Origin of the sequence: Kitasatospora sp. NPDC052896, assembly GCF_044547075.1 — a bacterium.
Classification (GTDB): Bacteria; Actinomycetota; Actinomycetes; order Streptomycetales; family Streptomycetaceae; genus Kitasatospora.
The window spans coordinates 1-114,541 of sequence record NZ_JBITZU010000021.1; the positions used below are offsets into that span (position 1 = coordinate 1).

93 protein-coding genes (1 of these 93 cut by a window edge) are annotated in these 114,541 nt (G+C 73.6%); 23 read left to right on the forward strand and 70 right to left on the reverse strand.

The genetic code is table 11. The annotated features are described in order from the left end of the window. Positions 1-397: 397 nt before the first annotated feature. Genes ACIGXM_RS29030 through ACIGXM_RS29040 form a run of 3 tightly spaced genes read right to left on the reverse strand, consistent with a single transcriptional unit; the run spans position 398 to position 2,310 of the window. Positions 398-1,216, reverse strand: a complete 819-nt coding sequence (locus ACIGXM_RS29030) for a DUF3710 domain-containing protein (protein ID WP_396565970.1) — start codon at positions 1,214-1,216, stop codon at positions 398-400. A gap of 57 nt (positions 1,217-1,273) precedes the next feature. Then, on the reverse strand, positions 1,274-1,735 hold the full coding sequence (dut, locus tag ACIGXM_RS29035) for a dUTP diphosphatase (protein WP_396566153.1): 462 nt from the start codon (positions 1,733-1,735) through the stop codon (positions 1,274-1,276). A 2-nt stretch (positions 1,736-1,737) separates the two neighbouring features. Next, positions 1,738-2,310 carry a PaaI family thioesterase gene (locus ACIGXM_RS29040; RefSeq protein WP_396566155.1) on the reverse strand — a complete coding sequence of 191 codons (573 nt, stop codon included), beginning with the start codon at positions 2,308-2,310 and terminating at the stop codon, positions 1,738-1,740. A gap of 268 nt (positions 2,311-2,578) precedes the next feature. On the opposite strand from ACIGXM_RS29040, the gene ACIGXM_RS29045 reads away from it, so the two are divergent. Beyond that, positions 2,579-3,016, forward strand: a complete 438-nt coding sequence (locus ACIGXM_RS29045; protein ID WP_396565972.1) for a DUF3093 domain-containing protein — start codon at positions 2,579-2,581, stop codon at positions 3,014-3,016. A gap of 203 nt (positions 3,017-3,219) precedes the next feature. Here ACIGXM_RS29045 and ACIGXM_RS29050 read toward each other — a convergent pair whose 3' ends face one another. From ACIGXM_RS29050 to ACIGXM_RS29065, 4 genes are all read right to left on the reverse strand, one after another. Beyond that, positions 3,220-3,519 carry a DUF4193 domain-containing protein gene (locus ACIGXM_RS29050; protein WP_396565974.1) on the reverse strand — a complete coding sequence of 100 codons (300 nt, stop codon included), beginning with the start codon at positions 3,517-3,519 and terminating at the stop codon, positions 3,220-3,222. A 470-nt stretch (positions 3,520-3,989) separates the two neighbouring features. Next, positions 3,990-4,964: an acyl-ACP desaturase gene (locus ACIGXM_RS29055; protein ID WP_396565976.1), complete on the reverse strand. Its 975-nt coding sequence runs from the start codon at positions 4,962-4,964 to the stop codon at positions 3,990-3,992. A 224-nt stretch (positions 4,965-5,188) separates the two neighbouring features. Next, complete coding sequence (locus tag ACIGXM_RS29060; RefSeq protein ID WP_396565978.1) at positions 5,189-6,481, reverse strand: sensor histidine kinase; 1,293 nt, start codon at positions 6,479-6,481, stop codon at positions 5,189-5,191. Between the two features lie 37 nt (positions 6,482-6,518). Beyond that, a complete protein-coding gene (locus tag ACIGXM_RS29065; RefSeq protein WP_396565980.1) occupies positions 6,519-7,172 on the reverse strand; it encodes a response regulator transcription factor in 654 nt (217 codons plus the stop codon). A 532-nt stretch (positions 7,173-7,704) separates the two neighbouring features. Here ACIGXM_RS29065 and ACIGXM_RS29070 point away from each other — a divergent pair. Continuing rightward, positions 7,705-7,887, forward strand: a complete 183-nt coding sequence (locus ACIGXM_RS29070) for a hypothetical protein (protein ID WP_396565982.1) — start codon at positions 7,705-7,707, stop codon at positions 7,885-7,887. Between the two features lie 198 nt (positions 7,888-8,085). Here the strand turns inward: ACIGXM_RS29070 and ACIGXM_RS29075 are convergent, their stop codons facing one another. Together ACIGXM_RS29075 and ACIGXM_RS29080 are read right to left on the reverse strand one after the other, a co-directional pair. Then, positions 8,086-8,889, reverse strand: coding sequence for an inositol monophosphatase family protein (locus ACIGXM_RS29075; protein ID WP_396565984.1), 804 nt, complete (start codon positions 8,887-8,889; stop codon positions 8,086-8,088). A 45-nt stretch (positions 8,890-8,934) separates the two neighbouring features. Then, positions 8,935-10,080 (reverse strand): ferrochelatase, encoded by a 1,146-nt coding sequence (locus tag ACIGXM_RS29080; RefSeq protein WP_396565986.1) that lies wholly within the window; start codon positions 10,078-10,080, stop codon positions 8,935-8,937. Positions 10,081-10,209: 129 nt separating this feature from the next. On the opposite strand from ACIGXM_RS29080, the gene ACIGXM_RS29085 reads away from it, so the two are divergent. Both ACIGXM_RS29085 and ACIGXM_RS29090 read left to right on the forward strand, forming a co-directional pair. Then, positions 10,210-11,451, forward strand: coding sequence for an MFS transporter (locus ACIGXM_RS29085; protein ID WP_396566157.1), 1,242 nt, complete (start codon positions 10,210-10,212; stop codon positions 11,449-11,451). A 98-nt stretch (positions 11,452-11,549) separates the two neighbouring features. Beyond that, positions 11,550-12,866 carry a D-arabinono-1,4-lactone oxidase gene (locus ACIGXM_RS29090; protein ID WP_396565988.1) on the forward strand — a complete coding sequence of 439 codons (1,317 nt, stop codon included), beginning with the start codon at positions 11,550-11,552 and terminating at the stop codon, positions 12,864-12,866. A 37-nt stretch (positions 12,867-12,903) separates the two neighbouring features. Here ACIGXM_RS29090 and ACIGXM_RS29095 read toward each other — a convergent pair whose 3' ends face one another. Continuing rightward, the gene (locus ACIGXM_RS29095; RefSeq protein ID WP_396565990.1) at positions 12,904-13,743 is read right to left on the reverse strand and encodes a hypothetical protein; all 840 of its coding nucleotides are present in this window, start codon (positions 13,741-13,743) and stop codon (positions 12,904-12,906) included. Positions 13,744-14,273: 530 nt separating this feature from the next. Here ACIGXM_RS29095 and sepH point away from each other — a divergent pair. Beyond that, the gene (gene sepH, locus ACIGXM_RS29100) at positions 14,274-15,365 is read left to right on the forward strand and encodes a septation protein SepH (protein ID WP_396565992.1); all 1,092 of its coding nucleotides are present in this window, start codon (positions 14,274-14,276) and stop codon (positions 15,363-15,365) included. Positions 15,366-15,591: 226 nt separating this feature from the next. Here the strand turns inward: sepH and ACIGXM_RS29105 are convergent, their stop codons facing one another. Further along, entirely contained in the window at positions 15,592-16,434 is an 843-nt protein-coding gene (locus tag ACIGXM_RS29105) for a sulfurtransferase (protein ID WP_396565996.1), read from the reverse strand. A gap of 187 nt (positions 16,435-16,621) precedes the next feature. On the opposite strand from ACIGXM_RS29105, the gene ACIGXM_RS29110 reads away from it, so the two are divergent. Next, the gene (locus ACIGXM_RS29110) at positions 16,622-17,398 is read left to right on the forward strand and encodes a VOC family protein (RefSeq protein ID WP_396565998.1); all 777 of its coding nucleotides are present in this window, start codon (positions 16,622-16,624) and stop codon (positions 17,396-17,398) included. Positions 17,399-17,414: 16 nt separating this feature from the next. On the opposite strand, the gene ACIGXM_RS29115 is transcribed toward ACIGXM_RS29110, so the two are convergent. The 4 genes from ACIGXM_RS29115 to ACIGXM_RS29130 form a co-directional block, all read right to left on the reverse strand. Beyond that, positions 17,415-18,062, reverse strand: coding sequence for a thymidine kinase (locus ACIGXM_RS29115; RefSeq protein WP_396566000.1), 648 nt, complete (start codon positions 18,060-18,062; stop codon positions 17,415-17,417). A gap of 33 nt (positions 18,063-18,095) precedes the next feature. Further along, the gene (locus ACIGXM_RS29120; protein ID WP_396566002.1) at positions 18,096-19,271 is read right to left on the reverse strand and encodes an alkaline phosphatase family protein; all 1,176 of its coding nucleotides are present in this window, start codon (positions 19,269-19,271) and stop codon (positions 18,096-18,098) included. A gap of 23 nt (positions 19,272-19,294) precedes the next feature. Beyond that, positions 19,295-19,885, reverse strand: a complete 591-nt coding sequence (locus ACIGXM_RS29125; protein ID WP_396566004.1) for a DUF5998 family protein — start codon at positions 19,883-19,885, stop codon at positions 19,295-19,297. Positions 19,886-19,990: 105 nt separating this feature from the next. Then, on the reverse strand, positions 19,991-22,801 hold the full coding sequence (locus ACIGXM_RS29130) for a GNAT family N-acetyltransferase (RefSeq protein WP_396566006.1): 2,811 nt from the start codon (positions 22,799-22,801) through the stop codon (positions 19,991-19,993). A 140-nt stretch (positions 22,802-22,941) separates the two neighbouring features. On the opposite strand from ACIGXM_RS29130, the gene ACIGXM_RS29135 reads away from it, so the two are divergent. The 4 genes from ACIGXM_RS29135 (at position 22,942) to ACIGXM_RS29150 (ending at position 25,600) form a co-directional block, all read left to right on the forward strand. Further along, positions 22,942-23,220 carry an HPr family phosphocarrier protein gene (locus tag ACIGXM_RS29135; RefSeq protein WP_396566008.1) on the forward strand — a complete coding sequence of 93 codons (279 nt, stop codon included), beginning with the start codon at positions 22,942-22,944 and terminating at the stop codon, positions 23,218-23,220. A 110-nt stretch (positions 23,221-23,330) separates the two neighbouring features. Next, the gene (locus ACIGXM_RS29140) at positions 23,331-24,074 is read left to right on the forward strand and encodes an SAM-dependent methyltransferase (RefSeq protein ID WP_396566010.1); all 744 of its coding nucleotides are present in this window, start codon (positions 23,331-23,333) and stop codon (positions 24,072-24,074) included. 254 nt (positions 24,075-24,328) lie between these two features. Continuing rightward, on the forward strand, positions 24,329-25,384 hold the full coding sequence (gene opgC / locus ACIGXM_RS29145) for an OpgC domain-containing protein (protein WP_396566012.1): 1,056 nt from the start codon (positions 24,329-24,331) through the stop codon (positions 25,382-25,384). Positions 25,385-25,426: 42 nt separating this feature from the next. Beyond that, positions 25,427-25,600: a hypothetical protein gene (locus ACIGXM_RS29150; protein WP_396566014.1), complete on the forward strand. Its 174-nt coding sequence runs from the start codon at positions 25,427-25,429 to the stop codon at positions 25,598-25,600. Here ACIGXM_RS29150 and ACIGXM_RS29155 read toward each other — a convergent pair. The 3 genes from ACIGXM_RS29155 to ACIGXM_RS29165 all read right to left on the reverse strand — a co-directional run bounded on the left by ACIGXM_RS29155 (position 25,590) and on the right by ACIGXM_RS29165 (position 29,926). Next, positions 25,590-26,846, reverse strand: a complete 1,257-nt coding sequence (locus ACIGXM_RS29155) for an RtcB family protein (RefSeq protein WP_396566016.1) — start codon at positions 26,844-26,846, stop codon at positions 25,590-25,592. The genes ACIGXM_RS29150 and ACIGXM_RS29155 overlap by 11 nt on opposite strands. Before the next feature lie 366 nt (positions 26,847-27,212). Then, entirely contained in the window at positions 27,213-28,601 is a 1,389-nt protein-coding gene (locus tag ACIGXM_RS29160; RefSeq protein ID WP_396566018.1) for a M16 family metallopeptidase, read from the reverse strand. Beyond that, the gene (locus tag ACIGXM_RS29165; RefSeq protein WP_396566020.1) at positions 28,598-29,926 is read right to left on the reverse strand and encodes a M16 family metallopeptidase; all 1,329 of its coding nucleotides are present in this window, start codon (positions 29,924-29,926) and stop codon (positions 28,598-28,600) included. The genes ACIGXM_RS29160 and ACIGXM_RS29165 overlap by 4 nt, the downstream gene beginning before the upstream one ends. 242 nt (positions 29,927-30,168) lie before the next feature. Between ACIGXM_RS29165 and ACIGXM_RS29170 the strand changes: the two genes are divergently transcribed. The 3 genes from ACIGXM_RS29170 (at position 30,169) to ACIGXM_RS29180 (ending at position 34,349) form a co-directional block, all read left to right on the forward strand. Then, on the forward strand, positions 30,169-32,619 hold the full coding sequence (locus tag ACIGXM_RS29170) for a DNA topoisomerase (ATP-hydrolyzing) subunit A (RefSeq protein WP_396566022.1): 2,451 nt from the start codon (positions 30,169-30,171) through the stop codon (positions 32,617-32,619). 68 nt (positions 32,620-32,687) lie between these two features. After that, entirely contained in the window at positions 32,688-33,608 is a 921-nt protein-coding gene (locus ACIGXM_RS29175; protein ID WP_396566024.1) for a sucrase ferredoxin, read from the forward strand. 60 nt (positions 33,609-33,668) lie between these two features. After that, positions 33,669-34,349, forward strand: coding sequence for a C40 family peptidase (locus ACIGXM_RS29180; protein WP_396566025.1), 681 nt, complete (start codon positions 33,669-33,671; stop codon positions 34,347-34,349). A 69-nt stretch (positions 34,350-34,418) separates the two neighbouring features. Here ACIGXM_RS29180 and ACIGXM_RS29185 read toward each other — a convergent pair whose 3' ends face one another. From ACIGXM_RS29185 to ACIGXM_RS29210, 6 genes are all read right to left on the reverse strand, one after another. Further along, complete coding sequence (locus tag ACIGXM_RS29185) at positions 34,419-36,074, reverse strand: cation acetate symporter (RefSeq protein ID WP_396566027.1); 1,656 nt, start codon at positions 36,072-36,074, stop codon at positions 34,419-34,421. After that, positions 36,071-36,436 carry a DUF485 domain-containing protein gene (locus tag ACIGXM_RS29190; RefSeq protein WP_396566029.1) on the reverse strand — a complete coding sequence of 122 codons (366 nt, stop codon included), beginning with the start codon at positions 36,434-36,436 and terminating at the stop codon, positions 36,071-36,073. Before ACIGXM_RS29190 ends, ACIGXM_RS29185 begins: the two co-directional genes overlap by 4 nt. A 327-nt stretch (positions 36,437-36,763) precedes the next feature. Further along, a complete protein-coding gene (locus tag ACIGXM_RS29195; protein WP_396566031.1) occupies positions 36,764-37,477 on the reverse strand; it encodes a response regulator in 714 nt (237 codons plus the stop codon). Continuing rightward, positions 37,474-38,634 (reverse strand): sensor histidine kinase, encoded by a 1,161-nt coding sequence (locus tag ACIGXM_RS29200; RefSeq protein WP_396566033.1) that lies wholly within the window; start codon positions 38,632-38,634, stop codon positions 37,474-37,476. The genes ACIGXM_RS29195 and ACIGXM_RS29200 overlap by 4 nt, the downstream gene beginning before the upstream one ends. Positions 38,635-38,661: 27 nt before the next feature. Beyond that, a complete protein-coding gene (locus ACIGXM_RS29205) occupies positions 38,662-39,150 on the reverse strand; it encodes a DUF1453 domain-containing protein (RefSeq protein ID WP_396566035.1) in 489 nt (162 codons plus the stop codon). Positions 39,151-39,371: 221 nt separating this feature from the next. After that, positions 39,372-41,483 (reverse strand): type IIA DNA topoisomerase subunit B, encoded by a 2,112-nt coding sequence (locus ACIGXM_RS29210; RefSeq protein ID WP_396566037.1) that lies wholly within the window; start codon positions 41,481-41,483, stop codon positions 39,372-39,374. Between the two features lie 491 nt (positions 41,484-41,974). On the opposite strand from ACIGXM_RS29210, the gene ACIGXM_RS29215 reads away from it, so the two are divergent. Then, positions 41,975-42,205: a hypothetical protein gene (locus ACIGXM_RS29215; RefSeq protein WP_230052540.1), complete on the forward strand. Its 231-nt coding sequence runs from the start codon at positions 41,975-41,977 to the stop codon at positions 42,203-42,205. Between the two features lie 122 nt (positions 42,206-42,327). Here the strand turns inward: ACIGXM_RS29215 and ACIGXM_RS29220 are convergent, their stop codons facing one another. The 7 genes from ACIGXM_RS29220 to ACIGXM_RS29250 form a co-directional block, all read right to left on the reverse strand. Then, positions 42,328-43,248 carry a S1 family peptidase gene (locus ACIGXM_RS29220; RefSeq protein ID WP_396566040.1) on the reverse strand — a complete coding sequence of 307 codons (921 nt, stop codon included), beginning with the start codon at positions 43,246-43,248 and terminating at the stop codon, positions 42,328-42,330. A gap of 205 nt (positions 43,249-43,453) precedes the next feature. Next, positions 43,454-45,085: an RNA polymerase sigma factor gene (locus tag ACIGXM_RS29225; protein ID WP_396566042.1), complete on the reverse strand. Its 1,632-nt coding sequence runs from the start codon at positions 45,083-45,085 to the stop codon at positions 43,454-43,456. A 430-nt stretch (positions 45,086-45,515) separates the two neighbouring features. After that, positions 45,516-46,448 carry a FadR/GntR family transcriptional regulator gene (locus ACIGXM_RS29230; protein WP_396566044.1) on the reverse strand — a complete coding sequence of 311 codons (933 nt, stop codon included), beginning with the start codon at positions 46,446-46,448 and terminating at the stop codon, positions 45,516-45,518. Positions 46,449-46,627: 179 nt separating this feature from the next. Then, positions 46,628-47,461 carry a hypothetical protein gene (locus tag ACIGXM_RS29235; protein ID WP_396566046.1) on the reverse strand — a complete coding sequence of 278 codons (834 nt, stop codon included), beginning with the start codon at positions 47,459-47,461 and terminating at the stop codon, positions 46,628-46,630. Positions 47,462-47,464: 3 nt separating this feature from the next. Further along, positions 47,465-48,715 carry an ATP-binding cassette domain-containing protein gene (locus tag ACIGXM_RS29240; protein ID WP_396566048.1) on the reverse strand — a complete coding sequence of 417 codons (1,251 nt, stop codon included), beginning with the start codon at positions 48,713-48,715 and terminating at the stop codon, positions 47,465-47,467. A gap of 190 nt (positions 48,716-48,905) precedes the next feature. After that, positions 48,906-49,649 (reverse strand): NUDIX domain-containing protein, encoded by a 744-nt coding sequence (locus tag ACIGXM_RS29245; protein WP_396566050.1) that lies wholly within the window; start codon positions 49,647-49,649, stop codon positions 48,906-48,908. A 115-nt stretch (positions 49,650-49,764) separates the two neighbouring features. Then, positions 49,765-51,729, reverse strand: coding sequence for a glycogen debranching N-terminal domain-containing protein (locus tag ACIGXM_RS29250; RefSeq protein ID WP_396566159.1), 1,965 nt, complete (start codon positions 51,727-51,729; stop codon positions 49,765-49,767). Positions 51,730-52,315: 586 nt separating this feature from the next. Here ACIGXM_RS29250 and ACIGXM_RS29255 point away from each other — a divergent pair. Continuing rightward, entirely contained in the window at positions 52,316-53,629 is a 1,314-nt protein-coding gene (locus ACIGXM_RS29255; RefSeq protein ID WP_396566052.1) for an alpha/beta fold hydrolase, read from the forward strand. Between the two features lie 175 nt (positions 53,630-53,804). On the opposite strand, the gene ACIGXM_RS29260 is transcribed toward ACIGXM_RS29255, so the two are convergent. Then, the gene (locus ACIGXM_RS29260; protein ID WP_396566054.1) at positions 53,805-55,253 is read right to left on the reverse strand and encodes a DUF4192 domain-containing protein; all 1,449 of its coding nucleotides are present in this window, start codon (positions 55,251-55,253) and stop codon (positions 53,805-53,807) included. Between the two features lie 160 nt (positions 55,254-55,413). Here ACIGXM_RS29260 and ACIGXM_RS29265 point away from each other — a divergent pair, with 160 nt between their 5' ends. Next, positions 55,414-57,648, forward strand: coding sequence for a DEAD/DEAH box helicase (locus tag ACIGXM_RS29265; RefSeq protein ID WP_396566056.1), 2,235 nt, complete (start codon positions 55,414-55,416; stop codon positions 57,646-57,648). 521 nt (positions 57,649-58,169) lie between these two features. Beyond that, complete coding sequence (locus ACIGXM_RS29270; protein ID WP_396566058.1) at positions 58,170-58,832, forward strand: hypothetical protein; 663 nt, start codon at positions 58,170-58,172, stop codon at positions 58,830-58,832. 200 nt (positions 58,833-59,032) lie between these two features. Here ACIGXM_RS29270 and ACIGXM_RS29275 read toward each other — a convergent pair whose 3' ends face one another. From ACIGXM_RS29275 to nrdR, 13 genes are all read right to left on the reverse strand, one after another. After that, positions 59,033-59,425 (reverse strand): hypothetical protein, encoded by a 393-nt coding sequence (locus tag ACIGXM_RS29275; RefSeq protein WP_396566060.1) that lies wholly within the window; start codon positions 59,423-59,425, stop codon positions 59,033-59,035. A 413-nt stretch (positions 59,426-59,838) separates the two neighbouring features. Beyond that, the gene (locus tag ACIGXM_RS29280) at positions 59,839-60,531 is read right to left on the reverse strand and encodes a ribonuclease HII (protein WP_396566062.1); all 693 of its coding nucleotides are present in this window, start codon (positions 60,529-60,531) and stop codon (positions 59,839-59,841) included. Between the two features lie 78 nt (positions 60,532-60,609). Then, complete coding sequence (locus tag ACIGXM_RS29285) at positions 60,610-61,551, reverse strand: carbohydrate ABC transporter permease (protein ID WP_396566064.1); 942 nt, start codon at positions 61,549-61,551, stop codon at positions 60,610-60,612. Then, entirely contained in the window at positions 61,548-62,555 is a 1,008-nt protein-coding gene (locus ACIGXM_RS29290; RefSeq protein WP_396566066.1) for a carbohydrate ABC transporter permease, read from the reverse strand. The genes ACIGXM_RS29285 and ACIGXM_RS29290 overlap by 4 nt, the downstream gene beginning before the upstream one ends. A gap of 49 nt (positions 62,556-62,604) precedes the next feature. Continuing rightward, a complete protein-coding gene (locus tag ACIGXM_RS29295; RefSeq protein ID WP_396566068.1) occupies positions 62,605-63,975 on the reverse strand; it encodes an ABC transporter substrate-binding protein in 1,371 nt (456 codons plus the stop codon). Between the two features lie 168 nt (positions 63,976-64,143). Continuing rightward, on the reverse strand, positions 64,144-65,364 hold the full coding sequence (locus tag ACIGXM_RS29300; protein ID WP_396566070.1) for a cytochrome P450: 1,221 nt from the start codon (positions 65,362-65,364) through the stop codon (positions 64,144-64,146). 10 nt (positions 65,365-65,374) lie between these two features. Beyond that, complete coding sequence (locus ACIGXM_RS29305; protein ID WP_396566072.1) at positions 65,375-66,637, reverse strand: cytochrome P450; 1,263 nt, start codon at positions 66,635-66,637, stop codon at positions 65,375-65,377. Then, the gene (locus ACIGXM_RS29310; RefSeq protein ID WP_396566074.1) at positions 66,634-67,302 is read right to left on the reverse strand and encodes a GTP-binding protein; all 669 of its coding nucleotides are present in this window, start codon (positions 67,300-67,302) and stop codon (positions 66,634-66,636) included. Before ACIGXM_RS29310 ends, ACIGXM_RS29305 begins: the two co-directional genes overlap by 4 nt. Further along, entirely contained in the window at positions 67,283-67,648 is a 366-nt protein-coding gene (locus tag ACIGXM_RS29315) for a DUF742 domain-containing protein (protein WP_396566076.1), read from the reverse strand. The genes ACIGXM_RS29310 and ACIGXM_RS29315 overlap by 20 nt, the downstream gene beginning before the upstream one ends. Then, complete coding sequence (locus ACIGXM_RS29320) at positions 67,645-68,082, reverse strand: roadblock/LC7 domain-containing protein (protein WP_396566078.1); 438 nt, start codon at positions 68,080-68,082, stop codon at positions 67,645-67,647. Before ACIGXM_RS29320 ends, ACIGXM_RS29315 begins: the two co-directional genes overlap by 4 nt. Then, a complete protein-coding gene (locus ACIGXM_RS29325) occupies positions 68,082-69,719 on the reverse strand; it encodes a sensor histidine kinase (RefSeq protein WP_396566080.1) in 1,638 nt (545 codons plus the stop codon). The genes ACIGXM_RS29320 and ACIGXM_RS29325 overlap by 1 nt, the downstream gene beginning before the upstream one ends. Positions 69,720-69,912: 193 nt before the next feature. Next, the gene (locus tag ACIGXM_RS29330; RefSeq protein ID WP_396566082.1) at positions 69,913-72,786 is read right to left on the reverse strand and encodes a vitamin B12-dependent ribonucleotide reductase; all 2,874 of its coding nucleotides are present in this window, start codon (positions 72,784-72,786) and stop codon (positions 69,913-69,915) included. Between the two features lie 198 nt (positions 72,787-72,984). After that, positions 72,985-73,485 (reverse strand): transcriptional regulator NrdR, encoded by a 501-nt coding sequence (gene nrdR / locus ACIGXM_RS29335; protein ID WP_396566084.1) that lies wholly within the window; start codon positions 73,483-73,485, stop codon positions 72,985-72,987. Between the two features lie 450 nt (positions 73,486-73,935). Here nrdR and lexA point away from each other — a divergent pair, with 450 nt between their 5' ends. After that, on the forward strand, positions 73,936-74,859 hold the full coding sequence (gene lexA, locus ACIGXM_RS29340) for a transcriptional repressor LexA (RefSeq protein WP_396566086.1): 924 nt from the start codon (positions 73,936-73,938) through the stop codon (positions 74,857-74,859). 63 nt (positions 74,860-74,922) lie between these two features. Here lexA and ACIGXM_RS29345 read toward each other — a convergent pair whose 3' ends face one another. From ACIGXM_RS29345 to ACIGXM_RS29365, 5 genes are read right to left on the reverse strand one after another with little or no spacing between them, the layout of a single operon-like run. After that, a complete protein-coding gene (locus ACIGXM_RS29345) occupies positions 74,923-77,022 on the reverse strand; it encodes an ATP-dependent DNA helicase (RefSeq protein ID WP_396566088.1) in 2,100 nt (699 codons plus the stop codon). 12 nt (positions 77,023-77,034) lie between these two features. Then, the gene (locus ACIGXM_RS29350; RefSeq protein WP_396566090.1) at positions 77,035-78,849 is read right to left on the reverse strand and encodes an IucA/IucC family protein; all 1,815 of its coding nucleotides are present in this window, start codon (positions 78,847-78,849) and stop codon (positions 77,035-77,037) included. Then, the gene (locus tag ACIGXM_RS29355) at positions 78,827-80,203 is read right to left on the reverse strand and encodes a lysine N(6)-hydroxylase/L-ornithine N(5)-oxygenase family protein (protein ID WP_396566092.1); all 1,377 of its coding nucleotides are present in this window, start codon (positions 80,201-80,203) and stop codon (positions 78,827-78,829) included. Before ACIGXM_RS29355 ends, ACIGXM_RS29350 begins: the two co-directional genes overlap by 23 nt. After that, positions 80,203-80,850 carry a GNAT family N-acetyltransferase gene (locus ACIGXM_RS29360; protein WP_396566161.1) on the reverse strand — a complete coding sequence of 216 codons (648 nt, stop codon included), beginning with the start codon at positions 80,848-80,850 and terminating at the stop codon, positions 80,203-80,205. The genes ACIGXM_RS29355 and ACIGXM_RS29360 overlap by 1 nt, the downstream gene beginning before the upstream one ends. Continuing rightward, positions 80,733-82,598, reverse strand: coding sequence for an IucA/IucC family protein (locus ACIGXM_RS29365; RefSeq protein WP_396566163.1), 1,866 nt, complete (start codon positions 82,596-82,598; stop codon positions 80,733-80,735). Before ACIGXM_RS29365 ends, ACIGXM_RS29360 begins: the two co-directional genes overlap by 118 nt. 218 nt (positions 82,599-82,816) lie before the next feature. Here ACIGXM_RS29365 and ACIGXM_RS29370 point away from each other — a divergent pair, with 218 nt between their 5' ends. Continuing rightward, positions 82,817-83,977, forward strand: coding sequence for a trypsin-like serine peptidase (locus ACIGXM_RS29370; protein ID WP_396566094.1), 1,161 nt, complete (start codon positions 82,817-82,819; stop codon positions 83,975-83,977). Between the two features lie 70 nt (positions 83,978-84,047). On the opposite strand, the gene hflX is transcribed toward ACIGXM_RS29370, so the two are convergent. The 5 genes from hflX to miaA form a co-directional block, all read right to left on the reverse strand. After that, the gene (gene hflX / locus ACIGXM_RS29375) at positions 84,048-85,562 is read right to left on the reverse strand and encodes a GTPase HflX (RefSeq protein ID WP_396566096.1); all 1,515 of its coding nucleotides are present in this window, start codon (positions 85,560-85,562) and stop codon (positions 84,048-84,050) included. Positions 85,563-85,622: 60 nt separating this feature from the next. Beyond that, the gene (locus tag ACIGXM_RS29380; RefSeq protein ID WP_396566098.1) at positions 85,623-87,923 is read right to left on the reverse strand and encodes a RelA/SpoT family protein; all 2,301 of its coding nucleotides are present in this window, start codon (positions 87,921-87,923) and stop codon (positions 85,623-85,625) included. 161 nt (positions 87,924-88,084) lie between these two features. Then, the gene (gene dapF, locus ACIGXM_RS29385; protein WP_396566100.1) at positions 88,085-88,969 is read right to left on the reverse strand and encodes a diaminopimelate epimerase; all 885 of its coding nucleotides are present in this window, start codon (positions 88,967-88,969) and stop codon (positions 88,085-88,087) included. A 50-nt stretch (positions 88,970-89,019) separates the two neighbouring features. Further along, positions 89,020-89,505 (reverse strand): hypothetical protein, encoded by a 486-nt coding sequence (locus ACIGXM_RS29390; RefSeq protein WP_396566102.1) that lies wholly within the window; start codon positions 89,503-89,505, stop codon positions 89,020-89,022. 251 nt (positions 89,506-89,756) lie between these two features. Continuing rightward, the gene (miaA, locus tag ACIGXM_RS29395) at positions 89,757-90,692 is read right to left on the reverse strand and encodes a tRNA (adenosine(37)-N6)-dimethylallyltransferase MiaA (RefSeq protein WP_396566104.1); all 936 of its coding nucleotides are present in this window, start codon (positions 90,690-90,692) and stop codon (positions 89,757-89,759) included. A 149-nt stretch (positions 90,693-90,841) separates the two neighbouring features. On the opposite strand from miaA, the gene ACIGXM_RS29400 reads away from it, so the two are divergent. Then, positions 90,842-91,495, forward strand: coding sequence for an antitoxin (locus ACIGXM_RS29400; RefSeq protein WP_396566106.1), 654 nt, complete (start codon positions 90,842-90,844; stop codon positions 91,493-91,495). Positions 91,496-91,543: 48 nt separating this feature from the next. Here ACIGXM_RS29400 and ACIGXM_RS29405 read toward each other — a convergent pair whose 3' ends face one another. Beyond that, positions 91,544-92,242, reverse strand: coding sequence for a hypothetical protein (locus ACIGXM_RS29405; protein WP_396566108.1), 699 nt, complete (start codon positions 92,240-92,242; stop codon positions 91,544-91,546). Positions 92,243-92,272: 30 nt separating this feature from the next. Further along, positions 92,273-93,763 carry a tRNA (N6-isopentenyl adenosine(37)-C2)-methylthiotransferase MiaB gene (gene miaB / locus ACIGXM_RS29410; protein WP_396566110.1) on the reverse strand — a complete coding sequence of 497 codons (1,491 nt, stop codon included), beginning with the start codon at positions 93,761-93,763 and terminating at the stop codon, positions 92,273-92,275. Positions 93,764-93,838: 75 nt separating this feature from the next. On the opposite strand from miaB, the gene ACIGXM_RS29415 reads away from it, so the two are divergent. Further along, positions 93,839-94,843 (forward strand): TAXI family TRAP transporter solute-binding subunit, encoded by a 1,005-nt coding sequence (locus tag ACIGXM_RS29415; protein WP_396566112.1) that lies wholly within the window; start codon positions 93,839-93,841, stop codon positions 94,841-94,843. Here the strand turns inward: ACIGXM_RS29415 and ACIGXM_RS29420 are convergent. Together ACIGXM_RS29420 and ACIGXM_RS29425 are read right to left on the reverse strand one after the other, a co-directional pair. Continuing rightward, positions 94,833-96,278: a sensor histidine kinase gene (locus ACIGXM_RS29420; protein WP_396566114.1), complete on the reverse strand. Its 1,446-nt coding sequence runs from the start codon at positions 96,276-96,278 to the stop codon at positions 94,833-94,835. The two genes, ACIGXM_RS29415 and ACIGXM_RS29420, sit on opposite strands and share 11 nt — an antisense overlap. A gap of 8 nt (positions 96,279-96,286) precedes the next feature. Beyond that, on the reverse strand, positions 96,287-97,036 hold the full coding sequence (locus tag ACIGXM_RS29425; RefSeq protein ID WP_396566116.1) for a response regulator transcription factor: 750 nt from the start codon (positions 97,034-97,036) through the stop codon (positions 96,287-96,289). Positions 97,037-97,572: 536 nt separating this feature from the next. On the opposite strand from ACIGXM_RS29425, the gene ACIGXM_RS29430 reads away from it, so the two are divergent. After that, positions 97,573-99,303: an FAD-dependent monooxygenase gene (locus ACIGXM_RS29430; protein ID WP_396566118.1), complete on the forward strand. Its 1,731-nt coding sequence runs from the start codon at positions 97,573-97,575 to the stop codon at positions 99,301-99,303. A 278-nt stretch (positions 99,304-99,581) separates the two neighbouring features. Here ACIGXM_RS29430 and recX read toward each other — a convergent pair whose 3' ends face one another. The 4 genes from recX to ACIGXM_RS29450 form a co-directional block, all read right to left on the reverse strand. Beyond that, positions 99,582-100,340: a recombination regulator RecX gene (gene recX / locus ACIGXM_RS29435; protein ID WP_396566120.1), complete on the reverse strand. Its 759-nt coding sequence runs from the start codon at positions 100,338-100,340 to the stop codon at positions 99,582-99,584. Positions 100,341-100,560: 220 nt separating this feature from the next. Beyond that, positions 100,561-101,673 (reverse strand): recombinase RecA, encoded by a 1,113-nt coding sequence (gene recA / locus ACIGXM_RS29440; RefSeq protein WP_396566122.1) that lies wholly within the window; start codon positions 101,671-101,673, stop codon positions 100,561-100,563. A 184-nt stretch (positions 101,674-101,857) separates the two neighbouring features. Further along, entirely contained in the window at positions 101,858-102,052 is a 195-nt protein-coding gene (locus ACIGXM_RS29445; RefSeq protein ID WP_396566124.1) for a DUF3046 domain-containing protein, read from the reverse strand. Between the two features lie 46 nt (positions 102,053-102,098). Further along, positions 102,099-103,607 (reverse strand): S8 family peptidase, encoded by a 1,509-nt coding sequence (locus tag ACIGXM_RS29450; protein ID WP_396566126.1) that lies wholly within the window; start codon positions 103,605-103,607, stop codon positions 102,099-102,101. 152 nt (positions 103,608-103,759) lie between these two features. On the opposite strand from ACIGXM_RS29450, the gene ACIGXM_RS29455 reads away from it, so the two are divergent. Then, positions 103,760-108,382, forward strand: a complete 4,623-nt coding sequence (locus ACIGXM_RS29455) for an ATP-dependent helicase (RefSeq protein ID WP_396566128.1) — start codon at positions 103,760-103,762, stop codon at positions 108,380-108,382. On the opposite strand, the gene ACIGXM_RS29460 is transcribed toward ACIGXM_RS29455, so the two are convergent. The 7 genes from ACIGXM_RS29460 to ACIGXM_RS29490 all read right to left on the reverse strand — a co-directional run. Then, positions 108,311-108,652: a hypothetical protein gene (locus tag ACIGXM_RS29460; RefSeq protein WP_396566130.1), complete on the reverse strand. Its 342-nt coding sequence runs from the start codon at positions 108,650-108,652 to the stop codon at positions 108,311-108,313. The two genes, ACIGXM_RS29455 and ACIGXM_RS29460, sit on opposite strands and share 72 nt — an antisense overlap. A gap of 39 nt (positions 108,653-108,691) precedes the next feature. Then, entirely contained in the window at positions 108,692-109,060 is a 369-nt protein-coding gene (locus ACIGXM_RS29465) for a helix-turn-helix domain-containing protein (RefSeq protein WP_396566132.1), read from the reverse strand. 262 nt (positions 109,061-109,322) lie between these two features. Next, the gene (locus ACIGXM_RS29470) at positions 109,323-109,835 is read right to left on the reverse strand and encodes a CinA family protein (RefSeq protein WP_396566133.1); all 513 of its coding nucleotides are present in this window, start codon (positions 109,833-109,835) and stop codon (positions 109,323-109,325) included. After that, complete coding sequence (pgsA, locus tag ACIGXM_RS29475) at positions 109,832-110,470, reverse strand: CDP-diacylglycerol--glycerol-3-phosphate 3-phosphatidyltransferase (RefSeq protein ID WP_396566135.1); 639 nt, start codon at positions 110,468-110,470, stop codon at positions 109,832-109,834. The genes ACIGXM_RS29470 and pgsA overlap by 4 nt, the downstream gene beginning before the upstream one ends. Then, on the reverse strand, positions 110,467-111,927 hold the full coding sequence (gene rimO, locus ACIGXM_RS29480; RefSeq protein ID WP_396566137.1) for a 30S ribosomal protein S12 methylthiotransferase RimO: 1,461 nt from the start codon (positions 111,925-111,927) through the stop codon (positions 110,467-110,469). The genes pgsA and rimO overlap by 4 nt, the downstream gene beginning before the upstream one ends. A 79-nt stretch (positions 111,928-112,006) precedes the next feature. Continuing rightward, positions 112,007-112,885, reverse strand: a complete 879-nt coding sequence (locus ACIGXM_RS29485) for a helix-turn-helix domain-containing protein (protein ID WP_396566139.1) — start codon at positions 112,883-112,885, stop codon at positions 112,007-112,009. 156 nt (positions 112,886-113,041) lie between these two features. Further along, positions 113,042-114,541, reverse strand: the 3' portion of a protein-coding gene (locus ACIGXM_RS29490; protein WP_396566141.1) for a DNA translocase FtsK. The gene runs 1,233 nt beyond the window's last position; 1,500 of the gene's 2,733 nt are visible here — the last part of the coding sequence; its start codon lies off the right edge, out of view; the stop codon is at positions 113,042-113,044.

The following is a 114,541-nucleotide window of genomic DNA, read 5'->3' on the forward strand; positions in this document are numbered from 1 at the left end:
ACGGACACTTCCTTCAGGCCGCTCTCGCAGGCCCTCCGGGCGTTTCGTTCGTTCTGCATTCAGCTTATCAGACCCGATCCGCAGTGTTTCCCGCGAATCTTTCCCGACTCACTTCCCGCAATTTCGCTTCCGGCCTTCCGGCTTTCCGCTGCCCCGACTCTACCAGAGTTTCCGCACCGCACTTTCCTTCGAAAAGGACATGCAGACACCGAATGCTCATCGCATAATCGGGAGGGGGTTTTGTCGCTCTCCCACCACCACCAGGCGGCCGGGGCAACTCGGAGAACACTACGCACCCCCACCGACGAAGTCAAACCCGGCAAAGCATCAGGGCCCGCTGTCCCCGCTCCGGATGGAGCGGGGACAGCGGGCCCTGATGCTGGACCTGCCGGCCGACTCAGCGGACCTCGGTGATCTCCGGGCCGCGCGTGAAGGGGCTCAGCGAGGCGTCACCGAAGCGGGAGGACTCCCCCTCCGGGGCACCGGCGCCACCGTCGGCGACCATCTGGGCGTCATCCGGCAGCTTCAGCACGATCGGGTCGCGCGGCGCCATCGGGGTCTCCCCACGGACGACGACGGTCTGCCGGAACACCTGCTCCAGCACGCTCGCCGTCTCCGGCTGCACCGCGGCCTGGCCGGAGATGACACCGCGCAGGAACCAACGCGGACCGTCGCACCCGACGAAGCGCACCAGCTGCACGCCCTGGGTGCCGTCCGGGAGCTGCACCGGGACCTGGGCCCGCAGGTGCCAGCCCAGCGGGCCCTCGTCCTCCTCGACCAGACCGCCCTGGGACCTGATGCCGTTCGCGATCTCCTCGCGAACCTCGCCCCAGATGCCCTCGGACTTCGGCGCGGCGAACGCCTGCAGCTGGACGGCGCTGTTGCCGAGCACCAGGGTGGCGGCCACGATCGCGTCGCCGGCCACCTCCACCCGGAGCTCCATGCCCTCGACACCGGGGACCAGCAGACCGCCGAGGTCGACCCGGCCCTCCTCGGGGCTCTCCAACTCCGAGATGTCCCACGGGCCGTCCGGCCGCGGGGCCGGCGGCAGACCGACGCGGTCGGCCGTGTCCACCTCCGTCTCCTCGGCTTCGTTCAGGGTCTCGCTCTCGGAGTCCGCGGAACCTTCGACGTCATCGGCCGTCTCGTCGGCGCTGATGGCGTCCTCGGCGAGCTGCTCGACAGCGTCCTCGCTCTTGTGGCGACGACGGAACACGGTCACTGTCCTTCCCGGTCCAAGACCGATGCGAATACCTGCTCGGCCGCGGGCATGCTAAACCGCGGCGTGGCCACCGGTCGACCCGAACCCACCCTCGGCGCGTGCGGACTCGGGCAATTCGGCCACCTCGTGGAAGCGGGCCTTCTCGACCTGCTGGATCACCAGCTGGGCGATCCGGTCCCCACGGCGAAACTCGACCTGCTCGCGCGGGTCCAGGTTGACGACGATCACCTTGATCTCACCACGGTACCCGGCATCGACCGTCCCTGGGGCGTTCACGAGCGCAACACCGCAACGAGCTGCGAGCCCCGAACGCGGGTGGACGAACGCGGCGTAACCGTCCGGCAACGCGATGGCGATGCCCGTGGGGATGACGGTCCGCTCGCCCGGCTCGAGGACGGCGTCCACGGTGGCGCACAGGTCCGCGCCCGCATCCCCCGGCTGGGCGTAGGCGGGGAGGGGCAGCTCGGGGTCGAGCCGTCGGATCAGGACGTCCAACGGCTGGCGGGCAGTGATGCTCACGGATTCACCTCGAAGGCTCTGGCTCGCTTGAACAGATCAGGGTCGTCCAAGGCTGCCTTGATGTCCTCGGGCCGACCGTGCGTGGTGAAGTGTTCCAGCTTCACCTGGACGAAGAGAGCCTGTGCCCGGATCGCGACCGGCCCGTCCGGGCCGCCGATCCGGCCCTCGGCCGCGCAGTAGAGCTTCCGTCCGTGCACCCCGGTGGCCCAGGCACGGATGTGCAGCAGCGCGTCCACCGGGACCGGGCAGAGGAAGTCGCTCTCCAGCCGACCGGTGACCGAGGCCGTGTGCAGGATCCAGTTGAGCGAGCCGAGGGTCTCGTCCATCGCGGTGACCAGGATGCCCCCGTGGGCCAGGCCCGGGCCGCCCTGGTGGACCGGCTTGACCACGAACTCCGCGGTGACGTCCACTCCCTCGCCGGCCCGCACCTCGATCTGCAGACCACTGCTCTGCTGCGGGCCGCAGCCGAAGCAGTGCACGTAGTGCGAGCCCAGTGAGGTGCCCGGTGCGGGCGCCTCGGGGTGGCGCACCGGCAGCACGGCGTCCGCCGGCGGCGTGGTCGGCGTCAGCGGGGTCGGACGGAAGCGCTCGGCAGGCCCGGTGGAGTCCTGCGGAGCCGGCGAGGAGGCGTTGGGTCTGGTCACGGGCGCGACCTTACCGGCCAGTAGCTACCAACGCACGGGGCTGCCGGAGGCTGGGACGCGCCACTGACCCCGGGTGACCGGCATGCCACGGAAGGGTGACCCCGGAGCGCCCGACCAGGCCGTCCGCCTGCTCCCGGGCGCCGCACCGGGGGGCCGTGCGGCGACTGTGGAATCGACACCCACAATGGGGGGCATGTACGACGAACGCCTCACCGCGCCCCCCTCCTGGTGGCTGCTGCCGGTCGCCTCCGGCCTGTCGATCGCCCTGATCCTGCTGCGCTTCGGCGCGGTCCCCGGACTGATCGGCCTGGTGGTGGGCGGCGTCGCCGGCGCCGTCGCGCTGAGCAGCTACGGCTCGGCCCGGATCCGGGTGGTGCAGGGCAGCCTGGTGGCCGGCAAGGCCAAGCTGCCGCTGGACGCCCTGGGCGCGGCGGAGCCGCTGGACGCCGCGGCGGCGGTGGCCTGGCGCTCGGTGAAGGCGGACCCCCGCGCGTTCATGCTGCTGCGCAGCTACGTCCGGACGGCGCTCCGGGTGGAGGTGACCGATCCCGCCGACCCCACGCCGTACCTCTATCTCTCCACCCGCGACCCGGAGGCTCTGGCCGCCGCGATCGCCAAGGCCAAGGGCTGACCGCCGCTCGGCGGCGGGGGCGCAGAGACGAGGAAGGGACGGCCCGCGTGTGCGGGACCGTCCCTTCGTCGTTTGTGCGCCCGCCGTAGCGGTCGCGAGATCAGCCTCCGGGCCGGAGGTCCGGCCCGGTCGGGGCGGTGTGCCGGACCGGCGAGTGCGCAACGCACGGGAACCACCGGGCTCGGACCATGACCGCCCGACGCTCAGGCGCCGCAGTCCCGGCAGATCGGGTTGCCGTTCTTCTCGCTGTACAGCTGGCTGCGGTGGTGCACCAGGAAGCAGCTCATGCAGGTGAACTCGTCGGCCTGGCGGGGCAGCACCCGGACGGACAGCTCCTCGTTGGAGAGGTCGGCGCCGGGAAGCTCCAGGCTCTCGGCTCCGTCGAAGTCGTCCACGTCGACCGAGTTGGTCGACTTCTCGTTCCGACGCGCCTTGAGTTCTTCGATGCTGTCCTCGTTGAGGTCGTCATCGGTCTTGCGTGGGGTGTCGTAGTCCGTTGCCATGTTCGCTCTCCCCCTCTGGGTGTGTGCGGTATCTCCAGCGCACGTAACGCATGAGGGGCCGGTCTTGTGCCCGACCCGAGGCCGAGATTGTGCCTTACTTCAAGCCCTGTTACTCAATCGACACTCAGCGGCGAGCCCGATCAGGTGGTCGGACGGGCTTCCGAGGGGCTCGCGGACAGTGGCGGCCGGCGGTGGGCGACCGTCGGTTTTCGAATACGGATGGTGATGGTACGCCCTGTCAGGTCCTTGCGCCAGGGGGCCTCCACCCAGGTGGAGCAGGGCGCCGAGGGAGAGTGGAGCGGAGTGCGACCCCCCGGATCCGGCTACTCTCCGCAATGATCGCCGACATTCGGATGATCACTCTATGAGATCAGCCGAACATGCGCCGCCATCAGATGTGACCTTGGTCACATCGCCGACTTTTCTGGGCGAAACGGGCGCAATCCGCCCATCCGGACGGTCGTTCGGAGCTACTTCCGGGCCGCGTTGGCGGCTCGCCGGGCCAGCAGGGCGGCCTGCCGCTCGTCGAACCGGGTCGCCTGGGCGTCCAGTCCCACCATGAACAGCCCCAGCTCCTCCTGGGCCTGCCGGCCGTCGGGGCCGAGACCGTCGACCTCCATCACCTTCAGGTGGCGCAGCACCGGCTGCAGCACGTCGTCGTGGTGGATCCGCAGGTTGTAGACGCCGCCGAGGGCGATCTGCGCGGCGGCCCGCTCGAAACCGGGCATGCCGTGGCCGGGCATCCGGAACTCGGTCACCACGTCACGGATGGCCGCCATCGCCTGGTCCGGCGCGAGCTCCAGGGCCGCCCTGAGCAGGTTGCGGTAGAAGACCATGTGCAGGTTCTCGTCGTTGGCGATCTTCGCCAGCAGCTGCTCGCAGAGCGGGTCACCGGCGAAGTGGCCGGTGTTGCGGTGCGAGATCCGGGTGGCGAGCTCCTGGAAGGCCACGTAGGCGACCGACTGCAGCATGCTGTGCGCGTTGTCGGACTCGAAGCCGGCGGACATGTGGTCCATCCGGGCGCGCTCCAGCGCCACCGGGTCGACCGCGCGGGTGGCCAGCAGGTAGTCGCGCAACGCTATGCCGTGCCGGCCCTCCTCGGCCGTCCAGCGGTGCACCCAGGTGCCCCAGGCGCCCTCCCGGCCGAACATGGTCGCGATCTCGTGGTGGTAGCTGGGGAGGTTGTCCTCGGTCAGCAGGTTGACCACCAGCGAGACCCGGCCGAGCTGGGTGACCTGGGACTGCTCCACGGCCCACGCCTCGCCGCCCAGCACGCCGTCGAAGTCCCGTCCCTGGCTCCACGGGATGTACTCGTGGGGCATCCACTCCTTGGCGACCTTCAGGTGGCGGTTGAGCTCCTGCTCCACCACCTCCTCCAGGGCGAGGATCAGCCGGGCATCGGTCCAGGCGGTCGAGCCGGTGCGCTGAACGGGTGCGATGGTCACGACGGTGGCTCCTGAGGGGACGGGACACTTACGGATCCGTAGGTTACGACACCGTAAGTTGTTCCGACCGCCGATGACAAGTGCTGTGGCCAGCACCTTCGTGCTGCTGAGGGGGCTACCCGGGACCGCGTGGCCGTGCATCCGGGCATGACGAAGCCGGGTGGCGGGCCCGCGGTCGGGCCCGCCACCCGGCTGCTTCCCGGGGCAGGCGGGGGTGGGTCGGGTCAGCTCCCCGGGATCCGGACTCGCATGGTCAGGCCGCCGCCCGGCCGGGGCGCCGCCTCGATGGCACCGCCGTGCGCCCGGGCCACCGAGCGGACGATGGAGAGGCCGAGGCCGACGCCCTTGTCGCTGCGGGTCCGGTCGGCGCCCTTGACCCGCCGGAACGGCTCGAAGATGTGCTCCAGCTCGTAGCCGGGAACCACCGGACCGGTGTTGCTGACCACCAGCTCGCCGGAGCCGCCCGGCCCGACGGCGGTGCCGATCTCGACCCAGCCGTCCGGGACGTTGTAGCGGACCGCGTTCTGCAGCAGGTTCAGCGCGATCCGCTCCAGCAGCACGCCGTTGCCCAGGACCGTCGCGGGGCTCAGCGAGGAGCGGATCTCCACCTCCCGGTTGACCGCCTCCGAACGGATCTGCTCGACCGCCCGGACCGCCACCTCGGCCAGCTCGACCGGACGCCGGTCGGTCAGCTCGTTGTCGCTGCGGGCCAGCAGCAGCAGGCCCTCGACCAGCTGTTCGCTGCGCTCGTTGGTGGCCAGCAGGGTCTTGCCCAGCTGTTGGAGGTCGGGTGAGGCCCCCGGGTCGGAGAGCTGCACCTCCAGCAGGGTGCGGTTGATCGCCAGCGGGGTGCGCAGCTCGTGCGAGGCGTTGGCCACGAAGCGGCGCTGGGAGTCGAAGGAGCGGTCGAGCCGGTCCAGCATCCCGTCGAAGGTGTCCGCGAGCTCCTTGAGCTCGTCGTCCGGGCCGTCCAGCTCGATCCGGCGGTGCAGGTCGGAGCTGGCCACCTCGCGCGCGGTCCGGGTGATCCGGCCGAGCGGGCTCAGCACCCGGCCGGCCATCGCGTAACCGGCCACGAAGGCGATGCCGGCCAGCGCGACCAGCACGGTGAGCGACTTGCGCAGCAGGGTGTCCAGCTCGCTGTGCGAATAGGCGGCCTGCTGGTTCGCCAGGTAGGTGTTGAGCTCCGAGCCGGTGAGCGGCTGACCGCCCGGCGCGTACACCGCGACACCGTTGCCGAGGTTGATCGGCGGCAGCGCGTTGTGCTCGAAGGCCTGCCGGACGAAGAAGTACATCAGGAGCAGCAGCAGCACCCCGGCCATCAGGAACATCCCGCCGTAGAGCAGGGTCAGACGGATCCGGATGGTCGGTCGGAACGGTAGCCAGCTGAGCCCCTCGCCCGGCCGGTACACGGCCGACGGCGGGGTGGACTCGACCGGGCGCGGCGGGTCTTCGGGGCGCGGCGGCACCGTACCGGAACTGCCGGAGGGCCCGCCGGTCCGGGGCGGGGTGGTCATCAGTGTCGTCCCCTTTGGGGGTGAAGAGGGAGGTGGATCAGATCCGGTAGCCGGAGCCGGGCACGGTGACGATGACGGGCGGGTCGCCGAGCTTGCGGCGCAGCGTCATCACGGTCACCCGGACCACGTTGGTGAACGGGTCGGTGTGCTCGTCCCAGGCCTTCTCCAGTAGCTGCTCGGCGGAGACCACCGCCCCGCCGGCCCGCATCAGGACCTCCAGGACGGCGAACTCCTTGGGTGCGAGCTGGACGGGCCGCCCGTCGCGCAGCACCTCCCGACGGCCCGGGTCGAGCGTGATCCCGGCCCGGTCGAGCACCGGCGGCAGCGGAACGGTGGCCCGCCGGCCGAGTGCGCGCACCCGCGCGACGAGTTCGCTGAAGGCGAACGGCTTCGGCAGGTAGTCGTCGGCGCCGATCTCGAGCCCCTCGACCCGGTCGCTGATGTCGCCGGAGGCGGTCAGCATGATCACCCGGGTGGCCAGGCCCTGCTCGACGACGCTGCGGCAGACGTCGTCACCGTGCACCAGCGGCAGGTCGCGGTCGAGCACCACCACGTCGTAGTCGTTGACCGCGATCCGTTGCAGCGCCGCCTCCCCGTCGTACACCACGTCGACCGCCATGGCCTCGCGGCGCAGGCCGGTGGCGACGGCCTCGGCGAGCAGCTGCTCATCCTCGACGACAAGTACCCGCACTGCGGATGTCCCTTCTCTGGCCGGCCGGGCCGGCGGCACCTACCGCGGCCCTGACCGTTGCGCATCTCCCCGGCCCACCGCGACGGCCCGGACGGGCCTGCTGACCCGGGCACCGGGACCGGGGCACGCGGGCCGGGACCGGGAGGTCCCACGCTCGGGCCTGGGACTCCGACGGTGCCTCCATCCTGCCTCCTGCCGCCGTAAAGCAGCAGTAAGGCGGTCCTGCCCGGCCCACCCCCCGGCCGCGGGAATGTGACGTGGGCAACTTTCTCGTCCTCCGGAGGTTTCCCCCCTGCCTGGTTGGGGAGGACGAATGCACACCCGCGATCACGCCATGGCTCGATCGCACCCACCCGCCGCGTGTTCATCCGCACCGGTTGGGGGACGCACGTACACGGACCGGCGGCCCGAGGCCGCCGCAGCGCCAGCATCGGAGCCAGCAGGCCGGTCGGGCGCCACCGCTGTAACACCGCACCTCCCACCCGGGGAACGCTCGACCGCGCACGTCCGACACAGCAAGGGGGCCTGCTACATGGACGCCTTCACCGCCGGAATCCTGCAGCGCATAAGGAACGCCGAACAGGACCTGCACCGTGCACTGGAGTCCGGGGACGAGTTCCTGGCCGAAGTGGAACAGTCCGAACTGGACGACCTGCGCCGTCTCGCCGCCGACCACGGCGTCGACCCGGTGCTCTCGCTGCCCCGCAGCGCCTGACCCGGCGCCCTGGACCGGGTGGCAACCCCGGGTCCGATTCTGTTCTCTCCGCTCCCGGGCCGGCCGACCGGCCCCCTAGACCCTCCGAGCCCCGGCACGTTCCGCGTGCCGGGGCTCGGTGCGTCGTGCGGCGACCGGATGCTCGGTCAGTGCCGCCGCGACCGCCGGTGGTTGGCCGGTTCCCGGCCCGGAGCCGGCTCAGTCGTGCCAGGCGCCCAGGGTGTCCAGGCGGGCCTGGAGCGGCTCGAAGACCCCGGGCGGGGCGGCCACCACGAGCTCTCCGGAGGGCTGCGCGCCGGGTCGTCCGCCGGTGAGCGCCCCCGCCTCGCGGGCGACCAGTGCCCCGGCGGCCAGGTCCCAGGGGGCCAGGCCGCGCTCGTAGTAGCCGTCCAGCCGGCCCGCCGCCACGTCGCACAGGTCCAGTGCCGCCGCGCCGCCGCGCCGGATGTCGCGCAGCTCGGGCATCAACCGCCGTAGCACGTCGGCCTGGTGCTCACGCACCGGCTGGACGTAGTTGAAGCCGGTCGCCACCAGTGCCTGGCCCCAGGGCGCCGCCGGCCGGCAGCTGATCGGGCGGCCGTTCAGCAGCGCACCACGGCCCAGCACCGCCTGGAAGACCTCGCCGCGCACCGGCGCCGCGACCACCCCGACCACCGCCCGGCCGTCCAGCTCGGCGGCCACGCTGACCGCCCAACCAGGCAGCCCGTAGAGGTAGTTGACCGTTCCGTCGAGCGGGTCGACGACCCACCGGACGCCGCTGTCGCCGACCCGCTCGGTGCCCTCCTCGCCCAGGTAGCCGTCGGCCGGGCGGCGCTCGGCGATCAGCTCGACGATCAGCTTCTCGGAGGCCAGGTCCATCTCGGTGACCACGTCCACCGGGCTGCTCTTGGTGGCCGCGACCCCGAGGTCGGCCGGGCGGCCGCCGTGCAGCAGCTCGCCCGCCCGGTGGGCGGCCTCCAGGGCGACGGCGAGCAGTTCGTCGAGCAGGGCTTGGTCGGGCACGGTACTCCTCGGTCTCCGGTGTACGGGTCGGTATCCGGTGGCGGGTCAGGCCTGCGCGGCGGCGGGCCGGGGGGCACGGGGGTTGGGGCAACAGGCCACCGCACAGACGTCGTGGCTCGCGCCCAGCGCACCGAGTGCGCACCGGCGCACGCTCTCACCACGCTCGACGGCCGCGCGCTCCAGGACGAGCTCGCGCACCGCCGCGGTGAACCGCGGGTCGGCGCCGACGGTGGCCGCCCGGGCCACCGGCAGGCCCAGCTCTGCGGCCTTCGCGCTGGCCTCGGTGTCGAGGTCGTACTTGACCTCCATGTGGTCGGAGACGAAGCCGATCGGAACCATCACCGCGGCCGGGGCGCCCGCCTCGTGCAGCGTCACCAGGTGGTCGCAGATGTCCGGCTCCAGCCACGGGATGTGCGGGGCACCGCTGCGGCTCTGGTAGACCAGCTCCCACGGCCGGTCGGCGACCCCGGTGGCCGCCGCGACGGCCTCGGCGACCAGGCCGGCCACCGCCAGGTGCTGGGCCACGTACGCGCCGCCGGGCGTGCCGCGGGCCGGGTCGTCGGGGGCGCCGGAGCTCTCCGCCATCGCGGTCGGGATCGAGTGGGTGGTGAAGGCGAGCGGGGCCCGCTCGCGGGTCTGCGCGGGCAGCCGGTCGAGCGCGGCCAGCGTGGCCTCGATCATCGGCTCGACGAAGCCCGGGTGGTTGTAGAAGTGCCGCAACTTGTCGACGGTCAGCTCCGGACGCCCCTCCGCGGTCAGCTGGGCCAGCGCGTCGGCGAGGTTCTCCCGGTACTGCCGGCAGCCCGAGTAACCCGCGTAGGCGCTGGTGGCCAGCACCGCGATCCGGCGGTGGCCGTCGTCGGCGATCTCCCGCAGCGCGTCGACCAGGTAGGGGGCCCAGTTCCGGTTGCCCCAGTAGACCGGCAGCTCCAGGCCGTGCTCGGCGAAGTCCTTGCGCAGCGCGGCGAGCAGCTCGCGGTTCTGCTCGTTGATCGGGCTGACCCCGCCGAACAGGAAGTAGTGCTTGCCGACCTCGACCAGCCGCTCCCGGGGGATGCCCCGGCCCCGGGTGACGTTCTCCAGGAACGGCACCACCTCCTCGGGCCCCTCCGGGCCACCGAAGGAGAGCAGCAGCAGCGCGTCGTAGGGGGCGGCGTCGGCCGGGCCGGTGGTGCTGGGTGCGTCGGACATGGCACCGATCCTGCCACTGCGCCGTGACGGTCGGACCGGGGGCCCACGGGACACCGCCCGGAAATCTCGCTTGCGAAGCTTCGTAAGCTGTCTAAGACAGAAATGTTCCTTACGTTCCACGGAGCCGTCGTGCTGTCCAGCTACCGCCAGATCTTCGCCGCGCCCGGCAGCCTGGCCTTCTCGGCCACCGGGTTCGTCTCCCGGCTGCCGATCTCGATGACCGGCATCGGCATCGTGACCATGCTGTCCCAGCTGCGCGGCTCGTACGGCGTGGCGGGCGCGGTCGCGGCGATGATGGCGCTCTCGGTCTCGGTGTTCGGACCGCTGGTCGCCCGCTGGGTGGACCGCTACGGCCAGCGCCGGGTCGCGCTGCCCGCCACCGCGGTCACCGCGCTCTCCGGGGCGGCCCTGCTGCTCTGCGCCCGGTTCGGGGCGCCGGACTGGGCGCTGTTCTGCTCCGCGATAGGCATGGGCGCGATGCCCAGCACCGGCGCCATGGTCCGGGCCCGCTGGGCGCACCTCTACCGGGAGGACGCGCCGAAGCTGCACACCGCCTACTCGCTGGAGTCGGTGGTCGACGAGATCTGCTTCATCGTCGGGCCGATCCTCTCGGTCGGGCTGGCCACCGGCTTCTTCCCGGAGGCCGGCGTGCTGCTCTCCGGCGTCTTCCTGACCCTCGGCGTGCTGCTCTTCACCGCGCAGCGGGCGACCGAGCCGCCGGTCCACCCGGCCACCGAGCGGTCCACCGGCTCCGCGCTGCGCTCGGCCGGGCTGCGGGTGCTGGTGCTCACCTTCGTCGCCACCGGCGCGATCTTCGGCGCGGTCGAGGTGGTCACGGTGGCCTTCGCCCAGGAACAGGGGCACAAGGCGCTGGCCAGCCTGGTGCTGGCCGTCTACGCGCTCGGCTCCGGCCTGGCGGGTATGGTCTTCGGCGCGCTGCGGCTGCGCGGGACGCTGGCCGAACGGTTCCTGGCCGGGGTCTCGGTGATGGCGGTGAGCATGGTCCCGCTGCTCCTGGTGGCCGCGTGGTGCACCGGCCCGGTCGCCCTGGTGGCGCTGGGCGCGGCGCTCTTCCTGGCCGGGATGTCGATCTCGCCGACCATGGTGACCGCGATGGCGCTGGTCGAGCGGCTGGTCCCGGCGGCGCAGCTGACCGAGGGGATGACCTGGACCTCGACCGGGCTGGGGCTGGGCATCGCGGTCGGCTCCTCGATGGCGGGCTGGGTGGTGGACCACGCGGGCGCGGCCGCGGGCTACTGGGTCCCGGTGGCATCCGCCGGGTTCGCCGCGCTCGCCGCGCTGGCGGGCGGCCGGTGGCTGCGGGCCGGGACGGCCGAACCGGCCGCGGTCGCCGGGTCGGCCGCGCACTGACGGGCGAAGGCTCCGCACGGGCATGGACCGGCGTCCGGCGGGTGGTTAGGCTCCCTACCCACTGGTAGCCGCACCACCGCCGCACTGGAGGTCCCTGCATGCCCGCCACCGTCACCGCCGGCCGTTGGAGCAACTGGGCGGGCAACCAGAGCGCCGAGCCGAGCCGGGTGGTCGCGCCGGCCTCCACCGAGGAGCTGGCCGCAGTGGTCCGGCAGGCCGCCGAGGAGGGCCGGACGGTCAAGGCGGTCGGCTCCGGGCACTCCTTCACGGCGATAGCCTCGGCCGGCGACGGCGTGCTGGTCCGGCCGGACGGGCTGACCGCGGTGCGCGAGCTGGACCGGGCGGCCGGGACGGTCACCGTGGAGTCCGGTCTGCCGCTCGCCCGACTCAACCGGGTGCTGGCCGCGGCCGGCCTGTCGCTGACCAACATGGGCGACATCGAGGCCCAGACCGTGGCCGGGGCGACCAGCACCGGCACCCACGGCACCGGCCGGGACTCCGGCTCGCTGGCCGCCCAGCTCACCGCCGTCGAGCTGGTGCTCGCCGACGGCACGGTCCGCCACTGCTCGCGCACCGAGCAGCCGGAGCTGTTCCAGGGCGCCCGGCTGGGCCTCGGCGCGCTCGGCGTGATCAGCGCGCTGACCTTCGCGGTCGAGCCGGCCTTCCTGCTGACCGCCCACGAGCAGCCGATGGGCTGGTCGGAGGTGCTCGCGCGGTTCGACGAACTGAGCACGGTCAACGAGCACTTCGAGTTCTACTGGTTCCCGCACACCGACCGCTGCAGCACCAAGCGGAACAACCGCAGCCAGGGCCCGGCCGCGCCGCTGCCGGCCGTCCGGGCCTGGCTGGACGACGACCTCCTGTCCAACACGGTGTGGGAGGGGGCCTGCCGGGTCGGCCGGGCGTTCCCGCGCGGCATCCCCGCGATCGCCGCGGTCGCCAGCCGTGCCTGGTCTGAGCGGACCTACACCGACACCGCGTACAAGGTGTTCACCAGCCCGCGCAAGGTGCGCTTCGTGGAGATGGAGTACGCGGTGCCGCGCGAGGCGGCGGTGGGCGTGTTGCGGGAGCTCAAGGCGCTGGTGGAACGGTCCGACTGGCGGATCAGCTTCCCGGTGGAGGTGCGCACCGCGCCGGCCGACGACCTCTGGCTCTCCACCGCGAGCGGCCGGGACACCGTCTACGTCGCCGTGCACCTCTATCGCGGCACCGCGGAGCGGGGCTACTTCACCGCGGTCGAGCAGCTGATGACCGCCCACCAGGGCCGCCCGCACTGGGGCAAGCTGCACACCCGGGACGCCGACCACCTGGCCGGGGCCTACCCGCGCTTCGCGGACTTCACGGCGCTGCGCGACCGGGTGGATCCGGAGCGCCGGTTCACCAACGACTACCTGCGGCGCGTCCTCGGCGCCTGAGCCCGGGCCGAGCGGTCACGGGCTCCGGGCCGTCCGGTCACGGCGAGGCGGTGGCCCCCGGCGTGGCGGCGGGCGGCGCGGCCGTGGCCGGGTCGGCGGACGGCGCGGCGGACGGGCTCCCGGCCGACGGAGTCGGCGTCGGGCTCACCGTCGGGGTACCGGCCGGCGAGGTCGACGGCGACGGCTGGCCGCTGGGCGAGACCCGCGCGGACGGCACGCCCGAGGGCGTGGAGCCGCTGGTCACCCCGCCGCCGGCTCCGGTCGAGGGCGTCGCGCCGCCGCCGGCCGACGGGCCCGGGTCCGGCTGGTCGGCCGGCCGGGTGGCCGGCGGTGCCGGGTCGGACCGGTGGCCGCCGCCGGGGAAGAAGGAAGTGCCGCCGCCGTCCTGCCCGGTGGTCATCGAGTGCAGGTTCTTCCCGGCGGCCAGCTCGACGATCACGATCGGCGTCATCGCGAGCGCGAAGACCAGCGCCGACACCAGCGCGTAGCCGCGCCAGGTCCAGCGCCGGCGGGCCTTGAGCACCAGCGGGTCGCTCCACTCGGCGGACGGCTCGGGCGCGGGCCGCCAGGCCTCCGGCAGTGGGGCGGTGTCGGTGAGCGGCACCTGCTTCAGGTCGTTCACCGCACGGCCGGGCCCGCGGTCGGCGACCTCGCGCAGCTGTTCACCGGTGCGCCGGAACAGGTGCTGGAAGACCGCGCCGCCGGTGGTCGCGCCGATGCTGACCACCGCCGCGCCGATGATCGTCCCGTAGACGCCGAGCTCGGAGGCGAGCACCGCGCCGACCACCGCGGCCAGCGCGCTGGCCACGACCTGGGCGACGCTGAGCTCGATCCGTCGGCCGCCCCCGGCCGTGCTCCGGTCCTTCTGCTCCGGCATGGGTGCCCTTCACCTCACATCAGCGGACGGCGAGTACGTCAATCAGATAAGCCCGCCCATTGTGCACAAGGAAGGACACATCGGGCGAAAATCCATCGTCTTCCAGTCGCTATATGTGAAGATGATCACCGTCAACTGATCGGCGGTCCGCCATCGGAGTCGTCCCTCTTGAGATTCCCGTGAATCGCGGGAGACTTGAGCGGCGAGCCGCCCCGATGGATGCCACGAATGGAGTACTGTTCGTGGAGCCTGAGCCTTCGGTCACCCTCTCGACTGCCCGTCAACCGGCAGCCCGGACGGTGGCCTCGGAGCAGGCGCGCACGGCGGCGCTCGACCCGAACCGTCGCTCCACATCCACGTGCGGGGAACGGCTGGGAGGCCCGGACGCGGCGTCACAGGGCGACGCGGCGAACAGGTCACCGTGCCACAAAGGCATGTCCGGGCGAAAGCCCGACACGCCGGTCAACTCTGCAAGGTTGTGGCAAGTCGTCAGTGGGCAGGCCACACTCAGTACGGGAGCAGCGACGCAGGTGACGTCGGCAGGCACCACCCGGGAGGTAACCGTGCCCGAACTGCGCGTCGTGGCGGTCAGCAATGACGGCACACGGCTGGTCCTCAAGGCTGCCGACAGCACGGAGTACACCCTCCCGATCGACGAGCGGCTGCGCGCCGCGATCCGTGGTGACCGTCCGCGGCTCGGCCAGATCGAGATCGAGGTCGAGAGCCATCTCCGCCCCCGGGACATCCAGGCGCGGATACGAGCCGGTGCCTCCGCGGAGGAGGTCGCCCAGGCCGCCGGGATCTCGGTCGACCGGGTCCGCCGCTTCGAGGGGCCGGTGCTGGCCGAGCGTGCCTTCATGGCCGAGCGGGCCCGCAAGACCCCGATCCGCCGGCCCGGCGAGAGCACCGGACCGCAACTCGGCGAGGCGGTGGCCGAGCGCCTGGTGCTGCGCGCCGCGGAGAAGGACAGCGAGCGCTGGGACTCCTGGCGGCGGGACGACGGCACCTGGGAGGTCGTGCTCGGCTACCGGGCCGACGGCGAGAACCGCTCGGCGAGCTGGACGTACGACCCACCGCGGCGGTTGGTCCAGCCGAACGACGACGAGGCCCGGGCGCTGATCGGCGAGAGCGTCGAGCGCGAGGAGGACTCGGTCTTCCCGTTCATCCCGCGGATCGCCCGGCTCCCCCAGGACCGTCCGCTGCGCCCGATGATCGAGCGTCCCTCGGCCGACCGGATCATGTCGCCGCCGGACCGGCTCCCGGCCCGCGAGGCCACCGCGGCGACGGCGGCGACCGCCGAGTCCCGCGACTCGCTGACCAGCCTGCTGGACGTGGTCCCGGCCTTCCGCGGCGACCTGGCGATCGGCCCGGCCCCGATCGAGGCGGCGCCGGTCGAGGAGGACGAACCGGTCGAGGAGCCGGCTGCCGCGGCGCCGGCGGTCGGCGCCGGCTCGGCGTACGCGGACATCCTGATGCCACGGGCGGTCGCCCCGCACCGGGAGCGGCTGGTCGGCACCACCGACCGGCAGGCCGAGGCGGACGGGGTCCGTCCGGGCCGCCGGGCCACCGTGCCCAGCTGGGACGAGATCGTCTTCGGCAGCCGTCGCAAGAAGCAGGACTGAGTCGCCCCGTGGTGCGGGCGGCCCCCCCCCCGGGGGGGGCCGGGCCCCCCCCGGGGGGGGGGGCCCCCCGCGGGGGGGGGGGCGGGCGGCGGGGGGGGGGGGGGGGCCCCCCCCCGCCCCCCCCCCCGCCGCGCGCGCCCCCCCCCCCCGCGCCCCGCCCCCCGCCCCCCCCGGCCGCCCCCCCCCCGCCGCCCCCCGCCCCCCCCCCCCCCCACGACGTGTCGGGTCAGCCCCGCTCGGCGCCGGTCGCGGCCGGCCGGGCCGGGTCGGCCGACCACTCGCTCCAGGAACCCGGGTAGAGCACGGCCGATCGGCCGGTCACCGCCAGCGCGAGTGCCTGGTGCGCCGCCGTCACCCCGGAGCCGCAGTACACCCCGACCCGCTGCTCGTCCGCGCCCAGCTCGCGGAACCGCCGGTCCAGCTCGACGACCGGGCGGAACCGCCCGTCCGGGCCGAGGTTCTCGGTGGTCGGCGCGCTGACCGCGCCGGGGATGTGCCCGGCCCGCGGGTCGACCGGCTCCACCTCGCCCCGGTAGCGCTCGGCCGCCCGGGCGTCCAGCAGCAGGCCCTCGCGGGCCAGGGCGGCGGCGCCGTCCGCGTCGACGGTGGGCAACCGGCCGGGGCGCGGCTTGAAGTCGCCCTCCCCCGCCGGCGGCGTGTCGGTGCTCTCGGGCCGGCCGGCCGACCGCCAGGCGGCGAGTCCGCCGTCCAGCACCCGGACGTCCGGGTGACCGGCCCAGCGCAGCAGCCACCAGGCGCGGGCGGCCGAGGTGGCCGGCCCCGCGTCGTAGACCACCACCGGCCGGTCGCCGCGCACTCCGGCCCGACGCAGCGCGGCGGCGAGGACCTCCGGATCGGGCAGCGGGTGGCGGCCGGCCGGGCCGGGCGGTGCGGCCAGCTCACGGTCCAGATCGAGGTAGTGCGCCCCCGGCAGATGGCCGGCCGCGTACTCCTGCGCACCGGGCGGGCCGCCCAGCTGCCAGCGGATGTCCAGCAGCACCGGCGGCTGCGACCCGTCCAGCGCCCGGACCAGCTCGTCCACGGAGATCAGAGGGGAAGTGGTGTCCATGGCCGCCATTCTGCTCCCCGGCCGGTCACGACGCGTCAGCTCGCGGGCTCCGGTGCGGGCTGGCCGCTCTTTGTACGCTCTTTGCCGTGGCTTCAGCGCGGTCGCCCGGTGTGTCGCCCGGCGGAGTGGGACCATCTGGGCTTGGGCCCCGCGCCGCCGGGCCGGGTGCCCCCGCGAGGAGGCTGCGATGACTGCGGTGAAGGTCCGGGTGGCACAGGGCACACCCTGCTGGGTGAGCCTGATGGCCCACGACCTGGAAGGCGCCAAGGCCTTCTACGGCCCACTGCTCGGTTGGGACTTCACTCCCGGACCGGCCGAACTCGGCTGCTACGTCCGGGCCAGCCTGCACGGTGCGAAGGTGGCCGGGATCGGGGTGGCGCAGGCCGAGCCGGCCCTGCCGGTGGAGTGGACCACCTACTTCGCGGTGGACAGCGCCGACGAGGTGTCGGCCCGGGTCCGCGAGTGCGGCGGGACGGTGGCGGTCGGCCCGTTGCAGTCCGAGAGCGCCGGCCGGCTGGCCATCGCGGCCGACCTCTCCGGCGCGTTCTTCGGCCTCTGGGAGGGGCAGGAGCACCTCGGTTGGGAGGTGGTCGGCGAGCCCGGTGCGCCGGTCTGGAACGAGCTGGTCACCAACGACGAGCCGCTGGCCGCCACGTTCTACGGCTCGGTGCTGGGCCGGACGGTGGTCGAGGCGGATCCCTCCGCGCTGGCCCGGGGCGACGAGGAGGCCACCCTCCAGGTGGACGGGCACCGGGTGGCGGGCCTGCGGCAGACCACCGACCTGCGGGACGGTCCGCCGCGCTGGCGGGTCTACTTCGCCGTCACCGACACGGACCTGACGGCCGGCCAGACGAAGATGCTGGGCGGCAGCGTGCTGGTCGCGCCGTACGACACACCGTACGGGCGGGTGGCCCGGCTGGCCGACCCGGAGGGCGGCCGGTTCTCGGTGGTCCGGCTGCCCTGACCCGGCCTCGAGGGTGTCAGCCCTCGAACGGCAGCACGTCGGGGGAGAGCGCGGCGGCCCGGGCGGTGGCGGCGGTCAGCCGGCGGCGGTGGTGCCGGCGGCAGAGCACCTCGTAGCCGACCTCGTCCGGACTGACCGCGACGTCGCCGACCACCACCTGCGGCCCCTCGACCACCATGACTCCACCCACCGTACGGGCGTTGTGGGTGGCCCGGGCGCCGCACCAGCAGAGCGCCTCGACCTGCAGGATCTCCACCCGGTCGGCCAGCTCGATGAGCCGCTGCGAGCCGGGGAAGAGCTTGGTGCGGAAGTCCGTGGTGATCCCGAAGGTGAAGACGTCGATGCCGAGTTCGTCGACCACCCGGGCGAGCTGGTCGACCTGCTCGGCGTCGTAGAAGTTGGCCTCGTCACAGATCAGGTAGTCGACCCGGCCGCCGGCCGAGAGCAGTTGGACCACGTGGTGGTGGAAGTCGAAGCCGTCCGTCACCTCCACCGCCTCGGCGCGCAGGCCGAGTCGGCTGGAGATGGTGGAGGCGCCGGCCCGGTCGTGCCGGGCGAAGATGATCCCCTGCCGACCGCGCGCGGCGTGGTTGTGGTTCATCTGCAGCGCCAGCGTCGACTTGCCGCAGTCCATCGTGCCCGAGAAGAACACCAGGTCAGCCATGGGTGGAGCGAGGACCTTTCCGGTCAGGGGTGGTCAGGCGCGGACTTCGAGCAGCGGGACGAGCTGCTCCACCGCGGTCATCGAGCCGTGCAGGCCGACCATGGTGGACTCCCCCGGCTCGTTGCGGGAGGCGATCACCGCGAGGTCGTCCCGGGCGGCGGCGACCACGTCGCCGATCCGGTGGTAGACCCGGTCGTCCACCACCGGGCCGAACCAGCCGGCCGCGATCGCCTGGTCGCGGGTGGCCACCCACATCCGGTCGCCGAGCACCTCGCTCCAGACCGTGTGGACGTCGGCCGCCGCGCCGGGCACGGCGTAGACGTGCCGGGCCCGGCCCTCGCCGCCGAGCAGGGCGACGCCCGCGCTGAGCTCCCAGTCCTCGTCGAAGTCGATCCGGTCCTCGGGGGCGATGTCGATCATGCCGTGGTCGGCGGTGACGTAGAGCGCGGAGCGCGGCGGCAGTTGCTCGGCCAGCCGCTGGACGAGCCGGTCGACGGTGTTCAGCATCATCCGCCACTCGTCGGAGTCGACGCCGTAGCGGTGGCCCATCCCGTCCAGCTCGCTGACGTAGGTGTAGACCAGCGTGCGGTCGGCCGCGGCGAGCTGCCGCGCCGCCAGGTCCATCCGCTCCTCGCCGGTGGTGCGGCCGAGGAACTCACCGCCGGACAGCGCGATCTGGGTCAGCGGGGTCTGCGCGAAGAGCGGGGACGAGACCTGGCAGGCCAGCACCCCCGCCGCGTGCACCTGCTCGAAGACCGTCGGGTACGGCTGCCACTCACGCGGCTCCACCGGCGGCTGCCAGCGCAGCTGGTTCATCAGCTGGTTGCGGCCCGGGATCGCCACCGTGTAGCCGGCCAGGCCGTGCAGCCCCGGTGGCAACCCGGTGCCGACCGAAGCCAGCGAGGTCGCGGTGGTGGACGGGAAGCCCGCGGTGAGCGGCTGCCCGGTCCGGCCCAGCGAGCTGGGCAGCAGCGAGGTGAGGAAGGGCGCGTACTCGGGGTGGCGGCGGATCAGCTCCCAGCCGAGGCCGTCCACCAGGAAGACGCAGACCCGGTCGGCCGGGGCGATCGGCAGGGTACTGGTGAAGCCGGCCACGCCGAGGCCGGCCGCCACCGAGGGCAGCAGGTCGCTGAGCGAGCCGCGGCCGTACCCGGGTGCGGGCGCGTCGGACGGGTCGAGGAGTTCGAAGGCGTCGTGGCTGTAGGGCATGGACATCGTCGCGGTGCCGGGCCTCAGGGTCGGGTGCTGATGGTGGCCTCGGACAGCGCCCGGGCGAAGACCAGCGCCTGGGACACCGTCTCCGGGCCGTCTCCCGCCTCGCTGACCCGCAGTGACAGGTCGTCAGCGGTCGCCGAGCCGGTGTAGCCGTGGTCGGCCTCACAGTTCGGGTCGGAGCAGCCGGCCGGCTCCAGGTCGAGCCGCTGCACCGCGCCCCAGCCGATGGTCAGCACGACCTCGCGCGGCAGGGTGCCCGGGGTGTACGTCTCGGGGTTGGCCACCATCCGGCTCACCACGACCGAGCCGATCCGGTCCAGCCGGACGCTCTCGGTGGAGGTGGTCGCGTACGGGACCGGGCTGGCGGCGTCGGCGGCCTGCTCGTCGGTGTGGCTCACCACGAACCTGGTCGCGGTCAGCACCAGGACCGTGACGTGCCGGCGGACCTCGTTGGCATCGAAGGTGGTCTCCTGGTGGACCAGGTACGAGGTGATCGGCTCGGGGCCCACCGCGGACTCCACGGCCTCGGACACCAGCGCCGGGTAGTAGCCGCTGCGCTCGATCGCCGAGCGCAGGTCCTGCGTGGTGGTGGTACCGGTCTTCGCCATAACTCCATCCTGGCATGTCCCGCCGACGCAGCGGGCTGGACTGCGCCGTACTTCCGTACCGGGCCGGCGGCGGACCGCCGCCCGGAGGCGCGCAACCCAGGAAGGCTACAGGGTGCTCATGGCGCGCGGGCCCAGATCGGTGCGGACCGGCAGCGGCGCGATCCGCACCCTGGCCCCCAGGATCGCCAGGCCGTGCGGGGCCACCACCACGGGTTCGAGTTCGATCGACGCCAGCTCGGACACGTCGTCGACCAGTTGGGAGACCCGGAGCAACAGCTCCTCCAGCGCACCAGTGTCCACCGGGTCCGCGCCGCGCCAGCCGAACAGCAGCGGCGCCGCCCGCACCTCGCGGACCAGCGAGGCGACCTCGACGTCGGTCGCCGGGATCAGCCGGTGCGCCACGTCGCCGAAGAGCTCGGCCGGGGCCCCGGCCAGGCCGAAGGCCAGGATCGCTCCGACCGCCGGGTCCACGGTGGCGCCGATCACGGTGTCCACGCCGCGCGCGGCCATCCGCTGCACCACCAGCTCGGCCCGCGCCGCGCCGCCGAGCAGCGCGTCCAGCTCGCGATGGGCGCGCCGCAGCCCGTCCTCGTCGGTCAGGTCGAGCCGGACGCTGCCGAGATCGGGCCGGTGCTGCAGGTGGCCGGCGGTCGCCTTGAGTGCCACCGGGTAGCCGAGCTCGGCGGCGGCCCGGACCGCCTGCTCCTCCTCCGGGGCGGGCAGCACCGGGTGGACGTCGATGCCGTAGTGCGCGAGCAGGGCGGTGGCGTCCGGATCGGGCAGGGTGAACCGGGCACCGCCGGGCTGGGTGCTGGCGGCGGTGGCGGTCCGGGTGCCCAGGGCCTGCTCGACCAGACGGCGGGCGGCGGGCGGGTCGATCCGGTCCAGCTCGGGCACCCGGGCGGTCTGCTCGGCCTCCTCGGCGTCGCGGCGCCACTGGCCGTAGCGCACGACGTGCGCGAGCGCGCGCACCGCGCGTTCGGGCGCCGGGTAGGCCGGGACGGTGTGCTCGGGGGTGCGCAGCCGGCCGGGCAGGTCGGTGAGCGCGAGATGGGTCAGCAGCAGCGGCTTGCCCAGCCGGCGGGCCCGGGCCGCGGCGGCAAGCAGTGCCTCGCCGAGTTCCGGGTCGGTGGGCGGCAGCTCCTGGTCGCCCACGAAGTCCTGGCCGGAGGTGGCGATCGGCGGGATCGCGACGGCGATCACCGCGTCCACCGCGCGATCGGCGAGCGCCGTCTCCAGGGCGATCCGGAAGTTCTCCCCGGTGGCGGCGGTGGTCAGGTCCACCGGAGTGCGCGGGCGCAGCCCGGCGCCCAGGCAGGCGTCGTGGGTGAGCAGGCCGAGCGAGTCGGAGTTGCCGACCACCGCGACCCGGTCGCCGGCCGGCAGCGGCTGGTGGGCGAGCAGTTCGCCGGTGTCCAGGAGTTCGGTGATGGTCTCCACCCGGACCACCCCGGCCTGCTGGAAGAGCGCGTCGACGGTGCTGTCGTGCAACCCGGTGGAGGGCGGCGGGACGGCGTGGCCGGGCGGCAGGCTGCCGGTGTGCCGGGCACCCTTCACCACCACCACCGGCTTGCTCGAGGCGAGCCGTCGGGCGATCCGGGTGAACTTGCGCGGGTTGCCGAACGACTCCAGGTAGAGCAGCACCACGTCGGTGGCCGGGTCCTCCTCCCAGTACTGCAGCAGGTCGTTGCCGGAGACGTCGGCCCGGTTGCCGACCGAGGCGAAGGAGGAGACCCCGAGCCCGCGGCGGTGCGCGGCCTCCAGCAGGGCGACCCCGATCGCACCGGACTGGCAGAAGATCCCGAACCGCCCGGCCCGTGGCAGGGCGGGCGCCAGCGAGGCGTTCAGCGGGTGCTCGGGGGCGGTGTTGATCAGCCCGAACGCGTTGGGGCCGATCACCCGCATGCCGGCCGCGCGGGCCTGGCGGACCAGCGCCCGCTGCCGGTCGCGGCCGGCCGGTCCGGTCTCCGCGTAGCCCGCGGTGACCACCACCAGGCCGCGCACGCCGTGCGCGCCGCACTGCGCGACCACGGTCGGCACCACCTCGGCGGGCACCGCCAGGATCGCCAGGTCCACCGGGTCGGGGATCTCCAGGACCGAGCGGTACACCGGCAGCCCGTCCAGCTCGGTGCCGGGCGGGGCGGCGCTGTTCACCGCGTACACCGGCCCGGTGAAGCCGCCGGCCCGCACGTCGCGCAGCAGCGCCCGGCCGGCCGAGCGGGCGGTGCGCGAGACGCCGACCACCGCGACCGAGCGCGGGGCCAGCAGCCGCTGCACCGAGCGCGCCTCGGCCCGGTGCTCACGGGCGCGCATCACGGCCAGCGAGGCGGCGGTGGGTTCGAGGTCGAACTCGAGGTGCAGCACGCCGTCGGCGAAGCTGCGCCGCTGGGTGTAGCCGGCGTCGGTGAAGACCTTGGCCATCTTGCGGTTCTCGGGCAGCACCTCGGCGGTGAAGCGGCGGATGCCGCGTTCCTGGGCGACCGCGGCGATGTGCTCCAGCAGCACCGAGCCGACCCCGCGGCCGTGGTGGGCGTCCTGCACCAGGAAGGCCACCTCGGCCTCGGTGCCGGTGTCGGAGGGGCGGCCGGTGTCGTCGATCCGGTCGAAGCGGACGGTGGCGATGAAGCGGTCGCGGACCACCACGGCCAGGCCGACCCGGTTGACGTAGTCGTGGTGGGTGAAGCGCTGGACGTCCTTCTCGGACAGCCGGGGATAGGGCGCGAAGAACCGGAAGTACTTCGACTGGTCGGAGACCTGCGCGTAGAACTCCACCAGCCGCTCGGCGTCGGCCGGGGTGATCGGCCGGATCCGCGCGGCGGCGCCGTCGCGCAGCAGGATGTCGGCCTCCCAGTGCCGGGGGTAGCCGGTCGGGTCGCCGGGAGCCGCGGCGCGCTGCTGGGCCTGGGGGTCGTCCACGCCGCCAGGCTATCCGGCGACGGGCCGGATGGCGCCCGACCCGAACTCCGTTCGACCGGGGGGACCCGTTTCGGTCCCGGCCGTGCCAGAATGGTCTAGACAACACGGCTCCAAGCAGCACCACCTGAAAGGCACGTCACATGGCTGAGCGCCGCGTCACCATCGGTTGGCCCGAGGGCCTGCACGCCCGTCCCGCCTCCGTCTTCGTCCGTGCGGCGGCCGCCGTCGGCGTGCCCGTCACCATCGCCAAGGCCGGCGGCAACCCGGTCAACGCGGCCTCGATGCTCGGGCTGCTGGCGCTCGGTGCCGAGGGCGGCGACGAGGTCGTGCTGGCCTCCGACGCCGAGGGCGCGGACGCCGCGCTGGACCGGCTCGCCAAGATGGTCCAGGAGGGCCTGGACGAGCTGCCCGCGGCCTGAGCCCGGACCTCCCGGAGGGGTGCCCGCCGAACACCGGCGGCGCACCCCTCCGGCGTGTCCGCCGCGGAAAACGGCCTGCGGCCGGGCCGCGGCTCTGCGAGGCTGCTTGGATGGACCGTAGCCTGCGCTCCCGCCTCGCCCACGCCCACCATCCGATCGCCGCGCCGCTGAGCGACCCGTCGGTCGCCACGCTGCTCGCCCGGGCTCTTCGCCGGGGCGACGAGCGGCTGCTCGACCTCGGCTGCGGCGAGGCCGCCTGGCTGCTGCGCGCGCTGGCCGCGCACCCGGGGGTGACCGCGGACGGCGTCGATCTCGATCCGGACGGGCTCGCCCGGGCCCAGCAGGCCGCCGAACAGCTCGGGGTGGCCCGACGGCTCGGCCTGCACCACCGCGCGGCGGCCGAGTTCACCGCACCGCACCCCTACGACCTGGTGCTCAGCGTCGGCGCCACGCACGCCTTCGGCGGCCCGCTGCCCACCCTGGCCGCGGCCCGCGGACACCTCGCGCCCGGCGGTGCCGTGCTGCTCGGCGAGGGCTACTGGCAGACGCCGCCCGGCGAGGCGGCCACCGCCGCGCTCGGCGGCTCGCCCGACGAGTTCGACGACCTGCCCACCCTGGTCGAACGGATCGTCGCGGACGGCTGGATCCCGGTGTACGCGCACCTCAGCACCCAGCACGAACTGGACGACTACGAGTGGTGCTGGACCGGCTCACTGGCCGGCTGGGCCCTCGACCACCCCGAACTCCCCGAAGCTGCCGAGGCCTTGGCGGCGGCCACCGCCCACCGCACCGGCTGGCTCCGCGGCTACCGCGGCACCTTCGGCTTCGTCACGTTCCTGCTGCGTCCGGCCTGACCGTCCCGGCGGCGCCTCACCCGGGGCGGGGGTCCCGCTTCCTGAATCACCGTCGACGCCGCCCCGGGCCACCGCGCCCGGGACGGCGGAACAGCTCACGCTGAGCTGAGCCTGTTCTCAGACCGTTCAAAGGCAGGCCTGGCGGACTGACCTGCATGACGTCTCTGCTTCTGCCTGCCCCGGCCCCAGCCAACGTCACGGCCCCCGCCCCCCGCGAGGCCTCACCACCCGTCGTCGCCCCGAAACGTGCCCGCGTGGTCACGCTCGACCTGATGCGCGGCTACTACGTGGGCGTGCTCGCCGCGATCCACCTCAGCTACGTCCCCTCCCTGCTCGGCCTGTTCGACGGGCGCGGCGGGCTGCTGGTCTCCGAGGCCGAGGGCTTCTTCCTGATCTCCGGGCTGCTGGTGGGCATGCTGCGCCGCCGCGACCTGGAACAGCACGGGCTACCGCGGGTGGCGCGCAACTCGTGGCAGCGGGCCGGGCAGCTGTACGTGGTCGCGGTCACCCTCACGCTGCTCTTCACCTGGATCGGCCGGGTGGCGCTCGCGCACGGCAGGACGCAGGTCAAGGTCGGCCTCGACGATCACTCCACGCCACTGACGCTGCTGGTCAACGCGCTGACGCTGCGCTACACCTACGGCTGGGCGGACTTCCTGAGCTTCTACGTCCCGATGTTCCTGCTCGCACCCCTGGCGGTGTGGCTGCTCTCCCGCCGGCTGGCGCCGCTGATGCTGCTGTTGGCCTACGCGGGCTTCCTGCTGCCCTCGTACTTCGACACCGGCTCCTGCAGCCCGTTCCTGCAGTGGGGGGTGTACTTCTTCCTCGGCATGACCGCGGGCTTCCACTGGGACGACATCAGGCGCCTGATGTCCCGGATGTCGCCCGCGCCGCGCCGCGCCCTGCGGGTCGGCCTGGTCGTGGCCACCCTGCTGATCTACGCCGTCGGCATGGTCCTGCTCTACCACCCCACCCTGGTGTCCGCTTCGGGCACCTACGACCACCTGTTCCAGAACAACCGGCTCGGTCTGCTGCGGCCCCTGCTGGCGCCGGTGAGCGTCGCCGGCACGTACCTCCTGGTCCGACGGTTCGAGGAGCCGATCGCGCGGACCGCCGGGAAGGTCCTGCTGCCGTTCGGCCGGAGCTCGCTGTACGTCTACGTCGCGCAGAGCTTCTTCGTCTTCCTGGTGCCGTTCGTGTTCGGACCGCGCGGGTTCTGGTTCAACACCGTGTTCGACCTCTCGGTGATCGCGGCGATCCTGCTCGGGGTGCGCACGAGGTTCCTGGCGTTCCTGATCCCCCGCGCCTGATCCGCCGGCGGACCAGGCCCGCACGCGGAGCACCTGCTCGCGGTGGGCGACCACCGCGAGCAGGTGCTGTTGTTCCATCACCTTCTCGGCCGGCTCGCGGGCGCCCGGGATCTCGTCCACCACGCCCGCGTCCTCGCGGCGCTCCACGCCCCGGCCCGCTCCACCGGGTCCCGAGTGGCGAACGGCTCCTTCACCGCCGTCCGGCTCAACCCTTGACGCAGACGATCTGCTTCAGCTCGGTGACGACCTGGACAAGGTCCTTCTGCTGCTCCATGACCTTGTCGATCGACTTGTACGCGCCCGGGATCTCGTCCACCACGCCCGCGTCCTTGCGGCACTCCACGCCCCGGGTCTGCTCCACCAGGTCCCGGGTGGTGAACCGCTTCTTCGCCGCCGTCCGGCTCATCTTCCGACCGGCGCCGTGCGAGGCCGAGTTGAACGAGGCCGGGTTGCCCAGGCCACGGACGATGAACGAGCTGGTGCCCATCGAGCCGGGGATGATCCCCCACTCCCCCGCGCCCGCGTGGATCGCGCCCTTCCGGGTGACCAGCAGGTCGACGCCGTCGTACCGCTCCTCGCTCACGTAGTTGTGATGGCAGCTGATGACGCCGGGGCGGTACTCGACCGTCCTCATCACGCCTCGTTCGTCTTCCTGCTGGCAGCTGACGACCGGATCGAAGCCGACCTTCGCCCGGCGGAACTCGCTGCGGACCACGTCCTGGAAGAGCGCCATCATGATCGCCCGATTGCGCTTGGCGTACTCCTGCGCCCAGAACAGGTCCTGCCGGTAGGCGGCCATCTGCGGGGTGTCCGCGATGAAGACCGCCAGGTCGCGGTCGGGCAGGCCCTGGTTGTGCGGGAGCGAGCGGGCCACGGTCATGTGGTGCTCGGCCAGTTCCTTGCCGATGTTGCGCGAACCGGAGTGCAGCATCAGCCAGACCGAGCCGTCGGTGTCCAGGCAGAACTCGATGAAGTGGTTGCCGCTGCCCAGCGTGCCCATCTGCTGCAGGGCCCGCTCGCGCCGCCAGCGGACCTCCGGGGCGACCGCGTCGAAGCGGTCCCAGAAGTCGTCCCAGCCCGAGGTCGGCAGGCCGTGCAGCCGGCGCGGGTCGACCGGGTCGCCGTGCATGCCACGGCCGACCGGGATCATCTGCTCGATCCTGGAGCGCAGCCGGCCCAGGTCGTCGGGCAGGTCGCCGGCCGTGAGCGAGGTCTTCACCGCGCTCATCCCGCAACCGATGTCGACCCCGACCGCGGCCGGGCAGACCGCGCCGTTCATGGCGATGACCGAGCCGACGGTCGCGCCCTTGCCGAGATGCACGTCCGGCATCACGGCGAGACCGTGCAGCCAGGGCAGCGAGGAGATGTTGCGCAGCTGCTGCATCGCCGCGCCTTCCACCGTCGCCGGATCCGTCCACATCCGGATCGGGACCCGGGCACCGGGGACTTCGGTGTACGACATGGTGAGCTGACCCCCAAAGGTCGATATGTCCAGGGTAGAACTGCCACGCGAAGCGTCCGGCGTGGCTCGGGAAGTCGATGAACAGCCCGGCGCGGGGCCCGGGGAAGGGGACTCAGGCGGCGCGTCGGCGCAGGGAGGCGCGTGGGGAGGAGGACGGCCTCGGGGAGCGCAGGGCGTACCGGCGCCTGCCTGGGTGCTCGACCCGCATGATGACCGCCTCCTCTCCGATGCCGGTGATCCGAAACCGGTGATCCGATGCCGCACCGCGCGGCAGGGCTATCTACCCACGGGCCGCACCGACCGGGCAAGCCAATAAAAGGAGGCCCGGCGGGTGCTTCCGCCGGGCCTCCTGAGGACGTGTCAGGGTCAGGACGACACGACGCTGACCTCGCCGATACCGAGCTCCTTCACCGGGTCGGCGATCACCGCGGCGTCCCCGACGAGGACGGTGACCAGCCGGTCCGGCTGGAAGCCCCCGACCACGGCGGCGGTGGCGGCCGCGGTGTCGAGCTCGGCCAGCTGCCGGTAGACCTCCGCCTGGAAGTCGTCCGGCAGCTGCTGCTCGACCTGGTCGGCGAGCGTGCCGGCGACCGAGCCGGCCGTCTCGTACTTGAGCGGCGCGACGCCGACCAGGAACTGCACGGCCTCCTCGCGCTCACCGTCGGTGAGGCCCTCGGCGGCCAGGGTGCGCAGGATGGTCCAGGTGTCGGCCAGCGCGGGCGCGGTGGACGCGGTGTCCACCGAGCCGCTGATCGCCAGCAGCGCGCGCCCCGAGCCGTCGGCCGCCGAGCGCAGCGGCTGGGCGAAGGAGCGGACGCCGTAGGTGTAGCCCTTCTCCTCGCGCAGCACCCGGTCGAGCCGGGAGGTGAGGGTGCCGCCCAGGCAGTAGGTGCCGAGGGTCTGGGCAGGCCAGGCGGGATCGTGCCGGTCCGGGCCGATCCGGCCGATCAGCAGCTGGGTCTGCACCGAGCCGGGCCGGTCGACGATGATCACTCGCGCGGTGTCGTCCGCGGTGACCGGCGCCGGGACGCTGGGCTCGGCCGACTCGCCGGTCCAGCCGCCGAGGGTGGCCTCCAGCAGGGCGGGCAGGTCGACCCCGGTGAGGTCGCCGACCACCACGGCGGTGGCGGTGGCCGGGCGGACGTGCGCGGTGTAGAAGGCCCGGACGGCGGCGCGGTCGATCGGCTTGACCGTCTCGGCGGTGCCGCCGCGGGGGCGGGAGAGCCGGTCGGCGGCGTCGAACAGCTCGGCGTAGAGCGCCTTGGCAGCGCGCCGGGCCGGGTTGGCCTGCTCGTGGACGATCTCGTCGAGCCGGTTGGCGACCAGCCGCTCGATCTCGTCGGCGGGCAGCGCGGGGGCGCGCAGGGCGTCGGCGAGCAGGTTGAGGCCGCGCTCCAGCCGGGAGGCCGGAACCTCCAGAGCGAGCCGGATGCCGAGGTGGTCGGCGTGCGCGTCCAGCGTGGCGCCGGCGCGCTCCAGCTCACCGGCGTACTCCTCGGCGGTGAGCGTGTCGGTGCCCGCGGTGAAGGCCCGGGCGAGGATGCCGGCCACCCCGTCCAGCCCGGCCGGCTCGGCGGCGAGCGGCGCGTCGAGCAGCACCTCGACGGCCACCAGCTGCTGGCCGGGGCGGTCGCAGTGCAGCACGGTCAGCCCGTTGGCGAGCCGGCCGCGGGTCGGCGCGGGGAACGCCCACGGGGTCGGCGTGCCGGGCTGCGGCTGCGGGTGGAAGGTCATGGCGGGGACGTAGGCGCTCATGCGGCGTCCTCCTCGTCGGTCGCGGCGTCGTCGGCGTTGGTGGGCTCGTAGACCAGGACGGCGCGGTTGTCCGGCCGCAGCCGGGCCGCGGCGATCGCCCTGACCTCCTCGGCGGTGACGTCGAGGACCCGCTCCAGCGCGCCGTTGAGCAGCTTCGGGTCGCCGAACAGCACGGCGTAGCGGCACAGTTCGTCGGCCCGGCCGCTGACCGTGGTGAGCCGGTCGAGCCACTCGCGCTCGATCTGGGCCTGCGCCCGCTCCAGCTCCTCGGGGCTCGGGCCCTCCGCGGCGAACCGGGCCAGCTCCTCGTCGATCGCCCGGTCGATCCGGTCGATGGTGGCGTCGCCCGAGGACTTCACGTCCAACCAGCCCAGCGAGGGGGCGCCGACGAGCCGGAGCATGCCGAACCCGGCCGAGACCGCGCTGCGGTCGCGGCGGACCAGGCGGTTGTAGAGCCGGCTGGACTCGCCGGAGCCGAGCACGGTGAGCGCCAGGTCGGCGGCGTCGGCCTCGCGGGTGCCGTCGTGCGGCAGGCGGTAGGCGGCCATCAGCGCGCGGGCCGGGACCTCCTCCTCGACCAGCTCGCGCAGCTCCTGCCCGATGGTCTCGGGCAGCGTGCCGTCCCGCGGCGGCTGCTTGCCGTCGTGGCCGGGGATGCTGCCGAAGTACTTCTCGATCCAGGCGACGGTCTGCGCCGGGTCGATGTCGCCGACCACCGACAGCACCGCGTTGTTGGGTGCGTAGTAGGTGCGGAAGAACGCCCGGGCGTCCTCCAGCGTGGCGGCGTCCAGGTCGGCCATCGAGCCGATCGGGGTGTGGTGGTACGGGTGCCCCTCCGGGTACGAGAGCGCGGTGAGCTTCTCGAACGCCGTGCCGTACGGGACGTTGTCGTAGCGCTGGCGGCGCTCGTTCTTGACGACGTCTCGCTGGTTCTCCATCGAGGTGTCGTCCAACGCGGCCAGCAGCGAGCCCATCCGGTCCGCCTCCAGCCAGAGCGCGAGCTCCAGCTGGTGGGCGGGCATGGTCTCGAAGTAGTTGGTGCGCTCGAAGCTGGTGGTGCCGTTGAGCGAACCGCCGGCGCCCTGGACCAGCTCGAAGTGGCCGTTGTTGGAGACGCTCGCGGAGCCCTGGAACATCAGGTGCTCGAAGAGGTGGGCGAGACCCGTACGGCCCTGCACCTCATGGCGGGAGCCGACGTCGTACCAGAGGCAGACGGCGGCCACCGGGGTGAGGTGGTCCTCGGAGAGCACCACGCGAAGGCCGTTGGCCAGCCGGTGCTCGGTGATGGCGATACCGCCGGTGGAGGCGGGGGCCGGATTGGCCATGCGCTCGGGTCCTTCCCGTCGGGTGGGTCGGGGGGTGTCTACGGCCCCCATTGTGGTGCAACGATCGAAACGCCGGGACGCGTCCGCGCGGGCCGGGCGTTCGCCACCGGCGGAAGTCGCCGGCGGTGGCCCTCACGAAGGCCACTGGCGGGCGCTGTCCGCCGGAGGGTCCACAATGGGGGTCGCCGTACCCCCGTGACGACACGTGAAGCAGCTGACAGACGCAAGGGAGCCCCGCCGCGATGGCCCGCCGCAGTTCGCCGACCCCGCCGCCCGGAGACTTCGAGGAGCAGATCCTCGACGTCGACGTCGTGGACGAGATGCAGCGCTCCTACCTCGAGTACGCCTACTCGGTGATCTACTCCCGCGCCCTGCCGGACGCGCGGGACGGTCTCAAGCCGGTGCACCGCCGCATCCTCTACCAGGCCAACGAGATGGGCCTGCGCCCCGAGCGCGCCCACGTGAAGTGCGCCCGCGTGGTCGGCGAGGTGATGGGTCGGCTGCACCCGCACGGGGACGCCTCGATCTACGACTCGATCGTCCGGATGGCACAGCCCTTCTCGATGCGGGTCCCGCTGATCGACGGCCACGGCAACTTCGGCTCGCTCGGCAACGACGACCCGCCGGCCGCGATGCGCTACACCGAGTCCCGGCTGACGGCGGCCTCGATGTCGCTGGTGGAGTCGATCCACGAGGAGACCGTCGACTTCGGCCCCAACTACGACGGCAGCGAGCAGGAACCGGTGGTGCTCCCGGCCGCCTTCCCGAACCTGCTGGTCAACGGCTCCTCCGGGATCGCGGTCGGGATGGCGACCAACATGCCGCCGCACAACCTGAGCGAGGTGATCGCCGCCGCCCGGCACCTGATCAAGCACCCGGGCGCCGACCTCGACACGCTGATGCGGTTCATCCCCGGCCCGGACCTGCCGACCGGCGGCCGGATCGTCGGCCTCTCCGGCATCCGGGACGCCTACGAGACCGGCCGCGGCACGTTCAGGATGCGCGCCACCGCGACGGTGGAGAACGTCACCGCCCGCCGCAAGGGCATCGTGGTGACCGAACTGCCGTTCGCGGTCGGGCCGGAGAAGGTGATCGCCAAGATCAAGGACCTGGTCAACGCGAAGAAGCTGCAGGGCATCGCGGACATCAAGGACCTGACCGACCGCGAGCACGGGCTGCGCCTGGTCATCGAGGTCAAGAACGGCTTCGTCCCCGAGGCGCTGCTGGAGCAGCTGTACAAGCTGACGCCGCTGGAGGAGACCTTCGGCATCAACAACGTGGCGCTGGTGGACGGCCAGCCGCTCACGCTGGGCCTCAGGGAACTGCTGGAGGTCTACGTCGACCACCGCTTCGAGGTGGTCCGCCGGCGCAGCGACTTCCGCCGCCGCAAGCGGCAGGAGCGGCTGCACCTGGTCGAGGGCCTGTTGGTGGCGCTCGTCGACATCGACGAGGTGATCGCGCTGATCCGGTCCAGCGACAACGCGGCGCAGGCCAAGGAGCGGTTGATCGAGCGGTTCGGGCTCTCCGAGGTGCAGACCGCGTACATCCTGGACACCCCGCTGCGCCGGCTGACCCGCTTCGACCGGGTGGAGCTGGAGGCCGAGCAGGCCAAGCTGACCGCGGAGATCACCGAGCTGACCGAGATCCTGGAGTCGGACGGCAAGCTGCGCAGCGTGGTCTCCGGCGAGCTGGGCGCGGTCGCCAAGCAGTTCGGCACCGAGCGGCGCACCGTGCTGCTGGAGTCCGGCGCCGTTCCGTCGGCGGCGCTGGCCGTGCCGCTGGAGGTGGCCGACGACCCGTGCCGGGTGCTGCTCTCCTCGACCGGCCTGCTGGCCCGGACGGCGGACGGCGAGCCGATGGAGGCCGGCGAGTCCCGGGCCAAGCACGACCTGATCGTCTCGGCCGTGCCGGCCACCGCGCGGGCCGACGTGGGCGCGGTGACCTCGGCCGGGCGGGTGTTGCGACTGCCGGTGATCGATCTGCCGGCCTTGCCACCGCAGCGCGCGATGTCGCTGGCGGGCGGCGCGCCGGTCAGCGAGTTCCTGCGGCTGGAGGCCGAGGAGCGGGTGATCGCGCTGACCACGTTGGACGAGTCCTCGCCCGGCCTGGCCCTGGGCACGGTGCAGGGCGTGGTCAAGCGGGTGGTGCCGGAGTGGCCGGCCAACAAGGACGAGTTCGAGGTGATCGCGCTCAGGGAGGGCGACGAGCTGGTGGGCGCGGTGGAGCTGCGCACCGGCGAGGAGGACCTGGTCTTCATCACCAGCGACGCCCAGCTGCTGCGCTACCCGGCCGGCCAGGTCCGCCCGCAGGGCCGTCCGGCGGGCGGGATGGCCGGGATCAAGCTCACGGAGGACGCCCGGGTGCTCTCCTTCACCGCGGTGGACCCGGCGGAGGACGCCGTGGTGGTCTCGGTGGCCGGTGCCTCCGGCACCCTCGCCGGCGATGAGCAGACCAGCTGGAAGGTGACGCCGTTCGAGCAGTACCCGCGCAAGGGCCGGGCCACCGGCGGCGTGCGCTGCCAGCGCTTCCTGCGCGGCGAGGACGTGCTGGTCTTCGCCTGGGCGGGGGCCGCGCCGGCCCGCGGCGCGGCGGCCAACGGCTCGCCGGTGCAGCTGCCGGAGCGCGATCCGCGCCGGGACGGCTCCGGCAGCCCGGTGACCGGCCGGCTCGCGGCGGTGGCCGGACCGGCCTGAGGCCGGCGGGTGGGGCCGGGTGATCCGGCCCCACCCGGCGCTCCGGGGCGCACGGTAGGGTGCCCGGGGTGATCACCTGTAGCAGTGCGTCGAGCGAACTCGACGAGCCGCTGGCCGCCACCGCGGCGACCGCCGCGACCTGGCTGCTGCTGGAGCAGCCCGGGCCGTGGGGTGCGAAGGCGCTGACCGGGAGCCACCTCGACACCGAGCTGGGCCGGGCGCTGGACGCGGCCTGCGCGGGGACCGGTGTCCGACCGGCGCTGATCCGCCGGCCCGGGCGGCACGCCGACAACCTCCCGCTCGCCGGGCACCAGGTCGTGCTGGCCCACACCCGCCCGGGCCACTCCTGGGTGCGCCGCACCGAACTGACCGACCCCGCCGAGCTGCTGACACTGGACCTGGCCGCCGCCGGGGCCGGCGAGCACGGCGGCTTCGGAGTCCCGCACACCGGCGGCCCGCTGGCGCTGGTCTGCACCAACGGCCGCCGGGATCGCTGCTGCGCGCTGCTCGGGCGGCCGCTGGCGGCCGAGCTGGCGGCGGCCGGGCACAGCGAGGTCTGGGAGGTCACCCACCTGGGCGGGCACCGGTTCGCGCCGACCATGCTGGTTCTCCCGTACGGCTACGCCTATGGCCGGCTCGGCGAGGCCGCGGCCAAGGAGGTGCTGGCGGCGACCGCCGCCGGGCACACCGTGCCGCAGTGGTCGCGCGGGCGTTCCTGCTGGGACCGGCCCGGCCAGGCGGCCGAGCAGGCGGTGCGCGAGCTGACCGGCGACACCGCGGCGGACGCGCTGACCGTCAGCCAGCGGGCCCTGGCCGAGGACCGCTGGGAGTGCCGGGTGGAGCACGCCGACGGCCGGGCCTGGCGGGTCGAGGTGGTCCAGCGGACGAGCGCGCCGGCCCGCCCGGAGAGCTGTGGAAAGACCCCCGGCACGCCGAGCCGGATGGAGGTCCGCGGAGTGCAACCGCTGGACGGTCCTTACCGAGGGTGAGTCGTCCGTTCGGCGGAGGCCACGCGGCGACTCCCGGTGACGACTGCCTAGCGTGACCGCATGGATACGACACCCCATCGGACCGTGCTGCCCGGTGTCGCCCGGCTGCGGTACGGCGTCGCACTGGCCACCGCGATAGTCGTGGGCACGGGCTCGAACCTCCTCGGCGGTGCCGGGAGCGCGTACGCGGAGCCCGTGCCCGGCCACCACCAGCTGGACGGGACCAGCGCACCCGACACCGACGACACCGTCCCCGGCACCGACGGCCCCACCCCCGGCGGCGCAGACACCGGCCAGACCGCGCCGGCCGTCGACGACACCACTCCGGCCACCGCCGATGACGAGTCCACCGCCCCCGCCACCGGGACGAGTTCGCACCGGAACACCGAGGCGGCCGTGAAGTTCGCACTGGCCCAGGTCGGCAAGCCGTTCGTGATGGGCGGCAACGGCCCGAACGGCTACGACTGTTCGGGCCTGGTCCAGCAGTCCTACCGCCGGGCGGGCATCAGGCTGCCGCGGATCGCCAACGACCAGTACGAGGCGACCACCCGTCTCGGGCCGGGCCGACTCCGCCGCGGCGACCTGCTGTTCTGGTCCTCGGACGGCAGCGCCCGTGGCATCCACCACGTCGCCGTCTACCTGGGCGACGAACGCTACGTCGAGGCGGCGCACCAGGGTACGAGGGTCCGGATCTCGAAGATCGTCAAGGGCTACCACCCCACCCACCTCGGCCGCCCCTGAACTCCCCCGCGCGCGGACGGTCCCCGGCAGCAGGCGCCGCCGGGGACCGTCCGCCGTTCCGGTGCCCGCTCAGACCGCCCCGGCGCCGGTCAGCGAACGGACCTCCAGCTCGGCGAACTTGTCCGCGTCCGCCCGCTCCTCGCCACTGACCGTGCCCACCCAACCGGCCAGGAAGCCCAGCGGGATGGAGATCAGGCCGGGGTTCTCCAGCGGGAACCAGTGGAAGTCCACGCCCGGGAACATCGCGGTCCTGCTGCCGGAGACCACCGGGGAGAAGAGCACCAGGACCAGGGCCGGCACCAGGCCGCCGTAGGTCGCCCAGCAGGCCCCCCGGGTGGTGAACCGGCGCCAGAAGAGGTTGTAGAGCAGGGTGGGCAGGTTGGCCGAGGCCGCCACCGCGAACGCCAGACTGACCAGGAAGGCGACGTTGAGCCGCTGGGCGAACAGGCTGAGCACGATCGCCGTGCCGCCGATCACCACCGCTGCCAGCCGGGCCACCACCACCTCCTGACGGTCGCTCACCGCCGGCCGGTCGGCGCGGCGGAACGCTTCGGCGTAGAGGTCGTGGGCGAAGGAGACCGAGGAGGCCAGGGTCAGCCCGGCCACCACGGCGAGGATGGTGGCGAAGGCGATGGCCGAGGTGATCGCGAAGAGCAGGGCTCCCCCGGTACTGCCGTCGCCGCCGCCGAGCTTGAGCGCGAGCAGCGGAACGGCGGTGTTCCCGGCCGAGTTGGCGGTCTTCACCGCCTTGGAGCCGACCAGCGCGGTCGCCCCCAGTCCCAGCACCACGGTCATCAGGTAGAAGCAGCCGACCAGCCCGATGGCCCAGACCGTGGACCGCCGGGCGGCCCGCGCGGTGGGCACGGTGTAGAAGCGGGACAGGATGTGCGGCAGGCCGGCCGTGCCGAGCACCAGGGCCAGGCCGAGGCTGACGAAGTCGAGCCGCTCGGTGGCGGTCCCGCCGTACTTCAGGCCCGGCTCGAGGTACCTGGAACCGGCGCCGCTGCCCCGGGCCGCCGCCTCCATCAGGCCGGCGAAGTCGCCGTGGAAGCGGACCAGCACCCAGCCGGTGAGCAGCGCCGCCCCGGTCATCAGCATCATCGCCTTGACGATCTGGATCCAGGTGGTGGCCCGCATCCCGCCGACCGTGACGTAGATGACCATCAGGGCGCCGACCGCGACGATGGTCCAGGTCTTGGCCGCCGCCCCGGTGGTGCCGAGCAGCAGGGCGACCAGACTGCCCGCACCGACCATCTGGGCGATCAGGTAGAGCAGGGTCACCACCACGCTGGCGCTGCCGGCCGCGGCCCGGACCGGACGCTGCCGCATCCGGGTGGTCAGCACGTCGGCCAGGGTGTAGCGGCCGGTGTTGCGGACCAGCTCGGCGACCCACATCAGGACCACCAACCAGGCCACCAGGAAGCCGATGCTGTAGAGCACGCCGTCGTAGCCGTAGAGCGCGATCAGGCCGGTCACCCCGAGGAACGAGGCGGCCGAGAGGTAGTCGCCGGAGAGCGCGATGCCGTTCTGTAACGGGCCGAAGTCGCGGCCACCGGCGTAGAAGTCCTCGGTGGCCTGGCCGCGGCGGCCGACCCAGACGGTGATCGCCAGGGTCACCACGACCACCAGCGCGAAGAGCACGACCGCCAGCTCGTGGTGCTGACCGCCGGCCGGCGCGAGTGCCGAGTGGCCGGGAACGGGCAGGTGGGACTCGATCAGGTTCATCGCAGCTGGTCCTGGGTGTCCCAGCGCAGCCCGAGGGCGGCTCGGTCGCGCTTGATGCGGGCATTGCGGGCGTAGAGCAGGGTGATCACGAAGGTCGAGACGAACTGCAGCAGGCCGAGCAGCCAGGCCACGTTGAACGGCCCGGCGAGGCGGCTGCGCATCAGATCGGGCGCGATCGCCTGCGCGGTCACGTAGAGGAGGTACCAACCGAGGAAGACCGCGGTGGCGGGGAAGACGAACCTGCGGTAGCTGCGCCGGATCTCCTGGAAGGTGGCGCTCTGCTGCACCGCCCGGTAGACCTCGGCGGCGGCCGGATCCGGTGGCGGCTCCGCCTGCCGCGGTGCCGGAACGATGGGACTCACCGTGACGGCGCGCTCCACCACCGCCCGCCCGCGAGCGGCTCGACGACCCGGCCTCGCGGCCCCGCTGGGGACGGACCACCGGTCGAACCACTGGCTCGAACGGGACGGCCGACCGACCGGTCCGGTGACTTGCTGCTGTGCCAAAGCTGCTCCTGCCCGGGATGCACCACCGAGCGGTGGGCGTCGGGATAGCGGCACCGCGAGCACTCCGGACGACCCGCCCCGAAGATCCATTCGGCGTACCGACGGTGCCCTGACGGCACAATGATGACGGGTCAGAAACGGAGATATGGCACCCGACCGGATTTTTCACCCATTAAGACGAGATCAGCCGTGCTGTTCACCCCGCGAAATCCCATGTCGGAACGCATAACTGACCGCCTGTGCACGATCCCTGACCGCGGTCTTCGCGAAGAGATTATTGATATGAGTTTTCACCGTGGCCGGGCTGACGAAGAGCTCCGCCGCGATCTCGGTGTTCGACAACCCCTCGGCGATCAGCGCCAGTACCTCCGCCTCCCGGGCCGTCAGGCCGTCCGGGAGGGGCTGTTGGGCCGACCGCGCCGGGGGCCGCGCCGGTTCCGGGGCGGGCGCGGCGAGCCGCTCCAGCAGCCGGCGCTGCACCTGCGGGGAGAGCCCGGCCGCTCCGGAACGGACGGCCGCGATGGCCCGGGCGATCTCCTCCGCCCCCGCGTCCTTGGTCAGGTACCCCCGGGCGCCGGCCTGCAGCGCCGGGAAGAGCGAGTCGTCGTCGGCGTAGGTGGTCAGCACCACCACCTCGGTCGCCGGGTGCTCGCCACGGATCCGGCGGGTGGCCTCCACCCCGTCGCAGCGCGGCATCCGCAGGTCCATCAGCACGACGTCCGGGGCCCGTTCGGCGACCAGCTGGACCGCCTCCTCGCCGTCGGCCGCCGCCCCGACCACCTCGATGCCGGGCAGCAGCCCCAGCAGCATCACGATCCCCTCCCGCACCACGGTCTGGTCGTCCGCCACCAGCACCCGGGTCGGCTGCTCCGCCCCGCCCGTCGTCCGCTCGCTCATGCCGGCACCCGCAGCAGCACGCGCCATCCTCCGTCGTCCGGGCCCGCCAGCAGGCTGCCGCCGAGCAGTTCCGCGCGTTCACGCATTCCCAGCAGACCGTACCCGCTGCCGCTGCCGGCCAACTCGGCCGACACCTCGCCGCGCGGCCCGCGGACGTTGCGGACCTCGAGCTCCACCTCCTCCGGCAGGTAGCGCAGCAGGACCGTGCAACCGCCGCCGGACGCGTGCTTGCGGACGTTGGTGAGCGCCTCCTGCGCGGTCCGCCGGACGGCCAGCCCGGCCTCGGCGGCGAGCGGCCGCGGGGTCCCCTCCACGGTCAGCACGGCGTTCTCGTCCCGCACGAGCTGCACCAGGTAGTCCCCGACCGGGACGAACTCGCCGCGCAGCGCGGAGAGCGCCTGCCGGGTCTCGGCCAGCCCGTCCTGGGCCATCCGCCGGGCCGCCACCACCCGTTCCCGGATCTGCCCGCGATCGGCCCCACCGTCCAGCATCAGCCGCGCCGCCTCCAGGTGCACCAGCTGCGCGGAGAGGCTGTGCGCCAGCACGTCGTGGATCTCCCGGGCGATCCGGGCCCGCTCGGCCAGCGCCGCCGACTCCGCCTCGGCCGCCTTCGCGGCCAGCTGTTGGGCCAGCAGCAGCCGGGCGGTCGCCCGCGCCTCGCCGTCCAGCCGCAACAGGTAGCCGAGCAGCAGCAGACCGACCACGGTGAGCACGGTGCCCAGCGGGGAGTCGCGGGTGGTCGTGCTGTACGAGGCCAGGGCCATCAGGGTGGCCGGCACGGCCAGCGTCAGCGGCAGCCGGAGCAGCACGATCACCGACATCGCGCACCAGATCACGTTCGCCAGCAGCACCCCGTGGGTCTGCTGGGCCGCCCAACTGACCACCAGCATTCCGACGATGCACCCCAGCGCCGCCCGCGGCCAGTGCCGCCGCGAGGCCACGAAGAGACCGTAGAAGAGCGCTCCCGCCGAGATGATCAGTATCGCCGCGACGACCGCGGTCGCCGCCGAGTGCCGGCTCCCGGCGTACGTCCCCCAGACGACCGAGCCCAGCAGCCCCAAACGCCCGACGGCGGACAGCAGCGCCCCGGCCCAGGAGGAGTTCCTCCGGTCCAGGGGCGGCTCCTGCGGCCAACGGGTCCAGTACTCCAGTGGCACGTACGTTCCCTCCACGGCCGGCCCGGCTCAGCCGAGCACGGTGGCCCGGCGCGGGCCGCCTTCCAGGTTCTGGGCCCTCCAGTTCACCACGGCGCCGCGGACCAGGAGCAGCGCCGCCAGCGCGAGCAGCAGGTCGTTGGTCCCCTGGTGGACGCCGAGCGCGGCGGCCACCGCGAACAGGCCGACCCGCAGCGCGATCATGCCGACCCAGGCGGCCAGCGCGGCCTTGCTGCCCTTGGCCCACACGGTACCGTCAGCATCCCGCCAGATCCGGACGGTCCAGCCCCAGACCGAGCCCATCGCGATCTCGATCAGGATCCCCACCACCAACAGCCCGACCGCGGCGGCCTTGTGGTGCGGGTCGATCAGGCTCGGGTCACGCAGCGCGACCACGGCGAGGATCAGCGGCAGGAGCCAGAAGCGGCGCTCGGTGTCGATCCGGCGGGCCCGCATCTGGCGGGCGAGCACGAACACGACCGCGGCGACGATGATGACGATGTTGGAAAGCCCGGCCATCGGAAGTTCTCCATCCCGGCTGGAAGAGGGGGTGCTGACCTCTACGACGGTACGGATCCGGTGGCGCAGGGTGATCGGCGCCAGGGTTGAAACGGCGGGGGGGGGGGGGGGGGGGGGGGGGGGGGGGCGGGGGGGGGGCGCGGGGGCGGGGCCCCCCCCCCCCCCCCCCCCCCCCCCCCCCCCCCCCCCCCCCCCCCCCCCGCCGGGGTGGAGCGGGCCGGCTAGGCGTCGATCCGGGAACGGTCCAGGGTGGCCGCGGAGTCGACGATGAACTCCTTGCGCGGCGCCACCTTGTCGCCCATCAGCAGGTCGAGCACCTGCTCCGCGGCCTCCAGGTCGCCCAGGTTGATCCGGCGCAGGATCCGGTGACGCGGGTCCATGGTGGTCTCGGCCAGCTGGTCGGCGTCCATCTCACCGAGGCCCTTGTAGCGCTGCACCGGCTCCTTCCAACGCAGGCCCTTGCCCTGGAACTCCAGCAGGCTGCGGCGCAGTTCGGCGTCGGAGTAGGTGTAGTGGTACTTCTCCTGGCCGCGCTTGGGGTTGGTCAGCTCGATCCGGTGCAGCGGCGGGACGGCCGCGAACACCCGGCCCTGCTCGACCATCGGGCGCATGTAGCGCTGGAACAGGGTCAGCAGCAGGCAGCGGATGTGCGAACCGTCGACGTCGGCGTCGGCCATGAAGATGACCCGGCCGTAGCGGGCCTGGTCGATGTCGAAGGTCCGGCCCGACCCGGCTCCTATCACCTGGATGATCGCTGCGCACTCGGCGTTCTTCAACATGTCCGAGACCGAGGCCTTCTGGACGTTGAGGATCTTGCCGCGGATCGGCAGCAGGGCCTGGAACTCGGAGTTGCGGGCAAGCTTGGCGGTGCCCAGCGCGGAGTCGCCCTCCACGATGAAGAGTTCGCTGCGCTCGATGTCGTCGCTGCGGCAGTCGGCCAGCTTGGCGGGCAGCGAGGAGGTCTCCAGCGCGGTCTTCCGGCGCTGCGCCTCCTTGTGCTGGCGGGCCGCGACCCGGGTGCGCGCGGCCGCGACCACCTTCTCCAGTACCGCCCGGGCCTGCAGCTTCTCGTCCTTCTTGGCGGAGGAGAGGAAGGCCTTGAGCTCCCGGGCGACCACCGCGGCGACGATCCGGTTGGCCGCCGAGGTGCCCAGCACCTCCTTGGTCTGGCCCTCGAACTGCGGCTCGGCCAGCCGGACGGTGACCACCGCGGTGAGGCCCTCGGTGGCGTCGTCCTTGGTGATGTCGTCCTCGGCGACCCGCAGCAGCTTGGTCGCCCGCAGCGCCTCGTTGACGGTCTTGGCCAGCGAACGCTCGAAGCCGGTGACGTGGGTGCCGCCCTTGGGGGTGGCGATGATGTTGACGAAGGAGCGCAGCGTGGTGTCGTAGCCGGCGCCCCAGCGCAGCGCGATGTCCACGCCGAGTTCGCGGGTGACCTCGGTCGGGGTCATGTGGCCGAGCTCGTCCAGGACCGGGACGGTCTCCTTGAAGGTGCCCTCGCCGCGCAGCCGCAGCACGTCGCAGATCGGCTTGTCCGGTGCCAGGAACTCGCAGAACTCGCCGATCCCGCCGTCGAAGCGGAAGGTGGTCTCCTCGATCCGCTCGCTCTCCGTCAGGCGCTCGTCACGCACCACGATGGTCAGGCCGGGAACCAGGAAGGCGGTCTGCCGGGCGCGGTTGTGCAGGTTCTCCAGGGAGAGCTTGGCCTCCTTGAGGAAGATCTGCCGGTCGGCCCAGTAGCGGATCCGGGTGCCGGTCCGACCCTTGGTGACCCGGCGGACCTTGCTGAGCCCGCTGCCGGGCTCGAACGGCGCGTCCGGGCTGAGCTCGGTGAAGATGCCCGGGGTGCCGCGGCGGAAACTGATCGCGTGGGTGTGCCCACCGCGGTCCACCTCGACGTCCAGCCGGGCGGAGAGCGCGTTCACCACCGAGGCGCCGACGCCGTGCAGACCACCGGACGCCGCGTACGAGCCGCCGCCGAACTTGCCGCCGGCGTGCAGCTTGGTCATCACGACCTCGACCCCGGACAGGCCGGTCTTGGGCTCGACGTCGACCGGGATGCCACGGCCGTTGTCGCGGACCTCCACCGAGCCGTCGTCGTGCAGGACCACCTCGATCCGGTCGCAGAAGCCGCCGAGCGCCTCGTCGACCGAGTTGTCGATGATCTCCCACAGGCAGTGCATCAGGCCCCGGCTGTCGGTGGAGCCGATGTACATGCCGGGTCGCTTGCGGACCGCCTCCAGCCCCTCCAGGACGAGCAGATGCCGAGCGGTGTAGTTGGATCCGTCATCCACGGCGCGCAGGGCGGGTGGCACGGTCGTTTCGGCACTCACGCGGTGCACTCCTCCAAAGAGACTTCTGACTCGATCCCGGCAGCTGTTCCGCGGCGGCCGATCGGCGCCGTCACCGCCGCTGCACACTACGCCCCGAGTTCGCAGCTTGTACGCGCTGCGCGAACACGGTCCGGCCCCGACCCGCTCGACGGGGTCGCCATCTCGCCCGCGCCCGGCGGGTACTGGCGGACCGTCGACCCCGCGACGAGCGCTGGAACAGCCGAGATGCAGGCTACCGGTGCCCAGGACGGGGCTTATGCTCCAACCCAGTAGGGGATTATGCTACGCCCACCCTCGGACAACAGTTCGATAGAACGTTCGAGTGGTAGACAGGTCGCGGTTTCCGACGCGCATGAACCGAGCGCGCCCGGGGCACGTCCTCATCAACACAGCAGAATCCTCAAAGAAGAAAAGCCACGAGCGGGAACGTTTTCGGCCTGGTTGGATGTTCACCCTGGTACGACAGCTCGTCGAGCTAGAGAAGAGGCGACGTGACTACTGTTCTGACACCTGCGAGCCCGCTCACCGCGGCTGACCGCTGCGACCGCTGCGGCGCCCAGGCCTACCTGCGCGTCGTCCTGGCCAGCGGCGGAGAGCTGCTGTTCTGCGCCCACCACGGGCGGAAGTTCGAGCCGGAGCTCAAGAAGATCGCCGTGGAAATACAGGACGAGAGCGGTCGTCTCGCCACCACGGCGGCCTCTGCCGCCAACGACGAGCGCTGACTCAGTCGCTCCCCTTGACGTGCTGGGGTCGGCCCTTGCGGGCCGGTCCGCTGGGCGGCAGGTCGCACAGGCGATCTGCCGCCCGGTGTCGTTCCCGGACCGGACGCTGGGTAATCGACCCGTCACGGCTGGGAGTTGGGCGCGTCCTGGAGTCGGGCCCGAACGACGTCCGAGACCGCCGCCAGCCTGGTGTAGACGCCGGGGTGCCCGGCCTCCGCACAGCCGGTCCCCCAGGAGACCAGCCCGACCAGCCGGCCGGCCACCACCAACGGGCCGCCGCTGTCGCCCTGGCAGGCGTCCTTGCCCCCCTTGGCCGCTCCGGCGCACACCATGACACTCGCGTTGAACGTCCCGTTCGGGCCGCCCGGGTAGTCGCGCGCGCACTCCGCGTCAGCGACGATCGGCACCTCCACCGCCCGTAGTGCCGCGGCGTACTTGGCCTTACCCGTCGTGTCACCCCAGCCGTAGACCTGGGCCCGGGTGCCCGGCACGTACGGCGCCGTCTCACCCTGGTCGACCATCGGCAGCACCGGGCGCCCGTCCTGCGGGACGGCCAGCGTGAGCACCGCCACATCCTGCGTGTTCCGGTCGAACGAGTAGCCCGGGTGGATCCAGACCTCGCTGACCGCGACCTCGACCCCCTCCTTGCTCCGCAGGTCGGTCCGACCCACCAGCACCGCCAGCCCCGGCCGCTGGGTCGGTCTGCCGGTGCTCTCGTCGTAGAAGCAGTGCGCCGCCGTGACCACCTTGGTGGGGCTGACCAGTGCGCCGCCGCAGAACTGGCCGGAACGGGCGGAACCGTACTGCGGCTTGCTGGCGATCCCGACCACCCAGGGATGCTGGGCCGTACTGTCCGCCCAGCCGCCCACGATCCGACGCTCCGCCTGGGCCGGTGCGGCACCCACGGCGACCAGCGCCGCGGGCAACGCCGCCAGCAGGGCCAACAACGCCCCCCGCCGCACCGGCCCGGTGCGGCGCGGACGACAGTACGACAGCTGCCCCCGCGGATCGGGACAGCCGGACGGGACGAGCGAGGTGGGCATCACGGAGGACTCCGGGCGACTCGACGGCAGGCAACGGGCAATCGTCACAGAGTAGTCATTTGATGACCCTGAGTGCCCGTCAAGTCGGTTTCAAACACCCGGACGAGCGATACCGGACACGACCGGATGACGTCGTCGGAACGGCCGGAGGCCCGGGGCTGTTGCCCCGGGCCTCCGGCCGTCCTCGTGCTGCCGAACCGACCGATCAGTCCAGGTAGTCGCGCAGCACCTGGGAGCGCGACGGGTGACGCAGCTTGGACATGGTCTTCGACTCGATCTGGCGGATCCGCTCACGGGTGACCCCGTAGACCTTGCCGATCTCGTCCAGCGTCTTGGGCTGACCGTCCGTCAGGCCGAAGCGCATCGAGACCACGCCGGCCTCGCGCTCGCTCAGGGTGTCCAGGACCGAGTGCAGCTGCTCCTGGAGGAGCGTGAAGCTCACCGCGTCGGCCGGGACGACCGCCTCGGAGTCCTCGATCAGGTCACCGAACTCGCTGTCGCCGTCCTCGCCGAGCGGGGTGTGCAGCGAGATCGGCTCGCGGCCGTACTTCTGGACCTCGATGACCTTCTCCGGGGTCATGTCGAGCTCCTTGGCCAGCTCCTCCGGGGTGGGCTCGCGGCCCAGGTCCTGGAGCATCTGGCGCTGGACGCGGGCCAGCTTGTTGATGACCTCGACCATGTGCACCGGGATACGGATGGTGCGGGCCTGGTCGGCCATCGCGCGGGTGATCGCCTGGCGGATCCACCAGGTCGCGTAGGTCGAGAACTTGTAGCCCTTGGTGTAGTCGAACTTCTCGACCGCACGGATCAGACCGAGGTTGCCCTCCTGGATCAGGTCCAGGAAGAGCATGCCGCGACCGGTGTAACGCTTCGCCAGCGAGACCACCAGCCGGAGGTTGGCCTCCAGCAGGTGGTTCTTGGCCCGGCGGCCGTCCTCGGCGATGATCTCCAGCTCGCGCTTGAGCTTGGGGGCCAGCTTGTCGGAGGCGCTCAGCTTGTCCTCGGCGAACAGGCCGGCCTCGATCCGCTTGGCGAGTTCGACCTCCTGCTCGGCGTTGAGCAGCGGGACCTTGCCGATCTGCTTGAGGTAGTCCTTGACCGGGTCGGCGGTGGCACCGGCGACCGCGACCTGCTGGGCCGGCGCGTCGTCCTCGTCGTCGTCGGAGAGGACGAAGCCCTCCGACTCCTCCTCCGGCTCGGCACCCGCCTCGGGCTCCGCCTTGCCACCGGTCAGCGCCGCGTCGTCCAGCAGCTCCTCGTCACCGAGCAGCTCGTCCTCGCCCTTCTCGGCCTTGGTCGCGGTCTTCTTCGCCGCGGTCTTCTTGGCCGGCGCGGCCTTCTTCGCCACCGCCTTCTTCGCCGGGGCCGCGGCGGCGACCTTCTTCGCCGCCACCGGCTTGGCGACCGACTCGAGCGGCGCGACCGACGAGGTCTCCACCGTCACGGCGGTGACCGAGGTCACGGCGGGCGCGGCCACGGTCGCGGCGGGCGCGATCCGCACCGGGGGCTTGGTCGGGGCGGCCGGGGTACGCGTGGTGACCGCCTTGGTGGCGGTGCGCTTCGTGGTGCTCTTGGCAGCGACGCTCTTGCGCTTGGCGGCGGACGGCTCGGCCGCGCTGACCATCAGGTCCACCCCTTCCTCAATCAACACCTGGTTGAGGCTGCGCATGACGTTCTTCCACTTGGTGACCGGGATCTGGTCCGCCTCGAAGGCCTGGCGCACGTCGTCACCGGCGATCTGCCCCTGGGCCTTGCCCCGCTCGATGAGCGCCAGCAGGGCCGCGGACTCGGCGATCTCGGGGGGGAGCGAACGGGAAGTGCTGGCCGACACGAACAACCTCTCGGACGAAGAGTGGACTCGAACCCGTACCGGACCGCCCGAGAGGGCGAGGAATGATCGCGCGCCACAGGGCACGCTGTCGGTTCCGACCGGCTCGGACTTGAGGACTGGGGGGACTGGGTTGGCAGGACGCTGGATTGTGGAACGGCAACAGCGCCGCAGACCAACACAGCATTCTGACATGGTGCGGCATTCCGGAGCTGCTTCCGCTCCGTACACATCGCTGCCGCTCCCCAAGTGTTACGCATGCCGGTCGTGGTACAGGTCACACGCCGACCGCGGCCCCTCCCCGGGCCGCCCGCTACTCGTCATTCTCGCCCGACCGCCGCCCGCTCACCAGCGGTGCGGGCCCTCCGGGTGCTCCACGGCTCGTCGCTCGGGGCAGCCGGAGGGCGCCTACGCTCCCGCGGGTCCGCGACCGGCCCGCTCAGTGCTCGCGCGGGGCCGGGACGGCGTGCTCCACGTCCGGGTGGACGGTGAGCAGGGCCCGCATCGCCGCCTCGGCGGCCGTGCCGTCGCCGGTGCCGAGCGCCTCCACCAGGCGCACGTGCACACCGACCGAGCTGTCCGAGGGGCGCTCGCAGGCGGTGGCCGGTCCGCCGGAGACCTGCAGGGCCGAGGCGACGATGCCGGAGAGGTGCTCGAGCATCCGGTTACCGGCCATCTGCAGGACCAGGCCGTGCAGCTCGGCGTCGGCCCGCGAGAAGGTGATCAGATCGCCCTGGGCTGCCGCGTGGCCCATGATCTCGGCCATCTCGGCCAGCCGCTGCTGGACGTCCTCCCGGCCGTGGCCGGCGGCGAGGCGGGCGGCGAGCGGCTCGATCGCCCAACGCAGCTCGAACAGCTCGCGGCGCTGCTCGTCGCGCTGCGGCCCGAAGGCGCGCCACTCGATGATGTCCGGGTCCAGCAGGTTCCAGTCGCCGACCGGCCGGACCCGGGTGCCGACGTTGGGACGGGCGCTGACCAGGCCCTTGGCCTCCAGCACGCGCAGCGACTCGCGCACTACGGTGCGCGAGACCTCGAAGCGCTGGCCGATCTCCTCGGGGACCAACGGACGGTCGGCGCCGAGGTCACCGGAGACGATCATCTGGCCGAGTTGCTGGACGAGCTGTCCGTGCAGCCCGCGGCCGCGGCTGCTGGTGGTCTTGCGGCCGACCCGGGCGAGATCGCTCTCCGCCCCGTCCCATCGGGGGACCGGGCCAGAGGGCCGATCGGCGTAGGAAAAACGGTCGGGCTCGACAGCGCCGGGGGCAGCGGCCTCGGCGGTGCGAGCGGCGGTCATGGCAGGGTGCGCAAGGGTACTCACACGTCCTTTGTCGGCGATCGGAGGGTCGGGCTTGAGAATTCTCGTGAAAAGCACACGAAAGGGTGATCGCCCATGACTGGATAATTGACTTCTTATCAGGAGGAAACGACCATACCGGTCGGCAGACGGTGCTGCCACTGATCTTCGGGCGACCGTTCGGATCCCGGGTCGTGACAGCCCGGCAGCACCGGTTGGACCTGATGGCTCAACCGGCGCCCACCTGCCCGCCGGGCTCAGTAGGACCGGCGGTGGAGCTGCGCCAGCAGGCAGACCACCAGGAGCAGCGCGGCAGGGACCAGGAAGGCGATCAGTGCCAGTGGTTGGGTCGTCTCGACCAGCGCCGCCAACGGAGCTGCCAACTGCGGCGACCGTCCGGCCGTGGCGGACTCGTAGAGCTGCTCCAACGGGTGCTGGAACGGCAGCGCCGCCTCCGTGCGAGCCACCCACACCGGACCGCCGCGCTGCAGCAGCGCACTGCTGAGCGGCTCGACCAGCAGCGGCAGCGCGCAGAGCAACAGCAGCCCGGCGAGCGCGCTGCGGGTCAGCGCCGCGGCCAGCACCCCGGTCCAGCCCGCCGCGACCACCAGCGCGGCGAAGAACACCAGTACCAGGACCGGGCGCTGATCGGTGCGCAGCAGCGCCGGGGAGAACAGCCGGTCAGCCGAGGTGACCGGCCGCAGGGCGACCTGGAGCACGGCGGCGTCCAGCAGCAGCGAGACCATGGCCAGCCCGGCCGAGACCACCGCGCTGACGGCCAGCTTGCCGAGCAGCAGCCGGACCCGGCTGCCGTACCGGCTCTGGGACGCCGCCAGCCCGGGGTACTGGACCTCGTGGGCGGAGGCCAGAGCGCCCAGGGCTCCGGCCGCCAGGGCGGCCAGCGGGATCGGCAGCAGCGGCACGGACGCGGTGAGCAGCCGGACCGCTCGGGTCACCGGGAGCGGCCCGGGGGCCGACTGGTGGGCGAGCACGGCTGTCACGGCGGCGCCGGTGAGCAGCGCCGCAGCCAGGATCAGCCAGGTGGAGCGGAGCCCGAACAGGCGCCGTCCCTCGTAGGCCAGTACGCGCACGGGTCACCCGTTCCAGTGGTCGGGCCCGGTCAAGGGCTCGGGGATGAGGTCGGCCCCGGTCTGCGGGGGCTGGGTGGCGGAGCCGGGCGGCATGCCCGGTCCGGGGACGGCCGCGGCGGCGGGGACGGGCCCGGCGATGGGGGCCGGCCCGACGTCAAGCAGAGCGGTGGGGGAATCGCCGAGATCGATGGGCAGGACCACGGTGGGTGGACCGTCGGCCGGCTTCGGGGTGGGCGTGACCTCGGTGGCCGGACCCGGCAGGCCCCGGCCCGGCTGGGACACGCCGAGCACCCGCAGGGTCCGGGGCCGCGCGCCCACTCCGGCCGGCAGCAGCTGGACCGCCGGGGGCGCGGGAGTGCGGGTCACCGCGGACTGCGACGCCCGGGGGGCGGGCTGCTCCACCACGCGGTCGGCGAGTTCGTGCAGCAGGATGCCGTTGCGGTAGGCCAGTTCACCGATCTCGGTGCGCTCCAGGCCGCTCACCGCGATGCCGGCCCGGCCGTCCGGGCGGATCTCCGCACCCTGCGCCAGCAACAGGTCGGTGAGCCGGGCCATCTGCGGACCGCGGACCGCTACCTCGGGGTGCAGCCTGGTCCGGCGGAACTCGGCGACCGGCTGGTCCGCGACCACCCGCCCCTGGTTCAGGGTGATCACTCGGTCGCCGAGCAGCGCGGCTTCCTGCGGGCTGCGGGTGGTGACGAGCACCGAGCCGCCGCCCGCCGGGAAGGCCCGGAGGAAGGCGTGCAGCCACTCGGCGTTGCGCGGCGAGAGGTCCTCGGCGGGGGCGTCGAGCAGCAGCATGCCCGGGTCGCCGAGCAGCGCGGTCGCCAGTGCGAGGCGGCGGTTCATGCCCAGGGAGAAGGACTTCAGCCGGTGGTCGGCCATGGCCGCCAGGCGGGTCTGCTCCAGCAGCGCGTCGGCCCGGGCGGCCGGGACGCCGACCGCGGCGGCCAGCATGCGCAGGTGGCCGAGCGCGGTGCGGTTCGGGTGGCCGAGCGAGCGGTGGACGGTCGGCAGCACCACGCCGACCTCCCGCTCCGGGCGGCGCAGCTGTCGGTATGCCCGCCCGTTGAAGAGGGTGACCCCCTGACCGTGCTCCAGCCCCAGCATCAGCCGCAGCGCCGTGGTCTTACCGGCGTCCTCCGGGCCCAACAGCACGGTGACGGCGCCGGGTCGGGCGTCGAGGGAGACCTCGAGCAGCGCCGGACGACCACCTCGGCGGTAGACCTTGGTGAGTCCGTTGGCCTGGATCATCGCTGGCTGCTCCCATCGGCTCGGCTGCCCCGACCGGGGGCTGCACGGGTCGCCCCGGTGCCAGCACCCTAGGACGCGCGAGGGGAGATTCCGGGCATTGCGGAAACGCCACGGGCAACTCAGCGGCCCGCCTCACTCGATCAGGGGACAGCCCGGCCGGGCGTCCGACCGACGGCCCGCGACCGCGCGCTCACTGCTCCGGGCGCAGCATCGGCGGGTTGAGGACGGTGGCGCCGCCGGCGGTGAACAGCTGTGCGGGGCGCCCGCCCTGACGGGTGGTCGTGCCGCCCGAGGGGACCAGGAAGCCGGGCGTACCGGTGACCTTGCGGTGGAAGTTGCGCGGGTCCAGCGCCACTCCCCAGACCGCCTCGTAGACCCGGCGCAGCTCGCCGACGGTGAACTCCTTGGGGCAGAACGCGGTGGCCAGCGCGGAGTACTCGATCTTGGAACGAGCCCGCTCGACGCCCTCCTCCAGGATCAGGGCGTGGTCGAAGGCGAGCGGCTCGCGGTCCGCCGCGCCCGCGCCGAGGAGTTCGCTGACCGGCGCCCACCGCGCGCCGCGGGTGTCGCCACCCGGCCTGGGCGTCGGCAGGTCCGGGGCGAGGGCGAGGTGGGCCACGCTCACCACCCGCATCCGCGGGTCGCGCTGCGGGTGGCCGTAGGTGGCCAGCTGCTCCAGGTGCGCGCCGGCGGTGTCCTGGCCGGGGGTGGAGTAGGCGCGCAGACCGGTCTCCTCGGCCAGCTCCCGCGAGGCCGCCTCGCCGAGGCCCTCGTCCGGGCGCACGAAGCCGCCGGGCAGCGCCCAGTAGCCCTGGAAGGGCGGCTCGCCCCGGCGCACCAGCAGTGCGCAGAGCTCGTGCTCCCTGACAGTCAGCACCACCAGGTCGACCGTGACTGCGAACGGGGGAAAGGCCGACGGGTCATAGCGCGACATGAGGCCGATCATAGTCGTCTTTCTGACGATAAACACGAGGTCGGACAGGGACGCGTTCGGGCTCGGGCCCGCACCGGCGTGATCGCCCGAGCCGGCCGGGAACGCCGGCGAGCCGTCAGCAGGCACCGAGTTGCAGGTCGGAGGAGGCCTCCTCGATCACGGCGACACCGATCCGGCTGACCCGGACCGAGAACGGCTCGCCCGCCACCCGCAGACCCGCGAGCCCCAGCTCCCCGAGGGGTGCGGTGCTGGCGGGCCGGATCACCACCCGGCGGGCCGGCGCGTCCGGGCGTACCCCGGCCAGGGCGAAGACCGCGTGCACGGCGCCGGTCGCGGCTGTCGCGGCGGGACGGCAGGCGGCCGGGTGCGGCACGGGAGGGCAACCCGGCAGCCGCTGCTCCCCGGCGTACATCTCCGGGAGCCGGCCGCCGAAGTGCGCGGAGGCGGCCAGCAGTCCCTCCAGCAAGGTTCCGGCCTCCCGTTCGAGGCCGGCGCCGGCGAGGCCGGCGACGGCCAGCGCGGTCTCCAGCACCCGTACCACGCCGCTCCGGTGACCCAGCGGGTTGAACCGGGGCGACCTGGCACTGAGGGTCCGTAGCCCCCAACCGCAGTCCAGTTCGGGGGTGACCAGCCGCTGCGCCAGCAGCCGGGTCTGCTCCCGGTCGAGCAGGCCCGCCAGGGACTCGCCCTCGGCACCGAGACCGGGATCGAGCAGGTGGACGAAGGAGCAGGTGACGGCCGGCACCGTGCGCTCGTCCGCGGTCAGCGCGGCGGCCGGTCGTCCCCCCGCGAGGTCGTCGACCCAGAAGCGCTCGCGGAACCGGCCGCGGAGCGCGGCTGCCCACTCCTGCCACTCGGCGGCCCCCGGCCGCCCGAAGGCCGCCAGCAACTCGGCGCCGTGCAGCGCCGCGCGGTGGCCCAGGGCCTGGACCTCGCAGCGGGCGACCGACCGATGGCCGGGTCGGTCGTCGGCGGACCGAACCAGGTCGGTCACGAAGCCCTCGACGGCGTTGGCCCCGGCCGCCGTGCGCAACGCGCCGAGCGCCCGCTCGGCGGCCGGCAGCAGCTCCATGACCTCCTGCCGGGGCATCCCCCAGCGCCAGGCCTCGGCCAGCACCGTGACGAAGAGCAGGGTGGCCTCGGTGGCCGTGCAGGAGGGCGGCAGTTCGGGACCGGCGTGCCGGAACGGGCCCGGGATGACACCGTCGGCGCGGCCGGGCCCACCCCCGGTCTGCTGACGGCGGGCCAGCGCGCGCAGGGTGCCCGCGGCCAGCCGGGTGCCGAGCGGCAGCGTCAGCCGGGCAGCCCACAGCGCGTCGGCCGCGGCGAGGCCGAACCGCCAGGGCGCACCGGAGGCGGCGTAGAGGTCCGTAGGACGGTCCGGGTCGGCGAGCAGCAGCCCACCGAGCGCTTCCAGGGACCGGCCGACCAGGACCGTGGCCCGCGGGTCGTCGCACCGGATCTCCAGCTCGGACCAGGGTCGCGGCACACCGGCGCCGCGCCCGATCGGCGGGCGGACCACCGCCGCGGCGGCCGGCGCCGGCGCGCTCTCCAGCTCCACCCGCAGCTCGACCGACCAACGGGCGCCCGGTTGTACCTCCAGGTCCCAACGGAGCACTCCCGCGCCGGCCAGTACCACGTGCGGTGAGGGCCGGGCCGTCACGGTGGTGCTGTGACCACGGCCGCTCCAGCGCAGGCCGGCCGACTGGACCTGGCCGGGGACGTCCGCCGCGCGCTCCCCACCGGCGATCCCGGCCAGGCTGCCGAGATCGGTGCCCAGCGCGATCTCCAACGGAAGGCGGGCCCGGCGGGCACCGGCGTTCCGGATAGTGACGGTCTCCACCCCGTCGGCGTGCCGGAGCCGCTCCACCGTCAGGGCCGGGTCGGGATCGAGATCGCCCGGTAGCCGGACCGCCGCCAGGAAGCGGGCCTGGGCCGCCGAGGAGAGGTCGCCCTGGAGTGCGAGGGGCTCGACCCCACCCAGCCTGATCTCCATCCGGCTCAGCACCCGGACACCGGACCGGAAGAACCCGTGCAGTCCGCTCCCCCGGAGCTGTCCGTCCGTGCCCGAGGCCGCCATCGCGGGAGCGTTGACGCAGAGCACGTCGCCGTGGGCCGAGGCCGGCTGCCGGCGTGACCGGGCGGCCGAGCGCGCGGCGCCGCTCGGCGCGGCCGCGGTCCGGGATCCGCCGACCGTCTCGGGCGGCGTCGCGGTCTGTGCTGGCCTGAGCGCCGTCACCGGGCTCTCCTCCTTTCGGCCGGCAGGTCGGGCCCGCAGGCCACGGCCGCCATGAGTGGTCGCCCTCGCGCTCGGACCAAGCCGGAGGCGGTGGAGCACCGGGATCACGGTGGCGGGCCCGGATCGACCAGACCACCGCTCCCCCACGGTCGGTACCACCGCGCGCCGCGTCCTCGGCGGTGTCCCGGAGAGTGAACGCGGCGCACCTGGCACAGGTCACGCTCAGCCGCCCGGCCGCCGCGGCGGGGCCGACGAATCCGACGCCGATCCCCGGCCCGGCACACTCGTCCGGGCGGCTGCGCTCCGGATACGGACGGCTCCCGATCCACCGGGCGGGCGCCAGGATACGGTGCCGGTGAGGCGCTGTACCCCGTGCGGGGTTCACAGGTCGGCGCCCCAGCGCACCGAGCCCAGACCGAGGAGTCGCATGTCCGCCGTCAGCCGCCAACCCGGGACCGTCCTGACCGACCATCTGTTCCAGGTCCCGCTGGACCACGCAGCTCCGCACGGCGAGCAGATCGAGGTCTACGCCCGCGAGGTGGTCGCGGCGGGCAAGGAGCGGGCCGACCTGCCCTGGCTGCTCTTCCTCCAGGGCGGACCCGGCGGCCGGGCCAACCGGCCGCTGGGCCGGGACGCCTGGCTCGACCGGGCCCTGGACGACTACCGGGTGCTGCTGCTCGACCAGCGCGGTACCGGACGCTCGACCCCGGCGACCCGACAGACGCTGCCGCTGCGCGGCGGTGCCCAGGAGCAAGCGGAGTACCTCTCGTACTTCCGCGCCGACTCGATCGTCCGGGACGCCGAACTGATCCGGCATCAGCTCCTCGGTGAGCACGGCAAGTGGAGCCTGCTCGGCCAGAGTTTCGGCGGGTTCTGCGCCCTGACCTACCTGTCGCTGGCCCCTGCGGGGCTGCGGGAGGCACTGGTGACCGGCGGGCTGGCCGGGCTGCGCAGCAGCGCGGCCGACGTGTACCGCGCCGCCTACCCCCGGGTGACCCGAAAGAACCGGGCGCACTACGCCCGTTACCCGCAGGACGTGGAGGCGGTCCGGCGGGTCGTCGAGCACCTGGCGGTGGCACCCGCGCGGCTGCCGGGTGGCGGACTGCTGACCGTGCCGGCCTTCCAGTCGCTCGGGCTGATGCTCGGCTCGGGCACCGGGTCGGACACCCTGCACTACCTGCTGGAGGACGCCTGGGTGCGGGGCAGCGCCGGCCTGGAGCTCTCTGACACCTTCCTCGCGGGCGTCCAGTCGCGGCTCTCGTTCGCGGAAGGGCCGCTCTACGCGGTGCTGCACGAGTCGATCTACGGCCAGCGCTCGGTGGACGCCGGCTCGACCGCCTGGGCGGCCGAGCGGGTGCGCAAGGAGTTTCCGGAGTTCGACGCCGCGGCGGCGCTGCAGACCGGTGACCCCGTGCACTTCACCGGGGAGATGATCTACCCCTGGATGTTCGAGACCGACCCGGTGCTGCAACCGCTGCAGGGCGCGGCGGAGCTGCTCGCGCAGCGCACCGACTGGCCCGACCTGTACCGCCCCGAGGTGCTGGCGGCCAATCAGGTCCCGGTGGCCGCCGCCGTCTACCACGACGACATGTACGTCGACACCGCCGGTTCGCTGGCGACGGCGGACGCGGTAAGGGGCCTGCGGACCTGGGTCAGCAACGAGTGGGAGCACGACGGCCTGCGGGTCAGCGGTGGTCAGGTCCTGGACCGGCTGATCCGCATGGTCCGAGGCGAGCTGTAGCGGCCGAGCGAGGGGCGGGGTGGGGGTGCCGGGCCCTGGCCGACCGGGGCTGGGGTCCGGTGCCTGCGGGAGGGGCGGGGCCGGACGCTGGGGCGGCGCGCTGCGGGCCGGGAGAAGGCGGCCGAGGAGGACGAACGGGCCGGATCGCCGGGGCGTCGTCGGGGTGCGGGTCATTTCAGGCTCCGATCGAGGTGGCACGGGTCGGTCCGGGCGGGCGGGGGCCGCGCTGGCGCGGTCGCCCGGGTTGCCCGGGGCGGCTGGGTCGGGGATGGGTGGCGGGCGCGGAACCGCTGGTCGGCGGGGAGGGGCGGGTCGGCGGCTTCGCGGGAGGGTGGGCACCCTCGGCCGACGGCGCGGGACCGGGCGGAGAGGCGGGACCGGGCAGACCCGGGTGAGCGGGCTCGGTAACCGGCGGCGTGGGAGCGGGCGAGTCCGCCTGCGGGGAGTCGGGCTGTGGGGATTCGGACTGTGGTGATTCGGACTGTGGGGCGAGCCGGCGGGCGCGTTCGACGCGGACCGTGGCGAGCAGGCGGTCGGGCCGCAGCCCGCCGTTGAGGGAGCCGTAGAGCAGGCGGGCGAGGGCGTAGCCCGGATCGAGGTCGAGCGCCCGGGCGAGGACCACGCGGCTGGTCGCGGTGTCCCCCGCGAGCCAGGCCGTCCAGGCGAGGAGGGTGAGCGGGGCTGCCGCGTACTCCTCGTAGGGCGGCACGCAGCGTCGGGCCAGGAACCGCCAGAGCCTTTGGGCGCAGGCCAGCTCGGCCGGTTCGGCGTACTCGGCCGCCCGGTCCCGGCCGGCTCGGTCCTGCAGGCCGAGGATCAGCCTGGCGGCCTGCTCGTCGTCCAGCTCCGATGTACCGTCGGCGAATTCAGCCATCGCCTGATCGATCAGCCGGCCGGTCTCCGCCAGCACGCCGTCCGGCCCCTCCGGCGCGTCGAAGGCGACCAGGAGCAAGCCCAGCTGCCGTTCGAAGGCGAGCCGTTGCCGGTCGCACTCGGGCGGGCCGATCGGGGCGAGCGCCTCCGCGATCGCCTTGCGGCTGCCGCGCGGCGCCAGGCCGGCGAAGGTGGCCGCCGTCACGGCGGGGCCCGGATCCGGCCCGGACCGGACCGGGAAACCTCCCGGGTCGCAGCAGCGGGGATCGGCGCACAGGAAGGACCACCAGCGGCCCTCGGAGACGCAGAGCGACTCCTTCACCGGCAGGTCGAGCGCCCGGAAGGCCCTTAGCAGGTGAGCGGCGAGCGGGCGCAGCCCGGCCAGCACCGGCGGGCCGTTCGGCTTCGGGTCCCGGCACAGGTACAGCAGCACGGCACGCGGACGACGGTCGCGGTCCTCGGAGAGCTCGACCAGCAGCCGGGCCGCCTCGGTCGCGATCACCGGCCAGTCCCGCGGCTCGTCCGGGATGTCGAGCCGGATCACGCCGCCCTGCCGCAGGTCCGGGCCCTGCAGGCCGACGGCGACGATGCTGTCGTCCGGATAGAAGCCGAGCAGGTAGGGCAGCATCGCGGCCATGTCGGCCGGACCGCGCATCCGCACCGGAGGCCCGCCGGGGGGACCCGGGAGGTGGCCGAGGCCGGGGACGATGGGACCGGGGTCTTCGTGGTTCACGGCGTCTTCGTGGTTCATGGCGGCAGCGTGACGCCGATTCCTCGGCCCGTCCGAGAATTCCTCGGCCCTGTGGACAACCCCGGGGCTGTGGACAACGCCCGCTCCCGGGTTGTCCACAGCCCCCGGTTCGTCCACAGCCGGACGGGCGGTTGGCCCGGTGTCGGCCGCACGCGGTTACATGGACCCCATGGACCAGCCCGTGCCACCCGTCACCCCGCCCGCCCCCGCGTCGACCGGTTCCGCGCCGATCGACTCCGCGACGGCCGACCGCGCCGCGGTTCGCGCCCGCGCCGAGGCGGTGCTGCGCGAGCTCGCCGGGCCCGCCGCCGTGCTGCGCGAGGACCAGTGGCTGGCGATCGAGGCACTGGTGGTCGATCGCCGCCGGGCCTTGGTCGTGCAGCGCACCGGGTGGGGCAAGTCCGCGGTCTACTTCATCGCCACCGCGTTGCTGCGGGCCGGCGGCGCCGGGCCGACCGTGATCGTGTCGCCGCTGCTCGCCCTGATGCGCAACCAGGTCGACTCGGCGGCGCGGGCCGGGATCCACGCCCGCACGATCAACTCGGCCAACCCCGAGGAGTGGGACCAGATCCAGGCCGAGGTGGCGGCCGGCTCGGTGGACATCCTGCTGGTCAGCCCCGAGCGGCTGAACAACCCCGACTTCCGGGACAACGTCCTGCCCAAACTGGCCGCTTCCACCGGCCTGTTGGTGGTCGACGAGGCGCACTGCATCTCCGACTGGGGTCACGACTTCCGCCCCGACTACCGCCGACTACGCACGATGCTCGCCGAACTCTCACCCGGTGTACCGGTGTTGGCGACCACTGCGACGGCCAACGCCCGGGTGACCGAGGACGTCGCCGAGCAGTTGGGCACCACCGGCACCGACGGCCGGGCCCTGGTGCTGCGCGGACCGCTCGACCGGGAGAGCCTCAGCCTGTCGGTGCTCGCGCTGCCGGACCCGGCGCACCGGCTCGGCTGGCTCGCCGACCACCTGGCCGAGCTCCCGGGCTCGGGGATCATCTACACGCTCACCGTGGCCGCCGCCGACGAGGTCACGGACTTCCTGCGCGGGCGTGGCTTCCCGGTCGCCTCGTACTCCGGCCGGACCGAGGACGCCGAGCGCCGCAGCGCCGAGGCGGACCTGCTGGCCAACCGGGTCAAGGCACTGGTGGCGACCTCGGCGCTGGGGATGGGTTTCGACAAGCCCGACCTCGGGTTCGTGGTGCACCTGGGCTCGCCGGGTTCGCCGATCGCCTACTACCAGCAGGTCGGCCGAGCCGGCCGCGGGGTGGACCGGGCCGAGGTGCTGCTGCTGCCCGGGCGCGAGGACGAGGCGATCTGGCGTTACTTCGCCTCGCTCGGCTTCCCGCCCGAGGAGCAGGTCCGGCGCACTCTCGACGCGCTTGCCGAGGCCGGCCGCCCGCTCTCCACCGCCGCGTTGGAAGCCCGGGTGGACCTGCGCCGGGCCCGGTTGGAGACCATGCTCAAGGTGCTGGACGTGGACGGCGCCGTCCACCGGGTGCGCGGCGGCTGGCTGGCCACCGGGGAGAGCTGGGTCTACGACGGGGAGCGGTACGCCAAGGTGGCCCGGGCCCGCGCGGCCGAGCAGCAGGCGATGCGCGAGTACGCGAGCACCGACCGCTGCCGGATGGAGTTCCTGCGCCGCCAGCTGGACGACGAGCAGGCGGCGCCCTGCGGGCGCTGCGACGTCTGCGCGGGTCCACGGCACCCGGCGAGCGTCTCCACCGAGGCCCTCGACGCGGCCCGGGCGGCGCTCGGCCGCCCCGGAGTGGCCTTCGAGCCGCGGCGGCTCTGGCCGACCGGTATGGAGGCCCTCGGCGTCCCGCTCAAGGGCCGGATCCCGGCCGACGAGCAGGCCGAGCCCGGCCGGGCGCTCGGGCGGCTGTCCGACATCGGCTGGGGCGGACGGCTGCGCACCCTGTTGGCCGACGGCGCACCGGACACCGCCGTGCCGTCCGACCTGCTGGACGCGCTGGTCACGGTGCTGGCGGACTGGGCACGCGGCCCCGGCGGCTGGGCCGGGAGCGATCCGCAGACCGCTCGGCCGGTCGGCGTGGTGACCATGGCCTCGGCGTCCCGACCCGAGCTGGTGGGGAGTCTGGGCGCGCGGATCGCGGCGATCGGGCGGTTGCCGCTGCTCGGCCGGATCGAGTACGCGGAGGGACGGCCTCCGTACGGCGCCCGGAGCAACAGCGCGCAGCGGCTGCACTCGCTGGCGGGCTCGCTGGTGCTGCCGCCCGAGCTGACGGCGGCGCTGGCGACGGCGCCGGGGCCGGTGCTGCTGGTGGACGATCTGGTCGACAGCGGCTGGACGGTGACGGTGGCCGCCCGGCTGCTCCGCCGGGCCGGGGCCGCGGGGGTGCTGCCGCTGGTCCTGGCGGTGCAGGGGTGACGGGGAAGGAGCGCGGGCGGGGCCCGGGCCGACACGCGGAGCCGGTTGAGGCGGCCGGGCTCGGTCCGCACGGGTGCGGGTCAAGTGGCAGCCGGGGTGTGGGAGTACGCGCGGGGCGATAGTGGCGGGCACGGGCCACCGATCGGGGCGCGGGCACGGACGGTCCCGCCCGGTACCGGCCCGCCGGGCCGGGGTGAGCCGGCCGCGCGGGCGGCGAAAGGGCGCCGTGGACGGGCGGCGCGAGGCGACGAGCCGTCACCGCGTCGGCGGCGGAGCCGGGCCTGGAGTTTCCAGGAGGGTGCCGAGTGCCGGGTGGGACGCAGCGCGTTCGGGCCCGGCTTGCGCCATCCGGGGAATATATCCGGCAGATACGAGGCTTTCGGGCGGAATTCGTCATTTCATCGTTGCCGGTCGGCCCCGAATGCCGTGAGAATTGCGACGTACCCAAGCCTCGGTCCGCCGGACCCGGGCTCGGCGTACCCACGCGCCCGCGCGGTCAGCAGCCCGGCGAGAGGAGGACCATGGTCCACGGTATCGACCGGGGACGGCTCTCCACCGCCGCCAAGCGGACCATCGATCTGGAAGGCTGGTCCAGCTCCGGGGTACCGCTGCTCCGCGACCCGCGCGCCCTCGTCACCGAGTTGCACCAGCTCCACCTGCCCCAGCCGGGAACCGGCGTGATCGCCGTGCTGGACCTCGACCACCGGGTGGTGGCCTCGGCCTCGGTCGCGCCCCGGCCACAGGCCGTCGACGGCTGGCAGTACCGCAACGACCTGCTGGCCCTGTTGCGCCGGGTGATCCCGCACGACCTGCGGCTGGTGGTACCGCGACGGACCGCGGTGCTCCTCTGCTGCCGCGACGGCGCCGACGGCTGGACCGAGCCGGACGGCCCCCGGATGTGGGCACTGCGCGACGCCACCGCGCTGCACGGCCTGCGCTGCGGGGCCTACGTCACGCTGACGCCGAGCGGCTGGCAGGTGCTGGGCGAGGGTCGGCACGGCCGCACCCCGCACGCGGGCTCCTGGGCCAAACGCCCGGTGCGCACGGTCTCCGAACTGCCGCCGCGGATCGCGGCGGGGCAGCCGCCCGGACTCGCCAGGTCGGGTCCGGCCTGGCCGTCCCGGCCGGTGCGAGGTCAGCTCCCGGCCTCGGGGGCCGCGCCGTACCGGCACGTCGCCCGCTGACCTGTCAGGCCGACGGGCGGACGAGCGGACCGGCGGATAGGCAGGGCGGCGGGCTGGCGCCCGCGAAGCGCGGCCTCCGGCGAGGCCCCAACCGACGGGCTTCGGAACGGGTTTCAGCGGCCCGACGAGGTGTCAGTCGAAGCCCCGCCCGTCCGACCGTCGGACGGGCGGGGCTTCGGGGAACACACGGGATTTCGGCGTCAGGCCGGTACGGCCTGCCCACCGGCGATCGGCGTGCCGGCCAGCTCCTCGGTCGCCCCGCAGACCACCAGCAGCGACACCGCGTGGGTGAGCGCCTGCTCGACCGTCCGCACGGCACGGCCCGCCGCGGCGGGCCCGAGCACGAGCACGACCACCTCCCGGCGGACCGGGCGCACGGTCGCGAGGTCCGCGTAGAACACGTCACCCCCCTCGGCGAGCTGCGCCCAGTAGCGCTCCTCGCCGAAGGAGAGTTCGTGCTGCTGCCACGGGTGCGGCGCACCGGTGGTCAGCACCAGGACGTCGCCGGGGTTGCGCCCCGCCTCCAGCAGCAGGTCCACCGCCTCGTCGGCGCGCTCCAGCGCGGCCTCCGGAGTGACCGGGACCAGCTGCACCGCCGGGCCGACCACCCGCCGCGGCCCGGGCTTGGGAATCTGGCCCGCTCGCGGCCCCGGGCGGGGCGGGCCGGGACGCGGGGCCGCCGGCCGCGGCGCGGCGGGACGCGGTCCCGGGACGACGGCTCCCGGCGCACCGGGACGGGCCGACGCCGGCGCGGCGGAGTGGGCGGGGCTGACAGGGGACGCGCTGCCGGCGGCAGGCGTACTGAGGGCTTGTGCGTCCGACTCGCGGGGGAAGGGAACGCCGGGGCCCGGGAGGCTCTCGTGAATCTCCGGCTCCTCGGGGAAGACAGGCATACCCGGATATCTATCAAATGCCGGTCGAATGCGCACGGGCGCCCCACCCGTTGGGCACCGCACCACCATCGGGATTCGAAGAATTCATGTCGGCGACTACTGTTGAGGGTTACTCAGAAACCCAACGTGAGCTGCTCGCCCTGATCGACCTCCACGGGCACCACCCGGGAGCGCTTGAGATGGCGCCACCGCGGCAGCGCGTCGAGGTACGCCCAGGACAACCGGTGGTGCTCGGTCGGCCCGAACTCCTCCAACGCGGCACGGTGCACCGGCGACGGGTAGCCGGCGTTGTCGTCGAACCCGAACGCGGGGTGTTCCGGTGCCAGCGCGGCCATCAGCCCGTCCCGGTGCACCTTGGCGAGCACCGAGGCCGCGGCGACGCAGACGCAGCTCTGGTCGCCCTTGATCACCGTGCGGACCTGCCAGGAGCCGCCGAGGTAGTCGTGCTTCCCGTCGAGGATCACCGCGTCCGGGCGGACCGGCAGCCCCGCCAGGGCCCGCTCGGCGGCCAGCCGCAGCGCCGCCGTCATGCCCAGCTCGTCGCACTCCTCGGGCGAGGCCTGGCCGAGCGCGTACGCGGTCACCCAGTCCGCCAGCAGCGGCGCGAGCTGCTCCCGGCGCCGCACGGTCAGCAGCTTGGAGTCGGTCAGCCCCTCGGGCGGCCGGCGCAGCCCGGTCACCGCCGCCCCGACCGTCACCGGCCCGGCCCAGGCGCCGCGCCCCACCTCGTCCAGCCCGGCGACCAGGGTGGCCCCCGCCCGGCGCAGCGAGCGCTCCACGCTGTGGGTCGGCGGGGTGTACGGCATGGCGGGCGATCCGTTCGGCAGGTGTCTCGGGTACGGCTCCAGCCTAGTGACCCGGGCGGCCCGGGCGTACCGGCCGGTTCAGCCCTTGACCGACCCCGCGAGCAGCCCGCGCACGAAGTACCGCTGCAGGCCGAAGAAGACGATCAACGGAATGATGATCGACAGGAACGCCCCGGCGGTCAGCAGCTCCCAGTGGTCGCCGAAGGAGCCGGAGAGCTGGGCCAGCCGGACCGTGAGCGGCGCGACCTCCGGGGTGCCGCCGGCGAAGGTCAGCGCCACCAGCAGGTCGTTCCAGACCCAGAGGAACTGGAAGATCGCGAAGGAGGCCAGCGCGGGGGCGCAGAGCGGCAGCACGATCGACCGGAAGATCTTGAAGTGCGAGGCGCCGTCCACGATCGCCGCCTCCATCAGGTCCCGGGGCAACTGGGAGATGAAGTTGTGCAGCAGGAAGACCGCCAGCGGCAGCGCGAACATGGTGTGCGCCAGCCAGACCGGCGCGTAGGTCCCGCTCAGGTCGAAGGAGGGCAGGATCGTGACCGAGCCGAGGTGGGCGCCTCCGGAGAACAGTTGGAGCAGCGGGATCAGCGCCATCTGCAGCGGCACCACCTGCAGCGCGAAGATCAGGAAGAAGAGCGTGTCGCTGCCCCGGAACCGGACCCAGGCCAGCGCGTACGCGGCCATCGCCGCCAGTACCAGCGGGAAGACGGTGGCCGGCACACTGATCGCGAGCGAGTTGACCAGGTACGGCATCAGTCCGCCGCTGACCCCGAAGCCGCCTTCGAACAGCACCGTGTGGTAGTTGGAGAGGATCAGGTCCGGGTGGCTGAAGACGGTCCACCAGCCGCTGTTCGCGACGTCCTGCTGCGGCCGCAGCGAGGTGGCCAGCAGGCCGAGGGTGGGGATCGTCCAGAGCACGGTCACCACGATGACGAAGAGCGAGCCGAGCGGTCCGCTGAAGGAACGCCGGACCGCCTTGACGGTGGGCGACGGACGTGACCCGAGCGCTGGCTGACTGGTCATCTGGTGGCCCGCTCCCTGCGCAACTGGACGATGTTGTAGGCGACCAGCGGAAGCACCGCGAGGAAGAGGATCACCGCGAGCGCGCTGCCCCGGCCGACGTTGAACTCCACGAAGGACTGCGAGTACATCTCGTTGGCCAGCACCTGGGTGCCGAAGTTCCCCCCGGTCATGGTGCGGACGATGTCGAAGGCCTTCAGCGTGACGATCATGACGGTGGTCAGCACCACCACCAGCGTGGTGCGGATCATCGGCACCGTGACGTACCAGAACAGCCGCAGCCCCCGGGCGCCGTCCAGCCGGGCCGCCTCGGTCACCTCGTCCGGGATCGCCTTGATCGCCGCGGAGAGCACCACCATGGCGAACCCGGTCTGCACCCAGACCATCACCACCATCAGCAGGAAGTCGTTCAGCGGGTGCGAGAGGATCCAGTTCGGTGGGTTCTTCCAGCCCAGCCAGACCGCCAGTTGGCTGAGCAGGCCGACCTGCGGCTGGCCGGTGTCCCGGGTCTCGTAGACGAACTTCCAGATGATGCTGGCGCCGACCAGCGAGACCGCCATCGGCATGAAGATCAGCGACTTGTAGAGCGACTGCCATCGCATCCGCTCGACCAGCAGGGCCAGCACCAGGCCCAGCGCGGTGGCCGCCAGCGGGGCGACCACCAGCCACAGCAGGGTGTTGAGCAGCACCTGGTGGATGGTGTCGGTGGTCAGCGCCCAACCGTAGTTGCGACCGCCGACGAAGTGGCTGCTGTCGTCGTTGAAGAGGCTCAGATAGACCGTGCGGACCAGCGGCGCCACCAGCCCGACCACGAGCAGCAGCAGCGCCGGGCCGAGGAACACCACGATGGCCAGCGGGCGTCCGAACCGTCCGGTGGCCCGGCCGGCGGCGAAGAAGACCACCAGCAGGATGCCCAGGAAGCCGGCGATGGCGCCGGCACTGTTGCCCAGCTTGATCGCGGCGTCGTTCCAGGCGGAGGCGACGAGCTGGGATCCGGTGACCGGCATGCGGCGGCTGTCCTTCCTACGGCGGGCGCGCGGGGAACGGGGACCGGACCTACTGCGGCCAGGACGCGTCGATGTCCTTGGCCACCTGCTTGATCGACTCCCCCTGCGCGAACCAGGCGGTGAGCGACTTCCACTCCTGCCCGGAGCCGACGGCGGCGGGCATCATGTCCGAGGCGTCGAAGCGGAAGGTGGCCTTCGGATCGGTCAGGGCCGCCGCCGACAGCTGGTCGATCGGGTCGGTGTAGAGGCTCTTGTCGACGCCCTGGTTGGCCGAGACCCAGCCCGGCGCGACCCTCACCCGACTGTCCGCCCAGTCCGCGGTGGACAGGTAGTCCTGCACCGCCTGCACCTCGGGCCGGCTGGAGAACGCCGTGACGAACTCGCCACCGCCCTCGACCGGGTCGGGGATCGCGGGGTTCACCGCGGGCAGGTGGAAGGCGTACACGTCGCCGTTCGGGCCGACCGTGGTGCCCTTGGGCCACTGCGCCTCGTAGAACGAAGCCTGTTGCAGCATCCAGCACTTGCCGGTGAGGATCGGCGCGCCGGCGTCCTGGAAGGTGGTGGTGGCGATCGACCTGACGTCGCCGATGCCGCCGTTGACCCAGGCCGGGTTCTGCATCCAGCCGGCCACCGTCTGCATCGCCGAGATGATCTTCGGGTCGCTGAACTTCACCTGGTGACCGACCCACTGGTCGTAGACGTCACCGCCGTAACTGCCGAGGACGACCTCCTCCAGCCAGTCGGTGGCCGGCCAGCCGGTGGCGGTGCCCGAGCCGATCCCGCCGCACCACGGCTTGCTGCCGTCGGCCGCACCGGCCTTGGCGATCCTGTCGCTCAGCGCCATCAGGTCGGACCAGGTCGTCGGCACCTGGTAGCCCGCCTGCGCGAAGGCCTTGGGCGAGTACCAGACCAGTGACTTCATGTTGGCGCTCATCGGCGCCGCGTAGAAGACGCCGTCGACCGAGCCGTAGGCCTTCCAGGCCGGGCTCCAACTGTCCTCGTTCCGCACGGTCTGGGCCGGCGGTTTGACGACCTTCCCGGTCTTGACCATCTGGGCCAGCAGTCCGGGCTGCGGGATGATCGCGAGGTCGGGCGCGTTGCCGCCGGAGACCCGCACCGGGAGCTGTGACTCGAAGTCGTTGGAGCCCTCGTAGGAGATGGTGATGCCCGTACAAGAACTGAACTCGGCCCAGGACTTCTCCAGCGAGTCCGACTCGGGGCTGAGGATCGAGGCGAACATCGTCACCTTGGTGCCCGCGTGCCCGGCGTAGGGCTGGTACTTGGCGCAGCTCCCGGTGAGCGTCGGCACCCCGCTCGCGCTGCCACCACCGCCGCCGGAGCTGTTGGAGCAGCCGGCGGCGAGCACGAGGCCCAGCAGCGCGGGGACCACCAGCAGTCGATTACGTAACCTGGCACTCATCCTGACGGTCAAGGCGCTCTCCTGCGGCCTGGGGCGAACGGCGGGGCGTCGCGCTGTACCGGAGATCGTGGACAGGAAGTCGGGCAGGGCGTCTGGATTGAAGACGTTAACCCACCGGCCATCCGGCGCCAAGAGAACGGTCCGCGGATTCTGCCCGGGCCCGGGCCGTCAGCGCAGCCGGACCGGCAGTTCCCGCAGGCTGTTGACCACCACCGAGGCGCTGGAACGCAGTTCGGCGTCCGGCACCGCGAGGGCCAGCCGCGGGAACCGCTCGAACAGCGCGGGCAACGCCACCTGGGCCTCCAACCGGGCCAGCGGAGCGCCCGGGCAGACGTGCGGACCGTGTCCGAACGAGAGGTGCCGGCTCGGCTCGCGGGTGACGTCGAACAACTCGGCCGTGTCGCCGTGCCGCAGCGGATCCCGGCCGATCGCGTGGTACGAGATCAGCACCGGATCGCCGGCCGGCACCACCACCGCGCCCACCTCGATCGGCTCACTGGCGAACCGGAAGAGGAAGTTGGTGGTGGGCGGCGTCCAGCGGAGCGACTCCTCGACCACCGCGGACCACGGCACCTCCCCGGCCCGGACCAGCGCCAGCTGGTCGGGGTGGCCGAGCAGCGCCCGCACCGCGTTGCTGATCAGGTTGACCGTGGTCTCGTGCCCGGCCGCGATCATCACCCGAAGGGTGGCCGCGGCCTCCTGGTCGGTCAGCTCGCTCCCCGCCACGTCGGCGGCGAGCAGCGCGCTGGTCAGGTCGTCGCCCGGCCGCTCCCGGCGTTGCCGGACCAGGTCACCGACGAAGGCGTTCAGGGCGGCGATGGTGGCCTGGATCCCGGCCGGGTCGGGGACGCTGCCGAAGAACCGCTCGTAGAGCTCCCGCAGGTAGCCGTGGTCGGCCTCGTCCACCCCGAGCAGCGAGCCGATCACCGTCATCGGCAGCGGGAAGGCGAAGGCGGTCTTCAGGTCCACCTCCGGCTCCCCCGCGGCCAGCGCGTCGAGCAGGCCGGCGGTGACCGCCTCGACCCGGGGGCGCAGCAGCTCCACCCGACGCGGTGTGAAGGCCTGCGCGACCAGGGCACGCAACCGCCGGTGCTCCTCCCCGTCAGTGGTGACCATGCTCGGTCCGGGCACCGCGAGCCCGATCAGCGGCCAGTCGCTCGGCACCTCCCCGCGCTGGTAGGCGGCCCAGTGCCGGGCGTCCTTGACCAACCGGTGGTCCGTCAGCAGTTCGCGGGCAGCGCCGTGTCGGGTGACCGCCCAGGCGGGCACGCCGCCCGGGAGCAGCACCGCGGCCACCGGGCCGGCGGCCCGGAGCAGGGCGCCCTCGGCCGCGACGTCGCGGGCGAGCGGGTCGAGGCGCAACGGTTCGGGGGTGGGCGGTGTGCTCATCCGACAGCTCCTAGGAGTACGCGGCGGGACCGACCAGATGGCCGGGCGTGAAGGAGACCGGCAACGCCACCAGCGCCCGCACCCAGGGCGAGGGCCGCCAGACCAGGGCGTGCTCGGCGACCGCCAGCCGCAGGTCGGGCAGCCGGTCCAGGAGCACCTCGATCGCGGTGCCGGCGATCACCTCGGCCGCCTCCTGGGCCGGGAACGGGCAGCGGTGCTCCCCGTGCGAGAAGCTCAGGTACGCGCGGTTGCCCTCGGCCGGCGCGCCGCCCGCCGGCCGGACCGCCGGGTCCGTGTTGGCGGCGGCGAATCCGAGCAGCAGCAGGTCGCCCTCGGCGATCTGCCGGTCGCCGAGCAGGGTGTCCCGGACGGCCCAGCGGCCGGCGAAGTTCTGGGTCGGGGTGTCCTCCCAGAGCGCCTCGCCGAGCGCCTGGGCGATGCTGCGCCGGCCGCCGGAGAGCGAGGCCGCGAAGCGGTCGTCGGTGAGCATCAGCCGCAGCGTGTTGCCGATCCAGTTGGCGGTCGGCTGGTGGCAGGCGATCAGCACCACCCGCAGGTCGCGCATGACCTCCTCGTCGGTCAGTCCGGCCGGGTGGACCAGCAGCCGGGAGGTGAGGTCGGCGCCCGCGCGCTGCCGCTTGGCCTCGACCAGCTCCGACATCACGGTCAGCAGCCGCTGCGCGCCGCGCTGCGCGGTGGGCCCGCCGTCCAGCATCTCCAGCATCCCGCTGATCAGCAGCGGGGTCTGGTCGTCGTCCAGGCCGAGCATCCAGCAGAGCACCAGCAGTGGCAGCCGTTGTGCGTACTCGGCGACCAGGTCGGCCTCGCCGCGGCCGGCGAACTCGTCGATCAGCCGGTCCGCCAGTTCCTCGCAGCGGGTCCGCAGCTCGTACGGGTCGACCGCGGCCAGCGCGTCGGTGACCGCGGCCGACCGCCGCCGGTGCTCGGCGCCCTCGGCGTAGAGGATCGACGGCACCGGTGCCATCATCGGCCGCAGCGGCCAATCCTCGGGGACGGTCGGCCAGGCGTTCCAGCGGCTGGAGTCGCGGCCGAACAGCTGGGGCTGGCTGGTCACCAGCTGCAGCTCGCGGTAGCCGAGGACCAGCCAGGCCGGCACGCCGCCGGGCAGCTCGACCGGCGCCACCGGGCCGTGCTCGGCGCGCAGTTCGCGGTAGAGCTGGGCGGGATCGGTCTGGAACCGCGGGCCGTACAGCGCGGCCGCCTCGCGGTGGGCCGGGCAGGACGGCGGCGGGGTGGGCGCCGGGTCGGTCACGAGACGTACTCCTGTTCTCCCCGGGCCCGGACGGCAGGGCCGGAGGGGGCGGCGGGGAGGCGGCCGGCGCCGGCCGCCTCGGCCCGGTCGTGCAGGTGGCGGACCAGGGTGATCAGCACCCGCTTGCTGGACTCCCGGTCGCGCGCGTCGCAGTCCACCAGCGGGACCTCCGGCGCCAGGTCCAGCGCCGCGCGGACCTCCTCCAGGCTGTGCCGCGGCGGCTCGAAGTTGTTGCGGGCGACCACGAACGGCGTGCCGTGCTGCTCCAGCCGGTCGATCGCGTACCAGGACTCGTCCAGCCGCCGGGTGTCCAGCAGCACCACCGCGCCGAGCGCGCCGGTGAAGAGCCGGTCCCAGAGGAACCAGAAGCGTTCCTGCCCGGGCGCGCCGAACAGGTAGAGCACGCTCCGCTCGGAGAGCGTGATCCGGCCGAAGTCGAAGGCCACCGTGGTCGAGTGCTTCTCGCGGACCGCGGACGGATCGTCCACCCCGATGCCGGCCCGGGTCATCACCTCCTCGGTGTTCAGCGGGCGGATCTCGCTGACCGAACCCACCAGGGTGGTCTTGCCGGCGCCGAACCCGCCGACCACGACGATCTTCAGCGCGTCGTCGGCGGTGCTCCGCAGCGGCGTGCGGGCGCCGCGGTCAGAGCTGCTGGAGTCCATGGAGCACCTGCTTCAGCGTGTCGAGGTCGGGCAACTGGGCCGTGGCGGGGAGGAACCGCGGGTGGCGGGCGCTGATCCGCCCCGCCTCCAGCAGATCGCCCAGCAGGATCCTGACGATGCTGATCGGCAACGCCAGCTCGGCCGCCAGCTCCACCACCGCGGTCGGCCGCTCGCACAGGCGCAGGATCCGGGCGTGCTCGGACTGCATGCCGGGCAGCGGCTCGCTCTCCGCGACGATCAGGGTCACCACGTCGAACGGGTGCTCCGGAGGCCGGCTGCGGCCACCGGTCAGCGTGTAGAGCCGGTCCGGACCGTCGTCCGGACCGGGGTGCCGGGGGCTCGTCATGCCGTCGCGGGGGCGTCCGCGGGAGCGGGGGCGTCGGTCCCGCGCGGCGGGGCGCTGAGGAAGGTGCCGATCTGCTCGACCAGCCCGTGCATGTTGTGGCCGACCACGCCGACGTCGGCGGACTCCTCGGTGACCACCGCCAGGTGGGCGCCGGCACCCGCCTCCACTATGCACAGGATCCCGCCGTGGAACTCGGTCATCGACTGCCGGACCCCGCCGCTGCCGTCGCCGAACTCGATCGAGGCTCCGTGCGAGAGGCTCTGGATGCCCGAGGCGATGGCGGCCAGCTGGTCGGCCTGATCGACGCTCAGCCCGGCGCTGTGGCAGAGCTTGAGGCCGTCGGCGGAGAGCACCAGGGCGTGCCGGGCGCCCGGCGTGTTCGCCACCAGGTTCTCCAGCAACCAGTCGAGGTCGCGGTCGGTGGTGCTGCTCATCAGGCGTCGTCCTTCGGGAAATCGGCGGTCGGAGCGGGACGGGGCGGGGTCGGAGTGGGCTGGGCGGGACGGGACTGGTCGGGCTGCGGCCCCCGGACGGCCTGCCGGAAGGCGCCGAACCGGGTGGCCGTCTCGGACAGCCGGGGCCGCGGGTCCGACATCACGGCGGCGGCGTGCGCGGCGGCCGCCAGGGTCTGGCCGCGGCGGCGCTGGGGCAGGCCACCGTCGGAGCGCACCGGCGCGGGCGCGGCGGGCAGCGCGGCCGGCGACGTGCCGGGCAGCGCGGGCGACGGTGCGGCGGTCAGCGCGGCCGGCGGGGTGGCGGGCAGCGCGGCGGTGCGGGAGGGCTCGGGCGGCGCGGGGGCGGGCCGGGTGACCAGCTGCACCGGAACGAGCATCACCACACCGGTGCCGCCGCGCGCGGAGGGCCGGAACGAGATCGACAGGCCGTGCTTGCGGGCCAGCGCGCCGACCACCGCGAAACCCAGCCGGGTGCCGGCGGAGAGCGTGGTCAGGTCCAACGGCTCGCCGGAGACGGCCTGTTCGGCCCGGCGCTGCCACATCTCGGAGAGCCCGAGGCCGCTGTCCTCGACGGTGATCGCCAGCCCGGCGTTCAACTCCTCGACGTAGACGTGCACCTCGGCCGGCGGGGCGGAGAAGTTGGCGGCGTTGTCCAGGAGTTCGGCCAGCGCGTGCATCACGCCCTCGGCCGCGTAGCCGGCCACCGCGGCCGTCGAGGCGGAGTGCAGCCGGATCCGCTGGTAGGCGCCGATCCGACCGAGCGCGCCGCGCAGCACGCTCTCCACCGGGATCGGCCGGCCCCACCGGCGTCCGCTGCGGGCGCCGGTGAGCACCGCGATGCTGTCGGCCAGCCGGCCCGCCTGGGCGGTGCTGTGGTCCAGCCGGAGCAGGTCGCCGAGCACCTCCTCGCCGTGCTGGTGCTGCATCTCGCGCAGCTCCGCGTGCATGCTGGTGGCCAGCGCCTGCACCCGGCCGGCCGCGGTCGCGCAGACCGCCAGTGCGGCGGCGCGCTGCCGCTCGCCGTGCGCGACCTCCCGGGCCAGCAGCTCCAGCAGGTCCTCGTGCGCGGTCTGCCGGTGGTCCACCAGCACGGTCTCCACCGAGGCGCCGGCCCGCAGCCGGCCAACCACCTCGGGGATGGTCTCCCGGGCCAGCCGGGCGAGTTCGGCCCGCTCGTCGTCGGCCGCGGCCCGGGCGGCGGCGGCCTCCGAACGGGCCTCGACGGTGTCCGCGCGGGCGGCCAGCAGCTCGACCCGGGCCGCCTCGGCGTCGGTGCGCGCGGTGTTGGCCCGGGCCCGGGAGTTCCGCGCCTCGGTCAGCGCGGCGGTGGTGTCCGCCTCGGCTCGCCGCACCGCGGCCCGTTCGCTCTCGACCTGGGCCCGGCTGCGGTCCAGTTCGACGGTGAGCCGGTGGATCCGCGCCCGCTGGGCGACCGCGACGGCGGCGGGCAGGCAGCAGGCCAGCGCCGCCAGTGCGGCCCAGGCCCCCACCGCTCCCCGGTCGGCGGACGGGGCGGCCGCGGCCGCGGCGCAGGCGGCGCCGGCCGCGACGACGACGGCCGCCAGGACGACGGGCAGCGTCGCCGGTCTGCCGAACAGACGGGAGCGAGCGGTCATCGGCTGGTCCTCTGGTGCGGGGCGGCCAGGTCAGGGCGGGCGACAGCGCACCGGCCTCCCGCTGCCGGGAGATGATGAACAGTTCACGCGGTCAACTGATCATATCGAGCCAGATCCACCGCTCAAGCGGCGAGTTGACGCCCGGGCACGCCGAAGGGCGCCGACCGTCGGTCGGCGCCCTTCGAACGGTGCGTCAGCTGCAGCCGCTGGTGGAACCGCAGCCCTCGCAGAGGTAGCAGCTGCCCGCGCGGCGCATCTTGGTGCCGCAGGAGAAGCAGAGCGGGGCGTCGGCGTTCAGGCCGAGCTGGATCTCCAGCAGCTCGGTCGAGCTGTGCGGCTGGGCCACCACCGGCTTGGGCGCCGCCGTGCGGGTCGGCTCGACGGTCCGCGGCGCGGACTGCGCCAGGCCCTCGACGTCCACGTCCTCGGCATCCAGCGGCTCGTAGGAGCCGGTCTCCAGGTGCCGCTGGCGCTCCTCGACGGAGTGGATGCCCAGTGCGGAGCGGGTCTCGAAGGGCAGGAAGTCCAGCGCCAGGCGGCGGAAGATGTAGTCGACGATCGACTGGGCCATCCGCACGTCCGGGTCGTCGGTCAGGCCGGCCGGCTCGAAGCGCATGTTGGTGAACTTCGCCACGTAGGTCTCCAGCGGCACGCCGTACTGCATGCCGACCGAGACCGCGATGGAGAAGGCGTCCATCATGCCCGCGAGGGTCGAGCCCTGCTTGGACATCTTCAGGAAGACCTCGCCCAGGCCGTCGTCCGGGTAGGAGTTGGCGGTCATGTAGCCCTCGGCGCCGCCCACCGTGAAGGAGGTGGTGATGCCCGGGCGGCCCTTCGGCAGGCGCTTGCGGACCGGGCGGTACTCGACGACCTTCTCGACCGCCTTCTCCGCGGCCGGCTCGACCGTGGTGCCGGCCGCCGGGGTCTTGGTCTTGGCCGAGAGCGGCTGGCCGACCTTGCAGTTGTCGCGGTAGATGGCCAGCGCCTTGACGCCGAGCTTCCACGCCTCGAAGTAGATCTCCTCGACCTCCTCGACGCTGGCGGCCTCCGGCATGTTCACCGTCTTGGAGATCGCGCCGGAGATCCAGGGCTGGATCGCCGACATCATCCGCACGTGGCCCATCGGGGAGATGGAGCGCTCGCCCATCGCGCAGTCGAAGACCTCGTAGTGCTCGGGCCGCAGGCCCGGGGCGTCGATCACGTTGCCGTGCTCGGCGATGTGGGCGACGATCGCCTCGACCGACTCGCCGTGGTAGCCCAGGCGCTTGAGGGCGCGCGGCACGGTGTTGTTGACGATCTGCATCGAGCCGCCGCCGACCAGCTTCTTGAACTTGACCAGCGCCAGGTCCGGCTCGACCCCGGTGGTGTCGCAGTCCATCATCAGGCCGATGGTCCCGGTCGGGGCGAGCACCGAGGCCTGGGCGTTGCGGAAGCCGTTCTGCGCGCCGAGCCGGAGCACGTCCTGCCAGGTCTCGGTGGCGGCGGCCCAGACCGGGGCGTCCAGGTCGTCCAACGGGACGGCGGCGGCGTTGGCGTCCGCGTGCTGCTTCATGACCCGCTGGTGCGGGGCGGCGTTGCGGGCGTAGCCGTCGTACGGGCCGACCACGCCGGCCAGCTCGGCGCCGCGGCGGTAGGCGGTGCCGGTCATCAGCGAGGTGATCGCGCCGGCCAGGGCGCGGCCGCCGTCGGAGTCGTAGGCGTGGCCGGTGGCCATCAGCAGCGCGCCGAGGTTGGCGTAACCGATGCCCAGCTGGCGGTAGGCGCGGGTGGTCTCGCCGATCTTCTCGGTCGGGAAGTCGGCGAAGCAGATCGAGATGTCCATCGCGGTGATGACCAGCTCGACCACCTTGGCGAAGGTGACCGCGTCGAAGGAGTCGTCGTCGCGGAGGAACTTCATCAGGTTCAGCGAGGCCAGGTTGCAGCTGGAGTTGTCCAGGTGCATGTACTCGGAGCAGGGGTTGGACGCGTTGATCCGACCCGACTCCGGGCAGGTGTGCCAGTGGTTGATCGTGGAGTCGTACTGGATGCCCGGGTCGGCGCAGGCCCAGGCGGCCTCGGCCATCTTGCGGAACAGCTTCTTCGCGTCGACGGTCTCGATGACCTCGCCGGTCATCCGGGCGCGCAGGCCGAACTCGGTGCCGTTCTCGACCGCCGTCATGAACTCGTCCGAGACCCGGACCGAGTTGTTGGCGTTCTGGTACTGGACGGAGGTGATGTCGTCCCCGCCGAGGTCCATGTCGAAGCCCGCGTCGCGCAGCGCGCGGATCTTCTCCTCCTCCTTCACCTTGGTCTCGATGAAGGCCTCGACGTCCGGGTGGTCCACGTCCAGGACGACCATCTTGGCCGCCCGGCGGGTGGCGCCGCCGGACTTGATGGTGCCGGCCGAGGCGTCGGCGCCGCGCATGAAGGAGACCGGGCCGGAGGCGTTGCCGCCGGAGGAGAGCAGCTCCTTGCTGGAACGGATCCGCGAGAGGTTCAGGCCGGCGCCCGAGCCGCCCTTGAAGATCATGCCCTCTTCCTTGTACCAGTCGAGGATCGACTCCATGGAGTCGTCGACGGACAGGATGAAGCACGCGCTGACCTGCTGCGGCTGGCTGGTGCCGACGTTGAACCAGACCGGGGAGTTGAAGCTGAACACCTGGTGGAGGAGGGCGTGGGTCAGCTCGTGCTCGAAGACCTCGGCGTCGGCGGGCGAGGCGAAGTAGCCGTTCTTCTCGCCGGCGGCGCGGTAGGTGAGCACCACGCGGTCGATGATCTGCTTGAGGCTCCACTCGCGCTGCGGGGTGCCCACCGCGCCGCGGAAGTACTTGCTGGTGACGATGTTCACCGCGTTCACCGACCAGAAGTCGGGGAACTCGACGCCGCGCTGCTCGAAGTTGATCGAGCCGTCCCGCCAGTTGGTCATGACGACGTCGCGCCGCTCCCAGCTGACCTCGTCGTAGGGATGGACGCCAGGAGTGGTGTAGATGCGCTCGATCCGCAGGCCGCCCTTGGGAGCCTTGCCGGCCCCCTTCGCCGCCTTCTCGGACTTCGACCCGCGTGCGGAACCGCTCGTCGTGTCTGTCACTGCTTCTCCTCCTCCTGGGCAAACGCCCTGAGTGCCCCGTTTCGTTCCGGCGGGCCGGGCCGTCCGGGGCACTGCTGCTCTTCGCTTCTCCTGAAGTGCGGGCAGGCCGGGGACGCCGGCCGGTTCGCACGGGTTTGTCATGGTTTATGCGCCGTTTTCGGGCACGCGTCGACCTGGGCGGCCGGGAGTGCTGCCGCCCTAGGGGGCCGCGACGGCGACCGGGGCGGCGTCGTCGCCCGCCCCGGCGGAGGCCTGCTCGGCACCGCGCAGTTCGGCGATGGCGGCCTCGAAGTCCGCCAGCCCGTCGTACGCCTGGTAGACCGACGCGAACCGGAGGTAGGCGACGACGTCCAGGTCCCTGAGCGGGCCGAGTATGGCCAGGCCCACGTCATGGGTGGAGAGTTCCGCGCTGCCGCTGGCCCGCACGCACTCCTCGACCCGCTGCCCGAGCTGGGCCAGCGCGTCCTCGGTGACCGGCCGGCCCTGGCAGGCCTTGCGGACTCCGGAGATCACCTTCTCCCGACTGAACGGCTCAGTCACCCCGCTGCGCTTGATCACCATCAGCGCGGCGGTCTCCACCGTGCTGAAGCGGCGACCGCAGTCGGGACACTGGCGGCGGCGCCGGATCGAGCTGCCGTCGTCGGTGGTGCGACTGTCGACCACACGGCTGTCGGAGTGCCGGCAGAAGGGGCAGTGCACGCGACGACTCCCTTCCTGGCGGGGGTTCTGACGGATATCAGACGGGTTCAGACGGGTTCTGGCAGGTTCCGACGAGGCCGAACGGCGCCGGGAAAGGCGGGTCGACCTCGGGGGCGGCACCAAGTCTAGGCGACGACACTCATGATCGAATCCCGGGGGACCACAACCTGTGGGCCGCGGGCACCTATGTAACCACTAGATCTAGGCCCCTGTCGCGGCAAGACACGCCCACGTTCAGCTACTGGGCGTAGCCTCGGCGACGCGATGGGAAATCCGTCCCGGACCACCTCTAGAATGAGGTCCATCGAACATTTGACCGACATACACCCAAAGTCTTGATCGAGTCAGCCGACTCCTCGATAATTCACTCGAACGTGTGTTTGGCGCAACCTTTCGATAGGTGCTGCCGTTGGGCTGGACAAGGGAGACCGCCCGTCGAGAGGGGCCGCCGTGACCACGGTAAAGACCACCAGCAGCACGACCACCATCGTCCAGAACAGCGCCGCCGACACCCACACCATCCCGGTGCAGGACCGCTCCCCGCAGCTCGCCGGGCGGCCCGCGTTGGACCAGCAGAGCATGGACCAGAGCATGGATCGCAGCGACAGCCACCGCCCCACCGCCGCGCCGGGCTACCTCCCGGACCAGCCGGTCGAGCACGCCTCCGTCCAGGACGTCCCGCTCGGTCTGCCGAACGGTCAGACCCGCGCGTTGCCCGGCCGCCCGCCCGGCATCCGCACCGACGAGGCTGGCCTGACCGAGCGCCAGCGCCGGGTCATCGAGGTGATCCGGGACTCCGTCCAGCGCCGCGGCTATCCGCCGAGCATGCGGGAGATCGGCCAGGCGGTCGGGCTCTCCTCCACCTCATCGGTGGCCCACCAGCTGATGGCCCTGGAGCGCAAGGGCTTCCTGCGCCGCGACCCGCACCGGCCGCGCGCCTACGAGGTGCGCGGGGTCGAGGTCAGCCGGCCGAACACCGCCGAGGCGGCGGGCCGGCCGTCCACCTCGTACGTCCCGCTGGTCGGCCGGATCGCCGCCGGCGGGCCGATCCTGGCGGAGCAGACGGTCGAGGACGTCTTCCCGCTGCCGCGTCAGCTGGTCGGCGAGGGCGAGCTGTTCGCGCTCACCGTGCACGGCGACTCGATGATCGAGATGGCGATCTGCGACGGCGACTGGGTCACCGTGCGCCGCCAGCCGGTCGCCGAGAACGGCGACGTGGTCGCGGCGATGATCGACGGCGAGGCCACCGTCAAGCAGCTGCGGCGCGAGGACGGCCGGATCTGGCTGATGCCGCACAACCCCGCGTACGAACCGATCCCCGGCGACAACGCGACCATCCTGGGCAAGGTCGTCGCGGTCATGCGCCGGCTCTGAGCACGGGCCGCCGCGTCCCCCGATGCCCCTGGCACCGGGGGACGCCCCGTGTCCGGGCGGGCCTCAGCCGCGCTTGGCCACCGGCCGTGGCGGCGGCGCGCTCTGCGCGATCGCGGCCAGCGAGCGGCGCACCTGGTTGCGATCTGTGGTGTACCAGAAGTCCGGCATCGAGGAGCGGAAGAAGCCGCCGTAGCGCTTGGTCGCCAGTCGGGAGTCGAGCACCGCGACCACGCCCCGGTCGTCCGCGGCCCGCACCAGCCGGCCCGCGCCCTGCGCCATCAGCAGCGCCGCGTGGGTGGCCGCCACCGCCATGAACCCGTTGCCGCCGGCCTCCTCGACCGCCTTCTGCCGGGCACTCATCAGCGGATCGTCCGGACGTGGGAACGGGATCCGGTCCATCACCACCAACTGGCACGCCGAGCCCGGCACATCGACGCCCTGCCAGAGCGAGAGGGTGCCGAACAGGCAGGTCTCCGGGTCGCTCGCGAAGGCCCGGATCAGCTCGCCCAGGGTGTCCTCGCCCTGCAGCAGGATCGGGAAGTCCAGCTGCTCGCGCAGCTGTTCGGCGGCCTTCTGGGCGGCCCGCATCGAGGAGAACAGGCCCAGCGTACGACCGCCGGCCGCGCTGATCAGATCGGCCAGCTCGTCCAGCATCTGCGGCCGGTCCGGCTCACGGCCCGGCTCCGGCAGGTGCTTGGCGACGTAGAGGATGCCCTGCTTCGGGTAGGAGAACGGCGATCCGACGTCCAGCCCGCGCCAGTACGGCGGGGCGTGCTCGCCCTCCGCGCGGGCCGGCTCGGCGTCCGAACGGACGTCCGGCAGCCGGCCCTCGACCGGCAGGCCCACCGAGGCGGCCACCCCGTTGAAGTCGCCGCCCAGCTTGAGGGTGGCCGAGGTGAGCACGACCGAGCGCTCCTTGTAGAGGTTCTCCCGGAGCAGCCCGGAGACGCTCATCGGGGCCACCCGCAGCGAGGCCGTACCCGGCCCGTACCGGTCGTTGCGCTCGATCCAGACCACGTCGTACGCCGAGTCGGCGAGCAGCCGGTCGGCCGTCTCGTGCAGCGTCTCGGCCGAGGCCATCGCCTGCTTGCGCACCGCGTCCTCGTCGGAGAGGCCCTTGTCCCGGGTCTCCCCCAGCGAGGTGATCACCTGACGGCAGGCGTCCCGGATCGCGGCGACCGCGTAGCCCAGGTACTCGGGCAGCTCCTCGACCCGGCCGGGCTGGGCGGTCTCCATCAGGCCGTGGTAGCTCTCGGCGGCGGCCTGCAGCGCGTCCACCGCCTTCTCGTTGGCCAGCCGGGCGGCCCGCTTCACGGCCCGGTTGACCGCGCCCACGGTCAGCTCGGCGGTGGCGGCACCGGTCACCCGGTTCACCAGCTCGTGCGCCTCGTCGATGATCAGCAGCTCGTGCTCGGGCAGCACCGGGGCGCCCTCGATCGCGTCGATCGCCAGCAGCGCGTGGTTGGTGACCACCACGTCGGCCAGCTTGGCCCGCTCCCGCGCCTTCTCGGCGAAGCACTCCTGGCCGTAGGCGCACCGGGTGGCGCCCAGGCACTCCTTGGAGGTGACCGAGAGCTGGGCCCAGGCCTTGTCGGAGACGCCCGGGGTGAGGTCGTCCCGGTCGCCGGTCTCGGTCTCGTCCGCCCAGTCGCGCAGCCGCAGCACGTCCTGGCCGAGCTTGCTGCTCGGGCCGCCGAGCGCCTCGGCCGGGTCGAACAGGCCCTCGCCCTCCTCGCTAGGGGTGCCCTCGTTGGCCCGGTGCAGGCAGAGGTAGTTGGAGCGGCCCTTGAGCATCGCGAACAGCGGGCGGCGCCGCAGCGCGGGGTGCAGGGCCTCCACCGTGCGCGGCAAGTCCCGCTCCACCAGCTGGCGTTGCAGCGCCAGGGTGGCGGTGGCAACCACCACCCGGTCGCCGTGCGCGAGGGCCGGCACCAGGTAGGCCAGCGACTTGCCGGTACCGGTGCCGGCCTGCACCAGCAGGTGTTCGGCGCTCTCGACGGCCTCGGCGACTGCCTCGGCCATCCGGACCTGGCCGGCGCGCTCCACGCCGCCGACCGCGGTGACCGCGGCGTGCAGCAGCTCGGGGATGCGGCCGGCGGGTGCCTCGGCTGCCTCGGCGGGGGAATCGTCGGGCAGCAGCTGGGGTGTGGAGTCGTTCGTCATGACGGTCCCAGCCTACGGGGCCGGAGTGACAGTGCGGTCGCGCGGACCGGGCAGCACCGCGGCCGGCTGGTGCAGCGGGTTGCGCACCCGCCCGTGCACCGCCGCGTGCGGCCGCTCCGGGCGGTCCCGGTAGCCGTCCAACAGCAGCCGGTTACGGTTCAGGCAGAGCCGGTCGATCTCCGGGGTGAGCAGGTCGAAGAGCGCGAACCGGTCGGCGAGTTCGGGGAACCGCCGGTGGTACGCCCGGATCTCGGCCCGCAGCAGCGCCCAGAACTCCGACTCCGGCAGCCCGAGTCGGGCCTCGAACAGCGGCGCCAGGTAGCGGTAGACCCCGATGAACAGCCCCGCGTGCAGGAACTGGCAGAGCCCGGCCGGGGGTTCGCGCAGCAGCACGGCGGCCACCGCGGGCGGCAGGGCGCGCAGCTCGGGCAGGTCCTGGTCGCTGATGTTGACGTCGTCGACGAAGTCCTTGACCGCCAGGCGCACCGGGACGTCCCGCTCGTCGAAGAGCACGATCGCGTTCTCGCCGTGCGGGGAGAACACCGTGCCGTAGCGGTAGAGGAAGTGCAGCAGCGGCGGCAACATCACGCCGAACAGCCGGCGCAGCCACTCCCGCGGCGCGAGCCCGGAGCGGGCCACCAACTCCTCGACCAGCGCCCGCCCGTCCGATCCGGTCTGCAGCAACGCGGCCAGCGCCCGGGCCCGCTCGCCGTGCGCCAACCGCGGGCCGAGCGGCTCCCGCCAGATCGCCCCGAGCAATTCCTTGTACTGGTAGGGCGCGTCCCGCAGCCGGGCGTAGTGCGGGTGCTCGACGGTCACCGAGGCGACCTCGCCGAGCAGCACCACCCGGCACTCCTCGCGCAGGAACGGGTCGCGGTCGCGCAGCCCGTGGATCCAGCCGGTGACCTCGGGCGCGGCGAGCGTGCGCTCGGTCGGCAGCCCGCGCCAGACCAGGGTGTTGAGGATGGCCAGCGGCAGCTTGACCGTCCGCCGGTGCGGCGTCGTGGCGTTGAAGAAGGAGCGGATGGACTGCTGGGGCAACCGCAGGTCGCCGTCGGCGGGCAGCAGGACGATCCGTCCGTCCGCCACCCAGGGCGCGAAGAGCGGCAGGATCGTCTCGTCCCACTGCCAGGGGTGGACCGGCAGCAGCAGGTACCTCCCGGGGTCGCGGCCACGGTCGGCCAGCAGCCGCCGGTAGCCCGCCAGCACCTCCGGGTCGAGCTCCGAGCGGTAGAGCGCCTCGGCCTCGGCCAGCTCGCCGACCCCCCGGTAGGCGGCCAGCTCGCGGTGGACGGCGAGCCAGGGCAACGCGCCCGGGGTGCGTGCCTCCGGGGCCCAGCGGGCGGCGTCGGCGGCCGAGAAGCCCAGCCGGCCCTTGTTGGGCACGATCCACGGGTGGCCGCCCTGGTGGCCCTCCAGCTCGGTGTGGCCGAGGTCGGCCAGCGCGGCGGCGGGCAACGCGCCGGCCGCCAGCCGGACGTCGGCGAGCAACGTGGCGGTCAGCTCGCGGACCAGGTGCCCGACGGTGTCCCCGGAGAGCCCGAGCAGCCGGCGGGCCGCCAACAGGAAGGCCAGCGGGTCGTCGGCGGGTGCGCCGTCCCGGCGCACCGAGGCCGGCTCGACCTGCCAGCCGCCGTAGGCACCGCGCCGGGCGGCGAAGCGGTACTCCGAGCCGTCCGGCAGCGGAAGGCGGTAGCCGTCCGCGACGGGTTCCGGATCGAGCAGTTCCTCGTAGCTGAACTCCGCGAGCATCTTCGCCAACAGGGCGCGGCCGGCCCGCTGCCAGCGCTCCGGGGTCAGCAGCTCATCGGCCGGCGACTGGGGCACGGTTCCACTCCTCGGGGAAGGCGGCCTGGGCGGGCAGCAGGGCCGGACCGAAGCTGGTCCAGGCGGTCCGGGCGGGCAGCCGGTGCACCGTCCGGCCGGTGAGCGCGTTGAGGATGACGGCCGCGCGGTGCGCGCCGAGGCCGAGGTCGGGGGTGCCCACGCCGTGCGTGTGCAGCTCCGCGTTCTGCACGTAGAGCCCGCCGGTGACGGCCGGCCGGGTGGCCACCCGGTGGTCCAGGTCGACCCGGTAGCGGCCCCGCTCGTCCCAGTCGATCAGCTCGGCGAGCGGTTCCAGCGCGGCCGGGCGGCCGGCCCGGTAGCCGGTGGCGAGCACCACCGCGTCGGTGCGCACCACCCGGCGGGCGCCCGAGTCGCGGTGCAGGCAGCGCAGCTCCAGGCCGCCGCACGGGCCCGGCAGGGCGGCGGTGACCTCGGTGCCGGGGGTGATCTCGGCGTCCGCCGCACCGATCGGGCGGCCGATGGTCCGCTCGTACAGCTGGTCGTGGATCTCGGCCAGGGTCTCCGCGCTGGCCGCCTTGTGCAGCTGCCACTGCTCGGCCACCAGCCGGTCGCGGACCGGGCCGGGCAGGGTGTGGAAGTAGCGGGTGTAGTCGGGGGTGAAGTGCTCCAGGCCGAGCTTGGAGTACTCCATCGGGGCCAGCGCCCTGGTCCGGGTGAGCCAGCGCAGCCGGGTGCCGTCGCCGGCCCGGGACCGCAGCAGGTCGAGGAAGACCTCGGCGCCGGACTGCCCGGAGCCCAGCACGGTGATGTCCCGGGCGCTCGCCAGGCCGTGCCGGCGGTCCAGGTAGCGGCCGGAGTGGAAGACGGCGGGATGGTCGGCCAGCCGGTCGAAGGCCTCCGGCAGCACCGGGTCGGTGCCGACCCCGAGCACCACGTTGCGGGCCCGCACCTGGTGCTCGCCGCCGGCCGAGCGCAGGGTGGCCGTGAAGCAGCCGCCGGCCCAGCGGATCGCGGTGACCTCGGTGCCGAACCGGCAGGAGGGCAGCCGCTCGGCCGCCCAGCGGCAGTAGTGGTCGTACTCACGGCGCGGCAGCTGGAACCGCTCGGCGAAGTAGAAGGCGAAGAGCCGATCCTGGTCACGCAGGTAGTTGAGGAAGGACCACGGGTTGGTGGGGTCGACCAGCGAGACCAGGTCGGCCAGGAACGGCACCTGCATCCGGGCGCCCTCCACCAGCAGGCCCGGGTGCCAGCGGAACTCCGGCTTGCCGTCGCAGAACAGCGCGCGCAGGCCGGCCACCCGGTCGGCCAGCGCGGCGAGCGAGAGGTTGAACGGTCCGATGCCGACGCCGAGCAGGTCGTAGGGCTCCGGCCGGGCCTGGTACGGGGTGTCCATCACGAGCTCCTCGCGGTCGGGCGGTCCCGGATCATCAGGGCCGCGCGCTTCTCGGGTAGGTGGAGTTCGCCGGTCTCGGTGAAGCCGGCCCGTCGGAAGGCCCGGACGGAGGCGGTGTTCCGCACGTCCGGCTCGGCGACCACCCGCGGGCCGCGCCGCAGCAGCTCCTCGGTGACCGCGTCGAGCAGCACGGAGCCCAGGCCCCGGCCGCGCGTCTCCGGCGGCCCGAGCAGCAGGTGCAGGCCGGTGTCGTCGGGCCGGGCCGGGTAGTACCCGGCCAACCGGTCGTGGGCGGCCGCGTAGACCTCCCAGTAGCTCATCGGCGCTCCGTCCAGCAGGCCGAGGTACGGCACGCTCCGGCCGTCGCCTTCCAGTTGGGCCCCGACGTGCCGCTCGGTCAGCTCGGCCGGACCGGCCAGCTCCCAGAACGCGGCCACCGCCGGGTCGTTCATCCAGTCGGTGATCAGCGGCAGGTCGGCCGGCCGGACCGGACGCAGCCGGAACTCGCCGGCCGCCGTGGCCGCCCGGATCACCCGGCGGCTCCGGCGGCGACCGGGTTGGCGATGTCGACGTAGACCGACTGCGTCTCCACCGGGCCGACCAGCTCGTCCAGCCCGTGCAGCCGGGTGAGCAGGTTGGCCTTGCAGCGCAGCCGCGGGGCGTCCAGCAGGTGGGCGGGGAGCGTGGAACCGGTGGCCCGGGCGGCCGGCCCGGCCAGGAACCCGCGCAGCGCCGCGAGCAGCACCTGCTCGTCGGCCAGCCGCTGTGAGCCGAAGGCGCCGATCAGGCCCAGGATGTGGTTGATCCCCAGGTAGTAGGCGAACCGCTCGTCGGCCACCTGGTCCGGCACGAAGGTGTCGCTGGCCTTGCCCAGGCCGGGCAGCCGGCGCTCCAGCCGTTCGGCGTGCGCCGCGCGGAAGTAGTAGCCCTGGTTGTCGCGGAACCGGCCGCCGCTCGGCCAACCGTCGGCGTCGAGCAGCACCAGGCTGTTCTGCTGGTGCGCCTCCAGGGCGATCCCGGCCCGGCCGTCCAGCCAGAGCACCGGGAGCACCACCGCGTCCAGGTAGCGCAGGAACCACTCGGCGGCCACCGTCTGCAGCGGCCGGCCGCAGCGCTTGGCGAGCGCGCGCAGCAGGTCGCCGAGGGCGGACGGCACACCGGGCGCGGCTTCACCGAGCGGCCGTTCGGCGACCAGCCCGGCCACGCAGAGCGCCCGGTCACCGGGGGCGAACGGCTGTTGCCGCAGCACGGTGTCCAGCCCGCCGGCGACGTGCTCGGGCAGACCGGGCAGGTCGACGCCGATCCAGGCCGGGTCGCGGACGATGTCGAAGCCGGGGTGCTCGGCGTGCCACTCGGCGGCCAGGCCGGCGGCCAGCAGCCGGTGCACCTCCAGACCGCGGTGCAGCTCCTTGCGCAGGTTCTCCCGGCGGGAGTTGGTGATCCGCAGGCCGAGCGAGAGCTTGAGCATCCAGGGCGTGCCGGGGCGGCAGACGGTGCGCACCGAGGAGGTCGGGTGCCAGGGCTCACCGTGCGCGCCGAGGTCGTGCAGCCGGCCCTCGGCCAGCAGCCGGGCGATCGCCGGGCGAAGCGCCGCCTCGCGGGCCTGCCAGGGGTGCAGGGGCAGCGCGGCGGTGCCCGGCGGGAGTAGCCCGGGGGTGCCGAGCAGCTCGGCGGTCAACCGCGTGGCGTCGGTGTCCAGCGCCGAGCCGGAGGCCAGCAGCTCGCGGTCGACCGCCCACCAGTGCAGGGCGAAGGAGCCGCGCAGTTCGGGCGAGTAGGCGGCGCTCTGGGCCGGGCCGAGGCCGTCCCGGCTCTTCGGGGTGGGGTGCAGCGGGTGACCGAGCAGCAGGGACTGCTCGGCCCGCAGGAAGGCGGAGTCCGGCTCGGGGCCCGGGTTGGCGCGGCGGTACTGCAGGATGTCGGCGGTCCGGCGGACCGAGTCGGCGACCCGGCCGGCCAGGTCGGCGACCTGCTCCGGGTCGGGGTGCTCGGTGGCCGACCGGGCCAGCAGCGCGGCCGTGGTGACGGCGTCCACCGGTGTGCCGCCCTCGGCCGTACCGGCCGCCAGGGCGACCGGTCCGAAGCGGTGCCAGCCGCACGCCGACCAGTGCCGGACGTCCGCCAGCAGCCGGGCCGCACCGCCCAGCACCGGGATCCGCAGCCGCCCGTCCTGGTCGGGCCGGGCCCCGGTCTCCCGGCACCAGCAGCGCAACAGCGCCTCCAGCGCGGCCTGCTCGGCCGCCACGGCGGCATCCTGGTGCAGCAGCGGGTCCGCCTCGGCGGACTGGTCCAGCTGGCGGGGGACGGTGGCCGGGACTCCGGTCAGGGCGGTGCTCACGTCGGCTCCTCGGGGCGCGGTGGACGTCGGACCCGGCGGCCCGGGGTGCCGGCGCACCCCGGCCGGGGACATCCGGTTGGTCCAACGAGCCAACCGCCCGTGAATCACGGTCGGCGTCCGCCCGACCCGCGTCCCGGTCACGAGCCGACGATCGCCCCGGTTGTCAAGCGACCAGGGGTTGTGGCACGCCGTCCCTCCCAGTGATGGGAGACTCCCAGATGCCCGACGGCGGCTCAGGCCGCCGGTGCTTGACTCCTCTTGGGGGAACCGAACGCATGTCACCGACGGACACCAGCCATCACCCGGCCGGCCGACGAACGGCCCGGCTGCTGGCGGCCGGCGCGGTCACCGCGCTGACCCTCGCGGCGGTCACCGCCTGCGGGCCGGACGACACCACGAACCCGCCGCCGAGCGAAGCGGCGGCCGCGTCCGCCACGGCCGGACCGACGGCGGCCAAGGGCCTGCCGGGCGGCCTGCCCAGCCTGGACGCGCTGAAGAAGTGGAAGTACGCGGACTGGGACAAGTGGGCGAAGCAGCACGTGCTCACCCCGGCCGCCAAGGGCTTCTGGAACGCCCAGAAGATGCTCCAGGCCAAGCCGCAACAGGTCCCGGTGGCGCCGCCCAGCCCGCCCGCGAACGACGCCAACGACCCGCTGCCGGCCGCCATCCAGGCCAGCCCGGTGGCCCACCCGTACAACCAGAACAAGGTGGACGGGAAGCTCTTCTTCGACGTCGGCCCGAACCAGCACGCGGTCTGCTCGGCCACGGTGATCTCCGACCCGCAGCACCCGGGCAAGAGCAACCTGATCTGGACCGCCGGCCACTGTGTCAGCAGCGGCAAGTCCGGTCAGCAGTACAGCAACGAGGTCTTCATTCCGGACTTCAACAGCTCAGGTGCGGTCAGCAACGGTCAGAAGCCGACCGACGTCTCGCAGTTCGCGCCCTACGGCCAGTGGATCGCGACCCAGGCCGTCGCCTCCCCGCAGTGGGTCGCCGAGGGGAGCGATCAGGGCAGCGCCGCCAGCCAGTACGACTTCGCGATCCTCCGAGTGGCGCCGGAGAACGGCACCAAGTCGCTGGAGGAGACCGTGGGCGGCTCGGTCCCGGTCTGGTTCAACGCCCCGCGCGACCAGCTGAGCATCACCGCGATCGGCTACCCGCAGGCGGCTCCGTTCAACGGCGTGGAGATGGAGCAGTGCAACGGCGGCAAGCCGTCGCGGCTCTCCTTCGACACCACCCGCCCGCCGATGGACGTGATCGGCTGCACCATGACCGCCGGCGCCAGCGGCGGCGGCTGGTTCTCGCTCGAGGACGGCAAGCCCGCGCTGGTCAGCAACACCTCGATCGGCCCGGCCGACAACAGCTGGCTGGCCGGCCCCTACCTGGACGACGTGGCGCAGAACGCGCTCGACTACATGTCGAAGTCGTCCTCCTGAGCCCGCGCGGCCGAAGGGCCCCGCTCCCAGATGGGACCGGAGCCCTTCGGCCACGCTCGGTGCGGGCGGCTCAGCGCTGGACGGCCACCGCGTAGCGCTCCAGCTCGGCGGCCAGCTCGGCCGCCACCTTGGCGCGCAGCAGGGTGCCCTCACCGGTGTGCTCGGTCTCCAGCAGCTCGCCTTCGGCGTGCACCCGGGAGACCAGGTCGCCCCGGGTGTACGGGACCAGCGCCTGGACCTCCACCGCGGGCCGCGGCAGCTCCTCGTCGATCATCTTGAGCAGCTGGTCGATGCCCTGCCCGCTGCGGGCCGAGACCACGATGGCGTGCGGCTCGCGGCGCAGCAGCCGCTGCAGCACGTGCGGGTCGGCGGCGTCGGCCTTGTTGATCACCACGATCTCCGGCACGTGCTGGGCCTCGACCGAGACGATCACCTCGCGGACGGCCGCCAGCTGGGTCTCCGGCTCCGGGTGCGAGCCGTCCACCACGTGCAGGATGAGGTCCGCGTCGGCGACCTCCTCCATGGTCGAACGGAACGCCTCGACCAGGTGGTGCGGCAGGTGCCGGACGAAGCCGACCGTGTCGGCCAGCGTGTAGAGCCGGCCGCCCGGGGTCTGGGCCCGGCGCACGGTCGGGTCCAGGGTGGCGAACAGCGCGTTCTCCACCAGGACGCCGGCGCCGGTGAGCCGGTTGAGCAGCGAGGACTTGCCGGCGTTGGTGTAGCCGGCGATGGCCACCGACGGCACCTGGTGCCGCTTGCGCTCCTGGCGCTTGGTGTCCCGGCCCTTCTTCATCTCGGCGATCTCCCGGCGGAGCTTCGCCATCTTCTCGCGGATCCGCCGCCGGTCGGTCTCGATCTTGGTCTCACCGGGACCACGGGTCGCCATGCCACCGCCGGACGAGCCGGAACCACCGCCACCCATCTGCCGGGAGAGCGACTGACCCCAACCGCGCAGCCGCGGCAGCATGTACTGCATCTGGGCCAGCGAGACCTGGGCCTTGCCCTCCCGGGACTTGGCGTGCTGGGCGAAGATGTCCAGGATCAGGGCCGTCCGGTCGACGACCTTGACCTTGACCACGTCCTCCAGGTGGATCAGCTGGCCGGGAGTGAGCTCACCGTCGCAGACCACGGTGTCGGCACCGGTGGCAGCCACGATGTCACGCAGTTCCCTGGCCTTGCCGGAGCCGATGTAGGTGGCGGCGTCGGGCTTGTCACGGCGCTGGATCACCCCGTCCAGCACCTGCGAGCCGGCGGTCTCGGCGAGGGCGGCGAGCTCGGCGAGCGAGTTCTCGGCCTCCTCGACCGTGCCGTCCGTCCAGACGCCGACCAGCACCACCCGCTCCAGGCGGAGCTGGCGGTACTCGACCTCGGTGACGTCCTCCAGCTCGGTGGAGAGGCCGGCGACGCGACGCAGCGCGGCGCGCTCGGTGCGGTCGTACTGGTCGCCGTCGTACTGGGCAAAGTCCTCGTCGATGGCCGCGAGGTCCTCGTCCATGAGGGCTTCCGCCCGGAGGTCGGCGGGGCGACGGGCGCCGCGCCCGGCACTCCCGGTGGTTGCTTCGCGGTTGTCGAACGTGGAGGTCATCGTGTCCTTAGGGGCTACTGGCTGAAGCTGGAACTGACTGGACCGGCGGGAGACCGCCGGTCACCCGTGGCCCGGCGCCGGGCCACTCGTCGGGGACAACGCGGCGGACCGGCCGGACATTCCCGATGGTCGCACGGGCGGGGCCGCCCGGTCACCCGGATTTGCCCCGGAACGGGCGTTCGGCCGCAACCGGGGCGGCCGGGGCGCGGCCAGCCCGGTACGGCGGACGTCGTAGACCCCGGAGACCCGCAGCATCGCGCGCATCACCACCGGCAGCGTCCGGGCGTCCGGCAGCTCGACCGTGTAGGTGTGCCGGACCCGCAGCTCGTCGGGCGGCTCGACCACCGCCGAGACGATGTCCAGCCCGGTGGCCGACATCGCGGCGGTCAGGTCGGCCAGCAGTCGGGGCCGGCCCAGCGCCTCGGCCTGCAGGGTCACCCGGAAGCCGGTCGGCGTGGCGGCCCCCGGCGCCCAGTCCAGCTGGAGCTGCCGGCGCCCGTCCCCGCACATCCGCTCACCGGTCGGACAGTCCGCGCGGTGCACCGCGATCGAGCCGCGGCTGGAACGGAACCCGGTCACCCGGTCCGGCGGCACCGGGGTGCAGCAGCGGGCCAGCCGGACCGGCGCGCTCGGGTACTCGGGGACGACCACCAGCCGCGGCCGGCCACCCGGCACCCGGGCGGGCTCCCGGGCGGCCGGCACCGGCTGGTCGGCGGGCGTGCCGGCGCCGGGGCGCTCGGCGGGCTCGACGCGCTCCGGGTGCTCGGTCAGCCAACGCTGGATGGCGAGCCGGGCGCCCGGCGTGCGGGCGCACTCCAGCCAGGCCCGGCTCGGTCCGGACGGCTCGCCCTGGTCCGGTCCGCCGTCCGGCTCGGTGAGGATGCCCAGCACGTCGCCGTCGCCGAGCGGGGTGGCCAGGCCGGTCAGCCGACCGTTCACCCGGGCCCCGATGCAGCGGTGGCCGACCTGCTCGCCGAGCTGGTAGGCGGCGTCCACGCAGCTGGCGCCGGCCGGTAGCACCAGGGTCGCGCCGTCCTCGGTGACCGCGGTGATCTCCCGGTCGTCGGAGAGCGCGGCGGTCAGGGTGGTCCAGAAGGCGTCCGGATCCGGGGTCTCCTGCTGCCAGGCGAGCAGCCGGCTGAGCCAGCCGGGCCGGCCCGGCCCGTCACCGCCGTCCGGTTCCACCGGGTCGGCCGCGCCCTGCTGCGGGCCGCCGAGCGCGACCACGCCGAACTCGGCGATCCGGTGCATCCGCGGGGTGCGGACCAGCACCTCGACCGGCGCGCCGGCCACCGACACGGCGGTGTGCAGCGACTGGTACAGGTTGAACTTGGGGGCGGCCACGAAGTCCTTGAACTCGCCCGGCAGCGGACTCCAGCAGGTGTGCAGCTCCCCTAGGACGGCGTAGCAGTCGGCGACCTCCTCGACCACCACCAGCAGCCGGCCCAGGTCGGCCGGCTGCGGCCAGGCGCCCGGCCCGCGGCGTAGCAGCACCCGGTGCACCGAGACGCAGTGCCGGGGCCGGACGGCGACCTCGGCGACCACCCCGGCCTCGGCCAGCTGCCGGCGCAGCGCCTCGGCGAACGGTCCGAACAGTTCCTCCTGGCGGACCTCCTGAGCGGTGATCAGGGTCCTGGTCCGGGCGTACTCCTCGGGGTGCAGGGTGGCGAAGACGATGTCCTCCAGCTCGGTCTTCACCACCTGGATGCCGAGCCGTTCGGCCAGCGGGATCAGCACGTCCCTGGTCACCTTGGCGATCCGGACCTGACTGGCGGGTTTCATGTGCCGGATCGTCCGCATGTTGTGCAGCCGGTCGGCGAGCTTGATCACCATGACCCGGACGTCGTCCCCGGTGGCGACCAGCATCTTGCGGAACGTCTCGGCCTCCGCGGCGGCGCCGAAGTCCACCTTCTCCAGCTTGGTGACGCCGTCCACCAGATAGGAGACCTCCGGCCCGAAGTCGGAGGCCACCTGACCGAGCGTCACCTCGGTGTCCTCCACGGTGTCGTGCAGGAGCGAGGCCACCAGGGTGGTCGTCTCGGCGCCGAGCTGGGCCAGGATCATCGTGACGGCGAGCGGGTGGGTGATGAACGGCTCGCCGCTCTTGCGCTTCTGGCCGCGGTGGCTGGCCTCGGCCGTCCGGTAGGCGCGACTGAGCAGTGCGAGGTCGGCCTGCGGGTGGTGGCGCCGGTGGGCCTGGACGATCGGCTCGATGGCGTCCGGCACCGGAGGGCGGCCGGTGGCCAGCAGGGCGGCCCGACCGGCCCGGCCGAGCGCGGCGCGGTTCAGTCGGCGCCTGGACTGCTGAGGAGCGGGAGAGTTGGGCTGGCCGGTCTGCGGCCGGCCGGCGTCGAGGGTCATGGCAACCTCCGGCAGCGAGCACCGGAGCGGCGACTGCCCCGGTGGTCCATGCTACCGAGGACAGCACGTTCCGCGAGGGGGCGCTTCCCGTCTGTTACCCAGACCACCCGAACGGGCGGATTCGTCGTCAGGTCGAGCGGGGAAGGCGCCCTCCCCGCTCGCTACCACCAGCTCGGGTCGATCGTCCCGCTCGCCACGATCACGGCCGGCCCGGTCATCTCCACCCGACCGTCCGGGTGTTCGGCGATCACCAGCCGCCCACCGGGCACGTCGACCGTGTACGTGACGGACCGTCCGGTGACCGCCGGGTCGAGGCCGTCCCGGCGGGCCGCGGCCACCGCGACCGCGCAGGCACCGGTGCCGCAGGAGAGGGTCTCGCCCGAGCCGCGCTCGTGCACCCGCACCGCGACGTGCCGCTCGCCCCGGTCGACCACGAACTCCACGTTGACGCCCTGCGGGTAGACCCCGGCCGGGGCGACCGCGGGGGCCGTCAGCAGGTCGCCGGCGTGCGCCAGGTCCGTGACGAAGGCGACGGCGTGCGGGTTGCCCATGTTGACGTTGCGGGCCGGCCAGCGCCGCTCCCCCACCGTGACCTCGATGCCGTCCGGACCGGGCAGCCGGGCCAGGCCCATGTCGACGGTCACCTCGCCGGGTGTGCCGTCCGGCCCGTCCGCGGCGACCACCGCCCGGCGCACCCCGGCCCGGGTGGCCACCGCGAGCGGGCCCGGCTCGGCCAGCCCGGCGTGCACCAGGTAGCGGGCGAAGACCCGCACGCCGTTGCCGCACATCTCGGCGATGCTGCCGTCCGAGTTGCGGTAGTCCATGAACCACTCGGCCTGGTCGGCCTGGGCCACCGCGGCCTCGTCCTTGGCCGAGCGGACCACCCGGAGCAGGCCGTCGCCGCCGATCCCGGCGCGCCGGTCGCACAGCCGGGCGACCTCGGCGGGGCCCAGGTCGAGCAGACCGTCCGGGTCGGGGACGATCACGAAGTCGTTCTGGGTGCCGTGGCCCTTGAGGAAGGGCAGGCCGCTGCTGGATCCGCTCACCCTGCCGATGGTACCGACCTGCGACGCGGCCCGGCCGGCCCGGCCCCGGGTCAGCTGCGCAGCTGGACGACCCGCCAGACGGCCAGCGCGAACGCGCCGCAGGCGACCAGGGTGTAGAGGACGATCGCGCGCCAGCCGGCCCGGCGGCCGGAGCCGCGCCGGGGCAGGCCCGGCATCGCGTAGCCGGCGTGCCTGGCCGCCATCGCGCCCCAGCCGACCGAGGCCGCGGTGAGCAGCAGGCCGAGCATGCTGACCATGGAACCGCCCTCGCCGGAGCCGAAGGCCAGCGGGAAGGCGAACATCAGCGAGCCGCCGATGCCGATCAGCACGATCGGCAGGATCTGCCACCAGCGCAGCCGGCGGCGCGGCCGGATCTCCCGTTCCAGGACGACCGGGTCGGCGGGCAGCCCCAGCGGTTCGTCCGGATCGCCCGGCAGCATCAGCTCGGCCGGCGGTAGCCCGAACGGGTCGTCCGCCGCCAGGCCCGCAGCGTGCTGCGGGAACTGCTCGGTATCGGGGCCGGGACCCGTGGACACGCGGCCTCCCCTGACAGTTCGTCGCGAACGGACTCGCGCCCGGATGGGACCGGCCCGCGCGACCGCTCCCTCTTCTTCTCGATAATGGCATGTTCCGGGACGCTCACAGCGCGTAGCGCGGTCCCCCGGGTGATCCGTGGCCATGACGTGATCCGCCCGTGACCGCCGCTTCCTCCTGCACCTGCAGGTGCGAGCGCAGCTGCACCTGCGAATGGCCGGCTCGCGGCGGCCTCAATGGCCAAAATCCGTCCTCAGGCCGCCTGCCGGACCAGCTCCAGCGAGCGTTCCAGCAGCTCGGCGGGGTCGGCGCCGGCCGGACGGGAGAGCCAGTGGATCCGGTCGTCCCGGCGGAACCAGGACTCCTGACGGCGCGCGAAGCGCTTGGTCGCCCGCACCGTCTCCGCCCGCGCTTCCGCCTCACCGCACTCACCCGCGAAGTGCGCCAGCACCTGTTGGTAACCGAGCGCCCGACTCGCCGTCAGGCCCTCGCGCAGGCCCACCGCCTCCAGCGCCCGGACCTCGTCCAGCAGCCCGGCCTCCCACATCCGGTCCACCCGCAGCGTGATCCGCTCGTCCAGCTCGGGCCGCGGCACCGCCACCCCGATCTGCACCGCCCGGTAGACCGCGGTGTTGCCGGGCAGGTTCGCGGTGAACGGCCGGCCGGTCAGCTCGATCACCTCCAGCGCCCGGACGATCCGCCGCCCGTTGCTGACCAGGATCGCGGCCGCGGCGGCCGGGTCGAGGCCGGCCAGCCGGGCGTGCAGCACGGCCGGGCCGTGCGCGGCCAGCTCCTCCTCCAGTCGGGCCCGGACCGCCGGGTCGGTGCCCGGGAACTCCATCTCGTCGATCGCCGCGCGGACGTACAGCCCGGAGCCGCCGACCAGGACCGGCGGCCGGCCGGCCGCGAGCAACCGGTCGATCTCGGCCCGGGCGAGCCGCTGGTACTCGGCCACGCTGGCGGTCTCGGTGACCTCCCAGACGTCCAGCAGGTGGTGCGGGATCCCCCCGCGCTCCTCCTCAGTGAGCTTGGCGGTACCGATGTCCATGCCGCGGTAGAGCTGCATCGAGTCGGTGTTGATCACTTCGCCGCCCAGCGCACGGGCCAGCGCGACGGCGAGGTCGGACTTGCCGGCCGCGGTCGCGCCGACCACCGAGACCACCGGGACGGGAGAGGAAGAGCTGGTCACACCGCCAAGTCTCGCAAAAGCCCGGGGGTCATCCGAACGGGGGACGTGACCGACCACCGCCGCCCTCGTTGGCCCGTTGGGCGGCGCCCCGCACGAGCTCCCCGTAGAACCGGCCGGGTCCGCCGTAGACCGTTAGGTTGGGAGAAGATATGGGTGTTTTCAGCTGGTTCCGCCGCCGCGAGGCCGCGGCCCGGGCGGCCGCGGAGCAGGGCGGCGGTACCGTCGGCCTGCTGGAGTCGGAGGACCGGACGGATCAGGAGCGGACCACGGAGGCCGAGCAGGAGTCCCTGCCCGGAGTGCCGGCCGCCCGCACCGCGCCGGACGCCGACGCCACCGGTGCCGCACCGGACGCCACGGTCGAACCGGCCGGGGACCGGGTGGAACCGGAGAGCGAACCGCACGTCGCGGAGCTGCTCGTCGCCGAGCTGCTGGCGGCGGCGCGGGCCGAGGCGCCGGCCGAGGACAACCATGCGGAGAGCCGACCCGAGCGGCCTGACACAGGAGACGAAGCCATGGGCCTGATGGACGAGATCAAGGGCAAGGCCGAGGAACTCAAGAAGCAGGCCAGCCACCTGGCCGGCCAGCACCACGCCAAGATCGACGAGATGGTCGACAAGGCCGGTGACGCGATCGACAAGGCCACCAAGGGCAAGTACAGCGACAAGATCGCGCACGGCACCGAGAAGGCCAAGGACACGGTGGACGGCTTCGCCGAGAAGCCGGCCGACGGCGAGCGGAAGCCGGCGGACCAGAACCCCGCCGGGGGACCCGCCACCACCGACGGGTCCGCGCCCAGCGCCTGACCGCGTTGGGGCCGGGCACCCGCCCGGCCCCACCCGTCGGCCCCGGCCTCAGCTCCAGGAGGCCACGAAGTACCCCACCCCGTACGGCGCCTCCGCGTAGCGGAGCCGGCCGGCCAGCCCGGCCCCCCGTGCGGCACCCGCCAGCACCTGCCAGGGCGCCCGGCCCTCGGCCAGCAGTTCCGCCGCCAGCACCGGGTCGAGCCCGGCCAGCGTCTCGGTGTCCGCGCCGCCCAGCGCCGCGGCCGCGGTGGCGTCGAAGGCCTCCGCCCGCTCGTCCAGATAACCCGGCGCCTTCACCGTGCGACAGGCGGTGCCGTCACCCAGCACCAGCAGGGCGACCCGGTCGGCCAGCCCTGCCAGGCCCGCGCCGAGGCCGAGCATCCGGTCCACCGGGGCGTCCGCCGGCACCGCGCAGGCGTGCGTGGGCAGCGTCGCCCCGGCCCGGTCGAGCAGCCAGGCGCCGACGGTCAGTGCCGGGGTCAGCTCCGGCCCGTCGACCCCACCGGAGGGCAACCGGACGGCCAGCTCCACGCCGAACCGGTGGAAGGAGCCGGCCCCGCCCTCGGTCCAGACCTCGGCCCGCGGGCCACCGCCGACCACCACCAGCAGTTCGGGCCCGACGGCCAGCAGCCCGGCCACCGCCTCGTCGCAGGCCGCCCGCAGCGCGCCCAGCTCCGGGGCCGCGCCTTGGGCGACCTCGGGCACGAGCAGCGGCGGGCAGGGGCAGACGGCGGCGGCAACCAGCATGACGATCACTCTAACCGGGTACCCGCGGCGTCAGTCGCCGCAGCAGCCCCCGGCCGGCGCGGCCGGCGCCGGGGCGGGCGCCCCGATGGTCGGCAGGCCCAGCATGACTCCGGCCGGCTTCGGGGCCGGCGCCGCGTTGCGCCGCTCCCAGGCGTCGCCCGCCCGGGTCCGCCGGACGGCCAGCGGCGCGCCCTCGGCGAGCAGGTGGTGCGGCGCGGCGTAGGTGATCTCCACGGTCACCACGTCACCCGGGCGGACCGGCTCGGTGGGCCGGGTGAAGTGCACCAGGCGGTTGTCCGGCGCCCGGCCGGAGAGCCGGTCGGTCCGGTCGTCCTTGCGGCCCTCGCCCTCGGCGACCAGGATCTCCAGCGTCCGGCCGACCTGCTTCTTGTTCTCCTCCCAGGAGATCTCCTCCTGGAGCGCGATCAGCCGGTCGTAACGCGCCTGCACCACGGCCTTCGGCACCTGGTCGGCCATCTCCGCGGCGGGCGTGCCGGGGCGCTTGGAGTACTGGAAGGTGAAGGCGTTGGCGAACCGGGCCTCGCGGACCACGTGCAGGGTCTGCTCGAAGTCCTCGTCGGTCTCGCCGGGGAAGCCCACGATGATGTCGGTGGAGATCGCCGCGTCCGGCATCGCCTCGCGGACCTTGCGGATGATCCCGAGGAACCGCTCCTGGCGGTAGGAGCGCTTCATCGCGCGCAGCACCCGGTCGGAGCCCGACTGCAGCGGCATGTGCAGCTGGTGCATCACGTTCGGGGTCTCGGCCATCGCCGCGATCACGTCGTCGGTGAAGTCGCGCGGGTGCGGGGAGGTGAAGCGGACCCGCTCCAGGCCCTCGATCTGGCCGCAGGCGCGCAGCAGCTTGGAGAAGGCCTCCCGGTCGCCCAGGTCGGAACCGTAGGCGTTGACGTTCTGGCCGAGCAGGGTCACCTCGATGACCCCCTCGCCGACCAGCGCCTCGACCTCGGCGAGCACGTCGCCGGGCCGGCGGTCCTCCTCCTTGCCGCGCAGCGCGGGGACGATGCAGAAGGTGCAGGTGTTGTTGCAGCCGACCGAGATCGCCACCCAGGCGGCGTACGCGGACTCGCGCCGGGTGGGCAGCGTGGAGGGGAAGGTCTCCAGCGACTCCAGGATCTCCACCTGGGCCTTCTGCTCGACCCGGGCCCGCTCCAGCAGGGCCGGCAGGTGGCCGATGTTGTGGGTGCCGAAGACCACGTCCACCCAGGGCGCCCGGCGCACGATGGTCTCGCGGTCCTTCTGCGCCAGGCAGCCGCCGACCGCGATCTGCATGTCCTGGTGGCGGGACTTGACGGGCGCCAGCTGGCCGAGGTTGCCGTACAGCTTGTTGTCGGCGTTCTCGCGCACCGCGCAGGTGTTGAAGACCACCAGGTCGGGGTCGCCGTCCTGCTCGGCCTTGACGTATCCGGCGTCCTCCAGCAGCCCGGACAGCCGCTCGGAGTCGTGGACGTTCATCTGACAGCCGTGCGTGACGACCTTGTAAGTTCGCAAGCTCTCTCCCATACCCACATCAGCAAGGGTACGGGCAGCCCGGACACCCCCCTCCCGGACCTCGGCTCCGCCTGGCAGGATCCCCCCATGAGACCGAGCACCGCACGCCTGCGCTCCGCCCTCCGCGGCCGGGCCTGGCGGGCCGCGGTGGCCCTGCTGGTGGTGGCCGGCGCCTTCGCCGGGTGGTGGCTGAGCACCGGCGGGACCGCCTCGTACCCCAAGGGCACGGTCGGCTTCGCCACCGGCGACCCGGACGGCGTCTACGACCACTACGGCCAGCTGCTGCGCAGCTTCCTGAAGACCGCGATGCCCGGCGTCGGGCTGCGGCTGGACTCCTCCGAGGGCTCGGTGGACAACCTCGAGCGGGTGGTCTCCGGCCAGGACGACTTCGCGATCGCCACCGCCGACACGGTGGCGAGCTTCAACGAGCCGGGCAAGAGCAAGCTGCGGGCGATCGCCCGGCTCTACGACGACTACCTCCAGCTGGTCGTGCCGGCCGACTCGCCGGTGCACCGGGCCGCCGACCTGAGGGGCCTGCGGGTCGGCATCGGCCAGCCCAAGTCCGGGGTCAACCTGGTCGCCCGCCAGCTGCTGAAGGCCGCCGGGGTCGACCCGGCCACCGGGATAACGCCCGAGCCGCTGGACGTCGGCGACGCCGCCCAGCAGCTGCAGGACGGGAAGCTGGACGCGTTCTTCTGGTCCGGCGGGCTGCCCACCGCCGCGCTCACCGACCTCTCCGGGAAGTTCCCGATCAGGATCGTGCCGCTCGGTGACCTGACCGACGCGCTGTACCAGCAGGGCGGCGACACCAGCGCCTACCGGGCCGCGGTGCTGCCGGCCGGCGTCTACCCGAAACTCCAGCCGGCCGGGCAGCCGGTGCCCACCCTGGCGGTGCCGAACCTGCTGGTCACCCGGGACGACGTGGACACCGGGCTGGTCGAGGGCCTGACCAGGGCGGTGATCGACAGCCGGGACGAGATCGGCGTGCAGGTGCACGCGGCCCAGCTGGTCGACCTGCGCACCGCCGTCTACACCGACCCGCTGCCGCTGCACGAGGGGGCCCGGCGCTACTACCGCTCGGTCAAGCCCTGAGCGACGCCGGCGGGCGGCCGCACGGCACGGTCAGGGTGACCGCCAGCCCGGTGGGCCGGACCGGCGCGAAGTCCAGCGAGCCGCCGCCGGCCCGCAGCAGGGCGCGGGCGATCGACAGGCCCAGCCCCGAGCCGTCCACGTTCTGGTGCCGGGGGCTGCGCCAGAACCGGTCACCCACCCGGGCCAGCTCCTCGACGGTGAGCCCCGGCCCGTTGTCCAGCACGCTGACCGCCGCCCGGGGACCGTCGGCCACCACCCGGACCGTCACCGAGCCACCTTCCGGGCTGAACTTCAGCGCGTTGTCGAGCACCACGTCCAGCGCGCTGCCGAAGCCGATCGGGTCGGCCCAGCCCTCGGCGTCCGCCGGGACCTCGCAGAGCAGCCGCACCCCGCGCTGCCGGGCCACCGGCTGCCAGGCCTCGGCGCGGGCCGTGACCAGGGCGCTCAGGTCCACCGGCTCGGGCGCCGGCCGGGCGCCCTCGGCGGTGGCCAGGCCGAGCAGGTCGTCCAGCACCCGAGCCAGCCTGGAGCCCTCCTCGCGCACCGCGGCGAGTTCGCTCTCGCGCCCGTCCGGCAGCTCCAGGCCGAGCAGCTCCACCCGCAGCAGCAGCGCGGCCAGCGGATTGCGCAGCTGGTGCGAGGCGTCGGCGACGAAGGCCCGCTGCTGGTCGATGGCGAGCACCACGTGGTCCGCCATCTCGTTGAACGAGGCCGCCAGCCGGCGCAGCTCCGGGGGCCCGCCGGCCGGCTGGACCCGGGCCTCCAGCAGGCCGGTGGCGATGTCGTGGGTCGCCCGGTCCAAGGTCCGGACCGGGCGCAGCACCCACTCGGTCAGCCGCACCGCGAGCAGCACCGCGACGATCATGGCCAGCGCCTCGCCGCCGGCCAGCACCAGCCAGCGGTGCTCGATCCGGGCCCGCAGCGGGCCGGTCGGCGAGTCGCTGACCACCAGGGCCACCACGTCACCGTCCCGGACCACCGGGGAGGCGATGGTCAGCGTGCGGTTCGGGGTCCACGGCCAGACCTGCGGCGGATTGTGGCTGCGGCGGCCGTCCCGGGCCTCCTGGACGGCCTGCGCGCCGAAGCCCGTGGTGGGCAGCCGCCAGTCGCCGGGCGCGACCGCGAGCACGCTGCCGTCACTGGCGAACAGCCCGATCCGGATCCCGTAGAGGTCCTGGTAGCGGGCCACCTCGGCGCGCAGCTCGTGCAGTTGGGCGGCGTCCGGCGAGGCGGCCGTCCCGGATCCGGTGCCGGCCCCGGCCGTCGGCAGGTTCTGGGTGGGCAGCTCCTGGGCGAACCGGTCGGCATCGTCGATCCGGTCCACCACCACGTTGCTCTGTTCGGCGGTCGCCATCGCGATCGCCAGCGGCGCCCCGAGGGCGGCCAGCACGCAGGCCATCAGCGAGACCAGGATGCCCAGCAGCCGGTTGCGCATGCCGACGGTCAGCTCGCCGGACCGGCCGGTTCGCCACCCGGCCGCTGCGGGGACTGCGGGATCAGGCGGTAGCCCACCCCGCGCACCGCCTCGACCAGTCCGGGCAGCGCGAGCTTGGTGCGCAGCGAACCGATGTGCACCTCCAGGGTCCGACCATTGCCCTCCCAGCCGCTGCGCCAGACCTCGCTGAAGATCTGCTCCCGGCGGTAGACCACGCCCGGGCTCTGCGCCAGCAGCGCGAGCAGGTCGAACTCCTTGCGGGTGAGCGGGACGTCCCGTCCGCCCACCTCGACTCTTCGGCGCTCGCGGTCGATCCGGATGCCCCAGGACTCCAGTGGGTCGGGCGTGCCGGGGGCCTCCGGCGAGCCCCCGGCCGGGCTCGCGGCGGGCGGCTGGAAGCGCCGGGCCACCGCGTGGATCCTGGCCAGCAGCTCGCCCATGTCGTAGGGCTTGGTGATGTAGTCGTCGGCGCCCAGGTTGAGGCCGTGGATCCGGGAGCGGATGTCGGCCCGGGCGGTCACCATGATCACCGGGACCCCGCTGCCGGCACGGATCCGGCTGCACACCTCGAAGCCGTCCCGGTCGGGCAGCCCGAGGTCGAGCAGCACCACCCGGTAGGGCTCGGAGCCGTCCGGCACCAGCGCGTCCAGTGCCTCGTGGCCACTGCGCGCGTGCCTGACCTGGAAGCCGTGGCGGCTGAGCACCGCGACCAGGGCCGCCGCGACCCGGTCGTCGTCCTCGACGAGGAGCAGCCGCATCGCACACCCTTCCGCTCCGCCGTTCCGCGGAGGCCTCCTGGTGGCAGCCCGCGGCTGCCGACGAAGCGCTCATCCTCCCCCACGCCCCACTGCTCCGACCAGCCCCTGTTTCGGCGCGCGGCGAGTCATGGGGAGCGCGTGGCCGTTTCGTGATGCTCAAGTTCCGCTCAGATCGGCTGACGTCCCGGCCCCGGCCGCCCTACGTTTCGGGTACCGGGGGCTTGAGCTCCGCCGGCCCCGGCCCCCGGTACCGAACCGGTACCGAACAGGTACCCCCCGGCCCGCGCCGCCCGCCGTACCCCGGCGCCACCCACCGATCCGGCGGCCCGCGCCGCCCGCCCGCCGGTCGCGCTCGCCGGGCGGCCAGGGACCCGTGCAGGTCGCGGCACGAACCGGCGCACACCGGCTGCTGCTTGACGCACACCCAGGTGATCTGTTGCATTGCTCTTCGTGACACCTCCCGGGACCTTCCCCGCTCCAGGCCCTGACACGGGATCGCCCTCGGCCGGTCCGGACGCCAGCCGCGGGGGCCGGTCATGGACCCGGTGATCGTGGTCGGTGCCGGCCCGGTCGGTCTGGCCATGGCACTCGCCCTGGCCCGGCACGAGGTGCCGAGCATCGTGCTCGACCAGGGCAACGGCGTGTACCCGGAGGGGCCGCGCAGCGCCGTGCTGGGCGCCGAGAGCACCGCCTTCCTGGAGCGGCTCGGCTACCTGCGGGCCGCCTCGGACGCCGCCCGCTGGGACCGGCTGACCGTCTGGCGGCGTCGCCAGCAGGTGCTGGACCTCGACCTGACGGACCACCCGGTGCTGCACCTGCCGCAGCACCGGCTGCAGCGCGGGCTGCGCGACGCGGCCACCGCCACCCCGCTGATCCAGCTGGTGCCGCACTCCCGGGTGGAGGAGATCGACCAGGACCGGGACGGCGTGACCGTGCGCAGCCGCAACCCGCTGGACGGGACCGACACCTGGTGGCGGGCCAGCCACCTGATCGGCTGCGACGGCGCCCGCTCGACCGTCCGCAAGCTGCTGCGGATCCGCTTCCCCGGCCGGCCCGCGGTCGACCGGCACGCGGTCGCCACCGTCCGGGTCGACCTGCCGTTCCCCGACGAGGCCCGGCTGCACCGCGAGCCGCCCTGGCGCGGCGACCGCGAGGCCTCCGCCCGGCCACTGCCGGACGGCCTGTGGCGGCTGGACTGGCGGCTGCCGCCCGGCCGGCCGGCCCCCACCCAGCCGGCGGACCCGCACGCCACCTGGCCCGGCATCGTCACCGGCGACACCCTGCTCGCCCGGGTCAAGGCCACCCTGACCGGCTGGTGCGGGGAACTGCCCAAGTTCGACCTGCTCGCCGCCGCCGACCACACCGTCCAGCAGCGGCTGGCCGCCCGGTTCCGCAGCGGGCGCTGCTTCCTGGCCGGCGACGCCGCCCACCTGCACGGCGCGCTCGGCATGCAGAACCTGGCAGACGGCCTGCGCGACACCGACAACCTGGCCTGGCGGCTCGCGGTCGCCTGGCACCTTCCCCCGTCCTCCGGCCGGGAGGTCTCCCCTCTCGCCTCGCTCACCGGCGGGCCGCAACCCGGCGGCTCACTGCTGGGCGGCTACGAGGCGGAGCGGCGCGGGGCGGTCGGCGCCCGGCTGCGCGCGGTGGACCAGGCGATGCCGCTGCTGCGACCGCTGCGCGGCTGGCAGCAGACCCGGCGCTCGCTGCTGACCGGCCCGTTCCGCAAGCACGCGCCGCTGCTGGCGGACGGGCTGCTCGGCACCGGCCGGTTCGGCGGCGCGCCCGCCTACCCGGCGGCGCCGTCCGGGCTGCCCGGGATCGGCGGGAACCTGCCGCTGCAGCGCGGCACCGCACGTGGCACCGCGCTGACCGAGAACCTGCCGGCCACCGCGCCCGGCGTGCTGGTCCCGAACGTCCCGGTGGTCACCACCGAGGGCACGCCCGACCAGCTCTACGCCCGGCTCGGCGGCACCTTCCTGCTGCTGCTGGTCGCCCCGGGCACCGCGGTCTGGTCCTCCGAGCACTGGATGGGCGCCGGGCTGATGCCCCGGCTGGCGGAGGTGGCCGCCGCGCTGCCGGTGCCCACCGAGGTGCTGATCGCCGAGGAGTACCCGGAGGCCGGCCCGCACAGCGTGCTGCTGGTGCGGCCGGACGGGCACCTGGTCGGGGTCACCCAGGGCGTCCGGGCCGAGGACCTGCAGGCCCTGGCCGACCGCGCCCGGGGCGGCCCGGCCCCGCTGGCGGGCGCCGAGCGGACGGCCTGACCGGGCGGAGCACTCCCGTCGTCCGGTGCTGCCCGGATCCGCTGCCCGCCGCGGCGCCCGGCCGGGACGGCGGCCGGCGGTGGACCGGCGGAGCAACGGATCAGGGACAGCCGGACCGGCCTCGACCGGCACCGCCCACGGCGGCGGCACCGGCGTCGAAGCGATCCCTCGCCGCCTGCGAGGCTAGGCGCGGGTTACGGAACGGTCAAGGCGCGGCCGGGGAAGGCCGCTTGGCGGCTGCTCGCCGGACTCGGCGCGCCCGCTCCGGCGACGCACCGTCAGCCGCCGCCCAGCGACCAGTCCTCCAACTCCTCGGCCGACTCGCCCTCCGCGTCCAGTGCCTCGCGGACCACCCGGAAGGCCAGCCCCTCGCCGTACCCGCGGCGCGCCAGCATGCCGACCAGCCGCCGCATCCGGGCCTGCCGCTCCAGGCCGGCGGTCGCCCGCAGCTTGCGGTCCACCAGGGCCCGCGCGGTGGCCGCCTCGTCGTCCGGGTCGAGCCGGGCGACCGCCTCCTCGACCAGTGCCCCGGCCACCCCGCGGGTGCGCAGCTCCTGGGCCAGCGCCCGGCGGGCCAGCCCGCGCCCGGCGTGCCGGGAGTCGACCCAGGCGGCGGCGAAGGCGGCGTCGTCGATCAGGCCGACCTCCTCGAAGCGGGAGAGCACCTGCTCGGCCACCTCGTCCGGGATCTCCTTGCGGCGCAGCGCGTCGGCCAGTTGCCTGCGGGTCCGGGCGTTGCCGGTGAGCAGGGTCAGGCAGATGTCGCGGGCCCGGGCGGCCGGGTCGGCCGGCGGCTCGGGCGGCCGCGCGGCCCGCTTCCCACCCGGCCCGCGCTCGCCCGCGGCGCGGCGGCCGGAGCGCCCACGGCCCCCCGTGCCGCGGCGGTCCGGCCGCGGCGCGGGCTCCTCCCCGACCTCCGCCAGCCAGTCGGGCCGCTCGTCCCCCGCCCAGGGCGCGTCCGCGTCGACCACCCAGTCCGGCCGCTCGCCGCCCCCCTGGTCGGCCGGTTGCCCGGACGGCTCCTCGGCAGGCGTCACACCCCGGGCGGCACGCCCCCCGGCGCCCGCCACTCCCCGCCCGGCCCGCGCCGGTGCTGCCGGCTCGAAGCCCCCGCTCCCGGACCCGCTGGCGCACCAGTCCGGCGGCCCCCAGTCGCCCGACCCCGCACCGGCCTCCGGCGCGGGCGCGGCCCCCCGTCCGGCGCCCACGCCCGGTCCGGCCTCCGCGGACCCCGACTCGCTCCTCATCGACTCACCGTCAGGCCTTGGCGGCCGCGGCCTTCTTCGCCGGCGCGGCCTTCACCGCGGTCGCGGTGATCGGCTTCGCCGCGCCGTCCGCCTCGGCCACCGGAGCGCCGTCGGCCGGCGCGTCCGGGTCGGTCCCGATGCCCAGCTTCACCTTGATCTTCTTCTCGATCTCCTCGGCCAGCGCCGGGTTGTCCCGCAGGAAGTTGCGGGCGTTCTCCTTGCCCTGGCCCAGCTGGTCGCCCTCGTACGTGTACCAGGCGCCGGCCTTGCGGATGAAGCCGTGCTCCACGCCCATGTCGATCAGGCCGCCCTCCCAGCTGATGCCGTGGCCGTAGAGGATGTCGAACTCGGCCTGCTTGAACGGCGCGGCGACCTTGTTCTTGACGACCTTCACCCGGGTGCGGTTGCCGACCGCCTCGGTGCCGTCCTTGAGGGTCTCGATCCGTCGGATGTCGAGGCGGACCGAGGCGTAGAACTTCAGCGCCCGGCCACCCGTGGTGGTCTCCGGCGACCCGAACATCACACCGATCTTCTCGCGCAGCTGGTTGATGAAGATCGCGGTGGTGTTCGACTGGTTCAGCGCACCGGCGATCTTCCGCAGCGCCTGGCTCATCAGCCGGGCCTGCAGACCGACGTGCGAGTCGCCCATCTCGCCCTCGATCTCGGCGCGCGGGACCAGCGCGGCGACCGAGTCGATGATGATCAGGTCGATCGCGCCGGAGCGGATCAGCATGTCGGTGATCTCGAGCGCCTGCTCACCGGTGTCCGGCTGGGAGACCAGCAGGGCGTCGGTGTCCACACCGAGCTTGCGGGCGTACTCCGGGTCGAGCGCGTGCTCGGCGTCGACGAAGGCGACCGTGCCGCCGGCCTTCTGCGCGTTGGCCGCGGCGTGCAGGGTCAGCGTGGTCTTACCCGAGGACTCCGGGCCGTAGATCTCGATGACGCGGCCGCGGGGCAGGCCGCCGACGCCGAGCGCGACGTCGAGCGCGGTGGACCCGGTGGGGATCACGTCGATCGGGGCCCGGGTCTGGTCGCCGAGGCGCATCACCGAGCCCTTGCCGAACTGCCGCTCAATCTGGGCGAGTGCGGTCTCAAGAGCCTTCTCGCGGTCCGTCCCTGCCATGGCTTCCACCCTCGGGTTCTGTGCTGTGCGCTTCATCGTCCTCGACGCTAGCGCGTCCCACTGACAAACCCGCCCGAATGGACGCTGCCTGTGGAAAACTCGCCGGGGATCCAGTATAGGGAACATCAGTTCGAATCAAGGGGCGGGCCCGGACCCGGCACGGAGCCCACTGTTCGAATCCTGCTCAGCGCAGCCGCGCCGGCACCCCCATCACCTGGCAGACCACCCGCCAGACGTCCTTCGCCTCCCAGCCGGCGTCCAGCGCCTGGTGCACGGTCCGACCGCCGAGCTCGCTCATCACGTGGTCGCGGGCGAAGGACTCCGCGTACCCGGACCCGAAGTGCTCGTCCATCCGTCGCCAGAACTCGGTCAGCCTCATGGCCCCCAAGTATCCCGGAAGCGTCCCGGAGTCCACCGGGCCGGCCTCAGCGCGGCAGCGCGACCACCCCGGCGCCGTACGTCCGCCGGTCCCGGCAGGCGCCCGGGGCGACCGGGCAGTTCGCCGCCGCCTGCTCCAGCAGCAGCGCGCGCAGCTGGTCCGGACCCCACCCCGGGTGGGCCGCCGCCGCGAGCGCGATCGCGCCGGTGACGTGGGCCGCGCTCATCGAGGTCCCGGCCAGCGCCGCGTACCGGCCGCCGGGCCAGTCCGAGACGACCGCCTCCGAAGGCCCGCCGTCCGGGTCGCCGCCGGGCGCGGCCAGGGCTATCCGCCCGTCGCCGAAGTTCGAGTAGGGGGCGACGGCGCCGCTGCGGGTGACCGCGCTGACCGCCATCACACCGGGCAGCTCGCCCGGCAGCCGGATGCACTCGGCGCCCAGCCGACGGACCTGCGCCGGGCCGGACACCCGGTCGTTGGGGCTGCGCGTGTCGGTCCGTGGCGCGGTCAGGTCCTGGCCGTCGTTGCCGGCCGAGGCGACCACCAGCGCGCCGCGGCGCTGCGCGTAGGCGACCGCCCGGCCCACCGCCTGGAGGATCGCGCCCTGGTCCGGATCCTCGGGGCAGTTGTACTTCCAGGGGTCGGCGAAGTAGCTGTCGTTGAGCGCGACCGCGCCGTGCTCGGCCGCCCAGAGCATCCCGCAGACGATGTTCTCCGGGTAGTACTGGCCGACCGGCCCGAGCAGCCGGACCGCCGCGATCCGCACCCCCGGGGCGACCCCGACCACGCCGTGACCGTCCCGGGCGGCGCCGATGATGCCGGCCACGTGCGTGCCGTGGCCGCTCTCCGGCACGCCGGCGTTCGGCCGCCAGGCGCCGGCCCGGGCGTCCGGGCGACCGTCCGCGCAGGAGACCGAGTCCGCCGGGCTGACCACGTCGCGCAGGTCGGGATGGGTGTCGTCGACGCCGGAGTCCAGCACGGCGACCAGCACCCGGCGCAGCGCCCGGTCGTCGCGCGCCGCCGGGGCGCCGAGTGCCGTGGCGGGCACCTGCCCCTGGTCGGCCGCGCCCATCATCGCCAGGTTCCAGGCCCCGCGCTCCCCCGGGTCGGGCACGGTCGGGGCGGTGTCCGGCTGGCTGCCGGAGGCGCGCGTCACGGTGTCCGCGCCGGGCCGGCCGAACCCGCCGGCGCCGCTGAGCGGACCGGGCGGCCCGGGTACCGGAGTGGTCCGGGTGGCGCCGACCGCGGCGATCTCCGGCCGGGCCCGCAGCCGCTGGGCGAACGAGTCGTCGGCCGCGTACGCGAGCACCGCGCCGATCTGCGGGTAGTCCTGCACCACCTGGCCACCCGCGGCCCGTATCGCGGTCCCGGCGGTGCCGGCGCCGACCGCGTCGGCACGCTGGGCCAGCACCAGGTAGCTCAGGTACGCCCGACCGGGTCCGGTGACGTACGGCATGGCACCGCCGAGCAGCAGCGCCGCCGCGAGCACCACGGGGGACCCGCGCACCAGCAGGCGGCGCCGGACCCGCCGTCGGGACACCACTCGCACCTCTGCCATGGCGTGCCCTTCACTCGACGGCGCATGATGCATCACCATATGAGCGAAATGTCGCATTTGCTCAGTTATCCGAAGTCGCGCCCCTCCATCCGGCCGCACCGCCCGCGGCCCGGTCGCCCGGCCCTGTCAGTGCCACCGGGCACCATGGGGCCATGACGGACGAGCAGCCCCCGCCCGACCCGCTGGCCGGTTTCGCCCCCGCCACCCGGGCCTGGTTCGAGGCCGCCTTCGACGGGCCCACCCCCGCCCAGGCCGGCGCCTGGGCCGCGATCGGCCAACAGGCGGACGTCCTGGTGGTCGCCCCCACCGGCTCCGGCAAGACCCTGGCGGCCTTCCTCTCCGCGCTCGACCGGCTCAGCAGCACACCCCCGCCGGCCGACCCCCGCCGGCGCTGTCGGGTGCTCTACGTCTCACCGCTGAAAGCCCTGGCGGTCGACGTCGAGCGCAACCTGCGCGCCCCGCTGGCCGGGCTCCGGCAGGCCGCCGTCCGGCTCGGCCTTCCCGAGCCCGAGGTCCAGGTGGCGATCCGCTCCGGGGACACCCCCGCGGCCGACCGCCGCCGCTTCCAGAGCCACCCGCCGGACATCCTGATCACCACCCCCGAGTCGCTCTTCCTGCTGCTCACCTCGGCCTCCCGGGAGGCGCTGCGCGGCGTCGACACGGTGATCCTGGACGAGGTGCACGCCGTCGCCGGCACCAAGCGCGGCGCCCACCTGGCGCTCAGCCTGGAGCGGCTGGACCAGCTGCTGGACCGCCCGGCCCGGCGGATCGGCCTGTCCGCCACGGTCCGCCCGGTGCAGGAGGTGGCCCGCTTCCTCAGCCCGCTGCGCGGCGCCACCGTGGTCCAGCCCCCCTCCGCCAAGCGGTTCGACCTCTCCGTGGTCGTCCCGGTCGCCGACCTGGCCGAGCTGGCCCCGGCCCCGGTGGCCGACGACCCGGCTCGGCACGCCTCGATCTGGCCGCACGTCGAGGAGCGGATCGTCGACCTGGTCCAGGCCCACCGCTCGACCATCGTGTTCGCCAACTCGCGCCGGCTGGCCGAGCGGCTGTGCAACCGGCTGAACGAGATCGCACTGGAACGGGACGGACGGCCCGCACCCGAGGCGCACGCCCCGGCACAGCTGATGGGCGGCTCGGGCGCCGCCAAGGGCGCGCCACCGGTGCTCGCCCGGGCCCACCACGGCTCGGTCTCCAAGGAGCAGCGCGCCCAGGTGGAGGAGGACCTCAAGGCCGGCCGGCTGCCCGCCGTGGTCGCCACCTCCAGCCTGGAGCTGGGCATCGACATGGGCGCGGTCGACCTGGTGGTGCAGGTCGAGTCGCCGCCCTCGGTGGCCTCCGGGCTGCAGCGGGTCGGCCGGGCCGGGCACCAGGTCGGCGCGGTCTCCACCGGTGTGGTCTTCCCCAAGTTCCGCGGCGACCTGGTGCAGTCCGCGGTGGTGACCGAGCGGATGCGGGCGGGGCGGATCGAGGCGCTGCGGATCCCGCGCAACCCGCTGGACGTGCTCGCCCAGCAGCTGGTCGCGATCACCGCCCTCGACTCCTGGGACGTCGAGGAGCTGCTCGCCCTGGTCCGCCGGGCCGCGCCGTTCGCCGGCCTGCCGCGGTCCGCCTTCGACTCGGTGCTCGACATGCTGGCCGGCCGCTACCCCTCGGACGCCTTCGCCGAGCTGCGCCCGCGGCTGGTCTGGGACCGCGTCGCGGGCACCGTCACCGGGCGCCCCGGCGCCCAGCGGCTGGCCGTCACCTCCGGCGGGACGATCCCCGACCGCGGTCTGTTCGGTGTCTTCATCGTCGGCGCGGACCCGAAGAAGGGCGGCGGCCGGGTCGGCGAGCTGGACGAGGAGATGGTCTACGAGTCCCGGGTCGGCGACGTCTTCACCCTGGGCACCAGCTCCTGGCGGATCCAGGAGATCACCCACGACCGGGTCATGGTCACCCCGGCCCCGGGCGTGCCGGGCCGGTTGCCGTTCTGGAAGGGCGACGCGCTCGGCCGGCCGCTGGAGCTGGGCCGGGCGCTCGGCGCCTTCGTCCGCGAGCTGGGTGGCCTGCCCGAGCCGCAGGCGCACGCCCGGCTGCTCGCCGCCGGGCTCGACGACTGGGCGGCCGGTAACCTGCTCGGCTACCTGAACGAGCAGCGCCAGGCCGCCGGCCACCTGCCGGACGACCGGACGATCGTGGTCGAGCGCTTCCGCGACGAGCTGGGCGACTGGCGGATCGTCATCCACTCCCCGTTCGGCGCCCAGGTGCACGCCCCATGGGCGCTGGCCCTCGGCGCCCGGCTGCGCGAGCGGCACGGCCTGGACCCGCAGGTGATGCACGGCGACGACGGCATCGTGCTGCGACTCCCGGACGTCGATCTGCTCGACTTCCCGAGCGACGCGACCACCGCCGCCCCCGACGAGGCACCCGTCGGTGCCGACGCCGTGCTCTTCGACCCCACCGGGATCGAGCAGCTGGTCACCGACCAGGTCGGCGGCTCCGCGCTGTTCGCCGCCCGGTTCCGCGAGTGCGCGGGCCGGGCCCTGCTGCTGCCCCGGCGCAGCCCCGGCCGGCGGACCCCGCTCTGGCAGCAGCGCCAGCGCGCCGCCCAGCTCCTGGAGGTCGCCTCCGAGTTCGGTTCCTTCCCGATCGTGCTGGAGGCCGTCCGGGAGTGCCTGCAGGACGTCTTCGACGTCCCCGGCCTGGTCGAGCTGATGCGCGACCTCGAATCGCGCGCCATCCGCCTGATCGAGGTCACCACCCCCGAGCCCTCCCCCTTCGCCCGCTCGCTGCTCTTCGGCTACGTCGCCCAGTACCTCTACGAGGGCGACTCCCCGCTCGCCGAGCGCCGGGCCGCCGCCCTGGCGCTGGACTCCCGGCTGCTCGGCGAGCTGCTCGGCCAGGCCGAACTGCGCGAGCTGATCGACCCGGCGATCTTGGCCGAGCTGGAGGCCGAGCTCCAGCGGCTCACCCCGGACCGCCGGATCAAGGACACCGAGGGCCTGGCCGACGCGCTGCGGCTGCTCGGCCCGCTCTCCACCGAGGAGCTGGCGACCCGCGGCGCGGACCCGGACTGGGCCGCCGAACTCCAGGCCGCCCGCCGGGCCATCTCGGTCCGGATCGCGGGCGAGCAGCGCTGGGCCGCGATCGAGGACGCCGGCCGGCTCGGCGACGCGCTCGGCACCCCGCTGCCGGTCGGCATCCCCGAGGCCTTCACCGAGCCGGTCCGCGACCCACTGGGCGACCTGCTGGCCCGGCACGCCCGCACCCACGGCCCGTTCACCGCGCACCAGGCCGCCGCCCGGTTCGGCCTCGGCGCCGCCGTGGTCGCCGGCGCGCTGCACCGGCTGACCGCCACCGGGCGGCTGGTCCAGGGCGAGTTCCGCCCGGTCGAGGCGGGCGGCGGCGGCGAGACCGAGTGGTGCGACGCCGAGGTGCTGCGCCGGCTGCGCCGCCGCTCGCTGGCCGCCCTCCGGCAGGAGGTCGAGGCGGTGCCGCCGCGCGCGCTGGCCGCCTTCCTCCCCCAGTGGCAGCACCTGGGCGGCCACCGGCTGCGCGGCGTGGACGGCCTGCTCCGGGTGGTCGAACAGCTCCAGGGCGCCGCCCTGCCCGCCTCGGCGCTGGAGCGGCTGATCCTGCCCGCCCGGCTGACCGACTACCGGCCCGAGCTGCTGGACGAGCTGATGGCCTCCGGCGAGGTGGGCTGGTCCGGCGCCGGCGCGCTGCCCGGCAAGGACGGCTGGCTCAGCCTGCACCTGGCCGACGCCGCCCGTCTGCTGCGCCCCGACCCTCTCCCGCTGACCCGGACCCCGCTGCACGAGGCGCTGCTGGACGCCCTCTCCAGCGGCTACGGCCTCTACCTGCGCCAGCTGGCCGAGCGGGTGCCGGACACCCCGCCGGCCGAGCTGGCCGCCGCGCTCTGGGATCTGGTCTGGGCCGGCTACGTCAGCAACGACACGCTGGCCCCGCTGCGCGCCCTGCTCGGCTCGGGCCGGACGGCGGGCGCCACCGCCCACCGCGCGCCGCGGGCCGTGCCACGCGGCCGCTACGGACTGCTGGGCCGTTCCCCGGCCCGGCCGGCCGACCCGACACTGGCCGGCCGCTGGTCGCTGCTGGCCGAGCCGACCGCCGACCCGACCGTCCGGGCCGCCGCCCAGGCCCAGGTGCTGCTGGACCGGCACGGCGTGCTCACCCGTGGCGCGGTCCAGGCCGAGCGGCTGCCCGGCGGCTTCGCCGGCGTCTACCGGGTGCTGTCGGCCCTCGAGGAGCGCGGCCGGGCCCGCCGGGGCTACCTGGTGGAGGGGCTGGGCGGCGCGCAGTTCGCGCTGGACGGCGCCGCGGACCGGCTGCGCTCGGTCAACGGCCGGTTGGAGCGCGCCGCCGGCCCGGAGTGGACGGGCTCACCGGCGGGGGGCCGCGAGCCGGAGGTCCAGGTGCTGGCCGCCGCCGACCCGGCCAACGCCTACGGCGCCGCGCTGCCCTGGCCCGAGCCGCCGGGCGAGCAGGCGACGGCCCACCGCCCGGGCCGCAAGGCCGGCGCGCTGGTGGTCCTGGTCGATGGGGCGCTGACGCTCTACGTGGAGCGCGGCGGCAGGTCGCTGCTGTCCTGGGCCGAGCGGCCCGAGGTGCTGGCCGGGGCGGCGCAGGGACTGGCCGGGGCGGTCCGGCAGGGGCTGCTGAGCAGCGTGACGGTCGAACGGGCGAACGGCGAGCCGGCGCTCACCTCAGTGCTGGGCGCCGTCCTGGAGCAGGCCGGTTTCCACCCCACCACTCGCGGACTGCGGATGCGGAGCTAGCCCCACCTGGGGCGCCCGGCGCTGCGGCCCGCTGAGCCGGTGGTCACTGTGTATCGGGAGCACGCCGAGCCCCCAGCCGGCGAGCGTCAGCAGCCCGAGCACGGTGGCGGTGCCGCCGGCCGGCAGGCCGCCGCCCAGCACCAACCACCAGCACAACCCGCTCAGCAGGGTGGTCACCACCCACTGACGCGGGGTACGCGCGGCGAACGGTCGGCCTCGGCCACCCGGGCCTATTCGGCCCGAGGGCCCGCCGTCGACGGAGCGGCGCATCCGCGCCTCCTTCTCTCGACCCCCCACTGCAGGGCGAGGTCAGGCAGCGACCACGTCCACGGCCGCGGCCTTCGGAGTGATCGAGCTCATGCGGTCGCCCGGGGCCGGCAGCGGTACGGGCTCCAGCACCGGACGCAGCAGGTCGCCCTCGGAGAGCGAGGCCATCGCCGCGAGCTCGGCCAGCGACAGCTCGTCGCTCACCTCGCGCATGACCTCGGACATCCGGACGTCCAGTGCGTCGCAGATCGCGGAGAGCAGTTCGGAGGAGGCCTCCTTCTGCCCGCGCTCGACCTCGGAGAGATAGCCGAGCGAAACTCGTGCGGCGGCCGACACCTCGCGCAGTGTGCGGCCCTGGCGCTGGCGCTGCCGACGCAGCACGTCACCCAAGAGGCGACGGAGCAGGATCATCGGTGGCTCCCTCCTCGGACTGCGGATCGAGATGTCACGACCCCACCGTACCGCCTTGCCCGCTTCGTGTGCGGGGACCGTGGTCGTGTTCACTCTGGGCTGCAAGCGATCCCCTTCCCCTGTTCTTCCCGCCCCTGCCCCGGGCACGCCCCGGTCGGAGCGCGTGGGACGCGGCGTGCCCGAACCCCCCGACGACGACGATCGGCCCGTCGGCTGCGTGGTTCTCACCCCGTCCCCCCGATTCTCCCTGTTCGGCAAAGCTTCAGCGCGGTGTGGTGGCTTCCGCCGCCTCGATCTCGACCAGCGACCGGGCCAGGAAGAACTCCAGCGCCCCGGTCACCGCCATCTGACGGATTGTGGCACGGTCACCGGACAGCCGGGGCGATCTCGCCGCACTTCCGCTCGGACCGGCGAATCCAAGGTGTACCGTGCCGGCCGGCTTCCCGTCCTGCGGTCCGGGTCCGGCCACCCCGGTTGTGGCAAGTCCGAAGGTGGAGCCGAACAGGGTGCGAACCCCCTCGGCCATCTGTCGGGCCACCAGCGGGTGGATCGGCCCGTGCACCGCGAGCAGGCCCTCGTCCACGCCGAGCAGCGAGGCCTTGAGGTCGGTGGCGTAGGCGGTGATCGAACCCCGGAAGGTCTCCGAGGCCCCCGGCACCTCCACCAGCTGGGACGCCAGCATGCCCCCGGTCAGCGACTCGGCGACCGCCAGGGTCGCACCCGCCCCGCGGAGTTCCGCGTGCACCTGTTCGGCGAGGCTGTAGTAGTCGGTCATCCGCTCTCCTTGGCCTTCGCCAGCCCTTCCCGGCGCAGCCGGACGGCCTGGCGCACGTAGTCGGCGCCGGTGCCGACGGTCAGGACCACCGCCAGCCCGATCAGCACCGCGCGCCCGGTGGCCAGCCAACCGGTCAGCGGAAGCACGTACATGCCGACCGCGATCCCCTGGGTCAGGGTCTTGAGCTTGCCGCCCCGGCTGGCCGGGATCACGCTGTAGCGGATCACCCAGAACCGCATCAGGGTGATACCCAGTTCTCGCGCCAGGATCACCGCGGTGACCCACCAGGGCAGGTCCCCCAGGGCGGAGAGCCCGATCAGTGCCGCACCCATGATCGCCTTGTCCGCGATCGGGTCGGCGATCTTGCCGAAGTCGGTCACCAACCCCTTGCGACGGGCGATCTCGCCGTCGAACAGGTCGGTGATCATGGCGATCGCGAAAGCCGCCCAGGCCACCGCGCGCCACTTGGGGTTGTGCCCGCCGTCGGCGAGGAGCAGCAGGGTGAAGACCGGCACCAGGGCCAGCCGGAGCATCGTCAGCAGGTTGGCGAGGTTCCACAGCGACGGCTCCGACCGCTGCGCAGCCCCGCTCCGGGCCGGGCGGGCCGCTGCCGGGCTGCCCGGCCCGCCGGTCATGCCGCGGCCGCCTGTCGGCAGAGCTCGATCGCCTCGGCGACCAGGTCGACGCCCTCCGAGGCCACCACGCGGGCCCGGTAGAACTGGCCGACCTCGGCGCCGGACGCCCCGGTCAGCGTGGTCAGGCCGTCCGTCTCGGGAGCCTGGTGGGCCGCCCGGCCCTCCACCAGGTCGCCCTCGACCGACTCGACCAGCACCTCGATCTCGGTGCCGATCCGCTGCTCAGCGCGCTGGGCGGTGAGCTCCTCGGCCAGCTTCGACAGCCGGGCGAGCCGGTCGGCCACCACGTCCTCGGGCAGCTTGCCGTCGTAGCCGGCCGCCTCGGTGCCGTCCTCGTCGGAGTAGCCGAAGACACCGATCGCGTCCAGGCCGGCGTGCGTGACGAAGCGTTCCAGCTCGGCGAAGTCCTCCTCGGTCTCGCCGGGGAACCCGACGATGAAGTTGGAGCGGGCGCCGGCCTGCGGGGCCTTGTCCCGGATGGTCTTCAGCAGCTCCAGGAACTGGTCGGTGCTGCCGAACCTGCGCATCCGGCGCAGTACGGCCGGCGCCGAGTGCTGGAAGGAGAGGTCGAAGTAGGGCACCACGTCGGCGGTACCGGTCATCGCGTCGATCAGGCCGGGCCGCATCTCGGCGGGCTGCAGGTAGCTGACCCGCACCCGCTCGACGCCGGGCAGCCCGGCGATCTCGCCGAGCAGCGTCTCCAGCAGCCGGATGTCGCCCAGGTCCTTGCCGTACGAGGTGTTGTTCTCGCTGACCAGGACGATCTCGCGGACGCCCTGGCCGGCCAGCCACTGCGCCTCCTGCAGCACGTCCGAGGGCCGGCGGGAGATGAACGAGCCGCGGAAGGCCGGGATCGCGCAGAACGAGCAGCGGCGGTCGCAGCCGGAGGCCAGCTTGACCGAGGCCACCGGGCTGTCGTCCAGCCGCTTGCGCAGGGTGCGCGGTCCGGAGGCGGGGGCCAGCCCCTCGGGCAGGTCCGCCGGGCTCCCGTGTCCGGGCAGCGCGACCTCGGTGGCCGCGGCCTGCCGCTCGACCGGGGTCAGCGGGAGCAGCTTGCGGCGGTCCCGCGGCAGGTGGGCGGCGTGGTGGCCGCCGGAGAGGATGGTCTGCAGGCGGTCGCTGATGTTCGCGTAGTCGTCGAAGCCGAGCACCCCGTCGGCCTCGGGCAGCGCGTCGGCCAGCTCCTTGCCGTACCGCTCGGCCATGCAGCCGACCGCGACCACGGCCTGGGTGCGGCCGTGACCCTTGAGGTCGTTGGCCTCCAGCAGCGCGTCCACCGAGTCCTTCTTGGCGGCCTCGACGAAGCCGCAGGTGTTGACGACGGCGACATCGGCCTCGGCGGCATCGTCGACCAGTTGCCAGCCATCGGCCTCCAGTCGCCCGGCGAGTTCCTCGGAGTCCACCTCGTTGCGGGCGCATCCGAGCGTGACAAGGGCGACAGTACGGCGTTCAGGCATAGGGCCAAGATTAACGCGCGGCCCACGGTGTCGTTTCCCCCGGAGGCCGCACGTCCGGGATTCGCCGGTCCGCGGGGTCTCAGCCGGCCTGCGGGTCGCCCGGGGTGTAGGTCAGGTGGGCCACCTCGCCGTCCTTGCCGGCGGCGCCGAGGTCCTTGCCGTTGACGTACAGGTGTACGGCCGAGGCGTTGCCGATCACCAGCTTGATCTGCTTGGGATCGGTGAAGGTCTGGTCCTTGCCCTCGTCCAGGTTGTTCTGGAAGAGCGAGTTCCCGCTGCCGTCCATCGCGGTGACCCAGCTGGTGCCGGTCTCGGCGACCAGCTTGACGGTGACCTTGTCGGCCGGGGCGGCGGCGATCGGGGCCGCGCTGGACGTCGGCGCGGGCGGCTGGTTGCCGGCCGGGGACGCGGCCGGCGCGGAGGCGGCGGCGCTGGGGCTCGGGGCGTTGATCGAGCCGGCGGCGATCCGGTGCGGCTTGCCGGTGAGCAGGTTGAAGCCGATCAGGGCGATCACCGCGAGGATGGCCAGCACCATGGCGATCGTCCAGTTCGGCCGACCACCGTGGTCGGCCCGGATCCGGCGGGCCTCCAGCGCGGCCACCGGGGCGAGCGGGATCGGCTCGTCGGTGTGGGTCGCCTGGTAGCGGGCGATGAGGGCGTCGCCGTCGGTGCCGACCGCCCGGGCGAGCGCCCGCAGGTGCCCACGGACGTAGAAGTCCCCGCCGCAACGGGTGAAGTCGTCCTCCTCGATGGCGTGCACGATCGGCACCCGGACCCGGGTGGCGACGCTCACCTCATCCACCGTGAGGCCCGCGTTCAGCCGGGCGGTGGCCAGGGTGCGGCCGATGCTGGGGCCCTCGTCCCGCGGCCCGGCAGGTTCCTGGGGCTCGACACTGGCGGAGGCACTGGCGGAGGCGGCGGACCGGCGGTTGTCGCGGGGGGAAGAGCCGAGAGTCACTGGGCACGCCTTTCGAGCGGGGGCCAGTTGCTGGAAGAACAGTCTAGGGGGGCAGGTGAATCGTTTCTCAAGCGGAACTCGACCGAACGCGCAACCAAACACGCGGACGGGGTCGGCGACTGCGCCGGATCGCCGACACCCGTTCAGCCCAGCGGGTCACCCCCGGATCGTCGCCAGCACCCCGTCCAGCTCGTCCGGCTTGACCAGGACGTCGCGCGCCTTGGACCCCTCGCTGGGGCCCACGATCCCGCGCGACTCCATCAGGTCCATCAGCCGACCGGCTTTGGCGAAGCCGACCCGCAGCTTGCGCTGCAGCATCGAGGTCGAACCGAACTGGGTGGAGACCACCAGCTCGGCCGCCTGGATCAACAGCTCCAGGTCATCACCGATCTCCTCGTCGATTTCCTTCTTCGGTCCGCCGCCGACCATCACGTCGTCCCGGTAGGCGGCGGCCAGCTGGTCCTTGCAGTGCTGGACCACCGCGGCGATCTCCGCCTCGGTGACGAAGCCGCCCTGCATCCGGACCGGCTTGCTCGCGCCCATCGGCAGGAAGAGCGCGTCGCCCTTGCCGATCAGCTTCTCGGCGCCGGGCTGGTCCAGGATGACCCGGGAGTCCGCCATCGCCGAGGTGGCGAAGGCCAGCCGGGACGGCACGTTGGCCTTGATCAGACCGGTCACCACGTCCACCGAGGGCCGCTGGGTGGCGAGCACCAGGTGGATACCGGCCGCTCGGGCCAGCTGGGTGATCCGGACCACCGAGTCCTCGACGTCCCGGGGCGCGACCATCATCAGGTCCGCCAACTCGTCGACGATCACCAGCAGGTACGGATACGGCGTCAGCTCCCGCTCGCTGCCGAGCGGCGGTGTGACCTTGCCGGCCCGCACCGCGGCGTTGAAGTCGTCCACGTGCCGGAACCCGTACGCCGCGAGGTCGTCGTAGCGCAGGTCCATCTCGCGGACCACCCACTGCAGCGCCTCGGCCGCCTTCTTGGGGTTGGTGATGATCGGCGTGATCAGGTGCGGGATGCCCTCGTAGGCGGTCAGCTCGACCCGCTTGGGGTCGACCAGCACCATCCGGACCTCGTCCGGGGTGGCCCGGACCAGGACGGACGTGATCAGGCAGTTGATGCACGAGGACTTGCCCGCGCCGGTGGCGCCGGCGACCAGGATGTGCGGCATCTTGGCCAGGTTGGCCATCACGGTGTGGCCCTCGACGTCCTTGCCCATGCCGACCAGCATCGGGTGGTCGTCCTCGGCCGCGGCGCGCGAGCGCAGCAGGTCGCCGAGGTTGACCATCTCCCGGTCCCGGTTGGGGATCTCGATGCCGACCGCCGACTTGCCGGGGATCGGGCTGATGATCCGGACGTCCGGGCTGGCCACCGCGTAGGCGATGTTCTTCGCCAGCGCGGTGATCCGCTCGACCTTGACGGCCGGGCCGAGCTCGACCTCGTAGCGGGTGACCGTCGGGCCCCGGGTGAAGCCGGTGACCCGGGCGTCCACCTTGAACTCGGCGAAGGTGCTGGTGAGCTGGGCCACCACGTCGTCGTTGATCTTGCTGCGGGCCTTGGCCGGGCCGCCGCGCTCCAGCAGGTCCAGCGGGGGCAGCGCGTAGCTGACGTCACCGGAGAGCTGGAGCTGCTCCATCCGGGTCGGGGC

What these genes read in the sequence shown, in the direction of transcription:
- ACIGXM_RS29045 (WP_396565972.1), top strand. Translation starts at nt 2,579, where the DNA reads ATGTACGACGAACGCCTCACCGCGCCCCCCTCCTGGTGGCTGCTGCCG.
- ACIGXM_RS29050 (WP_396565974.1), bottom strand. Translation starts at nt 3,519, where the DNA reads ATGGCAACGGACTACGACACCCCACGCAAGACCGATGACGACCTCAAC.
- ACIGXM_RS29060 (WP_396565978.1), bottom strand. Translation starts at nt 6,481, where the DNA reads ATGACCACCCCGCCCCGGACCGGCGGGCCCTCCGGCAGTTCCGGTACG.
- ACIGXM_RS29070 (WP_396565982.1), top strand. Translation starts at nt 7,705, where the DNA reads ATGGACGCCTTCACCGCCGGAATCCTGCAGCGCATAAGGAACGCCGAA.
- ACIGXM_RS29080 (WP_396565986.1), bottom strand. Translation starts at nt 10,080, where the DNA reads ATGTCCGACGCACCCAGCACCACCGGCCCGGCCGACGCCGCCCCCTAC.
- ACIGXM_RS29090 (WP_396565988.1), top strand. Translation starts at nt 11,550, where the DNA reads ATGCCCGCCACCGTCACCGCCGGCCGTTGGAGCAACTGGGCGGGCAAC.
- ACIGXM_RS29095 (WP_396565990.1), bottom strand. Translation starts at nt 13,743, where the DNA reads ATGCCGGAGCAGAAGGACCGGAGCACGGCCGGGGGCGGCCGACGGATC.
- ACIGXM_RS29105 (WP_396565996.1), bottom strand. Translation starts at nt 16,434, where the DNA reads ATGGACACCACTTCCCCTCTGATCTCCGTGGACGAGCTGGTCCGGGCG.
- ACIGXM_RS29110 (WP_396565998.1), top strand. Translation starts at nt 16,622, where the DNA reads ATGACTGCGGTGAAGGTCCGGGTGGCACAGGGCACACCCTGCTGGGTG.
- ACIGXM_RS29115 (WP_396566000.1), bottom strand. Translation starts at nt 18,062, where the DNA reads ATGGCTGACCTGGTGTTCTTCTCGGGCACGATGGACTGCGGCAAGTCG.
- ACIGXM_RS29120 (WP_396566002.1), bottom strand. Translation starts at nt 19,271, where the DNA reads ATGCCCTACAGCCACGACGCCTTCGAACTCCTCGACCCGTCCGACGCG.
- ACIGXM_RS29125 (WP_396566004.1), bottom strand. Translation starts at nt 19,885, where the DNA reads ATGGCGAAGACCGGTACCACCACCACGCAGGACCTGCGCTCGGCGATC.
- ACIGXM_RS29135 (WP_396566008.1), top strand. Translation starts at nt 22,942, where the DNA reads ATGGCTGAGCGCCGCGTCACCATCGGTTGGCCCGAGGGCCTGCACGCC.
- ACIGXM_RS29140 (WP_396566010.1), top strand. Translation starts at nt 23,331, where the DNA reads ATGGACCGTAGCCTGCGCTCCCGCCTCGCCCACGCCCACCATCCGATC.
- ACIGXM_RS29155 (WP_396566016.1), bottom strand. Translation starts at nt 26,846, where the DNA reads ATGTCGTACACCGAAGTCCCCGGTGCCCGGGTCCCGATCCGGATGTGG.
- ACIGXM_RS29160 (WP_396566018.1), bottom strand. Translation starts at nt 28,601, where the DNA reads ATGAGCGCCTACGTCCCCGCCATGACCTTCCACCCGCAGCCGCAGCCC.
- ACIGXM_RS29165 (WP_396566020.1), bottom strand. Translation starts at nt 29,926, where the DNA reads ATGGCCAATCCGGCCCCCGCCTCCACCGGCGGTATCGCCATCACCGAG.
- ACIGXM_RS29170 (WP_396566022.1), top strand. Translation starts at nt 30,169, where the DNA reads ATGGCCCGCCGCAGTTCGCCGACCCCGCCGCCCGGAGACTTCGAGGAG.
- ACIGXM_RS29180 (WP_396566025.1), top strand. Translation starts at nt 33,669, where the DNA reads ATGGATACGACACCCCATCGGACCGTGCTGCCCGGTGTCGCCCGGCTG.
- ACIGXM_RS29185 (WP_396566027.1), bottom strand. Translation starts at nt 36,074, where the DNA reads ATGAACCTGATCGAGTCCCACCTGCCCGTTCCCGGCCACTCGGCACTC.
- ACIGXM_RS29195 (WP_396566031.1), bottom strand. Translation starts at nt 37,477, where the DNA reads ATGAGCGAGCGGACGACGGGCGGGGCGGAGCAGCCGACCCGGGTGCTG.
- ACIGXM_RS29205 (WP_396566035.1), bottom strand. Translation starts at nt 39,150, where the DNA reads ATGGCCGGGCTTTCCAACATCGTCATCATCGTCGCCGCGGTCGTGTTC.
- ACIGXM_RS29220 (WP_396566040.1), bottom strand. Translation starts at nt 43,248, where the DNA reads ATGCCCACCTCGCTCGTCCCGTCCGGCTGTCCCGATCCGCGGGGGCAG.
- ACIGXM_RS29240 (WP_396566048.1), bottom strand. Translation starts at nt 48,715, where the DNA reads ATGATCCAGGCCAACGGACTCACCAAGGTCTACCGCCGAGGTGGTCGT.
- ACIGXM_RS29245 (WP_396566050.1), bottom strand. Translation starts at nt 49,649, where the DNA reads ATGTCGCGCTATGACCCGTCGGCCTTTCCCCCGTTCGCAGTCACGGTC.
- ACIGXM_RS29250 (WP_396566159.1), bottom strand. Translation starts at nt 51,729, where the DNA reads ATGGCGGCCTCGGGCACGGACGGACAGCTCCGGGGGAGCGGACTGCAC.
- ACIGXM_RS29255 (WP_396566052.1), top strand. Translation starts at nt 52,316, where the DNA reads ATGTCCGCCGTCAGCCGCCAACCCGGGACCGTCCTGACCGACCATCTG.
- ACIGXM_RS29260 (WP_396566054.1), bottom strand. Translation starts at nt 55,253, where the DNA reads ATGAACCACGAAGACGCCGTGAACCACGAAGACCCCGGTCCCATCGTC.
- ACIGXM_RS29265 (WP_396566056.1), top strand. Translation starts at nt 55,414, where the DNA reads ATGGACCCCATGGACCAGCCCGTGCCACCCGTCACCCCGCCCGCCCCC.
- ACIGXM_RS29270 (WP_396566058.1), top strand. Translation starts at nt 58,170, where the DNA reads ATGGTCCACGGTATCGACCGGGGACGGCTCTCCACCGCCGCCAAGCGG.
- ACIGXM_RS29280 (WP_396566062.1), bottom strand. Translation starts at nt 60,531, where the DNA reads ATGCCGTACACCCCGCCGACCCACAGCGTGGAGCGCTCGCTGCGCCGG.
- ACIGXM_RS29285 (WP_396566064.1), bottom strand. Translation starts at nt 61,551, where the DNA reads ATGACCAGTCAGCCAGCGCTCGGGTCACGTCCGTCGCCCACCGTCAAG.
- ACIGXM_RS29290 (WP_396566066.1), bottom strand. Translation starts at nt 62,555, where the DNA reads ATGCCGGTCACCGGATCCCAGCTCGTCGCCTCCGCCTGGAACGACGCC.
- ACIGXM_RS29295 (WP_396566068.1), bottom strand. Translation starts at nt 63,975, where the DNA reads ATGAGTGCCAGGTTACGTAATCGACTGCTGGTGGTCCCCGCGCTGCTG.
- ACIGXM_RS29300 (WP_396566070.1), bottom strand. Translation starts at nt 65,364, where the DNA reads ATGAGCACACCGCCCACCCCCGAACCGTTGCGCCTCGACCCGCTCGCC.
- ACIGXM_RS29310 (WP_396566074.1), bottom strand. Translation starts at nt 67,302, where the DNA reads ATGGACTCCAGCAGCTCTGACCGCGGCGCCCGCACGCCGCTGCGGAGC.
- ACIGXM_RS29315 (WP_396566076.1), bottom strand. Translation starts at nt 67,648, where the DNA reads ATGACGAGCCCCCGGCACCCCGGTCCGGACGACGGTCCGGACCGGCTC.
- ACIGXM_RS29320 (WP_396566078.1), bottom strand. Translation starts at nt 68,082, where the DNA reads ATGAGCAGCACCACCGACCGCGACCTCGACTGGTTGCTGGAGAACCTG.
- ACIGXM_RS29325 (WP_396566080.1), bottom strand. Translation starts at nt 69,719, where the DNA reads ATGACCGCTCGCTCCCGTCTGTTCGGCAGACCGGCGACGCTGCCCGTC.
- ACIGXM_RS29345 (WP_396566088.1), bottom strand. Translation starts at nt 77,022, where the DNA reads ATGACGAACGACTCCACACCCCAGCTGCTGCCCGACGATTCCCCCGCC.
- ACIGXM_RS29355 (WP_396566092.1), bottom strand. Translation starts at nt 80,203, where the DNA reads ATGGACACCCCGTACCAGGCCCGGCCGGAGCCCTACGACCTGCTCGGC.
- ACIGXM_RS29370 (WP_396566094.1), top strand. Translation starts at nt 82,817, where the DNA reads ATGTCACCGACGGACACCAGCCATCACCCGGCCGGCCGACGAACGGCC.
- hflX (WP_396566096.1), bottom strand. Translation starts at nt 85,562, where the DNA reads ATGACCTCCACGTTCGACAACCGCGAAGCAACCACCGGGAGTGCCGGG.
- ACIGXM_RS29380 (WP_396566098.1), bottom strand. Translation starts at nt 87,923, where the DNA reads ATGACCCTCGACGCCGGCCGGCCGCAGACCGGCCAGCCCAACTCTCCC.
- ACIGXM_RS29400 (WP_396566106.1), top strand. Translation starts at nt 90,842, where the DNA reads ATGGGTGTTTTCAGCTGGTTCCGCCGCCGCGAGGCCGCGGCCCGGGCG.
- ACIGXM_RS29405 (WP_396566108.1), bottom strand. Translation starts at nt 92,242, where the DNA reads ATGCTGGTTGCCGCCGCCGTCTGCCCCTGCCCGCCGCTGCTCGTGCCC.
- miaB (WP_396566110.1), bottom strand. Translation starts at nt 93,763, where the DNA reads ATGGGAGAGAGCTTGCGAACTTACAAGGTCGTCACGCACGGCTGTCAG.
- ACIGXM_RS29415 (WP_396566112.1), top strand. Translation starts at nt 93,839, where the DNA reads ATGAGACCGAGCACCGCACGCCTGCGCTCCGCCCTCCGCGGCCGGGCC.
- ACIGXM_RS29420 (WP_396566114.1), bottom strand. Translation starts at nt 96,278, where the DNA reads ATGCGCAACCGGCTGCTGGGCATCCTGGTCTCGCTGATGGCCTGCGTG.
- ACIGXM_RS29425 (WP_396566116.1), bottom strand. Translation starts at nt 97,036, where the DNA reads ATGCGGCTGCTCCTCGTCGAGGACGACGACCGGGTCGCGGCGGCCCTG.
- ACIGXM_RS29430 (WP_396566118.1), top strand. Translation starts at nt 97,573, where the DNA reads ATGGACCCGGTGATCGTGGTCGGTGCCGGCCCGGTCGGTCTGGCCATG.
- recA (WP_396566122.1), bottom strand. Translation starts at nt 101,673, where the DNA reads ATGGCAGGGACGGACCGCGAGAAGGCTCTTGAGACCGCACTCGCCCAG.
- ACIGXM_RS29445 (WP_396566124.1), bottom strand. Translation starts at nt 102,052, where the DNA reads ATGAGGCTGACCGAGTTCTGGCGACGGATGGACGAGCACTTCGGGTCC.
- ACIGXM_RS29450 (WP_396566126.1), bottom strand. Translation starts at nt 103,607, where the DNA reads ATGGCAGAGGTGCGAGTGGTGTCCCGACGGCGGGTCCGGCGCCGCCTG.
- ACIGXM_RS29455 (WP_396566128.1), top strand. Translation starts at nt 103,760, where the DNA reads ATGACGGACGAGCAGCCCCCGCCCGACCCGCTGGCCGGTTTCGCCCCC.
- ACIGXM_RS29460 (WP_396566130.1), bottom strand. Translation starts at nt 108,652, where the DNA reads ATGCGCCGCTCCGTCGACGGCGGGCCCTCGGGCCGAATAGGCCCGGGT.
- ACIGXM_RS29465 (WP_396566132.1), bottom strand. Translation starts at nt 109,060, where the DNA reads ATGATCCTGCTCCGTCGCCTCTTGGGTGACGTGCTGCGTCGGCAGCGC.
- ACIGXM_RS29470 (WP_396566133.1), bottom strand. Translation starts at nt 109,835, where the DNA reads ATGACCGACTACTACAGCCTCGCCGAACAGGTGCACGCGGAACTCCGC.
- pgsA (WP_396566135.1), bottom strand. Translation starts at nt 110,470, where the DNA reads ATGACCGGCGGGCCGGGCAGCCCGGCAGCGGCCCGCCCGGCCCGGAGC.
- rimO (WP_396566137.1), bottom strand. Translation starts at nt 111,927, where the DNA reads ATGCCTGAACGCCGTACTGTCGCCCTTGTCACGCTCGGATGCGCCCGC.